The organism is Maribacter sp. MAR_2009_72, from assembly GCF_007827235.1.
GTDB classification, from domain to species: domain Bacteria; phylum Bacteroidota; class Bacteroidia; order Flavobacteriales; family Flavobacteriaceae; genus Maribacter; species Maribacter sedimenticola.
This window is the reverse complement of record NZ_VISB01000001.1, coordinates 2,941,246-3,056,588: the sequence shown is the minus strand read 5'-3', so window position 1 is coordinate 3,056,588 and position 115,343 is coordinate 2,941,246. Positions and strand designations below refer to the sequence as shown.

The 115,343-nt window shown below is 36.8% G+C and carries 107 protein-coding genes and 1 pseudogene (1 of these 108 running past the window's edge); 61 read left to right on the top strand and 47 right to left on the bottom strand.

Annotated elements, in window-relative coordinates; all coding sequences use genetic code 11:
* Positions 1–29: 29 nt before the first annotated feature.
* Positions 30–374, bottom strand: a complete 345-nt coding sequence (locus tag JM81_RS12910; RefSeq protein WP_144803997.1) for a toxin-antitoxin system YwqK family antitoxin — start codon at positions 372–374, stop codon at positions 30–32.
* 258 nt (positions 375–632) lie between these two features.
* Between JM81_RS12910 and aspS the strand changes: the two genes are divergently transcribed.
* From aspS to JM81_RS12890, 4 genes are all read left to right on the top strand, one after another.
* The gene (aspS, locus tag JM81_RS12905) at positions 633–2,387 is read left to right on the top strand and encodes an aspartate--tRNA ligase (protein ID WP_144803995.1); all 1,755 of its coding nucleotides are present in this window, start codon (positions 633–635) and stop codon (positions 2,385–2,387) included.
* Between the two features lie 192 nt (positions 2,388–2,579).
* Complete coding sequence (locus JM81_RS12900) at positions 2,580–4,364, top strand: chloride channel protein (protein ID WP_144803993.1); 1,785 nt, start codon at positions 2,580–2,582, stop codon at positions 4,362–4,364.
* 29 nt (positions 4,365–4,393) lie between these two features.
* Positions 4,394–4,663, top strand: a complete 270-nt coding sequence (locus JM81_RS12895) for a hypothetical protein (RefSeq protein ID WP_315897754.1) — start codon at positions 4,394–4,396, stop codon at positions 4,661–4,663.
* 70 nt (positions 4,664–4,733) lie between these two features.
* Positions 4,734–4,925: a cold-shock protein gene (locus JM81_RS12890; protein WP_089258693.1), complete on the top strand. Its 192-nt coding sequence runs from the start codon at positions 4,734–4,736 to the stop codon at positions 4,923–4,925.
* Between the two features lie 63 nt (positions 4,926–4,988).
* Here the strand turns inward: JM81_RS12890 and JM81_RS12885 are convergent, their stop codons facing one another.
* The gene (locus JM81_RS12885) at positions 4,989–5,432 is read right to left on the bottom strand and encodes a nucleoside deaminase (RefSeq protein ID WP_089258691.1); all 444 of its coding nucleotides are present in this window, start codon (positions 5,430–5,432) and stop codon (positions 4,989–4,991) included.
* 65 nt (positions 5,433–5,497) lie between these two features.
* Between JM81_RS12885 and JM81_RS12880 the strand changes: the two genes are divergently transcribed.
* Entirely contained in the window at positions 5,498–7,264 is a 1,767-nt protein-coding gene (locus tag JM81_RS12880; protein ID WP_144803991.1) for a 1-deoxy-D-xylulose-5-phosphate synthase, read from the top strand.
* Complete coding sequence (locus JM81_RS12875) at positions 7,261–8,388, top strand: DUF3078 domain-containing protein (protein ID WP_089258687.1); 1,128 nt, start codon at positions 7,261–7,263, stop codon at positions 8,386–8,388. Before JM81_RS12880 ends, JM81_RS12875 begins: the two co-directional genes overlap by 4 nt.
* On the opposite strand, the gene dgt is transcribed toward JM81_RS12875, so the two are convergent.
* On the bottom strand, positions 8,385–9,728 hold the full coding sequence (gene dgt, locus JM81_RS12870) for a dGTP triphosphohydrolase (protein ID WP_144803989.1): 1,344 nt from the start codon (positions 9,726–9,728) through the stop codon (positions 8,385–8,387). The two genes, JM81_RS12875 and dgt, sit on opposite strands and share 4 nt — an antisense overlap.
* 178 nt (positions 9,729–9,906) lie before the next feature.
* On the opposite strand from dgt, the gene JM81_RS12865 reads away from it, so the two are divergent.
* The 4 genes from JM81_RS12865 (at position 9,907) to JM81_RS12850 (ending at position 14,878) form a co-directional block, all read left to right on the top strand.
* A complete protein-coding gene (locus JM81_RS12865) occupies positions 9,907–10,263 on the top strand; it encodes a carboxypeptidase-like regulatory domain-containing protein (protein WP_144803987.1) in 357 nt (118 codons plus the stop codon).
* A gap of 269 nt (positions 10,264–10,532) precedes the next feature.
* Entirely contained in the window at positions 10,533–11,735 is a 1,203-nt protein-coding gene (locus JM81_RS12860; protein WP_144803984.1) for a porin, read from the top strand.
* 74 nt (positions 11,736–11,809) lie between these two features.
* Entirely contained in the window at positions 11,810–14,110 is a 2,301-nt protein-coding gene (locus JM81_RS12855) for an inorganic phosphate transporter (protein ID WP_144803982.1), read from the top strand.
* Between the two features lie 51 nt (positions 14,111–14,161).
* A complete protein-coding gene (locus JM81_RS12850; protein ID WP_315897753.1) occupies positions 14,162–14,878 on the top strand; it encodes a DUF6503 family protein in 717 nt (238 codons plus the stop codon).
* Positions 14,879–14,880: 2 nt separating this feature from the next.
* Here JM81_RS12850 and nadD read toward each other — a convergent pair whose 3' ends face one another.
* The 6 genes from nadD to JM81_RS12820 all read right to left on the bottom strand — a co-directional run bounded on the left by nadD (position 14,881) and on the right by JM81_RS12820 (position 19,682).
* The gene (gene nadD / locus JM81_RS12845; RefSeq protein WP_144803980.1) at positions 14,881–15,465 is read right to left on the bottom strand and encodes a nicotinate (nicotinamide) nucleotide adenylyltransferase; all 585 of its coding nucleotides are present in this window, start codon (positions 15,463–15,465) and stop codon (positions 14,881–14,883) included.
* Positions 15,466–15,475: 10 nt separating this feature from the next.
* Complete coding sequence (gmk, locus tag JM81_RS12840; RefSeq protein WP_089258673.1) at positions 15,476–16,051, bottom strand: guanylate kinase; 576 nt, start codon at positions 16,049–16,051, stop codon at positions 15,476–15,478.
* Positions 16,052–16,909 (bottom strand): YicC/YloC family endoribonuclease, encoded by an 858-nt coding sequence (locus JM81_RS12835; RefSeq protein ID WP_089258671.1) that lies wholly within the window; start codon positions 16,907–16,909, stop codon positions 16,052–16,054.
* A 127-nt stretch (positions 16,910–17,036) separates the two neighbouring features.
* Positions 17,037–17,864, bottom strand: coding sequence for a DUF1080 domain-containing protein (locus JM81_RS12830; protein WP_144803978.1), 828 nt, complete (start codon positions 17,862–17,864; stop codon positions 17,037–17,039).
* 15 nt (positions 17,865–17,879) lie between these two features.
* Positions 17,880–18,617, bottom strand: coding sequence for a DUF1080 domain-containing protein (locus tag JM81_RS12825; RefSeq protein ID WP_144803976.1), 738 nt, complete (start codon positions 18,615–18,617; stop codon positions 17,880–17,882).
* Between the two features lie 12 nt (positions 18,618–18,629).
* Positions 18,630–19,682 (bottom strand): sugar phosphate isomerase/epimerase family protein, encoded by a 1,053-nt coding sequence (locus JM81_RS12820; protein ID WP_144803974.1) that lies wholly within the window; start codon positions 19,680–19,682, stop codon positions 18,630–18,632.
* Positions 19,683–19,842: 160 nt separating this feature from the next.
* Between JM81_RS12820 and JM81_RS12815 the strand changes: the two genes are divergently transcribed.
* Both JM81_RS12815 and JM81_RS12810 read left to right on the top strand, forming a co-directional pair.
* Positions 19,843–21,549 carry a GMC oxidoreductase gene (locus JM81_RS12815; RefSeq protein ID WP_144803972.1) on the top strand — a complete coding sequence of 569 codons (1,707 nt, stop codon included), beginning with the start codon at positions 19,843–19,845 and terminating at the stop codon, positions 21,547–21,549.
* 60 nt (positions 21,550–21,609) lie between these two features.
* Positions 21,610–22,068 carry an ASCH domain-containing protein gene (locus tag JM81_RS12810; protein ID WP_089258661.1) on the top strand — a complete coding sequence of 153 codons (459 nt, stop codon included), beginning with the start codon at positions 21,610–21,612 and terminating at the stop codon, positions 22,066–22,068.
* Between the two features lie 48 nt (positions 22,069–22,116).
* On the opposite strand, the gene JM81_RS12805 is transcribed toward JM81_RS12810, so the two are convergent.
* From JM81_RS12805 to JM81_RS12790, 4 genes are all read right to left on the bottom strand, one after another.
* A complete protein-coding gene (locus JM81_RS12805; RefSeq protein WP_089258659.1) occupies positions 22,117–23,256 on the bottom strand; it encodes a Gfo/Idh/MocA family protein in 1,140 nt (379 codons plus the stop codon).
* A 134-nt stretch (positions 23,257–23,390) separates the two neighbouring features.
* On the bottom strand, positions 23,391–24,620 hold the full coding sequence (locus tag JM81_RS12800) for a nucleoside permease (RefSeq protein ID WP_144803970.1): 1,230 nt from the start codon (positions 24,618–24,620) through the stop codon (positions 23,391–23,393).
* Positions 24,621–25,064, bottom strand: a complete 444-nt coding sequence (locus JM81_RS12795) for a DinB family protein (protein ID WP_089258655.1) — start codon at positions 25,062–25,064, stop codon at positions 24,621–24,623.
* 17 nt (positions 25,065–25,081) lie between these two features.
* Positions 25,082–26,074 carry a sugar phosphate isomerase/epimerase family protein gene (locus tag JM81_RS12790; protein ID WP_144803968.1) on the bottom strand — a complete coding sequence of 331 codons (993 nt, stop codon included), beginning with the start codon at positions 26,072–26,074 and terminating at the stop codon, positions 25,082–25,084.
* Positions 26,075–26,247: 173 nt separating this feature from the next.
* Between JM81_RS12790 and JM81_RS12785 the strand changes: the two genes are divergently transcribed.
* The 3 genes from JM81_RS12785 (at position 26,248) to JM81_RS12775 (ending at position 29,606) form a co-directional block, all read left to right on the top strand.
* On the top strand, positions 26,248–27,960 hold the full coding sequence (locus JM81_RS12785) for a GMC oxidoreductase (RefSeq protein ID WP_144803966.1): 1,713 nt from the start codon (positions 26,248–26,250) through the stop codon (positions 27,958–27,960).
* A complete protein-coding gene (locus tag JM81_RS12780) occupies positions 27,960–28,607 on the top strand; it encodes a gluconate 2-dehydrogenase subunit 3 family protein (protein ID WP_144803964.1) in 648 nt (215 codons plus the stop codon). Before JM81_RS12785 ends, JM81_RS12780 begins: the two co-directional genes overlap by 1 nt.
* Positions 28,608–28,688: 81 nt before the next feature.
* Positions 28,689–29,606 (top strand): hydroxypyruvate isomerase family protein, encoded by a 918-nt coding sequence (locus JM81_RS12775; protein ID WP_144803962.1) that lies wholly within the window; start codon positions 28,689–28,691, stop codon positions 29,604–29,606.
* Between the two features lie 558 nt (positions 29,607–30,164).
* On the opposite strand, the gene JM81_RS12770 is transcribed toward JM81_RS12775, so the two are convergent.
* From JM81_RS12770 to JM81_RS12760, 3 genes are all read right to left on the bottom strand, one after another.
* Positions 30,165–32,633: a ribonucleoside-diphosphate reductase subunit alpha gene (locus JM81_RS12770; protein WP_144803960.1), complete on the bottom strand. Its 2,469-nt coding sequence runs from the start codon at positions 32,631–32,633 to the stop codon at positions 30,165–30,167.
* A gap of 119 nt (positions 32,634–32,752) precedes the next feature.
* Positions 32,753–33,739 (bottom strand): ribonucleotide-diphosphate reductase subunit beta, encoded by a 987-nt coding sequence (locus tag JM81_RS12765; RefSeq protein WP_089258645.1) that lies wholly within the window; start codon positions 33,737–33,739, stop codon positions 32,753–32,755.
* Between the two features lie 507 nt (positions 33,740–34,246).
* Positions 34,247–34,780, bottom strand: coding sequence for a hypothetical protein (locus tag JM81_RS12760; protein ID WP_144803958.1), 534 nt, complete (start codon positions 34,778–34,780; stop codon positions 34,247–34,249).
* 460 nt (positions 34,781–35,240) lie between these two features.
* On the opposite strand from JM81_RS12760, the gene JM81_RS12755 reads away from it, so the two are divergent.
* Positions 35,241–35,975 (top strand): LytR/AlgR family response regulator transcription factor, encoded by a 735-nt coding sequence (locus JM81_RS12755; protein ID WP_144803956.1) that lies wholly within the window; start codon positions 35,241–35,243, stop codon positions 35,973–35,975.
* Positions 35,976–35,983: 8 nt separating this feature from the next.
* Positions 35,984–37,948 (top strand): tetratricopeptide repeat protein, encoded by a 1,965-nt coding sequence (locus tag JM81_RS12750; RefSeq protein ID WP_144803954.1) that lies wholly within the window; start codon positions 35,984–35,986, stop codon positions 37,946–37,948.
* Here JM81_RS12750 and JM81_RS12745 read toward each other — a convergent pair.
* A complete protein-coding gene (locus tag JM81_RS12745; RefSeq protein ID WP_144803952.1) occupies positions 37,941–38,510 on the bottom strand; it encodes a DUF3109 family protein in 570 nt (189 codons plus the stop codon). The genes JM81_RS12750 and JM81_RS12745 overlap by 8 nt on opposite strands.
* A 113-nt stretch (positions 38,511–38,623) precedes the next feature.
* Here JM81_RS12745 and JM81_RS12740 point away from each other — a divergent pair, with 113 nt between their 5' ends.
* Positions 38,624–39,202, top strand: coding sequence for a MarC family protein (locus JM81_RS12740; RefSeq protein WP_089259728.1), 579 nt, complete (start codon positions 38,624–38,626; stop codon positions 39,200–39,202).
* A 36-nt stretch (positions 39,203–39,238) separates the two neighbouring features.
* Complete coding sequence (locus JM81_RS12735; protein WP_089258637.1) at positions 39,239–39,442, top strand: hypothetical protein; 204 nt, start codon at positions 39,239–39,241, stop codon at positions 39,440–39,442.
* Here the strand turns inward: JM81_RS12735 and JM81_RS12730 are convergent.
* The 4 genes from JM81_RS12730 to JM81_RS12715 all read right to left on the bottom strand — a co-directional run bounded on the left by JM81_RS12730 (position 39,439) and on the right by JM81_RS12715 (position 42,946).
* Positions 39,439–41,064, bottom strand: a complete 1,626-nt coding sequence (locus JM81_RS12730; RefSeq protein ID WP_089258635.1) for a S41 family peptidase — start codon at positions 41,062–41,064, stop codon at positions 39,439–39,441. The two genes, JM81_RS12735 and JM81_RS12730, sit on opposite strands and share 4 nt — an antisense overlap.
* 14 nt (positions 41,065–41,078) lie before the next feature.
* Positions 41,079–41,516, bottom strand: coding sequence for a deoxycytidylate deaminase (locus tag JM81_RS12725; RefSeq protein ID WP_144803950.1), 438 nt, complete (start codon positions 41,514–41,516; stop codon positions 41,079–41,081).
* A gap of 86 nt (positions 41,517–41,602) precedes the next feature.
* The gene (locus JM81_RS12720) at positions 41,603–42,187 is read right to left on the bottom strand and encodes a HupE/UreJ family protein (protein ID WP_144803948.1); all 585 of its coding nucleotides are present in this window, start codon (positions 42,185–42,187) and stop codon (positions 41,603–41,605) included.
* 18 nt (positions 42,188–42,205) lie between these two features.
* The gene (locus JM81_RS12715) at positions 42,206–42,946 is read right to left on the bottom strand and encodes a TerB family tellurite resistance protein (RefSeq protein WP_144803946.1); all 741 of its coding nucleotides are present in this window, start codon (positions 42,944–42,946) and stop codon (positions 42,206–42,208) included.
* A 130-nt stretch (positions 42,947–43,076) separates the two neighbouring features.
* On the opposite strand from JM81_RS12715, the gene JM81_RS12710 reads away from it, so the two are divergent.
* From JM81_RS12710 to JM81_RS12700, 3 genes are all read left to right on the top strand, one after another.
* Positions 43,077–43,487, top strand: coding sequence for a BrxA/BrxB family bacilliredoxin (locus JM81_RS12710; protein ID WP_144803944.1), 411 nt, complete (start codon positions 43,077–43,079; stop codon positions 43,485–43,487).
* A gap of 79 nt (positions 43,488–43,566) precedes the next feature.
* Entirely contained in the window at positions 43,567–44,304 is a 738-nt protein-coding gene (locus JM81_RS12705; protein ID WP_144803942.1) for a lysophospholipid acyltransferase family protein, read from the top strand.
* Complete coding sequence (locus tag JM81_RS12700) at positions 44,301–44,972, top strand: HD domain-containing protein (RefSeq protein WP_089258623.1); 672 nt, start codon at positions 44,301–44,303, stop codon at positions 44,970–44,972. Before JM81_RS12705 ends, JM81_RS12700 begins: the two co-directional genes overlap by 4 nt.
* Before the next feature lie 85 nt (positions 44,973–45,057).
* On the opposite strand, the gene JM81_RS12695 is transcribed toward JM81_RS12700, so the two are convergent.
* The 5 genes from JM81_RS12695 to JM81_RS12675 all read right to left on the bottom strand — a co-directional run bounded on the left by JM81_RS12695 (position 45,058) and on the right by JM81_RS12675 (position 51,843).
* Positions 45,058–46,494: a glycosyltransferase gene (locus tag JM81_RS12695; protein ID WP_144803941.1), complete on the bottom strand. Its 1,437-nt coding sequence runs from the start codon at positions 46,492–46,494 to the stop codon at positions 45,058–45,060.
* 444 nt (positions 46,495–46,938) lie between these two features.
* Positions 46,939–48,012, bottom strand: coding sequence for a PA0069 family radical SAM protein (locus JM81_RS12690; RefSeq protein WP_144803939.1), 1,074 nt, complete (start codon positions 48,010–48,012; stop codon positions 46,939–46,941).
* A gap of 46 nt (positions 48,013–48,058) precedes the next feature.
* Positions 48,059–49,612, bottom strand: a complete 1,554-nt coding sequence (locus JM81_RS12685; protein ID WP_144803937.1) for a hypothetical protein — start codon at positions 49,610–49,612, stop codon at positions 48,059–48,061.
* 17 nt (positions 49,613–49,629) lie between these two features.
* Positions 49,630–50,412 carry an enoyl-CoA hydratase/isomerase family protein gene (locus JM81_RS12680; RefSeq protein WP_089258613.1) on the bottom strand — a complete coding sequence of 261 codons (783 nt, stop codon included), beginning with the start codon at positions 50,410–50,412 and terminating at the stop codon, positions 49,630–49,632.
* A gap of 18 nt (positions 50,413–50,430) precedes the next feature.
* A complete protein-coding gene (locus JM81_RS12675) occupies positions 50,431–51,843 on the bottom strand; it encodes a sensor histidine kinase (protein WP_144805640.1) in 1,413 nt (470 codons plus the stop codon).
* 327 nt (positions 51,844–52,170) lie between these two features.
* Between JM81_RS12675 and JM81_RS12670 the strand changes: the two genes are divergently transcribed.
* Positions 52,171–55,422: a two-component regulator propeller domain-containing protein gene (locus JM81_RS12670; RefSeq protein WP_261375037.1), complete on the top strand. Its 3,252-nt coding sequence runs from the start codon at positions 52,171–52,173 to the stop codon at positions 55,420–55,422.
* A 39-nt stretch (positions 55,423–55,461) separates the two neighbouring features.
* Here the strand turns inward: JM81_RS12670 and JM81_RS12665 are convergent, their stop codons facing one another.
* The 3 genes from JM81_RS12665 to JM81_RS12655 all read right to left on the bottom strand — a co-directional run bounded on the left by JM81_RS12665 (position 55,462) and on the right by JM81_RS12655 (position 62,498).
* Entirely contained in the window at positions 55,462–56,013 is a 552-nt protein-coding gene (locus tag JM81_RS12665; protein WP_144803935.1) for a CopD family protein, read from the bottom strand.
* 122 nt (positions 56,014–56,135) lie between these two features.
* A complete protein-coding gene (locus JM81_RS12660) occupies positions 56,136–59,261 on the bottom strand; it encodes a VPS10 domain-containing protein (RefSeq protein ID WP_144803933.1) in 3,126 nt (1,041 codons plus the stop codon).
* A 72-nt stretch (positions 59,262–59,333) separates the two neighbouring features.
* Positions 59,334–62,498 (bottom strand): VPS10 domain-containing protein, encoded by a 3,165-nt coding sequence (locus tag JM81_RS12655; protein WP_144803931.1) that lies wholly within the window; start codon positions 62,496–62,498, stop codon positions 59,334–59,336.
* A gap of 305 nt (positions 62,499–62,803) precedes the next feature.
* On the opposite strand from JM81_RS12655, the gene JM81_RS12650 reads away from it, so the two are divergent.
* Positions 62,804–64,111: an alpha/beta hydrolase family protein gene (locus JM81_RS12650; RefSeq protein WP_144803929.1), complete on the top strand. Its 1,308-nt coding sequence runs from the start codon at positions 62,804–62,806 to the stop codon at positions 64,109–64,111.
* Positions 64,112–64,322: 211 nt separating this feature from the next.
* Here the strand turns inward: JM81_RS12650 and JM81_RS12645 are convergent, their stop codons facing one another.
* Genes JM81_RS12645 through hemH form a run of 3 tightly spaced genes read right to left on the bottom strand, consistent with a single transcriptional unit; the run spans position 64,323 to position 67,590 of the window.
* On the bottom strand, positions 64,323–65,699 hold the full coding sequence (locus tag JM81_RS12645; protein WP_144803927.1) for an MATE family efflux transporter: 1,377 nt from the start codon (positions 65,697–65,699) through the stop codon (positions 64,323–64,325).
* Between the two features lie 41 nt (positions 65,700–65,740).
* Entirely contained in the window at positions 65,741–66,514 is a 774-nt protein-coding gene (locus JM81_RS12640; protein ID WP_144803925.1) for a DUF3050 domain-containing protein, read from the bottom strand.
* Positions 66,515–66,546: 32 nt separating this feature from the next.
* Positions 66,547–67,590, bottom strand: a complete 1,044-nt coding sequence (gene hemH, locus JM81_RS12635) for a ferrochelatase (protein WP_144803924.1) — start codon at positions 67,588–67,590, stop codon at positions 66,547–66,549.
* A 169-nt stretch (positions 67,591–67,759) separates the two neighbouring features.
* Here hemH and JM81_RS12630 point away from each other — a divergent pair, with 169 nt between their 5' ends.
* Both JM81_RS12630 and JM81_RS12625 read left to right on the top strand, forming a co-directional pair.
* On the top strand, positions 67,760–68,830 hold the full coding sequence (locus JM81_RS12630; RefSeq protein WP_089258592.1) for a mechanosensitive ion channel family protein: 1,071 nt from the start codon (positions 67,760–67,762) through the stop codon (positions 68,828–68,830).
* A 9-nt stretch (positions 68,831–68,839) separates the two neighbouring features.
* Positions 68,840–69,682, top strand: a complete 843-nt coding sequence (locus JM81_RS12625) for an N-acetylmuramoyl-L-alanine amidase-like domain-containing protein (RefSeq protein WP_144803923.1) — start codon at positions 68,840–68,842, stop codon at positions 69,680–69,682.
* Positions 69,683–69,689: 7 nt separating this feature from the next.
* On the opposite strand, the gene JM81_RS12620 is transcribed toward JM81_RS12625, so the two are convergent.
* Positions 69,690–70,580, bottom strand: coding sequence for a helix-turn-helix domain-containing protein (locus JM81_RS12620; RefSeq protein ID WP_089258588.1), 891 nt, complete (start codon positions 70,578–70,580; stop codon positions 69,690–69,692).
* Between the two features lie 192 nt (positions 70,581–70,772).
* Here JM81_RS12620 and hemA point away from each other — a divergent pair, with 192 nt between their 5' ends.
* From hemA to JM81_RS12580, 8 genes are all read left to right on the top strand, one after another.
* Positions 70,773–72,029, top strand: a complete 1,257-nt coding sequence (gene hemA / locus JM81_RS12615) for a glutamyl-tRNA reductase (RefSeq protein ID WP_089258586.1) — start codon at positions 70,773–70,775, stop codon at positions 72,027–72,029.
* Positions 72,026–73,606 (top strand): hydroxymethylbilane synthase, encoded by a 1,581-nt coding sequence (gene hemC / locus JM81_RS12610; RefSeq protein WP_144803922.1) that lies wholly within the window; start codon positions 72,026–72,028, stop codon positions 73,604–73,606. Before hemA ends, hemC begins: the two co-directional genes overlap by 4 nt.
* A gap of 153 nt (positions 73,607–73,759) precedes the next feature.
* On the top strand, positions 73,760–74,791 hold the full coding sequence (gene hemE, locus JM81_RS12605; RefSeq protein WP_144803921.1) for a uroporphyrinogen decarboxylase: 1,032 nt from the start codon (positions 73,760–73,762) through the stop codon (positions 74,789–74,791).
* Between the two features lie 10 nt (positions 74,792–74,801).
* On the top strand, positions 74,802–76,154 hold the full coding sequence (locus JM81_RS12600) for a TrkH family potassium uptake protein (RefSeq protein ID WP_144803920.1): 1,353 nt from the start codon (positions 74,802–74,804) through the stop codon (positions 76,152–76,154).
* Between the two features lie 14 nt (positions 76,155–76,168).
* Positions 76,169–76,711, top strand: a complete 543-nt coding sequence (locus JM81_RS12595) for a GNAT family N-acetyltransferase (RefSeq protein WP_144803919.1) — start codon at positions 76,169–76,171, stop codon at positions 76,709–76,711.
* A complete protein-coding gene (hemF, locus tag JM81_RS12590; RefSeq protein WP_144803918.1) occupies positions 76,701–77,603 on the top strand; it encodes an oxygen-dependent coproporphyrinogen oxidase in 903 nt (300 codons plus the stop codon). The genes JM81_RS12595 and hemF overlap by 11 nt, the downstream gene beginning before the upstream one ends.
* Positions 77,594–78,538: a DUF4421 family protein gene (locus JM81_RS12585; RefSeq protein ID WP_144803917.1), complete on the top strand. Its 945-nt coding sequence runs from the start codon at positions 77,594–77,596 to the stop codon at positions 78,536–78,538. The genes hemF and JM81_RS12585 overlap by 10 nt, the downstream gene beginning before the upstream one ends.
* A gap of 11 nt (positions 78,539–78,549) precedes the next feature.
* The gene (locus tag JM81_RS12580) at positions 78,550–79,338 is read left to right on the top strand and encodes a PhzF family phenazine biosynthesis protein (protein ID WP_144803916.1); all 789 of its coding nucleotides are present in this window, start codon (positions 78,550–78,552) and stop codon (positions 79,336–79,338) included.
* Position 79,339: 1 nt separating this feature from the next.
* On the opposite strand, the gene JM81_RS12575 is transcribed toward JM81_RS12580, so the two are convergent.
* On the bottom strand, positions 79,340–81,982 hold the full coding sequence (locus tag JM81_RS12575; RefSeq protein ID WP_144803915.1) for a DEAD/DEAH box helicase family protein: 2,643 nt from the start codon (positions 81,980–81,982) through the stop codon (positions 79,340–79,342).
* Positions 81,983–82,142: 160 nt separating this feature from the next.
* Between JM81_RS12575 and JM81_RS18445 the strand changes: the two genes are divergently transcribed.
* From JM81_RS18445 to JM81_RS12505, 14 genes are all read left to right on the top strand, one after another.
* Complete coding sequence (locus JM81_RS18445) at positions 82,143–82,295, top strand: hypothetical protein (RefSeq protein WP_164674225.1); 153 nt, start codon at positions 82,143–82,145, stop codon at positions 82,293–82,295.
* A gap of 16 nt (positions 82,296–82,311) precedes the next feature.
* Positions 82,312–83,301: a porphobilinogen synthase gene (hemB, locus tag JM81_RS12570; protein WP_144803914.1), complete on the top strand. Its 990-nt coding sequence runs from the start codon at positions 82,312–82,314 to the stop codon at positions 83,299–83,301.
* Between the two features lies 1 nt (position 83,302).
* Positions 83,303–84,646 carry a serine hydrolase domain-containing protein gene (locus JM81_RS12565; protein ID WP_144803913.1) on the top strand — a complete coding sequence of 448 codons (1,344 nt, stop codon included), beginning with the start codon at positions 83,303–83,305 and terminating at the stop codon, positions 84,644–84,646.
* Positions 84,647–84,683: 37 nt separating this feature from the next.
* The gene (locus tag JM81_RS12560) at positions 84,684–85,817 is read left to right on the top strand and encodes a CNNM domain-containing protein (RefSeq protein ID WP_144803912.1); all 1,134 of its coding nucleotides are present in this window, start codon (positions 84,684–84,686) and stop codon (positions 85,815–85,817) included.
* A 6-nt stretch (positions 85,818–85,823) separates the two neighbouring features.
* Positions 85,824–86,300, top strand: coding sequence for a methylated-DNA--[protein]-cysteine S-methyltransferase (locus JM81_RS12555; protein ID WP_144803911.1), 477 nt, complete (start codon positions 85,824–85,826; stop codon positions 86,298–86,300).
* Positions 86,301–86,733: 433 nt separating this feature from the next.
* A complete protein-coding gene (locus JM81_RS12550) occupies positions 86,734–87,033 on the top strand; it encodes an HNH endonuclease (RefSeq protein WP_144803908.1) in 300 nt (99 codons plus the stop codon).
* 61 nt (positions 87,034–87,094) lie between these two features.
* Positions 87,095–87,667, top strand: coding sequence for a hypothetical protein (locus JM81_RS12545; protein WP_144803906.1), 573 nt, complete (start codon positions 87,095–87,097; stop codon positions 87,665–87,667).
* A 168-nt stretch (positions 87,668–87,835) separates the two neighbouring features.
* The gene (locus JM81_RS12540) at positions 87,836–88,030 is read left to right on the top strand and encodes a hypothetical protein (RefSeq protein ID WP_144803904.1); all 195 of its coding nucleotides are present in this window, start codon (positions 87,836–87,838) and stop codon (positions 88,028–88,030) included.
* A gap of 361 nt (positions 88,031–88,391) precedes the next feature.
* Positions 88,392–88,793, top strand: coding sequence for a hypothetical protein (locus tag JM81_RS12535; protein ID WP_144803902.1), 402 nt, complete (start codon positions 88,392–88,394; stop codon positions 88,791–88,793).
* A gap of 508 nt (positions 88,794–89,301) precedes the next feature.
* Positions 89,302–89,790, top strand: a complete 489-nt coding sequence (locus tag JM81_RS12530) for a hypothetical protein (protein WP_144803900.1) — start codon at positions 89,302–89,304, stop codon at positions 89,788–89,790.
* A gap of 4 nt (positions 89,791–89,794) precedes the next feature.
* Positions 89,795–90,148, top strand: a complete 354-nt coding sequence (locus JM81_RS12525) for a hypothetical protein (RefSeq protein ID WP_144803898.1) — start codon at positions 89,795–89,797, stop codon at positions 90,146–90,148.
* A 231-nt stretch (positions 90,149–90,379) separates the two neighbouring features.
* Positions 90,380–91,570 carry an ABC-three component system protein gene (locus JM81_RS12515; RefSeq protein ID WP_144803894.1) on the top strand — a complete coding sequence of 397 codons (1,191 nt, stop codon included), beginning with the start codon at positions 90,380–90,382 and terminating at the stop codon, positions 91,568–91,570.
* The gene (locus tag JM81_RS12510; RefSeq protein WP_144803892.1) at positions 91,567–92,061 is read left to right on the top strand and encodes a three component ABC system middle component; all 495 of its coding nucleotides are present in this window, start codon (positions 91,567–91,569) and stop codon (positions 92,059–92,061) included. The genes JM81_RS12515 and JM81_RS12510 overlap by 4 nt, the downstream gene beginning before the upstream one ends.
* Before the next feature lie 2 nt (positions 92,062–92,063).
* A complete protein-coding gene (locus tag JM81_RS12505) occupies positions 92,064–94,019 on the top strand; it encodes a DUF3732 domain-containing protein (RefSeq protein WP_144803890.1) in 1,956 nt (651 codons plus the stop codon).
* Between the two features lie 253 nt (positions 94,020–94,272).
* Here the strand turns inward: JM81_RS12505 and JM81_RS12500 are convergent, their stop codons facing one another.
* Together JM81_RS12500 and JM81_RS12495 are read right to left on the bottom strand one after the other, a co-directional pair.
* Positions 94,273–94,677, bottom strand: coding sequence for a hypothetical protein (locus tag JM81_RS12500; RefSeq protein ID WP_144803888.1), 405 nt, complete (start codon positions 94,675–94,677; stop codon positions 94,273–94,275).
* Positions 94,664–95,248, bottom strand: a complete 585-nt coding sequence (locus JM81_RS12495) for an RNA polymerase sigma factor (RefSeq protein ID WP_144803886.1) — start codon at positions 95,246–95,248, stop codon at positions 94,664–94,666. The genes JM81_RS12500 and JM81_RS12495 overlap by 14 nt, the downstream gene beginning before the upstream one ends.
* A gap of 142 nt (positions 95,249–95,390) precedes the next feature.
* Here JM81_RS12495 and JM81_RS12490 point away from each other — a divergent pair, with 142 nt between their 5' ends.
* From JM81_RS12490 to JM81_RS12435, 12 genes and pseudogenes are all read left to right on the top strand, one after another.
* The gene (locus tag JM81_RS12490; protein WP_144803884.1) at positions 95,391–95,726 is read left to right on the top strand and encodes a DUF6249 domain-containing protein; all 336 of its coding nucleotides are present in this window, start codon (positions 95,391–95,393) and stop codon (positions 95,724–95,726) included.
* 26 nt (positions 95,727–95,752) lie between these two features.
* Entirely contained in the window at positions 95,753–96,838 is a 1,086-nt protein-coding gene (locus JM81_RS12485) for a serine hydrolase domain-containing protein (RefSeq protein WP_144803882.1), read from the top strand.
* Positions 96,839–97,138: 300 nt separating this feature from the next.
* Positions 97,139–97,441 carry a hypothetical protein gene (locus JM81_RS12480; protein WP_144803880.1) on the top strand — a complete coding sequence of 101 codons (303 nt, stop codon included), beginning with the start codon at positions 97,139–97,141 and terminating at the stop codon, positions 97,439–97,441.
* 135 nt (positions 97,442–97,576) lie between these two features.
* On the top strand, positions 97,577–98,422 hold the full coding sequence (locus JM81_RS12475) for a DUF4886 domain-containing protein (RefSeq protein ID WP_144803879.1): 846 nt from the start codon (positions 97,577–97,579) through the stop codon (positions 98,420–98,422).
* Positions 98,423–98,550: 128 nt separating this feature from the next.
* A complete protein-coding gene (locus tag JM81_RS12470) occupies positions 98,551–98,946 on the top strand; it encodes a lipocalin family protein (RefSeq protein ID WP_144803877.1) in 396 nt (131 codons plus the stop codon).
* A 361-nt stretch (positions 98,947–99,307) separates the two neighbouring features.
* Positions 99,308–99,691: a hypothetical protein gene (locus tag JM81_RS12465; RefSeq protein ID WP_144803875.1), complete on the top strand. Its 384-nt coding sequence runs from the start codon at positions 99,308–99,310 to the stop codon at positions 99,689–99,691.
* A gap of 69 nt (positions 99,692–99,760) precedes the next feature.
* Complete coding sequence (locus tag JM81_RS12460; RefSeq protein WP_144803873.1) at positions 99,761–100,216, top strand: GNAT family N-acetyltransferase; 456 nt, start codon at positions 99,761–99,763, stop codon at positions 100,214–100,216.
* Positions 100,217–100,279: 63 nt separating this feature from the next.
* Complete coding sequence (locus JM81_RS18690) at positions 100,280–100,666, top strand: MBOAT family O-acyltransferase (protein ID WP_144805638.1); 387 nt, start codon at positions 100,280–100,282, stop codon at positions 100,664–100,666.
* A gap of 159 nt (positions 100,667–100,825) precedes the next feature.
* Positions 100,826–101,589: pseudogene (gene map, locus JM81_RS12450) on the top strand (type I methionyl aminopeptidase).
* 355 nt (positions 101,590–101,944) lie between these two features.
* On the top strand, positions 101,945–102,124 hold the full coding sequence (locus JM81_RS12445) for a tetratricopeptide repeat protein (RefSeq protein WP_144803871.1): 180 nt from the start codon (positions 101,945–101,947) through the stop codon (positions 102,122–102,124).
* Between the two features lie 258 nt (positions 102,125–102,382).
* Complete coding sequence (locus tag JM81_RS12440) at positions 102,383–103,105, top strand: 3'-5' exonuclease (RefSeq protein WP_144803869.1); 723 nt, start codon at positions 102,383–102,385, stop codon at positions 103,103–103,105.
* A 94-nt stretch (positions 103,106–103,199) separates the two neighbouring features.
* Complete coding sequence (locus tag JM81_RS12435; RefSeq protein ID WP_144803867.1) at positions 103,200–103,709, top strand: DUF3124 domain-containing protein; 510 nt, start codon at positions 103,200–103,202, stop codon at positions 103,707–103,709.
* Between the two features lies 1 nt (position 103,710).
* Here JM81_RS12435 and JM81_RS12430 read toward each other — a convergent pair whose 3' ends face one another.
* The gene (locus tag JM81_RS12430) at positions 103,711–105,843 is read right to left on the bottom strand and encodes a S8 family serine peptidase (RefSeq protein ID WP_186435572.1); all 2,133 of its coding nucleotides are present in this window, start codon (positions 105,841–105,843) and stop codon (positions 103,711–103,713) included.
* A gap of 228 nt (positions 105,844–106,071) precedes the next feature.
* The gene (locus JM81_RS12425) at positions 106,072–107,049 is read right to left on the bottom strand and encodes an endonuclease/exonuclease/phosphatase family protein (protein ID WP_144803862.1); all 978 of its coding nucleotides are present in this window, start codon (positions 107,047–107,049) and stop codon (positions 106,072–106,074) included.
* 73 nt (positions 107,050–107,122) lie between these two features.
* Between JM81_RS12425 and hflX the strand changes: the two genes are divergently transcribed.
* The gene (hflX, locus tag JM81_RS12420) at positions 107,123–108,334 is read left to right on the top strand and encodes a GTPase HflX (RefSeq protein WP_144803860.1); all 1,212 of its coding nucleotides are present in this window, start codon (positions 107,123–107,125) and stop codon (positions 108,332–108,334) included.
* 280 nt (positions 108,335–108,614) lie between these two features.
* Here hflX and JM81_RS12415 read toward each other — a convergent pair whose 3' ends face one another.
* From JM81_RS12415 to JM81_RS12375, 9 genes are all read right to left on the bottom strand, one after another.
* Positions 108,615–109,541 (bottom strand): DUF3078 domain-containing protein, encoded by a 927-nt coding sequence (locus JM81_RS12415; RefSeq protein WP_144803858.1) that lies wholly within the window; start codon positions 109,539–109,541, stop codon positions 108,615–108,617.
* A 71-nt stretch (positions 109,542–109,612) separates the two neighbouring features.
* Complete coding sequence (locus JM81_RS12410) at positions 109,613–110,119, bottom strand: DUF2480 family protein (protein ID WP_144803856.1); 507 nt, start codon at positions 110,117–110,119, stop codon at positions 109,613–109,615.
* A 42-nt stretch (positions 110,120–110,161) separates the two neighbouring features.
* Complete coding sequence (locus JM81_RS12405) at positions 110,162–110,494, bottom strand: SUF system Fe-S cluster assembly protein (RefSeq protein ID WP_089258548.1); 333 nt, start codon at positions 110,492–110,494, stop codon at positions 110,162–110,164.
* A gap of 5 nt (positions 110,495–110,499) precedes the next feature.
* Positions 110,500–110,925: a SufE family protein gene (locus JM81_RS12400; RefSeq protein ID WP_089258546.1), complete on the bottom strand. Its 426-nt coding sequence runs from the start codon at positions 110,923–110,925 to the stop codon at positions 110,500–110,502.
* 73 nt (positions 110,926–110,998) lie between these two features.
* Positions 110,999–112,213 carry an aminotransferase class V-fold PLP-dependent enzyme gene (locus tag JM81_RS12395; protein ID WP_144803854.1) on the bottom strand — a complete coding sequence of 405 codons (1,215 nt, stop codon included), beginning with the start codon at positions 112,211–112,213 and terminating at the stop codon, positions 110,999–111,001.
* Between the two features lie 91 nt (positions 112,214–112,304).
* Entirely contained in the window at positions 112,305–112,925 is a 621-nt protein-coding gene (locus tag JM81_RS12390) for an outer membrane beta-barrel protein (protein WP_144803852.1), read from the bottom strand.
* Positions 112,926–113,046: 121 nt separating this feature from the next.
* Positions 113,047–114,363 carry a Fe-S cluster assembly protein SufD gene (gene sufD / locus JM81_RS12385; RefSeq protein WP_089258540.1) on the bottom strand — a complete coding sequence of 439 codons (1,317 nt, stop codon included), beginning with the start codon at positions 114,361–114,363 and terminating at the stop codon, positions 113,047–113,049.
* A gap of 76 nt (positions 114,364–114,439) precedes the next feature.
* Entirely contained in the window at positions 114,440–115,192 is a 753-nt protein-coding gene (sufC, locus tag JM81_RS12380; RefSeq protein WP_144803850.1) for a Fe-S cluster assembly ATPase SufC, read from the bottom strand.
* Positions 115,193–115,198: 6 nt separating this feature from the next.
* A protein-coding gene (locus JM81_RS12375) for an N-acyl homoserine lactonase family protein (RefSeq protein WP_144803848.1) crosses the window boundary here: on the bottom strand, positions 115,199–115,343 show its end. Its footprint extends 728 nt past the window's final position; 145 of the gene's 873 nt are visible here — the last part of the coding sequence; the start codon falls outside the window, past its right edge; it ends in the stop codon at positions 115,199–115,201.

Below are 115,343 nucleotides of genomic sequence, written 5' to 3'. Positions count from 1 at the left end.
TACGGGCCTTTTTTTATCCTGAATTAAAATTAATTAATTACTACAGGAGATTTTGTTTTGGCATTGTTGACACTTGCAATTCTATTATTGTCAAAGTTTACTTCTTTTTGAACATCACCTTCCCAAAATAACCACTTTCCGGTCTTAATTCCATTTTCGTAATTGCCCATGGCAATTTTATCTCCATTTTCATTGAACATCTTCCACTCACCTTCTAACTTTTCATTCAAGAAATAACCTTGTTGTGCAATTTCTCCATTAGCATGAAAATAAGTTGCTTTTACTTTATCGCCTTCTTTCTCAAAAGTAGGATCAACTTGTGCGTATGTTCCAAACGACATTGCCATTACGGCTATAATCAACAATTTCTTCATAACAATTATATTTTTTGAATTGACTTTTATCTATACTTAACGATATAAAGATACAATTATTTTGCAATTTATCAATGTTTAGCTAACTATTACGTAACATTAAATTAACATTGAAAATATAACCCACTGTTTATCAATAGTTAATGTATTTTATTTTAACACATTGTCTGTGGCTTTCAATTATGAAAACCCGTTTGAAAATAATGATCTATAATGAAATAGACTTCTTAAATTTGCCCATTCATTAAAGCACATATTATGTATAGAAGCCATTCTTGCGGGGAGTTAAGAAATTCACACATTGGTACAACAGTTACCCTATCTGGTTGGGTTTCCAAAACAAGGGACAAAGGTTTTGTTGTATGGATAGATTTACGTGACCGTTACGGTATAACCCAACTTGTGCTCGATGAAGACCGTACCTCAAAAGAATTATTAGAGCAGGCAAGAAATTTAGGCAGAGAGTTTGTCATACAAATAAAGGGTGAGGTTATAGAAAGAGCTTCAAAAAACGCTAACATTCCAACAGGAGATATTGAAGTTTTGGTTTCTGAATTGACCATTTTAAACGAATCTAAGACTCCGCCGTTCACTATAGAAAACGAAACCGATGGTGGCGAAGACCTTCGTATGAAATACAGGTATTTGGATATCCGCAGAAATCCGGTGAAGAACAACCTTATTTTTAGAAGTAAGGTAACCATGGAAGTTCGTAAATTTTTATCTGGTGAAGGCTTTATAGAAGTGGAAACTCCGTATTTAATAAAATCTACCCCAGAAGGAGCAAGGGATTTTGTAGTACCTAGCCGTATGAACGAAGGTCAATTTTATGCCTTGCCACAATCGCCACAAACCTTTAAGCAATTATTGATGGTTGGTGGCATGGATAAATATTTTCAGATTGTAAAATGCTTTAGGGACGAGGACCTGCGTGCCGATAGACAGCCAGAATTTACACAGATAGATTGTGAAATGGCTTTTGTAGAACAGGAGGATATTCTTAATGTATTCGAGAATTTGACCAAATACCTTTTAAAAGAAGTGAATGGTGTTGAAATTGAGTCGTTCCCAAGAATGACCTATGATGAAGCCATGTCTAAATATGGTAATGATAAGCCAGATATTCGTTTTGGAATGGAGTTCGGCGAATTAAACGCTGTGGCACAACATAAAGAATTCGGCGTGTTCAATTCCGCTGAATTAGTTGTGGGTATTGCAGTACCAGGTGCAGCATCTTACACTAGAAAAGAATTAGATGCCTTGGTAAATTGGGTGAAACGCCCACAAGTTGGTGCCAATGGAATGGTGTACGTAAAATGTAACGAAGACGGCAGTTTTAAATCTACCGTTGATAAATTCTACGATCAGGACGATTTGGCAAAATGGGCAGAGTTAACCGGTGCTAAACCAGGTGACCTTATTTGCGTTCTTTCTGGTGACGCCAATAAAACAAGAACACAGTTAAGTGCCCTACGTATGGAAATGGCAACCAGATTAGGGTTGAGAAAGCCAAACGAGTTTGCGCCATTATGGGTAGTTGATTTTCCTTTATTGGAACTTGATGAGGAAACAGGTCACTACCACGCCATGCACCACCCGTTTACATCACCTAAACCAGGTCAATTAGAATTATTGGATACTGATCCAGGTGCTGTACGTGCCAACGCATATGATTTGGTATTGAACGGTAACGAAATAGGCGGCGGTTCTATTCGTATTCATGATAAAGAAACACAAGCAACCATGTTTAAGCACTTAGGTTTTACACCTGAAGAAGCAAAGGCACAGTTTGGGTTTTTAATGGATGCCTTCCAATATGGTGCCCCACCACATGGCGGATTGGCATTTGGTCTAGATAGACTTGTAGCTATTTTAGGCGGACAAGAGACCATACGTGATTTCATTGCTTTCCCTAAAAACAATAGCGGCAGGGATGTCATGATCGATGCGCCTGCAGCAATTGACAACGAACAACTGAAAGAATTGAATTTGAAGTTAGATATTCAAGAATAATCTATTTTCATTAACTATTTATGAAAAACCTGCCTCTGAGCAGGTTTTTTTGTTTTAGAAGCATATTATTTGATTCCAGAGGGTAAAGCAATACCTATACCTAACCTACCAATCAGATTTAGAAGAAATCAAAAACAAAATCATAGCAACTAATTAAATACCTTTGGAGACCATAATCGATTTGGTTTTAGAATGCCCATCCAAAAAAACAAACTTTTAAAACGTATATATAAATGGAGGTATAAACATATCTCACAGAAAACATTTATATATATACTAAGTGTTGTAGTTGGCCTGTTAGCAGGTTTAGCATCGGTTACCCTAAAAAACATCACCTATTTTATTGAAGCATCCCTTGAAAAAGGAATCATTTTTTCCAGTAACCAATTGTATTTCATTTTACCTATTATTGGACTCACATTGGTGTATCTATATGTTAAATATGTGCACAAGGAAAAATTGAATCACGCCGTATCCTCCATTCTTTTTTCTTTGTCCAAAAACAAAGGACTTATAGATGTAAAGCAGGTCTACACCCAACTTTTAATAGCTCCTCTAACCGTTGGTTTTGGTGGTTCGGTGGGTTTGTTGGGGCCAGCCGTGGCAACCGGTGCCGCTATAAGCTCCAACCTGGGAAGATTGTTCCATATCAATTCAAAGACAAGGTCCCTATTGATTGCTTGTGCATCTGCAGGAGCTATTTCGTCTATTTTTCAATCGCCCATTGCAGCCATCATCTTTGCTGTAGAAGTATTTAGTCTTGATCTTACCATGATATCCATGCTACCACTATTATTGGCATCAATAAGCGGTGTACTTACCTCCTATTTTTTTATGGGAAATGAGGTATTGTTCAATTTTACGATCACAGAACCTTTTGAAGTAAAGGATACCCTGTTCTATATTCTATTAGGAGTTGGTACTGCCGTAGCTTCGATCTACTTTACCAAAATGTACTTTGGAATCATTAATTTGTTTAAACCCTTAAAAAGTCCAAAATACCGGCTTTTGGTGGGTGGTCTAACCATTGGTGTAATGCTTTATATGATACCGCCATTGTATGGTGAAGGTTTTGTTTTTATAAACAACTTACTAATTGGTGATCATATACAGGCTTTGGGTAAAACGCCTTTTGACAATTATATAGATAATATTTGGGTCGTAATAGCTTTGCTTTTTGGCATTACCATTTTTAAAGCCGTAGCCATGACCACAACGTTGGCAGCAGGAGGTGCGGGTGGTATATTCATCCCCACTATGGTAATGGGTAGCGCACTGGGTAATGTTGTGGCAAAATTGATTAATAATTCCGGTTTGGGATTTACCGTTTCCGAAAGTAATTTTACCTTGATAGGTATGGCAGGATTAATTGCCGGGGTACAACATGCTCCACTGACCGCAATTTTCCTAATTGCCGAAATTACAGGTGGCTATGCCCTATTTGTGCCTTTAATGATTACTGCGGCCATCTCTTATATAATTACTAAAAACGCGGTAGATTATACAATATATACCAGGGAATTGGCAGAAAGCGGGGAATTGTTGACACATAATAAAGATCAGGCGGTCCTTACGCTAATGGATCTTGATACGGTAATAGAAACCAATTTTAAACATGTATATCCAGAAATGACCTTGGGCCAAATGTTGCACGATTCCGTTGCAAAATCTACAAGGAATATTTTTCCGGTTATAGATCCCAATCACAAATTCCTTGGTATTATTTTATTGGATGATATACGGGAGTTTATGTTTGATACTAAACTGTATACTACCATCAAGGTTGAAACATTTACTCATAAAGCTCCGGACCAAATAAATTATGGTAAGGATAGTATGCAAACGGTAATGCAGAAATTTCAGGATACCGGTGCATGGAACCTTCCTGTAGTCAATAACGGAATATATATGGGTTTTGTGTCCAAATCTAAATTATTGACCGCCTACAGAAGGGAACTTATTAAGTTTACCAAGTAAGAAATGATAAATAGAAAATTATACCATTAATGATGAAATATATTATAACCGCCGTTGTACTCCTATCCATAGGCCTTATAATTTATGGCTTTAACCTTGAGCCTGAACATGCAGATTTGGCGAACAAATATATTGGGTCCGGAACGTTAGGGCTTTTTTTGATTGCCATGCCCTTATTTTTAATTAAAGAAAGTAAAGGCAAAAAATTTAAGGATTATATGCTGACCGATGAAAATGTGCGTAAAATGCAAGGAAAAAAACCTAGAAACACTGATAATCAAGACTCTCCAAAAAAATAATTTTCTTAATTTTTGCTATTCAATTTAAAAAACACTTAAATTAGAGTGTAAATTTCAAAATTGCATTCGTATGACTGGTACTGTAAAATTTTATAATGTTTCTAAAGGATATGGCTTCATAACCAATGATGAAACCGGCAAAGATATTTTTGTTCATGCTACGGCATTGAACGGAACTGAACTTAAGGAAGGAGATAAAGTCAGTTATGAGGAAGAAGAAGGAAGAAAAGGTATTGTCGCAGGCCAAGTTCAAGTACAATAAACATATTCTTTTATACTTAAAATGAACAAACCATGTTTTACATGGTTTTTTTATGGTAAAATGTTACTTTCTTTTTCCGGCAAAGAACCGCTGTAATAACAACGCCGCCTCTTGTTCCATTATACCGCCCTCAATGCTCGTTTTAGGGTGCAGGGTCGTTCCCATGGCCCCACAACCTCGTTGAAGATCTTTGGCAGCATATACGATCCTTCCTATCTGGCTCCAATACAAGGCACCCGCGCACATCTGACAAGGTTCCAATGTAACGTACAATGTACAGTCCTTTAAATATTTGCCTCCTAGAAAATTTGCCGCAGAAGTAATTGCCTGCATTTCTGCATGTGCGGTTACATCGTTCAATTTTTCGGTAAGGTTATGGGATCTTGCAATGATTCTATCTTGTATAACTATGACGGCTCCTACGGGTATTTCTCCGGCATCAAAAGCATAAGTTGCCTCTTGCAACGCTTTTTTCATAAAATAACGATCATCGAACGGTAAAACCATACCAGCAAAAATACAACAGTTTCATTTTTATTAAAGTATTTTTGTAGGTTCATTAGGACCACAAAGTGAAAGCAATTCTAGAACATATAGACTCCCCTAAAGATCTCAGAACCTTAAATCCTGAAGAATTGACTCATTTGGCGTTTGAACTACGGCAATTCATTATAGATATAGTGTCTGCCAAAGAAGGACATTTAGGCGCTAGTCTTGGTGTTGTGGAACTTACCATTGCCTTGCATTACACATTTAATACCCCTACGGACAAATTAATTTGGGATGTGGGTCACCAGGCCTATGGCCATAAGATTCTCACGGGAAGAAAAGCTATTTTTGATACCAATAGACAATTTGGAGGCATTAGCGGATTTCCCAAAATGGAGGAAAGTGAATATGATGCTTTTGGTACGGGGCATAGCTCTACCTCAATTTCCGCACTTTTGGGTATGGCATTGGCTGCAAGGCTACAGGCCAATTTTACACGCCAGCATATTGCGGTAATCGGAGATGCATCCATTGCCAGCGGCATGGCCTTTGAAGGGTTGAACCATGCGGGGGTGACCAATGCAAATATTTTGGTGGTTTTAAACGATAATGCCATGGGTATAGACCCAAGTGTGGGAGCGTTAAAAAAATACCTTACGAATGTTAAGACCGGAACGGCAAAGGAAGAAAATATATTCGAATGCTTAAACTTTCATTATTCCGGTCCGGTAGACGGCCATAACCTACCCCTATTGATCAGCGAACTGGAGCGATTAAAAAAAATTGAAGGCCCCAAGTTATTGCATGTCATTACCATAAAAGGAAAAGGGCTAAAGAAGGCAGAAGAAAACCAGGTTGTTTACCACGCCCCGGGCAAATTTAACAAGCAGACCGGCGAACTTGAAAAAAGTAGCACGAACGCACAACCTCCTAAATTTCAGGATGTGTTTGGCAGGACTTTGGTAGAACTAGCACTTAAAAATGATAAAATAGTAGGATTAACACCTGCTATGCCCACAGGGAGTTCTATGAAATTTATGATGGATGCATTGCCTGAACGTGCATATGACGTTGGAATAGCCGAGCAACATGCAGTAACCATTGCGGCCGGTATGGCGGCAGATGGATTAATTCCGTTTTGTAATATATATTCCACATTTTTACAACGTGCCTATGATCAGGTTATCCATGATGTGGCGTTACAAAACCTTCCGGTTATTTTTTGCTTGGATCGGGCAGGTCTAGTAGGTGAGGATGGGCCTACCCATCATGGTGTATATGATATAGCCTATTTAAGGTGTATTCCTCATTTAATGGTATGTTCGCCCTTGAACGAAATTGAACTGCGCAATATCATGTACACGGCGCAACTTGGTTTACATGGACCTATTGCTATTAGATATCCTAGAGGAAGGGGCTCCATAGTAAATTGGCAGCAACCAATGAAAAAAGTGGCCTTAGGCAAGGGTCAACAATTAAGAAAAGGAAACCATATAGCCATTTTGAGCACCGGCCCAATAGGAAATAACGTTATTGAACTCCTAAACGAAATAGATTCCGGATCCAAGATTGCACATTATAATTTTCCATTTATTAAACCCTTGGACAAGGAGTTGCTAAAAGATATTTTTCAAAATTTTGATCATATCATTACATTGGAAGATGGAGCGGCCATTGGCGGTTTTGGCAGTGCGGTGCTAGATTTTGCAAATAATATTGAAATGAATAAAATTATTAAGATATTTGGTATCCCAGATGTCTTTATACCCCATGGGCCTACCCTAGAATTGTATAAAGAGGCAGGGATAGATAAGATGTCCGTAAAAAAATATGTACAACAGTTTCTATGAAAAGAATAATTTCAAGATTTCTTCAAAATTTATTCCCGTTGTTTTTTTTGGTTGCATTGGCAACCCAGGCCCAGGATACCATACCGGCACCAATTATTGTAGATAGTGTGTATTTAGATAGTACGGCGGTAGATACCATTGTTATACGCCGGACATTGGATAAGATCTATTCACCCAAGAAGGACGTTAACCTGCAAATACCAAACATAGATTTTAAGAAAACCAAGACCTTACAAAAAGGCTTTCAACGATTTAGGGTACCCTCTTTCTGGGAAACCGAAAATAGTTTTGGTATCAATATAAGTGAGGTTGCTTTTGTCAATTGGAACGCTGGTGGAGATAATGCCGTAAGTGGATTAGGGTTCTTAAAATTTGCAAGAAAGTACAAATTCAATAATTTTCAGTGGGAAAACAACCTAGAGCTTCGCTATGGATTAAATGCACAAGAAGGACGTAAACTAAGAAAGACCGAGGATGTAATACGGTTAAGTTCCAATTTAGGCTTTAAGAAGGATAATACCAGTAGATGGTTTTACTCGGTACAGCTCAATTTTAATACCCAGTTTTCCAACGGTTATAAATATCCCGATAGGGATACCCCAATTTCAAGGTTTATGGCACCAGGTTATCTACTATTTGGGGCGGGTACCTCTTTTATAACAAAAGACGAAAAGTTTAATCTTTATCTATCTCCACTAACCCAAAAATCTACTTTTGTTTTAGACCAGGATTTGGCGGACAATGGGTCGTTTGGTGTACAGGAAGCCGTTTTAGACGCAGATGGTAACGTAATAACTCCAGGTGAGAACCATTTGCTGGAAATTGGTATACTTATAACCAACAATTTCAATTATACCCTAGCAGATAACATTGAATTAAAAAGTAGGATAAACCTGTATACGGACTACATCAAAAGCTTTGGTAACATTGACGTAGATTGGGAGCTAAACCTACACATGAAGGTCAACAAATATATAAGCACAAGTCTGGGCACCCAATTAATCTATGATGACGATATTCTATTTGATGTGGTAAAAAACGACAATGGCACAATTGTAGACCCCGGCACTCCTAAAATACAGTTTAAACAAGTATTGGGGGTAGGTATACTTTATGGCTTTTAAAGCTGCTTTCCTTTGATCTTGGTATGAATATGTACGGCAGCACTATCGGAAAGACTTGCCACATAACTACAGGTGTTCAATAAAATTTCATAGATAGAGCCCTCAGTTTGCCTATATGGTCCAGGTAAGGTCCGTAAAATTAATTTATGGTAATTAGACACGTTCCGTTCTTTTTTACCGATTAACGCGGCAATATAAACATCAAGAATATCAGATATAATGGTATACCCCGCAATTTCCTTTTCTACCACTTCTTGAGCTTGGTAAATATTCTGTATGCTTAAATTGATGATATCTTCAATTTGGGCCTTATACTTACTTTTATCCATCAACGAACAGTCAAAAGTACCATTTAGAATACTGTCTTCGTTCGCTATAAAAATAGCAACCGCATCTTGGATCAAGGTATTAATGGCCAATGCACGCAAATAGCTTAACCTATCTTCCATAAATTCCAAAGAATTGTATTTTTTGGTATTAATGGTATCCTTAACAAGTTTTATTAAATATTCAAGTGCATAATCTTCTGAGATAAGTCCAAGGTTTATACCATCTTCAAAATCAATTATGGTATAACAGATATCATCTGCCGCTTCTACCAAGAATGTCAATGGATGCCTACCATAGGATATGGTATTAGTAGAACCCCTAAATGGTAATCCAAGGTCTTCCGCAACATCTTTAAAAATGAGTTTTTCACTTTGAAAAAATCCAAACTTTTTATCGCATATATGATCGGAAGGTTTTTTGGGAAGGGATTCCTTTGGATATTTCATAAACGCCCCAAGAGTAGCGTTACTAAGACGTAATCCACCGGTAACACCTGCCCTATTTTGGGTCAACAATCTAAATCCGTTTGCATTTCCTTCAAAATCAATAATATCTTGATATTCCACGTCAGATAACTGTTGTTTAAACCGAACACCATTACCTGTTTTAAAATATTCACCGATTGCTTTTTCCCCACTATGGCCAAAAGGAGGATTTCCAATATCGTGTGCCAGGGCCGCAGCTGCAACAATGCCGCCTATATCATTGAACTTATATCCGTGTACTTCCTGTAAATAAGGGTGTTTCTCTATTATCTTCTTCCCTGCAAGCCTTCCTAGACTACGACCAACTACAGATACCTCCAGGCTATGGGTAAGTCTTGTGTGCACAAAATCTGTTTTGGACAATGGTATTACTTGTGTTTTATCCTGTAAACTTCTAAAAGCCGAAGAAAATATTATCCTGTCATAATCCACGTCAAAACCCAAACGGGTCTCATCCTGCTCATTGCGCAAGCGTTTATTGTTATCTCCCTGTCTACGTAATGAAAGTAATTGCTCCCAGTTCATTTGGTTTTTGTTTGAAGGCTGCAAGATACATTTTTTGCTTTTTCATAAATGGACCAAGCTTCTTTAAAAATAGAAACCGGAACCAAAATCTTAACCATAAGAACATATATTCATAATTGTGACCTAACCTTAACTTAACCTTGCAGTCATTTCTTTGCAGAAGAAATTTAAAGTATACATGAAAAGATTAGTTCTTTTATTCGCAATGTTAATTGGTTCTTTAGTGTCCGCACAGGAGACAAGTGCTATTCAGGGTCAAATATTGGACGCTGAATTATTCAATGAGCCATTACTAATGGCTACGGTAACCATTAAGAATACTTCTATAAGCACCCACACTAATTTTAGGGGAAACTTTGAATTTGATAACCTTACACCCGGTTCATACCAACTTTTAGTTCAATTTTTAGGTTATGAACCAATAGAATTACCTGTAACCGTTGCATCTGGTGAAACCAAGAATATACAGGCAAGTTTAAAGGCCAAATCAATGAGCATGGCAGATTTATCAGCCCAAAAAACCTCATCCAGATAATATATTGATATTAGATACGTCTACTGTTCAGCATATAACGTACATATGATTTCTAGTACTACTAGTTTTTGTCGACTTGGTTTTTTGAAATCATAAAGCTACCTACCCGGTAGCTTTTTTTATGCGTCCTATGCAGAAGTCAATGATTGTTATTCAGTTAAAAATTCATTGTATAGCAGAAGAGAAGCATAAAAATACAGGTTATTTTTAATTAAATATGAACTTAACGTTCATTTCGGTAATTTGCAGTCGACAAAAACTAATAGTAAATGAAGTATAACCTTTTTTGGTTTAGCCTTTTTTTGCTGTACTTCAGTGCAATAAAAGGCCAGGAATCCAATGCTCCTACTTTTGGTAATGGATTGTTCAACCTGGTAGGAAAAGATAGTTCCTGGACAATGAAAGTTGGGGCACGTATGCAGATTCTGGCTACAAATACGTGGAACTCGGAGAATGGAGGCCTTACCGACCCGGAACAAAATTTTCTAGTAAGAAGGGCCAGGTTAAAATTTGATGGTTTTGCATATTCCCCCAAATTGGAATACAAAATAGAATTAGGACTTTCCAATCGTGATATTTCCGGTGCTTCCCAATTTACAGGTAATGCCCCACGCTATATTCTTGATGCGGTGGTAAAATGGAATTTTTACGAAAATTTTGTGCTTTGGTTTGGTCAAACAAAACTGCCCGGTAATATAGAGCGCGTAATTTCTTCCGGTAATTTATTGCAAGTAGACCGCTCATTATTGAACGGAAGGTTTACAATTGACAGGGATATGGGCTTCCAGTTAAGGCATAAAACCAATATAGGCCAAAAATTTTTGATTCGGGAGATTTTTGCACTATCGCAAGGAGAAGGAAGAAATATTACGACCGGGAATTTGGGCGGACTGCAATATACATCACGATTAGAATTGTTGCCATTTGGAGAATTTTTAGGAAGAGGGGATTATAAGGGAAGTGATCTAAATAGGGAAAAGACTCCAAAACTGATGATCGCAGCTACTTATGACAGTAATCAGAATGCCGTAAAGTCCAGAAGTAACCAAGGCTCCTATCTATTTAATGATGTAGGTTTTTTTGAGACCAATATCAATACCGTCTTTATAGATGCCATGTTTAAGTATAATGGTTTTTCGTTTATGGGTGAATATGCCAATAGAACGGCCAAAGACCCTATAGCTAAAAATTCTGATGGCTCTGCCACGGGGTCCGTAGTTGAAGTGGGTAGCGGCCTAAATTTGCAATCAGGTTATTTATTTGAAAATAACTGGGAAGTATCTGGCCGTTTTACAACTATTGGTTTAGATCAGGAAATAACAGGTCAAAATACTCAAAATCAATATACTTTAGGACTTTCAAAGTATATTGTGGGTCATAAACTTAAAGTGCAGAGCGATCTTAGCTATCTTTCACAAATAGCAAGCACGGATATTTTGACATATAGATTACAATTAGAAGTTCACTTCTAGTAAAATAATAACATTAACCTAACATTGCAGCCATTGGCGATAATGATATTTGCAAATTGATATCGAACGAAATTATGGATAATATATATTTTTTAATGCTTATTGCACTTGCCGTACTGGCCATAGCAGATCTTGTGGTAGGTGTTAGTAACGATGCGGTAAATTTTTTGAATTCCGCCATTGGTTCCAAAGCTATTTCCTTTAAGACTATAATGATTGTCGCCAGTTTTGGAATTGCTGCCGGCGCTTTGTTTTCAAGTGGTATGATGGAAGTGGCGAGAAAGGGAATTTTTAACCCTGGTGAATTCTATTTTGATGAGATCATGTTCATTTTTATGGCCGTGATGATAACGGATATTCTATTACTTGATTTCTTCAATACCTTGGGCATGCCAACTTCAACTACGGTATCCATAGTTTTTGAACTATTGGGTGCGGCCGTAGCCATGTCCTTGATCAAAATTGGTGCGGACAATGGTAGTTTTATAGATGTAATCAACTATATCAATAATGATAAGGCCATTCAGATTATATTTGGCATATTACTATCTGTAGTTGTCGCCTTTACCATAGGTGCAATGGTACAATGGGTATCAAGATTGCTCCTGTCCTATAATTTTGAAAAAAAACCTACATGGGTAGGCGCCCTTTTTGGAGGCTTTGCATTATCGTCCATGACCTACTTCATATTAATGAAGGGAATTGGAGGAACGGCTTTTGCCGGCGAATCTTACGACCTAATTGGGGGTATAACCATTAAAGAGTTTTTAGAAACCCAATTATTTGCTTTGGTAGGGGCAAACTTCTTGGTTTGGTCTACGTTTTCATTTATCTTAATGAAATTTGCCAATGTAAATATTTATAAATTGATTATTGGCGTTGGTACCTTTGCTTTGGCATTAGCTTTTGCCGGTAATGATCTCGTCAATTTTATAGGGGTTCCAATTGCCGCTTGGCAATCTTATGAGGCATGGTTAGCCTCTGGGGTAGAGGCATCGGAATTCAGTATGGGGATTTTGGCCAAAAAGGTCCCAACACCAACATTACTGTTATTTATAGCAGGTATGGTCATGGTCCTTACCTTGTGGTTTTCCAGTAAAGCCAAAAGTGTTGTGAAGACTTCCATAGACCTTTCCAGTCAAGAAGACACCAAAGAAAGGTTTCAGCCTAATTTCTTGTCTAGAGGGCTGGTACGTTTAGCCATTTCATTATCAACGGTCTTAACGAACGCAATTCCAAGTTCCCTTCAGGAAATGATAGATAAGCAGTTTAACAAACCTGTAATTGCCCTATCAAAAAAGAAGGTCCATGAACTTCCGGCATTTGATATGGTACGTGCTGCCGTAAACCTTATGGTAGCCGGCATATTAATCTCTATTGCTACATCTTACAAATTACCGTTATCTACAACCTACGTTACTTTTATGGTTGCAATGGGTACTTCACTTGCCGATAGAGCTTGGGGTGCTGAAAGTGCGGTATATAGGGTTGCCGGGGTGCTCAATGTAATAGGTGGATGGTTTGGAACCGCCATTATAGCATTTATAGCCTCTGGAATCATTTTAACCTTGATCAGTTTTGGAAAGGGTGCCGCGTTGGCAGTACTATTATTTGCCGCCATTTTATTATTGGCAAGAAATTATATTTCACATAACAAGAAAGCCAAGGAGTTAAAAGCGGAAGATTCACTTAACAGGGCAGAGAGCAGTTCTATACAAGGGGTAATATTTGAAAGCGCCATGAACATTTCCAATGTTCTTAAAAGAACCAATAAAATTTATACCAACACTATAAACGGTTTGGCCAAACAGGACGTAAACTTGCTTAAAAAGAACAAAAAGCAAGGCGAAAAACTCTCCAATGAAATTGATGACCTAAGAGACCATATTTTCTATTTTATCAAAAACTTAGATGAAAATAGCGTTGGGGCCAGTAATTTTTACATTAATACTTTGGGCTATTTAACAGATATTGCTCAATCTCTTGAATATATTGGAAAAGTTAGCCATAAGCATGTAAACAACAATCACAAAAAATTAAAGTATAACCAGATCAAGGAATTAAAGCAAATAGATTTAAAATTGGAGGAAATATTAAATCAGACCCAAGATGCTTTTTCAAATCAATCCTTTGAACAAATTGGGAATGTACTAAGTCAGAAACAGGAACTTTTTCAGATGGTATCCGAAAAGATACAGACACAAGTAGCAAGAACAAGGACGGAAGAATCCAGTCCAAAGAACACCACCCTTTATTTTTCACTCTTATTGGAAACTAAGGATTTAATGACATCCGTAATGAATTTGCTACAGCAATATCATAATGAGCACGATAGCTCCGTAGCTCCGGCTACGATAGAATCGCCTAAAAAATAATACCGCTGTAACACATTAAAATAATAAGTACCTTGTCCTCATAAATAGTATATGATGACAAGGTATTTTTATTTGGCTACACTACTACTCCTTTCTTTTTCCACTAAGGGCCAAGAACTAACAGGAGAACAATTACTTGAAAATGCCATTTCCTTTCATGATCCACAGGACAATTGGAACACATTTAAAGGCAAGTTGCTTATTGAAATGGAATCTCCCAAAGCCACTTTGCGCAGCACACTAATTGAACTGGACCTTCCCGCTACCTATTTTAAATCTACCGTAAAAAGGGATGATTACACCATAGAATCAGAACTACAAAAAGAGCATTGTGTTTTAAAATACAATGGCAAAACCTATATTGCCCAACAGGTTAGGGATAGTTTAAGAATTACCTGCGATCGCGCTAAACTAATGAAGGATTATTATACGTATTTATATGGCCTGCCAATGAAATTAAAAGATCCTGGTACCCTTATTGACCCCAAGGTGGTTAAACGCACATTTAAAGGAAAAGATTACTTAGTATTGAAGGTCAAGTATGAAAAGGAAGTGGGGCAAGATACTTGGTATTTTTATTTTGATCCAAACACCTATGCCATGGAAATCTATCAATTTTATCATGATGAAAGTAAGAACGATGGGGAATATATTCTTTTGACCGATTTATTAACGATAAATGATATAAAATTTCCAAAAACCAGGGCATGGTATTACAATAAGGACAATACCTATCTTGCCACAGATAAGTTACAAATACCACAATAGAATTAACGATAAAAATTCATTTCATCCATATATTTCCAGACTTCCGGTGGTAACAAGGGTCTTATATTCTTACTATTTTTATGTGCTTTTCTAATAAAGGTCGATGAAATTTCCATTATGGGCGCATTCACCCTATGGATTTTTTCATGTGTTTTAAACCGGTGTTCCACAACACCTTCTGATACTCTTGGGTAAACATAAATAGCATGGTTTTCCAAAATAGTTTCATAATTTTTCCATTTATGAAATCCTTTTAGATTGTCCTCACCCATAATTAACGAAAAAGTGTATTGGGCAGGATGTTTGTCCATTAAATGTGCAAGTGTATTTACGGTATAATTGGGTTGTGGTAAATCAAACTCAATTTTACTGGGCCTTAATTTTGGATAATCAACGGTAGCCTCATAAACCATTTCATACCGGTGATGGTTGTCCAATAGTGTTTTTTTAGTCTTAAACGGACTTTGTGGAGTTACCACGAACCAAACCTCATCCAAATCTGAAAACTCCGCCATATGGTTCGCAATGACCAAATGACCTATATGTATAGGGTTAAACGTTCCAAAGTATAAACCAATATTCTTCATTGAAACTATATTAATCCTCTCTTACGAAATCCGCCACAAGGTCAACGGCCTCTTTTAAGGCAACATCTAGATCATAATTCTTGATAATCTTATCAAATTGTGGAGCAGTTGCCAATTCTACGGATGCTTTTGCAATACGCATATTAATTTTATCCTCACTCTCTGTACTTCGTTTCTTAAGTCTGATCTTAAGTTCATCAACACTGGGAGGCTTCACGAACACGGCCAAGGTAATATCTGGAAATTTTTTCTTGATTCTTAGTCCGCCTACCACATCAATATCAAAAATAACGTTCTTACCCTCGGCCCATAGGCGCTCTACTTCACTCTTAAGTGTACCGTAAAAATTATCCCTGTATACTTCTTCCCACTCTAAAAAATCATCGTTTTTTATATGGTTCTTGAACTCGGATACGGACATGAAATAATAATGTTCCTTATTCTTTTCCTTTCCTCTTCTAGGTCTTGAGGTTGCAGAAACAGAAAAGGCCAAGTTCAATTCCGGTTGGGCCAATAGGTGACGTACAATGGTAGTTTTTCCACTTCCTGAGGGTGCAGAAAAAATAATTAATTTTCCCCCTTTCATCTATAATACATTTAACATTTGTTCCTTAATCTTTTCCAGCTCATCTTTCATTTGAACTACTAATTGTTGCATAGGTGCGTAATTGGCCTTAGAACCAATTGTATTGATCTCACGGCCGATCTCTTGAGAAATAAAGCCCAATTTTTTACCGTTACTATCACTTGAACGCAAGGTTTTTCCAAAATAATCAAGATGGTTGGCCAGTCTTACCTTTTCTTCGGTGATATCATATTTTTCCAAATAATAGATGAGTTCCTGTTCAAATCTGTTCTCGTCCAAATCGGTCTTTAGGTCTTGAACGGCTTTCTCCAATCTTTCTCTTATGGTTGCTTGACGTTCTGGATCAATGGCCACCACATCTTTCAACAATTGTTGTAAAATGGCAATACGGTCCAAAAAATCCTTTTCTAGCACACCGCCTTCTTCTGACCTAAAGTTATTGATTTCAACCAAAGCCCCTTCCAGTGCCTTTTTAATTGCTATATACTCTTCCTCGTCAATATCTTCCTTTGCGGTTTTCATGGCATCTGGGAATCTAAGCGCCATTTCCAATAATCTTAGGTCATCACCGGTTGCAATATTTTTTAACTGTCCCATATATTGTTTTACCGCGACCTCATTTACTTGAGAAGTAGTTTCATCACCGGTAAGTTCAACATATAGACTAAAATCTACCTTGCCGCGCACCAAGGAGTTGGCTATTATCTTTCTTAGCTCCAATTCCTTTTCCCTATAATTTGAGGGCATACGTGCATTTAAATCGATACTCTTACTATTGAGCGATTTAATTTCTACCGTAATTTTTTTATTGGGCAATTGTATTACATGCTTACCGAAACCGGTCATGGATTGGATCATATACGCATTTTAAATTTTAACAAAGGTAAGGTAAATGTAAAATTCAGGTTTTACAGTAACCTTGTAATAGAAAAAAGGAGCAAACAGCCTATGGGTCGTTTACTCCGTTAAAGCATTTTTTAATAGATTATAGTTCCCTAACCCATATATTCCTAAAGCTCACACGACTATCGTCCCCATGATCTTGCAACAATAAGGGGCCCTTGCCGTGAGGGGGATTTTTGGGCCAACCTATATAAGGAGTGGTACCTTTTAGCTCTACGTGATCTTGTACAAGAACTCCGTTATGAATAACGGTTATATCACCAGATTTTATCTTACCTCCTTCGTCGTTAAACTCAGGGGCATGATAGATAATATCATAAGTATTCCATTCACCAGTGGGTACAGAAGCCATGGCCAATGGCACATGTTGTTTGTAGATTGAAGCCACTTGGCCGTTTACATAGGTCGGGTTGTCGTTTTGGTCCAATATCTGAACTTCATAAATGCCATTAAGAAATACACCGCTATTTCCCCTGTTTTGACCTTTGCTTTGCACAGGCAAAGGAGATTTCCATTCAATATGCAATTGAACGTCACCAAAATTTTGCTTGGTCTGTATATTTCCCGTTTTATCATTAACGGTCATACTGCCATCATCATTTAAATGCCATTTTGCGGCAGTACTATCATTGGCACTGATCCAGTTTTCCAAACCTTTACCATTAAAGAGTACAATAGCATCACTTGGTGGTGCCCCATTTACACTTGGTTTTACCACAGGAACCTTTGGTTCATAAAATTCCGTTTCCTCTGGTGTGGTAGGTTCTTCACCCATATATTCCTCATGTACAATAACGTTGTCCCCCGCTTCGCTCTCTATGGCGTCTACCTGCTCTACCTGAACTTTTTCTTTACAGGATGTAACCCCTAACATCAGGGCGATTATACTAAATAAATAGAAATTTTTCATGAACGTATGCTTAGGTTATAGTTGTTTTATTTTGATGTTTCTAAAGGAAACAATATTACCATGATCCTGTAGACCGATTTTACCCGTTTTAAATGTTCCAAACCCATCCCAACCTGCAAATTTAGAATTGGCGACCATAGTATTCCATTCCTCATTCGCTATGGGGAAGGTCACCATTTCCGTACCGTTCAACATTACTTTTCCACGGTTATTCTTATGGTCTACGGTCAATTTCATGGTATTCCATTCCCCAACAGGTTTCGTAACATCTTTTGCCGGTGGCACCATATCATATAAAGCACCCGCCTGGTGGGTGGTACCAGCTTTGGCATCTGGGTGTTTGTCATTGTCCAAAATTTGTATTTCAGGTCCGGTTTGGTATCCGGTCTTAAATTTTTCATCTTCATTTACCCCCCAAAACACACCACTGTTTCCACCTTCGGATATTTTCCATTCCAAGGAGAGGACAAAATCGGTAAATTCCTCTTTGGTAACCAAATCGTGATTTACTCTTTTCTCTCCTTCACTAGGCGGCGTATACACCAAGGCATCGCCCTGTATGGTCCAAGCACCGCTTACGGAATCACTTTGAAATTCTTTCCATTTGTCCAAGGAAGAACCGTCAAACAAAATTTCCCAATCATTTTTAAGCATTTCCACTTCAGCCACATTTGCTTCTGTAGCCTCTTTTTTTTCCTGCTTACATGAAGCAATTAACAACAATACCGCAACACCTAATACTACTTTTTTCATTCTTGCTTTAATTTATAGTCCTAACATTTTTTTCAACATCTCCTTGTCAATTTCCGCGCCTGCAAAATCATCAAAGGTCTTCTCAGTAGCCTCAATAATGTGGTCAGAAATAAATTTGGCCCCTTCACGAGCACCTTGCTCAGGACTTTTAATACAACACTCCCATTCCATTACCGCCCAAACATCACAACCATATTGGGTCAACTTGGAGAATATGGTCTTAAAATCAATTTGTCCATCGCCCAAGGAACGATATCTGCCCGCTCTGTCTCCCCAATCATTATAACCACCAAACGCACCTTTTTTCCCTGTAGGATTAAATTCCGAGTCCTTTACGTGAAAGGATTTTATAAATTCATGATAGTGGTCTATATAGGCAATATAATCTAATTGTTGTAAGACAAAATGGCTTGGATCGTAAAGAATATTTACTCTTTTATGGTTACCCGTAGCTTCCAAAAAACGCTCAAAAGTATCTCCATCATGTAAATCTTCCCCTGGGTGAATTTCATAACAAACATCTACCCCTTCCTTATCAAAATGATTTAATATCGGCATCCATCTTTTTGCCAGTTCTTCAAAACCCATTTCTACGAGACCGGCAGGTCTTTGGGGCCAAGGGTGCATGGTATGCCACAATAATGATCCGGAAAACGTAGCATGTGCCTTTAACCCTAGCCTTCTACTTGCCGTGGCCGCTTTTTTTACGGTTTCAACGGCCCATGCCGTCCTTTCTTTAGGGTTGCCATGAACATTTTTTGGGGCAAAGGAATCGAACATTAAATCATATGCCGGGTGAACGGCAACTAATTGGCCCTGTAAGTGTGTAGAGAGTTCGGTAATCTCCAACCCGTACGAATTAACCTTCCCTTTCAACTCGTCACAATACGTTTGGCTTTCTGCTGCTTTATCCAAATCGATCAAAAAACTTTCCCAAGTGGGTATTTGTATTCCTTTATATCCCAAATCGGCCGCCCATTTACACATACCATCCAAGGTATTGAATGGAGCTTTACTATCTACGAATTGAGCCAAAAATACCGCTGGACCTTTAATTGTTTTCATAAAATTTTATACTATCGGTTATTTTAATTAGTTCGTTGTACCAATTCCTCAAATATGTCAATTTATCTTATATTTAAGAATTCTATAACACAATTCTGAACACCTTGAAGAATTGCTATAAATATAGGGATTACCAAAAGAAAAAGATAAAAATTAAGGCATGAATCAAGATGAAGTTTACGATGCAATTGTAGTTGGAACTGGAATAAGTGGTGGTTGGGCCGCAAAGGAATTAACAGAGAACGGTTTAAGAACATTGGTTCTTGAACGCGGTAGAATGGTAAAACATATAGAAGATTACCCCACCATGCATGATGACCCATGGGATTATCCTTTAAAAGGGGAACTATCCAAGGAAGAAAAGAAAAATTTTCCTGTACAATCTAGGGTAAACTGGGCGCCAAAACAGGATGTAAAGCATTTTTTTGTCAATGATCTTGACCACCCCTATGTAGAGACCAAACGTTTTGATTGGATCAGGGGCTATCAAGTTGGGGGCAGGTCCTTAACATGGGGGCGGCAGAGTTATCGTTGGAGCGATATAGATTTTGCGGCGAACAAAAAGGAAAATATTGGTGTTGATTGGCCCGTTAGATACAAGGATATTTCACCTTGGTATGATAAGGTTGAAGAATATATAGGAGTCAGTGGTGAAAATTTAGGCTTGGAGGTTTTGCCCGATGGTAAATTTCAGCCGGCCATGAAACTGAATTGTGTGGAAGAGGATTTTAAGAAACTGACTTCTGAAAAATTTGATGACGGACGGTTAATTACCATTGGCCGTACTGCGCACATCACCGACCCAAATGCCAATTTTGAAGGCAGGGGCACCTGTCAAAATAGGGACCGATGTTGGAGGGGCTGTCCTTTTGGAGGTTATTTTAGCAGTAATTCATCTACCCTACCGGCAGCGGAACGTACAGGTAATATGACCTTACGGCCAAACTCCATCGTCTACGAAATCATATATGACGATGCTACAAAAAAAGCTAACGACGTTAAGGTCATAGATGCGGAAACCAATGAACAATTGGTATTCAAGGCTAAAGTGATTTTTCTGTGCGCATCTGCCATGGCATCCGTAGGTATCTTATTACAATCTAAATCTGAACGTTTTCCCAACGGGCTTGGCAATGATTCTGATGCCTTGGGACGTGGTATCATGGACCATCATTATAAATTGGGCGCATCTGCCAAGGTTGACGGCTATTTAGATAAATATTACAAGGGTAGACAGCCTACCGGATTTTACATTCCACGTTTTGTCAATTTAAACGATAAGACCAAAAAGGACAATTATGTACGTGGGTTTGGTTATCAAGGAAGGGCAAGTAGGGGCGACTGGAGCGAAACCATAGCCGAAATGAGCTATGGCAAAGATTTAAAAGACCACATTCTTAAACCTGGCCATTGGACCATAGGAGTAACAGGATTTGGGGAATTTTTACCCTATGACGACAACCGTGTAACACTAAGCCCTACGGAAAAGGATAAATGGGGACTTCCACAATTAGCTTTTGATGTGGAGTTCAAGGAAAACGAATACAACATGCGGGAAGACATTAAAAAAGAAATTGTAAAAATGTTCAAAAGCGCCGGATTTAAGGATATAAGCGCCTATGACCAAGAAACCGGTCCTGGATTGGGCATTCATGAAATGGGTGGCGCACGTATGGGGCATTCTCCCAAAACCTCCATTGTCAATAAACACAACCAAGTGCATCTTGTTCCTAATGTATACGTCACAGATGGGGCGTTTATGTCTTCCTCAAGCTGTGTAAATCCTTCTTTAACCTATATGGCATTTACCGCTAGGGCGGCAAACCACGCAGCAGAACAATTAAAGTTGGGCAAATTCTCATCATAAGGTAATTTTGAACATCGCATTCATTTAATTAATATCAATTTAAAAAGATAATTTATAGCTATGGAAAATGCTTCGGCAAGAAATATGTGGGGAGATTATTTAGACTCCCATTTGGAACATGCTTTTAACGAAAGTCCAAAAACCCTTTATTTTGGGGATAATGAAAAAGACGCAGATGAATTGGCGGCATTGGCTAAAAATGGCAGCAAAAAAGCTACGTCCCATTCCTTGTTAGGTTTACAACATAGAAATGAGGCACTTCCTAAAATAGGTGAATTTATAGTCGTTACAAATTGGAAAGGCGAGGCACAATGTATTGTGCGTACAACGGCCGTAACCCTAAAACCCTATTTTAGTATAGATGCATCTTACGCTCAATTGGAAGGTGAAGGCGACAAGTCCTTGGATTACTGGAAAAAAGTACACTGGGACTATTATACAAGGGAATTAAGTGCCTTTGACAGGGAACCAAAGGAAAGTATGATTATTGTTTGTCAAGAATTTGAAAAAGTATTTTAAAACAAAGAGCCGCTAATAGCGGCTCTATTTAATTGTAGGTCTTTCCTATTAATCTTCTAAACTTACCCAAACATTTCCATTCTTATTGGAATCTACCGTCGCTTCAATAAAGTTCATTCCGCGCACGCCATCTGTCATAGTAGGGAATTCACCGTCATTATATGCTTGCCCCCTAATAGCTTTTGCGACTCCTTTATAAATATTGGCCATAGAATCAAATATTCCTTCTGGGTGGCCTGCCGGTAATTTAGTGCCGTCCAAAGACAATTCAGAGTTATAGGCATGCCCCGGTTTATAGACCTGGGTAGGTTCCGTATCACTTAATTTATATAAGAAGTTAGGTCGTTCCTGCTCCCATCTAAAAGCTCCTTTTTCTCCATAAATGGCTATGGCCAATCCGTTTTCTTCCCCAGTAGCTACTTGACTACCTCTAATAACCCCTTTTACATGGTCTCCCATACGGATCAGTACCGTTCCATCTACATCCATCTTATTGTCTTCATACAGGTAGTTAAAATCGCAAAGCAATTTATTGACTTTAAGTCCCGTAGTATATTCCACCATGTTAAAGGCATGTACGCCAATATCTGCCATACATGAACTAATACCAGCTTTAGTGGGGTCTAACCTCCAAACGGAAGATCTTTTCTCCTTATCATGGATTATGGTATTGATCCAACCTTGATAGTAGACCGCATCTACTTTATGAATTTTACCCAAAGCACCCGCTTTGATCATTTCACGCATTTGACGAACCATAGGATACCCTGTATATGTATGGGTCAATGCGAAGACCGTACCTGCTTTTTCATGTGACTTTTGCAAATCCTTTGCTTCTTCAAGAGAAGTGGTCATTGGTTTTTCGCAAATAACGTGAAATCCATTGTCCAATAATTTCTTGGCCATTGGATAGTGTAAGAAATTAGGGGTTAGAACTGAGCAGACCTGTATACGTTGATCCTCAGGTAATTTCAACTCCTCCTCAATTAGAGTATCAAAGTCCTTATAAATTCTATTCAAGGGAACATCGATTTCCTCGGCAAAGGCCTTGTTGGCCTCAAAATCAGGATTGAAAACTGCTCCCGTAATTTCATAATTATCATTGATTTGTGAGGCTACCCTATGTAGCACACCAATTAGGGAATCGCCTCCCCCTCCTAATATTCCTAATCGTATTTTCTTTGGCATTTTAGTTGTTGTTTAAATTGAAAAATTTATAAATAGTATCCTAACGGATGGTTTATCTTTTTTGGTTCTTGGTTTTTACTAGTATATCTAGTGGACAGAAATCAATTTTCAGGCGTTTAAATTAAAGAATTTATCTAAGACTGATAATCTATTTTCTCGGTTTTAAAGAAAATTGCGAACAATACAAATACAACAAAGGCAAATCCTGCGGGATACATCCAAATGGTCTTCCAAATATGTGTTCCGTCCTCTAGGAGATACCATGTAGAAATTTTTCCCGCTATCCAAAAACCTATCAGCATACCTATACCATAAGTTGCAAGGGTAATCAGCCCTTGTGCTGAACTTTTATATGCCTCCCCGGCCTTACTGTCCGTATAGATTTGGCCGCTCACAAAGAAAAAATCATAACATATACCATGCAAGGCAATGCCAATAATCAACATAAAACCAAGTTCGTTAACATCGCCATAAGCAAATAACATATAGCGCAATACCCATGCGCCCATGGCCACCAATATTGTTTTCTTAAAACCGAACTTTGTAAAAAAGTAAGGTAGAAGTAACATAAAGGCAATTTCAGAAATTTGGCCAATAGTCATTTTACCAGTTGCATTATCCATACCAATTTCAACAAGAAACGGGTTAGCATTTTGATAGTAAAATGCCAATGGAATACATATTAAAACCGATGACAAAAAGAACACCAAAAAATTTCTATCCTTAAATAAGCCTAAAGAATCCAACCCTAAAATTTCCTTGATCGTAACATTTTTGGAACGTATTACCTTGGGCGGTGTTTTGGGTAATGTAAAGCTGAACAACCCCAACAGTAATGAGGCTAATGCGGTCATTAAAAAAGTGTTTTTTAAAAAGCCCTGTTCTATGGATTCTCCCTTATCCCAATGAAATATAAAGCTAATGGAAAGTCCTGCAACAATCCAGCCCAAGGTTCCAAAAACCCTGACCAATGAAAATTCCTTTGCAGGATTTTTCATTTGATTAAAAGAAACGGAATTTACAAGGGCCAACGTAGGCATATAAACAATCATATATGCCAAGACCAAAATATAGAATCCTTCAAAAGCGGAACTTTCATACATTAAATACATGAGAACCGCCCCTAGTAGATGTAATACTCCCAAAATCCTTTCCGCATTAAAATAACGGTCTGCAATAATACCTATGACAAATGGTGCAATAATGGCTCCCCAAGATTGCGTTGAAAAGGCCAAGGCAATTTCCCCGTCCGTAGCTTGTAAATTACTTCCTAAAAAAGTTCCTAGGGTTACGAACCACGCCCCCCAAATAAAAAACTCCAGGAACATCATTGAGCAGAGTTGTGCCCTCACCGCATTTTTCATTTATCTTTTATAATGAATGTAATCCATGCCAATAGGATGTTCTCCTTGAACTCTAAAATCTACCGCTATTTGTCCACGATGGTTCGTAGAATGATTTATGATATGAAAAAGCATATCCTGTAAGGTATTGGTAAATAGCCTCCCTTCACTATTTTCATAGTCTATTCGCCTATCAAAATTATCGGCGTTGGAAATGATCTCAAATGAACTTCGTTGATTTTCATAGTGAATATCTGCCCAATCTTTTAGATCATGCTCTTGCCAAACTTGAAAATCACTGGGTTTTTGCAAAATTCTTGCATTCCAGATATGGTGTGCATTTAAAATGTGACAGAACAACCTACTAATATTTGGCGGAACGGTGTTCAAGGCCAGACATTTTTCTATCAGCTTTTTGTTACAGTGAAAATTGTAATCGAATAATTCATTGAAAAATGGTTCCATACACTAGTTCATGTAGATTATTCTATTTCGTTGGCGGCCTTCAGAAGCAAATCCCTTGTTGCAATTATTCCATCTTCCTCACTAATTTCCGACCCTTCATATTCCACGCCTATGTAACCGGTATATCCTGCATCTTTAACAATTTTCAACATTTTTACATAGTCTATCCCAGTGTCATAACCATCGGCATCAAAATTGTTGGATTTTGCACTCACCGCCTTCGCATAGGGCATTAACTCCTTTACACCCTTGTATTTATCGTACTCCTTAACACAATCCCAACTATTTGGCTTGCGCTCTATACAGAAATTACCAAAATCCGGTAAGCTTCCACAGTTGTCCATATTTACGGTTTCCATAACTTTAGCATGAAGTTCTCCGTTAGAGGATAGACCTCCATGATTCTCCACTAAAACATTAATATTCTTCGTTTTGGCATAAGTAGCCAATTTAGTAAGTCCGTCCACAGAATTTTTGATCCATTCCTCCGGTTCATTACTTCCATTTAAATTGACCCTAATTGCATGACAACCCATAGCAGCGGCAGCATCTACCCATTTTTTATGTTTTTCAACGGTCTCATTTCTTTCCGCTTCATCGGATACCGCTAAATTACCTTGGCCATCTATCATGATCAGCACATTGGTCATTCCATGCTTTTTGGCTTCCGCGTTGGACTTTGCAACAAAATTGGCCATGGCCTCTTCAGAATAATTTGCACTCTCCAACTCTGGGTTATATAATTGACTTACATATTCCAAACCGGTAAAGCCCCAGTTTTTAGCCTTTTCCGCAAAGGTATAAGGGTCTACGCCGTCTTCTCTAATCATTTTATGCATAGACCATTGGGCCAATGAAAGCTCAAAGAAAGGTTCAATAGTGCTGGCCGTGGAAGTTGTTTCTGAATTTTCTACATTTTCTTTTTTCGTTTCCTTACAAGCGTAAGTACCTAGTAACGAGATTCCAATACCTACTAAGGAGGCAATTTTTACAAATCTTTTTCTTTTCATTTTTGGTTGTTTGTTGTTGTTTGAAAATATAATTATTGCAATGAACGTTAAAATTCCCAGTAAGTTCATTAAACTGACTACATGCTAGTTTTAGCGAATTTCGCAATAAGAATGGACATTAAATGTATAGAATTAATTTTATATTTAATAAATTTAGAGGATAAACAACTTTTATGAGCAAATTTTATTACAATGAAGAGCAAGAGTCCTATGACGCTATAGTTGTAGGAACCGGAATTAGTGGTGGCTGGGCCGCTAAAGAGCTGTGTGAAGCAGGGTTAAAAACATTGGTATTGGAACGCGGTCGTATGGTAAAACATATAGATGATTATGTGACCGCAAATAAAGATCCATGGGATTTTCCAAATGCAGGGGCACCTACCAAAGAAATTTTAGAGCAGCAACCAAAACAGAACAGAACCGGCTATACTACCAATCAGGCCAGTAATATGTGGTTTGTAAATGACAAGCAACATCCATATAACGAAACTAAACGTTTTGATTGGATGAGAGGGTATCATCTAGGTGGGCGCTCCCTACAATGGGGCCGTCATAGTTACCGCTGGAGCGATATTGATTTTACCGCCAATAAAAATGAAAAAATAGCAGTGGATTGGCCCGTTCGTTATAAGGATATAGCACCTTGGTACGATAAGGTCGAAACATATATAGGAGTAAGTGGGGAAAATCTAGGACTGGAGCAATTGCCTGACGGTCAGTTTCTTCCTATGATGGACCTGAACTGTGTAGAACAGGAATTTAGGGAAAAGGTAGCGGAAAATTTTAACGGCCGTGTAGTAACTGCCGGTAGGGTAGCTCACCTAACAGGCACCAAACAGTTTGATGGCAGAAGTAAATGTCAATTTAGAAATAGATGTATTCGCGGATGTCCTTTTGGAGCGTACTTTAGTAGTTTATCATCTACCCTACCTGCTGCGGAAGCTACAGGTAACATGACGTTAAGACCAGACTCTATCGTTCATGAGGTAATGTACGACCCGGATACGAAGAGGGCAACCGGGGTAAAGGTCATTGACCGTGTTACCAAAGAAACCTATGAATTTAAGGCTAAGGTTATATTCCTTTGTGCATCTGCCATAGCATCCACGTCAATATTAATGCAATCTAAATCAGATACGTTCCCTAACGGCATGGGTAATGCATCCGATCAATTGGGACGTAACATTATGGACCATCATTTAGGCGTTGGTGCCCGTGGAAAATTTGATGGTTTTGAAGACAAATTTTACAAAGGAAGAAAACCGAACGGTATCTATATTCCGCGTTTTAGAAATTTAGGTGGAGATTCCAATAGATCGGACTATAAGCGTGGTTTTGGTTACCAAGGTGGTGCTTCTAGAGGAAATTGGGAGGACAGTGTTGCCGAATTGGCCTATGGTGCCGATTTAAAGGATGCTATATTGAAACCGGGCGGTTGGCAATTTGGCATGACCGGATTTGGTGAGGTTCTTCCCTACGAAGAAAATAGATTTACCCTTGACTATGATAAATTAGATGATTGGGGACTACCAACTGTAACCTTTGATGCAGAATTCAAGGAAAACGAATGGAAAATGCGAGAGGACATGAAACAGTCTGCCGTGGATATGTTGACCAAGGCAGGATTAAAGGATGTAACCCCGTATGACAATCCAGGTGCATTAGGATTAGGTATCCATGAAATGGGCACCGCACGTATGGGACGGGATAGAAAAACCTCTGTACTGAACGGAAACAATCAATTGCATGACGTGCCTAATGTATATGTAACTGACGGTTCATTTATGACCTCGGCCAGTTGTGTAAACCCATCATTGACCTATATGGCATTTTCAGCAAGAGCGGCAAACCATGCTGCACAAGAACTTAAAAAAGGAAATATATAATGGATAGAAGACGCGTATTAAAAAATATGGGGCTGTCACTTGGATATATGGTGGCCACTCCAACCTTAATAGGTCTTGTACAAAGTTGTAAGAGTGAACCAGCAATAACCTGGACGCCAGAATTCCTATCACAGGACCAAGGTGCCATACTTACCAAATTGGTAGACCTTATTTTACCAAAAACGGATACACCGGCCGCTTCTGAAGTACAGGTAGATGTTTTCATAGATAAATTTGCCAATGAAGTAATGGAAAAAGAGCAACAAGAGCTCTTTACGATGTCCATGAACAAATTTGTGGAAAAGGCGTTGGCGGATTCAGGTAAAGAAAATATAGCGGATTTGACATCGGACGACTTGGAGCCTGTTTTAGCGAGTTCATTGAAGTATTCCAAAGAGGACCAGACAAAAATGCAAGATGCCATTACCAGTTATTCTGAAGCCTTGGCAGAAGGTAAAACTTCTACGTTAGATGATGAAACTACAAGATTTGCTTTTGCGAACAATCTTCGTGGTCTTACTATTTGGGGCTATAAAGCCTCTGAATATGTTGGCGAAGAAGTATTAGCCTATTTGCCCGTACCAGGTGAGTATATTGCCTGTGGTGATGCCCAGGAGCTCACTGGGGGCAAAGATTGGTCGCTATAAATAACATTGATCAACCATTAACAAGAGCCAAGAGATAGATACTTCTACCACTTGGCTTTTTTAGTTTAACACCTTTTTGAAATGAAGCGAAGAAATTTTATGCAAAAAACGGCACTGGGTACTAGTGCTTTTACAATAATGAGTCCTTTGGCGTTTGCAAATTCCAACAAAGAAACCATGCCTAGGTATAACTTTAATTTAAAATATGCCCCTCATCTTGGTATGTTCAACAATCATGCTGGAGACGATCCCATAGATCAAATACAATTTATGGCCGATCAAGGTTTTACAGCTTTTGAGGATAACAATATGATGAAGAGAGATGTGGCCATGCAAGAAAAAATAGGTGCTGCCTTGGCAAAGAGAGGTATGACTATGGGCGTCTTTGTAATAGACAAGGGCGGTAACATGGCAAACTCGCTCGCCGCTGGTAAAGAGGATTTTATCAATATTTTTTTAGACGGATGCCGAAAGGCCGTTGAAACGGCCAAACGGGTCAATGCAAAATGGATGACCGTAGTTCCCGGCGGCTATGAAAGATCGTTACCTATTGGAATACAAAATGCAAATGTAATAGAAGCATTACGCCGTGGAGCAGAAATATTGGAACCGCATGGCCTTACAATGGTCCTTGAACCCCTTTCTGATTCACCGGATCTTTATTTACAAACTTCAGAACAAACATATCTTATCTGCAAAGGGGTCAATAGTCCATCCTGTAAAATTCTTTATGATATCTACCACATGCAAAAAAATGAAGGGAACTTAATTCATCATATGGATTTGACATGGGAAGAAATAGCATATATCCAAATAGGTGATAATCCTGGTAGAAAAGAGCCCACCACTGGGGAAATCAATTACAAAAATGTATTTAAATGGATTCACCAAAAAGGATTTAAAGGAGTATTGGGAATGGAGCATGGCAATTCTATTTCAGGAAAAGAAGGAGAGACTGCGTTAATTAATGCATATAAAGAGGTAGATAATTTTATTTGAATTTTTCGGTATTAAAATAGTAACAACCCGACTTTGAAAAAAGTCGGGTTGCATTTCAACGAAAAATAATCAACTATTCGTTGAAATACACAATCTAAATGTAAGAAATAACTTACTTTTTCGTTATTTTGTATATGTCCCAATACCTACATACCCTCGCAATATACGTCATACTACTAATGGCGTCTAAAGTATCTTATATCGTATATAAAAAGATACGATCAAAAGAATTTGCAACCCAGCGTTTGCTTCTTGTACAACATTGGAAAAATTTTACGTCTATACTAAAGTTGTTAATTAACAGTTTATTTAACGATTTAATCAAGTTTCCATAATCCAAACTTACGTTTTTACCGTATATAATTTAATACTAAAAACTTAGGCTATGGACCCTTACATCACCATTTTGATCATTTATGTAGTGGCGTTGTTCTTTACAACGGCGATCAAACCCTATATAAAGAACGATAATTAAAATTCCCTTACTTAACCTAGGCTTTAGCCGCTATTAAAAAAGACCCCTGATAAGGGGTCTTTTTTATTGATTAAATGTTTGTTTTAGGACCCGCACATTAGGCAATCATCATCTGCTTGTCCTTCTTTAGCTTTAGCAATCATTTCTTTCATTTCTTGTGGCGTTAGTGGTTGAATGTCAATTTCTGCCTGTGGCGACACCATCTTAACTGCATTATCTGTCACTACTGGCTCATTGACCACGGAAGTAACCACTTCTGCTTCAACCGGGCTTTCTTTTTTCTTAGAATTGTCCAACGTAAATTTTATGGCATCTACAGCAGCTTTAGTACGCAAATAGTACATCCCAGTTTTAAGTCCGCTCTTCCAAGCATAAAAATGCATAGATGTCAATTTAGAATAATTGGCATTTTCCATAAAAAGGTTCAAGGACTGGCTTTGATCAATAAAGTATCCTCTTTGTCTGGACATATCTATTATATCCTTCATACTTAGTTCCCATACAGTTTTATAGAGATCTCTAATATCTTGTGGAATAGTCTCTATATGTTGTATTGACCCATTGGCACGCATTAATTCCTGCTTCATGTTCTCGTTCCACATTCCCAATTCAACAAGGTCTTCCAATAAATGTTTATTGACCACTATAAATTCCCCAGACAGTACACGTCTGGTATAAATATTGGATGTATAAGGCTCAAAGCACTCATTGTTACCTAATATTTGTGACGTTGATGCCGTGGGCATTGGCGCCACTAGCAAGGAATTACGAACGCCATGTTGCAGCACCTCTTTTCGTAATTTTTCCCAATCCCATCTACCGGACAATTCCTCGTCTTTTATGCCCCATAAATTATATTGAAATTTTCCTTGGGAGATCGGTGAGCCTTCATAGCTGGAATAAGGACCCTCTTCCTTGGACATTTCCATTGAAGCGGTTACAGCGGCAAAATATAACGTTTCAAATATTTCCTCATTTAGTTTTTTGGCATCATCACTGGTAAATGGCATACGAAGTTTAATAAACACATCGGCTAGGCCCTGTACTCCCAAACCAACAGGTCTGTGACGCATATTTGAATTTTCCGCTTCTTTTACTGGGTAATAATTACGGTCTATTACCTTGTTCAAATTCTTGGTAACACGTTTTGTTACCTTAAAGAGCTCTTTATGATCAAAGGCTCCGTTCTTAATGAACATGGGCAAAGCTATGGAAGCTAAATTACAAACCGCTACCTCATCTGGCGAGGTATATTCCATAATTTCAGTACATAGATTCGAGGAACGGATCGTTCCCAAATTTTTCTGGTTGCTTTTACGGTTTGCGGCATCCTTATAAAGCATATATGGCGTGCCGGTCTCTATTTGGGATTCCAATATTTTCTCCCAAAGCTCCCTAGCCTTTACCGTTTTACGACCTTTGCCCTCTGCCTCATATTGCGTGTATAATCTTTCAAACTCCTCACTGTGTTTATTATACAGATCAGGGCACTCATTAGGACACATTAAGGTCCAATCTTCATTAGCCTCTACCCTTTTCATGAACAGGTCAGAAATCCACATAGCATAGAATAAGTCCCTTGCTCTCATTTCTTCCTTTCCATGGTTCTTCTTTAAATCTAAAAAGTCAAAAATATCGGCATGCCAAGGTTCCAAATAAATTGCAAAACTACCTTTGCGCTTTCCTCCACCCTGGTCTACGTAACGGGCTGTATCATTAAACACTTGTAACATGGGTACAATACCGTTAGATGTACCGTTAGTACCAGCTATATAGGAACCCGTTGCCCTAATATTATGAATGGATAAGCCTATACCCCCGGCAGATTGGGAAATTTTAGCCGTTTGTTTCAAGGTGTCATATATACCCTCTATACTATCATCTTTCACAGCCAATAGAAAACAAGAAGACATTTGAGGTTTTGGCGTACCGGAATTGAACAATGTTGGCGTAGCATGGGTAAAATACTTTTTGGACATCAACTCATAGGTTTCTATGGCAGCATCCAAATCATTTAAATGAATTCCTACAGATACACGCATAAGCATGTGCTGGGGACGTTCCGCTATTTTACCGTTTAATTTCAACAAATAAGACCGTTCCAATGTTTTAAAACCAAAATAATCGTAGCCAAAATCTCGGTTGTAAATTATAGTAGAGTCCAAATGTTCCGCATTATCGGCTATTACTTTGTATACTTCATCAGATAACAAAGGGGCCTTTTTTCCTGTTCTGGGATTTACATAAACATATAGATCCTTCATGGTTTCGGAAAAGGATTTTTTTGTGTTTTTATGTAAATTGGATACAGATATTCTTGCTGCCAATTTAGCGTAATCCGGATGCGTAGTGGTCATAGTTGCTGCAATTTCCGCGGCCAGGTTGTCCAGCTCTGAAGTTGTTACACCATCATACAGTCCCTCAATGACCCGCATAGCTACTTTTAAAGGATCTACCAGTCCGCTAAGACCATAACAGAGTTTTCGTACTCTTGCGGTAATCTTATCAAACATTACCACTTCTTTTCTTCCATCTCTTTTAATTACAAACATTGGCTACAAATATTTTAGGTTACTATTACTCTATTTAATATGTTAATAATTTTAACATTTAAAGATTAGGGCATAAAAACCTCTTTACCGCTAAGCAAAGAGGTTGTAAATATTATATATTAAAAATCAGCGTCGAAACTAATTTTTTGCGAATCTTCATCTTTGTCCTTGTTCAGAACACCGGCTTTTTGATATTCAGAAACTCGTTTTTCAAAGAAATTGGTTTTACCCTGCAACGAAATCATGTCCATAAAGTCAAACGGATTGGTTGCATTATACACTTTATCACATTCCAATTCTACCAGTAGGCGATCGGTAACAAATTCTAAATACTGGGTCATTAATTTAGAATTCATGCCTATTAAGCTAACGGGCAATGATTCTGTAATGAATTCACGCTCAATATTAAGTGCATTGGTAAGAATTTCGGTAATCCGTTCTTTGGGCACTTTGTTCATTAAGTGTTTGTTGTGTAAATGAACAGCATAATCACAATGCATACCTTCATCCCTTGAGATTAATTCGTTAGAAAAGGTAAGTCCAGGCATTAGACCCCTTTTCTTTAACCAAAATATGGAACAAAACGCACCGGAAAAGAATATCCCCTCTACCGCGGCAAAAGCGATCAAGCGCTCGGCAAAACTAGGAGACTCAATCCAATTTAAGGCCCAATCCGCTTTTTTCTTAATTGCCGGAAAATTCTCAATGGCCTTGAAAAGAATGTTTTTTTCCTTTTCGTCCTTTACATAGGTATCTATTAAAAGGGAATAGGTTTCTGAGTGGATGTTTTCCATCATAATTTGAAAACCATAAAAGAATTTAGCTTCTGCATACTGCACTTCGCTCACAAAGTTTTCTGCTAAATTTTCATTTACAATACCGTCAGAAGCGGCAAAGAAAGCCAAGATGTGTTTTATGAAAAAACGCTCATCTTCGTTTAACTTATTGTTCCAGTCATTTAAATCCTCATGAAGATCAATTTCCTCTGCGGTCCAAAAACAAGCCTCACATTTTTTATACCATTCCCACAGGTCATTGTGTTTTATAGGAAAAATAACAAAGCGGTCATCATTTGCTTCCAAAATAGGCTCAAAGGCTGTGGACATATCATTTATGGTTTAAAAGTTAGTAGTAAAGAAGTTGAAAAATACCTTCTTATTGGGAGTATCAAAGATTCAAAAATGCTTTGAATTTTTAAAGTCCGTTTAGCCATTTAAAGGACAAAGTTTTTAACACAAAATGTTGAAATCTAGGCTCGCAAGTGATGTTTATTGCATTTAGGCCAAAAAGAAATTGCGGGTAACTTTTAAGCAAATTGAACAAATATTTTATAAACCAAAAAGTATATAAAATCATACTAAATGGTTTAAATAATGTATTTGATTTAAAAAGGAATTTTAAGATAGGTAATACCAAATTGTACGGTCCCTCCAATGCTCATATTATGAAAAATGCCCACCAAATCTAATCAAGGTAGTTCCCCCGAAACCTTTTCTTAGATTGTAATTCTACGTACAGAACACGTAAACCTCACATATTTTGGCGCTCAAAACATTAGATATAAAATAACATACACTATTTTATTAAGAACCGTACTTTCCTTGGTATTAAAATTAATTTGCATTAAAAAAACCTTTGATGGTCAAAGGTTCTCTTTCCGCATTTTCATAAGTAACTTCTATATTTCCAAAAACCGTTTTTTTGCGGTTGGTATGTATTGCTATTGTACCGTCCTTTGCAAAAAAAGGCAGTTCACTTAATTCATTGATATCGGCAAAACCATAAACCCCAGAAAATTGACGTATTAATCTATCAAGATTTTTTATTTCATACGTACCGTTAATTCTATTGAGATTGTCATTAGAGGCTATGATAAACGAAATCAAATCGGCCTTGCAACCATTGGCCGGAACAAATCTTAATTCAATGTTCTTCGTTACTCTGCCAAATTCATCTACATCGTTCTTTAATTGAAACGATGCTTTGCCTACCATTGATTCATCTTTGATGCCGGAAAATTGAAAATGAAACGCACCCTGTTCAACACTTGAATTGTTCACTGGATTTTCAGAACCTCCCGCTATCAGTAGCAATGGAGTTATTCCAAATACGAACATTTTTAAAGATTTAATGACTACTTGAATCATTTGGAGGATTTTGCTATTTGTTAGGGCCGCTTTATTGGCGTTTCTACCGCCACGGTTAAATTTTCATTGAATTTTTCTTCTGATTGTTTAATCTTAGACGCAATTATCAAAACGATAATAAACAACCCAAACATTAAACCACATTTTCTCATTGTTCAATAAAATTTAAAACATTACATCTTAGTCGCTAAGGTAGATGAACATAAAAGGTCTTTTCTTGGTATTGTATAACCTGTTACTTTTTTTGTGTATTTGGATTTAAACAATTTCAACAACCAAAAAGGTGTTTATTATTTGTAATATTTTTCTCTCAAATTAACTGATTTGTATACGTAATAGATAATGAAAAGCATTCTAATACCGATTACACTAAAATTGCATCCATTGACACAAAATTTTAATTTAGAACGATTGAAGCCCCTAATTTTTCCTAACTTTCTAATTTCATAGCCATACTAATATGTTACAAGCCGTCATAGTCGATGATGAAATAAAGGCTCTACAAAGCTTAACCTGGGAACTCACAAACTTTAGTGATGAGATAAAGGTGGTGGCCTCTTTTACCAATCCTCATGATGCCCTTATCTATCTTGAAAAACATACACCAGACTGTCTTTTTTTAGATATTGAAATGCCCACTATGGATGGTTTTCAATTCATTAAAAAACTTACCAATAAAAATTTTCCGGTCGTGATTACCACGGCCTATAACCAATATGCCCTAAAGGCGATAAAAAGCGAAGCACTGGATTATCTATTAAAACCAATAGATACGGATGACCTTGAAGAAACAATTACCAAAATTAAAAAGTTTAACAACAAAAATTTTTCAATGGAAAAATTAGAGATGGCTTTGTTAAATTTTAATTCCAAAGCCACTCATAATAGGATTACCTTAAATACGGATGGAAAATTATTGTTTCTAGAAAGCGACGAAATACTTTATGCAGAATCTGATGGAAACTATAGTACCATATTCTTAAGTGACGGTCAAAAAATAGTGCTTACTAAAAAACTAAAGGAGGTCAATGAAATCTTACCGGATGATTCCTTTTTTAGAATTCACAATTCTTACATTGTGAACCTAAATAAAATAAAGGAATTTTTGAAGACCGATGGTTATGTTGTTTTAAAATCGAATCATAAAATACCGGTATCAAGGCAGAAAAAATCCGATTTTTTAGACATGCTATAACTATGTTCATGGCCCCCTCAAAAAGTACCTTTTCCCTTAAAAGTTTTAAGTGCACCTTTATTTTAGGTATTCTTGCATCTCTTATTTTTCCATTTTTACTATCTGCACAGAACATCCCAACCGCGTTCAAAAAAGACGTTGATAGTTTAATTGCGGCATCCCCCAAAACCTACAGGGAAATAGACAATGTATTGCGGCAGTACAGAAAGGACAGTGTTTTATTACATTATGTCAACAATATTTCAAAATCAAATAATTATTTGTACGGCCAGGCCTATGCCTACAATCAATTGGGTAGAATTTACAGGGATATATCTCTTTACCCTAAAGCACTGGAATATTTTCAGGAAGCGTTGAAAATCTCTATTGAGGCTGAAAGTATAGAATTTAGGGTATATAGTCTTAATATGATCAGTGTAGTCCACAGGAGAACAGATGCCGTTAAATCTGCCTTGGATTATAGCCAAGAAGCATTGGAACTCGCCGAAACCGTAGCGGAACCCAGTATTGGGTTAAAACGTAGTATAAATGTATCACTGAACAGTATAGGGAATATTTATCAAATGCTGGAACAATATGAACTGGCCATTGAGAAATTTGAACGTTCCATGATATTGGAGCAGGAGTTGGACAATAAACTGGGCCTGGCGATCAATCATCAAAATCTTGGTGAATGTTATGAAGCCCAAGCTAAACTAGAACCTGCACTACAACATTTTAGAAAATCTTTGGTCTACAATGAAATCATTGATTCTGAAAAAGGCAAGGTAATATGTAATTACAGTATTGCACATGTGTATGTTCATCTAAACAGAATAAGAGAAGCCATTGACCTTTTGGAAAAAAACCTACAAAGGGCCATTAGGTTGGGGGACAAACAGATCGTTGCCACAATTTATATTAACCTTGGTTGGGCCTTTATTCGAAAGGGCGACTATGATGCCGCACAGGTAAATTTAGAGAAAGGGCTGGACCTGGGAAAAGACTATAATCTAGATTCTGAAATTGCGGAAGCAAACAAATTTCTTTCCGAGCTGTGGATAAAACGCGATGATTATGAAAAGGGGATGGAATATTTTAAGGAATTCAAGAATTATGAAGACCGTATAGCAAATTCCCTAAATCTTAGATATGTAAACGATATGATTTTGCGGTATGAATCGCAAATACGTGAGAACCAATACGAACGCCTTGCCGCAGAAAACGAAAATGTTCGACTAAAATTGAGGAAGAACAGAACCATGCTTATCATTATTGGTATCTTTTTAATTTTACTCATAGGTATTTTATATATCCTTTACAGACAAAGTCAGTTAAATGCTGAAAAAAAACTGCTGACCTTGGAACAAAGTATGTTGAGAAGCCAAATGAACCCCCATTTTCTGTTCAACTCCTTAAATTCCATCAAATTATATATTATCAATAATGAAAAAAAGAATGCGGTTCATTACCTGAACAAATTCTCCAAATTGGTAAGAAAAATACTTGAAGCATCTTCACAGCGGGAAATAACTTTGGCAGAAGAATTGGAAACCGTGGAGCTTTATATGAATATAGAGAATATACGCTTTTCCAATGAAATCAACTTTAAGGTACATGTTAAGGATGATATAGATACCCATAACATTAAAATTCCCTCTTTGATCTTACAGCCTTTCTTGGAAAATGCACTTTGGCACGGACTCTCTTCTAAAGATGGTGCCAAAAACATTGATTTGGAAATTAAAAAAGGTAAAAACGGATTTATTGAGATTATCATTTCAGATAACGGTGTTGGTAGGGATGCCGCTGAAAAAATAAAAAACAGTAAAGTGTTAAAAAGAAAATCCGTAGGTATAGATATTACCAAAGAGCGGTTGGCCAATTTTTCTCGAGATTATGAAAATTATTTTCATGTTGAGATTATAGATAAATACAATGAGGACAACATACCTACCGGAACTCAAATAATTATCTACATACCAACTATTTAAGATGGTCGGCGGCCACTTCCTCCAGTTCACTGTACCAAGCTTCTCCAAACTTACGGATCAGGGCCTCTTTTACAAACTTATATATGGGCACTTTAAGTTCTTCCCCAAGGGCACATGCAGGGTCACAGATATGCCATTTATGATAATTGACCGCGGTAAGTTCCGTATACTCTTTTACCCTTATAGGATAAAGGTGGCAGGAAACAGGTTTTTTCCATTTGATCTTGCCTTGGTTATACGCTTCTTCAATACCGCATTTTGCAATTTTATGTTGATCAAATATCACATATGCACATTCACTGCCATTGACCAACGGGGTTTCCCATTCGCCATCCTCTCCTTTTACAAAAGCACCTTGTTCTTCTATTACCTTTATACCTTCTGGCCGTAGAAACGGTTTAACTTTAGCAAAGATATCCACCATGATTTCCGTTTCGCTATCCTCTACGGGAGCACCTGCCTCACCATCAACACAACACCCCCCTTTGCAAGCATTAAGATTACATACAAAATCATTTTCTATAATTTCCTCGGATACTATGGTCTTTCCTAATTGAAACATGGTCTAATTTAAAGGCCGCAAGATACATTATTTGAAAAGTATTGCCTTTACATTATTTTATGAATAAACATCTAAATGGCTTTTATAAACGTAAATTTGCAAAAATTTTCATTATGGAATTTCATTTTAACTTTAGGGAAATCATTACAGCCAGTATGGTTTTGTTTGCCGTTATCGATATTTTAGGAAGTATTCCTATCATAATTGGCCTAAGAAAAAAGGTTGGCCATATCCAATCTGAAAAAGCTTCTATAGTTGCGGCAATCATCATGGTAGCCTTTCTTTTTTTAGGAGAGGAAATCTTGAACCTAATAGGTATTGATGTAAATTCCTTTGCGGTTGCCGGTTCCTTCATCATTTTTTTCCTTGCCATTGAAATGATTTTGGGGATAACGTTATATAGGGATGATGAGCCGGAAAGTGCTTCTATAGTTCCCATTGCGTTTCCTTTAATTGCCGGTGCAGGTACATTGACTTCATTATTGTCCCTAAGGGCAGAATACTATGTGGAAAACATTATTGTAGCCATTGTGGTCAACATTATTTTTGTGTTTGTGGTACTAAAATCTTCCGTAAAAATTGAAAAAATGTTGGGGTCTGGTGGTGTCAATGTTATTAGAAAGGTATTTGGTGTAATTTTGATGGCCATTGCCGTAAAATTATTTGCGGCCAATATCAATGAACTTTTCTAGCCGAATATTAGGTCGTATTTTTATAAAAAATTAATTATGAGCAAGACATTATCCATAATCTTCATTGTTGTGGCGGTAGGTTTAATAGCCTACAATGTAACCTTGGTAAATTTTGCCGATCCCTTTGAGAAAAATAGTACCATAGCATTAATTGGTATTATGGCCTCATTGTGTGCCATTGTATTGCTATTGGTCTTTGTTACCAGTAAAAAAATACAGGATAAAATTAACAAGGATTAATTACTTGCTTTAATCTGTGCGGTTTTATTCTGCCATTTTCTAGCATTGTCCAATTCTAAAACTTTTTGCAACATTGCATCTTCGTCTGCCTTAATTTTGGCATGAATGTTCGTATTGAACAATTGCTCTGCAATACTGGCCTTTAAAAAACGCTTTATACTGGATTCATAATCGTAAAAATTCATCCGTAGATTTCTGTCTATGGAATATTCTACGAATCTTTCAAAAAGAATATCATCCACATTAAAATCGTTTACAAAGGATTCTTGGTTGTATTGGGCGTATCTGTCCCGATCCTCCTCTAGGTGTTCAAATACAAAAAAAGATAAAAATCCTAGGCTATCCATACTCTCAACCGCTTCTTCCTCATTACTCCCAATAGGCACAAATACATCTGGTATAATTCCACCACCGCCGTATACGACCTTTCCTTTGGGGGTAACGAACTTTAACGAATCCGCTACTTTTATACTGTCTACGGATATCATTTCACCACTATGGTAACGGTCCGTAAATTTTTGGTAATAATCCTTAGTGCCGTTGGCATATGTTTTTTGAATGCTACGGCCTGTTGGGGTATAATACCTTGAAACGGTCAATCTTACCGCAGAACCGTCTCCTAAAGCCATTTCTCGCTGTACAAGACCTTTTCCAAAAGATCTTCTTCCTACTATGGTACCTATATCATTATCCTGCAGGGCGCCCGCTACAATTTCACTAGCAGAAGCAGATCGCTCATTAATCAGGACATATACGGGCTTGTCCTCAAAAGAACCATCATCCGTAGCAAAACTTTTATTGATTTTACCTTTTTTATTTTTTGTAAACAATATTAATTTACCGTCTTCCAAAAATTCATCGGCCATTTCTTCTGCCATACCAAGATAACCCCCAGGATTGTCCCTTAAGTCCAAAACTAATTGTTCCGCACCTCGGTCCTGCAATTCCATTAAAGCGGTCTTAAACTCCTTATAAGTAGATTCTGCAAATCTATTGACCTTTATATATCCTATATCGTTGGTAAGCATATAGAAAGACTCCACACTTTTTAATGGAACCACTCCTCTTTTTACCTTAACATTAAAAATTTTGTCTTCCGCTTTTCTATAAATGGTAAGATTGACCATGGTCCCTTCTTGACCCTTTAATTTATCCACTATAATTTCACTTGGATATTCTTTGCCGAACAAGGTATCATTATCTGCCATTAAGATACGATCGCCAGGTAAAATTCCTTTTTTATAGCTTGGCCCGTCCTTTACGGTCTTTATAACCGTAATTGTATCATGGTACGCATAAAAATTTACGCCAATACCAACAAAATCGCCCTTCATGTTTTCCGCGACACGGTCCATTTCCTTTTCAGAAATATAAACGGAGTGCGGGTCTAATTTCTCTAGAATACTATTAACGGTAACATCTACGATACTATCTGTATTGACATCATCAACGTATTCGTAGTCTATATAATCTATTAATCTGTTAAGCTTGTCTTTTTTGGAGTTGGTAGAAAAAAGGCGTTCCGGTGAATCGTTGAAATTTAATTTTCCACCCAAAAATACCCCCAAGGCTACAGCTGCGGAAATAATTAATGGTAGTAGAAAATTAAATTTTTTATTCATCTTTAACTTAAACGTTATATAGTAACATTTATTTCTGGCATATGTTCAACTTCTACTTTGGCCTTTTCTAAAAATCGTATTCCGGAATCATCTTTATAACCAATTTGATAGACAACACGTTTTATACCGGCTTGATGTATAAGTTTACTGCACTCCCTGCAAGGAGATAAGGTAATATACAACGTAGCGCCTTGACATGATTGAGTAGAACTGGCTACTTTAAGAATTGCATTGGCCTCGGCATGTAGAACATACCACTTAGTGTATCCATCCTCATCCTCACAATAATTTTCAAAACCTGTTGGCGTACCGTTATACCCATCGGATATAATCATTCTATCCTTTACAATGATAGCACCCACCTGTTTTCTCTTACATGAGGACAATTTACCCCATTCCTTGGCCATTCTTAAATAGGCCCTATCATACTTTAACTGTTTTTCTTTATTCATCTTGATCAAGCTTTAAAAAAGCTGAATACACTAAGGTACCTGCTTTATTTGGCAAGAACCACGTCATAAGGTCAAATTTAACAATCTTAAAAGGGAAAAGTTGCATAAAGCAACGGCAGAGTAATAAAAATTATAAGCATACTACCAACAGCAATGAACAAACGTTGCTTTACGTTGAGTATGGACTGTAAAACAAATGCCAATACCAATACCATCATGACTATTAGCACTTGTGATAATTCTATACCTCCTGCAAAACCCAACAATGGCATCAATTTTTCATCTTCTCCCATAACCATCATTTTAAAATAATTTGAAAATCCAAAACCATGAATCAACCCAAATATACCGGTAGAAAGCAAGTGAAACCATATGGTTTTCCCATCATTATCGTCCTTAAGAATGAATAGGTTATAGAGGGCCGTTGCCAATATGGTTACCGGAATTAAAAATTCTATATATCCTGCATTGACCACAATTAGCTCAAACACGGAAAGCACTAAGGCCAAACAGTGGGTTATGGTAAAAACGGTTGCCAGTAATAGAACTTTTTTCCAACTTTTAAACGTAAATGGTAGCGCCAGGGCGGATAAGAACAGAATATGATCATATGCATTGATATCCAATACATGTTGTAAACCTAATTGTATATAAAACCAAAAATCTTGCATAGCATCTGTCTTAGTTAATTAATTTATGCCTCGTTCTTTTTGAATGGTTTCGTAAGCCTCTTGTACCTGTTTAAATTTCTCTTCCGCTCCTTTTTTAATGGCTTCATCTTGGGTGTTTACCCGATCGGGATGATATTTTTTGGCCATGGTCCTATATGCCTTTTTAATTTCTGAATCTGTAGCGGTTTTTGGCACATCCAATATTTTATAGGCATTATTGGCAGATTTTACGAACATCGCCTTTATGCTATCAAATTCATTAATGGAAACCCTAAGGTAACCCGCTATTTCCCTAATTTTTTGTATTTCCGGATTACTAATACTACCATCTGCCTGTGCAATACCAAATAAGAAATGAAGAAGTTGCAAACGCACTTCATAACGCGTGCGTTGTGCTAAAAACGCACCTATCCTTTGTGCTGAGATTTGCCCTTTCTTATTGATATCATTAAATGTCCTAAAAATGGCATTGGCCTTTTCTTTACCATAAGTACTTACAAAATATTGTCTAACATAATCCATTTCAGATTGGCTCACTTGTCCATCTGCCTTAATAACGATAGAACACAGGGAAAGTAAGTTAAGTTCAAAATCTGCAGGGGTCACATTTGGCCTGGTATAATCTTGGAATACACTTTTGGCACTGCCGGTACTTGGCCCAAAAAAATTATCTATAATGCTACCTGCAAAAAAACCTAGTATTGCCCCAGATAACCCTCTCAAAAAAAAGCCGACTATGGCTCCCAACCATTTGATCATTTCGTAATATGAATTTTGCCAAAGATAAAATATTACCAATAGAAAGTTGGGCCAATGAAAAGTTAAGGTCTTCTCCTCCTGTACGACTAATTGGTTATCTTTGTATTAGTTTAATTTAAACAATAAGAATATGTACCCTGCGGAATTAGTAAAACCAATGAGAGATGATCTGGCTTCTGCCGGATTTGAAGAATTATATACTGCGGAAGCAGTGACAAATGCCATCAATAAAGAAGGAACAACTTTAGTGGTTGTAAATTCTGTATGTGGTTGTGCGGCCGCCAATGCAAGACCTGCAGCCAAAATGAGTTTGCAGAACGATAAAAAACCGGACCATGCAGTTACGGTATTTGCCGGTGTGGATAAGGAAGCGGTAGATGCGGCCAGAAATTTAATGGTCCCTTTCCCCCCATCTTCGCCATCTATGGCATTGTTCAAAAATGGTGAGTTGGTTCATATGATCGAGCGCCATCATATTGAAGGTAGACCTGCGGAAATGATCGCACAAAATCTTGTACAAGCTTATAACGAGTTTTGTTAAGGTTTGCAAGAATCGTATTTACCCTAAAATAATAAGTTTAAAAAACCGCTCTAATTGAGCGGTTTTTTATTTTTGTAGCATGCAAAAAATGCTCTCCTATATTGTTACCCCCTTCTTTTTTGTGGCATTTGGCCTATGCCTGCTTGTTTTTCATCCAATGCAATGGATCGCTTTTAAACTGTTTGGGTATAACGGATTAAAGCCAGTAGTAAGCAAATTGAACTTTTTCTTGATGCGCAGTACCAATATACTGGGCACAACATATCGATACACCAACACCTATGACCTGCCTACAGATAGGCCCTTGATCATTGTCACCAATCATCAAAGCATGTATGACATACCCCCATTGATTTGGTATCTAAGAAAGCACCATCCAAAATTTGTGAGCAAAAAAGAATTAGGGAAAGGCATTCCCAGTGTTTCGTTCAATCTTGTACATGGAGGTTCCGTACTTATTGATAGAAATGATGGCAAATCCGCCCTCATGGAAATAGGAAAATTAGGAACCTATATAGAACAGTACAATAGAAGTGCGGTAATTTTTCCGGAAGGCACTCGAAGTAGGGATGGGCATCCAAAACCTTTTAAGCCTATGGGGCTAAAAATGTTATTAAAAAAAGCACCCTCTGCATTGGTCGTACCAATTAGTATCAACAATTCATGGAAATTGGTGCGCTATGGTCAATTTCCTATGGGATTAGGCGCAAAGGTCCGCATAGATGTTCAAAAACCACTGGAGAACAATGGTAACCTAGATGACCTAATCCGTAAAATTGAAGCATCCGTAGTTAGCGGAATAAACTCCTTTAAATGACCGACACAGAAATAGTAGAAGAGACCATCACTTTTGTGAAAGAAACATTACAAAATGCTGAAGGAGGCCATGATTGGTTTCATATACAACGCGTTTTTAAAAATACCATGCTCATTGCCAAGGACGAAAACGTTAATATTTTGGTCGTTAGCTTGGGGGCTCTTTTACATGATATTGCCGATGCAAAGTTCAATAATGGGGACGAGAGCTTAGGCCCTAAAATGGCGGAAAATTTTCTACTTAGCCTAAAAGTTCCAAAAAGGACGATAAATCACGTTATAAAAATTATAAAATACAGCTCTTTTAAAGCCGGTATTGTTGATGGAAAATTGAAGAAAAAACTGTTTACATCCAAAGAGCTACAGGTTGTACAAGATGCCGATCGTCTAGATGCCATAGGCGCAATAGGAATTGCCCGAGCATTTAATTATGGAGGGTTTAAAAATAGGGCAATGTACGATCCTGAAATTTCCCCTAATTTAGGAATGACCAAGGAAGAATATAAAAAATCTACCGCACCTACCATTAATCATTTCTACGAAAAATTATTGTTGCTCAAGGATAAAATGAATACGGACACCGGTAAGCGATTAGCGGAAGAACGACACCAATATATGATTGATTTCCTAGAGCAATTTTATAGGGAATGGAATCCATTAAAAATCTAAATACAAACCCCAAATCATTACTTTTTTGAAATGTAAAAAGGGCTTCAACTATTGAAGCCCTTTTATATTATTTAAAATTTTACCCTTATTTCTGTGGTAATTCCCTAGTCAACCAACCTCTTCTACTTGCCGTAGCTATTGCATAAGGTGTAATCCAGAATAGACCAAATGTATATAGCACGCTATATGAGTATGCCCAAAATGATTCTATTAACGTATAACGCTTTGCATAAAATATTACAGGGAAAGTAGATAATACCAATATACTTAAGAACGTAGAGCTTAAAAATAACAGTGGGTGTGTAAATACGAATACCAACATGAACAATACAAAAGGATAGCAAAGTACAATTCTTGAAAACTGGCTGAAAAACAACAACCTTGTACCTGCCTTAGGTCCTTTTCTGAAATTTGTAAAGACGTATTTGGACATTTGTATATTTTCACGGACATTACTTCTACCCCATCTAATGAACATCTTATACAACCCTTTATATTTTTCAGGAACATTGGTATAAGCAAACGCGTTCCTTTGGAACAATACATGATAACCTTGCTTCAAAATCATATTTGTCATGGCCCTATCTTCCCCAATATCGGAAGGTTGCCCCATAAACGTTTGATTGATCCACTCCTCCAAACAACCAAAAACTGCTGTTGCCCTGTATGCTGCCAATGCACCTGGGGTACATAGTACAGAATTCAATGTACTTTCAGAAGACCGTACAAATTCAAAACTAAGCGCAAAACTTACATCTAGCATCTTAGGTAAAATTTCTTTCTTATTGTTAAGCACACGAATATTACCTGCTACTGCACCACAATTCTCATCAACGATAAACGGACTTACCAAATTTCTCAAGGTATCCTTATCCACAATGGAATCACTATCTACGGTAACAAAAATTTCACCTGTACCTTCCTTAAAACCTCTGTAAAGTGCATGACGTTTACCCATGTTCTTGGGTTGCTGACAAATAGATACCCTGTCTCCCAACTCTTTTTTGGCCTCTAGCATCCAATTCCATGTATCATCCTTACTACCGTCATCAATTGCCAATAATTGAACTTTATGTGCTGGGAAATCACTTTCCGCTAAACTTTTTAATGTGGCCCATACCTGCTTGCCTTCATTATAGGCTGGTACAATTACGGTAACAGATGGCAATTCCTCATCTGAAACCGATGGGATAGCCTTATATTTTAAAAACCTAATAAAGGTATAGATAAAGAAACTTAATTTAAAAACGAAAAAAGCAACTGCAACGACCATAAAAATAAGTCCGATCAACGTGCTTCTTCTTTCAAGATGCAATTGTGTAAAATCATTCTGTAGGATATATGCTAAATATGCACTCCCAAACATTAAAACAAATGTACTTCCCATTACAAAAACACCCCATGCATTGGCATTTTCAATGATATGTTTTAATCTGGAAAAAATAGATTTTTTTGTATTTGCCGACTTATTTTGTGGGCTCTGGATATTTAAATCTTTCTTGGTAGTATTCTTGGCTTTCATAAATGGCTCTAGTATTTATTACATTCCCCCTATCTACGCTTATATATGTCTTTTGGATGTTATTTTAACAAAAGTTTTTAAAGAATTTTTTTTAGGTGTAAAACCGCATATTATTTACGTAGCATATACTGTTGTAAAAACATATTTTTTTAATTCATTTAAATTAATTCTTTCATTTTCATGGATTTATCTCTCAAATTATACAATTCAACTTTTTAAAAAAATTCATATAAACTATAATTATTATACCGTGTAATAAATGTTATTTAGAGTTGTTTAAACCAACTATGATAGCTGTTCCAATTAACCAAAAATTAATTATTCCTGACTTAATACATGTTTGCCTCTTATTGAATAAAATATTAGCTGCAAATGGTAGGTAATCACTTATAATTTTTTAAAATATACCCCCTTTGAAAAAGTTTCCTTCTTATTGATTATTAATTAAAATAGTTTTAACTGACCATCTCTATAAGTCTCATACAAACCGGTATTTAATGTTGGAAATTTTTTATCCTTGAAATACATACGTTTGGCCAGATCAAACATATCATGAATTTGAGAAGCTATTTTGCCCTGACCTTTTTTTCGTATTCCAAACCTACTATCGTTTAGCGATCCCCCGTGGCATTCACTTATTTGATGTAACACTTTGTCCGCCTTCTCTGGCAAGGCTTTCCTAATCCAATCTGTAAAAATTTCTCCTATAGCTCCGTTTAATCGTACCAACGTAAATGCCATAGAAACCGCTCCTTGATCAGATACCGCTTTTGCCAATTTTAAAATTTCATGACTATTTATTCCAGGAATTATGGGGGCCAACATGGCATTTACGGGAATACCTGCTGCAGATAATACCCCAATTGCTTCCAATCTTTTTTTAATAGTGGTAGTCCTAGGTTCCACCATACGTCTAGTTTCTTCAGATAGAGAGGTGACGGAAATATTAACACCAATTAAACCATGCGCACTTAATTCTTTCAGAATATCCAAATCTCGCAATATCAATGCATTTTTGGTGATGATACCCACTGGATGCCTATATTTTAAAAAGATTTCCAAACATTTCCTGGTGAGTTCAAATTTACGTTCAGCGGGTTGATAACAATCCGTATTACCAGACATGACAATGGTCTCGGCTTTCCAACTTTTGCTTTTTAATTTAGCCTCTAACAATACGGGGGCATCTTGCTTTACCAGAATTTTTCGTTCAAAATCCAAACCTGCACTGTAACCCCAAAATTCATGAGCATTTCTAGCATAACAATAAATACAGCCGTGTTCACAGCCTTGATACATGTTCATGCTATAGTTCATGCCCACATCTGGACTCGTGACCTTATTTACAATAGTTTTAGGGAATATGGGTATATATTGTGTCTTATTGTCGTCCGCTATTTCACCTTCTAGGTGACAGAATTCCAAAAAATCGTCCCGAAATTCATTACTATAAGCCGAGAATTTATTGTTTGTATTCCGCTGCGCACCCCTACCCTTGAGATAAGAATCATCATTCATTAATTGGATTTATTCCAAAAATATGGAAAATATCCTAATAATGATTTTATTTAACAGCGACTTGTACCAATTGTTTTTTAGTACCACGCTTAGCATAAAATTTCAAGGCATCGTTTTGCCTATCAATAAAAGGTACGGAAACCATTAAAGGCAAGCGCGCCTCCGTATCATCAATGACCTTGTTGTATTTCATATGTCCGTCTTCATTCAATAGGATTAAAAAGACGTTTCTATTCCTGCTAAAACCTTGTTTGAACATGATGCGGTCATCACTTAACTGTTGTGGATTTTCTGCAGATGTACTAATAAAAAAATAGGTGTCGTCATCTTTGGTATATGCACTATAGGAAGCGTATGCACCATCACCCTGGGTAACTTCTGTCTTATTGATGTTCCTAGCCCATATTAAATCCCCTTGGTCGCTTAATTTCGCACTGATGATATCATTGTGGTGGTAGCGTGTAATTTTGACCCTGCCACCACTAGAATTGGATTGTACACTGTTACTCGTAAAATATTCCTCTGCATTAAATAATATATTACCCTCTTTGGTGATATCCATTCCTTTAAAGACCAAATTTTTAACGGCCTTATCTTCTTCCCTTCCAAACTTATCTATCATGAACTGCTCCGAAAACGGATTGAACTTACTTTTTTCCAACTCCAATGAAAGCGGATTCAATTTAAAAAACGATATTCCGTTATAACGATTGTCCTTTCTATCCGCATAAAAACCTATACAAAGCAGGTCGCTACCTTTGAATATGGGTTTTAAGGCTTCTGGAAATTTACCTGGGGTATAAAAAGATTGCACACTACGCCCGGTCTTTGAAATACGTACCATTTCATATTGAAACTTACGCTCTGTAGCATTAAACCTTTTTTTCTTAAAATAAGCTTTTCCTACTAAATATACATTTTGCAAATCTTTGGAAAACACTAAATTTTCAAAAGCATAGTTCTTTTCCTCTACCTCATCAGAAAAATCATGCTCCATTATTTTGCTCAAATTGGCATTGAACACGTGAATAAAATGCTGATCTACTTTTCTTTTCTTGTAATGCGTTGTAATAGCAAATGCAGATTTGTCATCATTGAACAGAACAGAGGTCGTAAAACCAGAAGTAAAATTTCTATTATAGTAATTACGGTCCAACGGCTGTACTACTGGTTCTGAAGCTATGGATAGAATAGTTTCTTTTGTAAACTGAAATTGGGTAAACGGACTACGATGCACTTCATAAACATAACTGCTGCTTTTAAAGCTATACTCAAGAAACAATAGGTAAACCTGGCCGTTTCGCACATAGGCATCAATAAAATTAGCGTCCTTCAGCTTATAATTGAACTCCGAAATCAATTCCAGATCTTTATTATAATGTTCAATAAAATAGCCCTTTGGTTTTAGGATAATGCCCGTATAATATGCTCTAACGACAACCGTACCCCCGTTACCATCATCTGCAATGGCCAACATATTTGAATACCTGTACTTATCATTGAACTTTTCTCCAATGGTATAGGTTACCAACTCTTCTTGGGCAAGAGCCGTAAAAACATTGATATATAGAAAAAATAAGAAAATGCTACGTTTTAACATAACCCCTTTGGTTTATGTCATGAACCTGGAAATTCCGCTTTTCTTTTTTCCAAAAATGCTGATGTACCTTCGGTAAAATCATCTGTTCCAAAGCAAGCGCCAAAAGCTTCAATTTCCTGCTCATAACCATTTACAGTATTCTTAAAACCAGCATTTACCGCTTTTATTGCATAAGCAATGGCTACAGGCGAGTTATTGGTAATCTTTCCTATAATTTTATGGCAGAGGGGCAATAATTCTTCTGGTGAAGTTACATGGTTGACCAGACCATAAGCCAATGCTTGGTCTGCCGTAATCATACCTGCAGTCATAATCATTTCCATTGCGCGGCCCTTACCTACCAGTTGTGGTAGACGTTGGGTGCCGCCGTAACCTGGTATAACCCCTAATGAAACTTCTGGCAGACCCATTTTGGCATTGTTACTTGCAACCCTAAAATGGCACGCCATGGCCAATTCCAGTCCGCCGCCCAATGCAAAACCATTGATTGCGGCTATAACCGGGGTAGAACTATTTTCTATAAAATTGAACAGTTGCTTTTGTCCTTTGGCAGCCAGTTTCTTGCCTTCTTTCTCACTGAAATCCGAAAATTCAGAAATATCGGCACCTGCTACAAAGGCTTTTTCTCCACTACCCGTTAGTACAATGGCTTTTACATCCTTGTCTTTCTGCAAGTCCTTAAATGCATTGTGCAGTTCACCAATAGTGTCCTTGTTCAAGGCATTTAATTTATTGGGCCGATTGATGGTTACTATAGCTGTTGGTAATTGTTTTTGGACTAAAATATTATTGTATGACATGATTTAAGTATTGTCTGATTAAACGTTTTCTTTTGGGAATTTTACGCAAAATACGGTACCCTTACCGGGTTGGGAAGTAAAATTAATAGTTCCCTTATAAGTTTCCACAATATTTTTGACCATTCCCAGGCCAAGTCCCATTCCACTTGTTTTGGTGGTAAACTTTGGTTCAAAAATTTTCTCCTCATGGTCTTTTTCAATTCCGTGGCCATTATCCGCAACGGATATTTTCACCATGTTCTCTTCAGAAGCAACACTTACCAATACCCTTGGGGATTTTACATCAGGAACGGCCTGTATGGCATTCTTTACCAAATTTGTGACCACACGTATTAATTGTGTCCGGTCTAACTTGGCGATTATTTCTTCCTCATCTGCAATGAAATGGATATAATCCTCATTAAAGATGTCCAAAGCTAGTTTTACGATTTTGACCACATTTAAGGTTTCATTCTGCTGTGCCGGCATTTCCGCAAAATTTGAAAATGCAGAGGCAATACTGCTCATGGTATCTATCTGTTGAATAAGTGTATTGGAATATTCCTTTACTTTTTCGTGAATGTTGGGGTCATTGGGGTCAAATTTACGTTCAAAACTTTGTACGCTTAAGCGCATGGGCGTCAAGGGATTTTTAATTTCATGCGCTACTTGCTTGGCCATCTCGCGCCATGCTTGTTCACGCTCACTTTTTGCCAATTTAACCGCACTATGCCCCAATTCGTCTATCATGCCATTGTATGCGCCAATTAATTTTTCAATTTCCTCTCCGGGATTTTCAATAAATATCTTTTTGTTCTGCTTGCTAAGGTCCGTCCGTTCCATCATATCGGAAATGGTCTCCAACGACCTAGTAATATATTTTGAAATGAAAAAGGCGAATAAAATAGCCATAAGAAGCATGAGCAAGTACACCCCTGACAAGCGCATTAAGAATTCCTTTAACTCATAATCGTTAAATGAGTTGTCCTCAAAATAGGGAAGATTTAGAATACCAATGGGTTTAAACTTTTGGTCTGCGATATAGGTGAACGATGCTTTATATTTATCCCCTGCCAAAGCATTTTCACGTACATAACGCTTGTTAGGACTAATTTCCAATTGATTTAGAACCTCGGCATCCAGACACATGGAGATAGAATCATTTGCAAACTTTGGACGTGAACTTTTTATAAGCTCCCCATCTAGGCTATAGATATTGAAGTTCATGTTCTGCACAACGGCAATCTCATAAATTTCATTTTTAAATATGAGGCCCAGGTTTTCTGTAGTAACGGGATAGGTAGTTTTCTGAATGGCTAGATCAATACTCTGCCTAATCTGTTCTTCCTTACGTTCCATTCTGTTTTCATGGTAATCCTTGGATTGCTCCCGGTATTGGTATACCGTTACACCAGCAATCAAAACCGATGCAATGAGCACCAAAAATATCATGGATAAGAAAATACGCGACCGTAAAGATACCTTCGTTAACAAGATTCTGCTATTTCGTCTAAAGTTAGCAAATATCGCACCAAAACATATTAAATATAAAGTTCAAGCAAAAAATCTAAACCTTAGGTTATTAACATGTGACTACCAAGCAGACTATAATCGGTATTAATAAATCGCACATTATAATGAGGACAATTTCAGCATAAAAGGATATAAAGCATTTATTATCAAACTCATGTTAAAATTATTTTAATCAAAAAAACTATTTTGAAAGTAATTTCTCACATCTATTTGCGTTAATATAAAGTACATTTTTAAAATTGTGGTATGCCATTAAAATTTGGATCTAAGTTTATCACCCTTTTTATAGTCATTCTTATTTTTTACAACGCTCATTCTCAGCACACAGAGCCTCTTACCTTTCAACATATACAAGAAGGAATGTCGCAAAGTAGCGCTACTGTTCTAATGGAAGATAGTTTTGGTTTCATCTGGATCGGTACCCGTAATGGTCTTAACCGTTATGATGGAAAAGATTTTGAAATATATAATAAAAGTACAGATGGAAAAACAGGGCTTAATCATGAATATATTGTGGCTTTATATGAAGATGGTCAAAATATTATCATAGGCACCAATGAAGGTCTTAATGTATATAATCGTGATTTAAATATAATAACGCCCTACCCATTCAAGAACGAAGGTGAAACAATTAAAAATATAGTTTTTGAAACTATAGTTAAAAAAGATAATATACTTTGGTTAGGCGCTGAATCTGAGGGTCTTTATAAATACGAAATAGAAACAGGAAAAATAAAATACTTTCCACCCCCTAATAATCATTTAAAACTTGATAACCATAGAACAAATAAAGTTATACAAATAGAACTATTAGGCCCAGATCTAATACTTGCTGTTTTTACATATGATACGCTAATATTAAATTCTGAACTTGAAATAATTAGTACAACACCACAGAAAGATGAAATTATTTCTAGTATAAAGCTACCGGAAAATACTTTTCTAATGGGTTCTAGTAGCGGTTCATTATTTAAGTTAAAAGTACAAGATACATCACTTATTATTTCCAAGGAAAAAGAGGTAAGTCCAGGTTTTGCTATTCTCTCTTTAGAAAAAAATTTAGTTGGTGATCTCTGGATAGGTACAGAAAATAATGGTTTATACATTTATTCAAGCAATCTAGATTTCGTAAGACATATTCAATACAGTGTCACAAGACCTAATTCTCTTTCTGGTAATTCTATTTGGTCGTTGCTATGTACACGAGACGGTACTATGTGGATAGCCCCTTATAAAAGCGGACTTAGTTTTTATGATAAAGATTTCTTTAAATTTCAGCATGTAAAACCTGACCCGTTCAACCCTAAGTCTTTAAGTCACAAATTGGTCAACTGCTTTGTAGAGGACAAAAAAGGCAATTTATGGATTGGTACTGATGGCGGCGGTTTAGATTACTGGGACAGATCCTTGGATACTTTTGACAACTATTCTTTAAAGAACAAAACTTTTAACAGCAATGTTGTACTTTCAATTATAGAGACAGATGAAAATGAACTCTGGGCAGGAACATGGACTCATGGAATAGCAGTTTTTAATACAGACACCAAAAAATACAGCGCATTAACCGCGGAAAATTCGTTTTTAAATTCAAATATAATATTTGACCTGTTAAAAGATAAAAAGGGGCGTATTTGGATTTTAAATTATTTTGCAGGAGTACAAATATATAATCCTACTACCAATACCCATCAGAATATACCTTTAAAATCGGATATAGATGGTTCAGACGTTAATGCATTATATAAGATATTTGAAGATCAACAAAGCAATATCTGGATTGGAACATTAAACTCTGGTCTATTTAAATTGACCGAAAAGGATAACTCATGGTCAAGTACTCATTATCACACACAAAAAACCTTAAGTAATAGATTTGTTAATTCAATCATTCAAGATACCGAGAATACCATTTGGGTAGGCACACAAGGGGGACTTAACAAATATATTCCTGAAACCGATTCTTTTCAATCTATCACAACATTAAACGGCCTTAAAAATGATGCAATAAAAGGTATCATAGATGATAAGAATAACCACTTATGGTTAAGTACTGAAGATGGTATCATTAGATATAATACCAAGACAGAAGAAACAATTAATTATGATGTAGGTGATGGCCTCCAATCTAATGAATTTATAGCAAGTTCATCAATATCTACCAGTAAAGGAGAGTATATTTTTGGAGGCATTAACGGATATAACGTATTTACCGCCGACGAAGTTGAAAAAAGAAAAGACGCGCTTACATTATTTATTTCAGGACTTAAGATTTTTAATAAACCTGTATTACCTAACGATGATTTTGGTGTTTTAAAAAAGGATATTTCTCTAGTGGATTCATTGACCTTTAACTACGACCAATCTGTAATTAATTTTGATTTTAAAGCGCTTACTTTTAGGCATCCAGAAAATGTAAACTACGCTTTTTACCTAGAGGGTTTTGAAAAAGACTGGAATTATGTAGGCAATAAACCTACTGCTACCTACACAAACTTAAACCCTGGAAATTATACTTTAAAAATTAAATCTACCAATTCTGACGGAGTCTGGATTGATAATGAAAAAAAATTATTTATAGCCATTACACCTCCGTATTGGCAAACATGGTGGTTTATAACGTTACTTATTGCTTTCGTAATTCTTCTAATCTACCTGGCATATCACCGTAAACTAAGGTCAATTAAAAAATATCAAAGAAAATTAGAATTAAATGTAGCACAACGAACAAAAGAACTACAGCATCAAAAAAACAAACTCATTGTAGCTGCAAATGAATTAGAATCAAAAAATGAAGAAATACAGCGATTTGCATTTGCGGTTTCCCACGATTTAAAAAGTCCCTTAGGCAATATTAAAGGTCTAGCCAGCCTTATCCCCACAGAAATGGCCATAGAAGATCATCCGGGAGTATTGGAGTATTTGAACCTTATAGATGTTTCTTGTACTAATATGAACGAATTAATTTCTGATATTACGGAAATTGCCAGGCTAGGAAAAATCGAGAATAAAAATGAGTTATTGAAAACCAATGAAATACTGAATGTATCAAGTAACCTTATTAAAAGTAAATTGAATACACAGAATATTGACCTTACCATATCCGAAAACTTACCAGATATATTTGGCGACCGTAACAGGATAATTCAAGTTTTTAGTAACTTTTTAGATAATGCCATCAAGTATATGGGAGACCAACCAAATCCTAAAATACGTGTAGAATTTGAAAATAATGGTGACACCAATAGCTTTTTAGTGCATGATAACGGCTCAGGCATGAATGAGCATGCGCTAGAAAAACTTTTTACACCTTTTGAACGTTTTCATAATAATGTAAAGGGAACAGGGTTAGGCCTTTACATGGTAAAAAAAATAGCCACGTCACATGGAGGAACCATCACTGCTGCATCTGAAGGTGAAGGAAAAGGAAGCACATTTAAATTAACTTTACCCATAGCTAAAATTGCTGCACAGGAGGCCAAGACGTCAATGATATTTTAAGATAAAAGCAAATAAACCAGTATTTAATTTTTGGTCATATTAAGCTTCAGGATTCTTGTTTCTAATTTGCTTGTAAAGCTTAATCCCCAGCATTAACAACACACCCAACACAATAATTCCTATAACTCCAAAAATCCAATTGAAGGAATGCTTAAGAATGACCAAGAAAACAATGGCAAAGAGTATTAAAGTTGCCCCTTCGTTCCATATTCTCATGTAGTTAGATGTATATCTAATATCATCTTTCTGAAACCTTTTAAAAGTTTGATGATTCTTTAAATGGTACAAAATCAATAATAGCACAAAACCAAGTTTTACATGCATCCAAGGTTGTGTTAGCCAGCCTGGATAAATCACTAATAGCCACACCGCAAAAAAAGTGGCCAATATAGCTGACGGCCAAGTAATGATATACCACAAGCGTTTGGTCATCAACTTCAATTGTTTTGATAGAATTTCCTTATCAGGAGAAGGTTTTAAATTGGCCTCAATATGATAAATGAACAACCTAGGTATATAAAAAAGCCCTGCAAACCATGTGATCACAAAGATGAGATGCAAGGACTTTATATAATTGTAATATTCTGACATAGGATTATAAAAACAAACTCAAGTTCTAAAAACAAGTTCAAGAGCAAAAAACAAGCTCAAGCTCAATTCTCATTTCTTATTATAATGAAGTTCAAAGTTAGCAAAAGCGGATAGAACTTATTTTATAATCTTATTGCTCCAATTCCTGCTTCCCACAGGGTTTTATTATAAGCAGGTATTGCTGTATTCTTTAATTGAGTTCCCCTAGCTTTTAGACCTTTCCATTGCGCGTCTAATTCAGTCTTTCTGTCTATACTAGACTTATTCAATCTTGGGATACTGCTATTGGTCTGGTTGATCATGAACAGGTATTCAGCAGTAAATTTATTAGGAAAGTTCTCCACATCATCATAAGCTTGGGATTTACGTTGCACCATTTCAGCATCCCAGGCCTTCATATCGGCCAGCAATTTTTCACCGACAGATTTCACCGTTGGATCCGTTACTTTCTTTAAAATCGCTGTCAACTCTTTTTGAGCTGCATATAATTGATTGACCATATTGTGCATTACGGTCAATTCTGCTTCGGCAGCGGTCATAAATACATCGAACTCTTCGTACTGTCCAGGTTTTGTTTCATAGGTAGGCAATTCTTTTATAATACCCGTAGTAGTCACTTTTTGATCATCAACCTTTAACGTAAAAGTGTAGTTACCAGGAGAAACTTTATGACCCGTAAAACCAGCTTCAATATAGACATCTGGTATTCCTGGCATAATAGGATGTTTCATATCCCAAACAAAACGGTTTAAACCTTCATTTTTACTTAAAACCGGTGCCGGCGGAGCACCACCACCATTATGAGGCTTGTAAGAAGGATCTTTCTCAGAACTAATGGTTCTGATTACTTTTCCTTTAGCATCTGTAATTTCTAATGTTATAGCTGTACTATCTTTTAATTTTGGAAGTTCATAATACAATACCACACCATTTGCAGGGTTGACACCTTCAAAAGGATCACTGCCCGTAAATTTTGAAGAATCACCATTTAAAGGACTGCCCCAAGAACCGTTATAGGCTTCTTTTGGATTCAGCATCTGAAGTCCTTTTTTAGAAGGCTGATATTGACCTAAGGCAACGACATCATCCAAAATCCAAAACGAGCGTCCAGAAGTAGCCACTACTAAGTCACCTTTATGAACTTTTAAATCGGTAATAGGGGTTTTTGGCAAATTTAATTGAAAAGGCTCCCAAGATTTACCTCCGTTCCATGATGCATACATTCCTTTTTCGGTACCTGCATATAACAGGTCTTTCTTAAATTCATCTTCACGAACTACGCGGGTAAATGCGCCGTACGGAATCCCGGAGTTTATTGCCGTCCATGTTTTGCCATAATCGGTTGTTTTATAGAAACCAGGCGTGTAGTCATTAAACTTATACCTTGTGGTAGCAATATAAGCCGTAGCAGGATCATGCGGAGAAACTTCAATGGCATTGATCAAACATTCCTTTAACCCTTTAGGGGTAACGTTCTCCCAAGTTTCGCCACCGTTTTTTGTCAAATGCACCAATCCGTCATCACTTCCGGTCCAGATATATCCTTTTTCGTGTGGAGATTCCAAGATATATGCCAACGTACCGTAATTTTCCGCACCAACAGCTTCATTGGTGTACGGACCACCACCGTTTCCTTGTTTTGCATCGATATCACGTGTAAGGTCTGGCGAAATAATATCCCACGTTTTACCCATATCCCTAGTTTTAAAAACATATTGGGCACCATGGTAAAAAGTTCCGGGTTCATGTACCGAAGCTATAATTGGAGCATTCCAATTGAACAAGTATTTCATATCCCTAGCCTCGCGACCTAAATACTGAATAGGCGCTTGCATAATTTGGGTAGCCGATTTTGACACCATATCCATTACCTCAACAGTACCTAAATATTGACCGCCCATAACATACCTTGGGTTATCTGGGTCAAATGCCAAAAAGGCACTTTCACCACCGGCAGAATCGGTCCAATCCCTTGTTGTAATACTACCGCTACCTGTAGATAAACTTGCAATTTTTACAGAGGTATTATCCTGTTGACCACCATAAATATTATATGGAAATAGATTGTCTACACTAATTCTATAAAACTGTGCTGTTGGCATATTGTTCTGTGTAGACCACGTTTTAGCATAATCAAAGGAAACAGATGCGCCACCGTCATCTGCCAAGATCATATTTTTAGAGTTGTTTGGGTTGATCCACAAATCGTGTGTATCGCCATGTGCAACATCTAGATCCTCCCAGGTTTTACCACCATCTTCTGACCGTAAAGCAGGAGCACTCAACACATAAACGGTATCTTCATCATTAGGGTCCACAAATACCTCTATGTAATACCATGCACGCTGCACCAAACGATTATCGCCACTGACCATACTCCAAGATTCCCCGGCATCATTTGAAACGAAAAGTCCACCTTTATCCGCATTGGAATCACTTTCAATCAATGCATATACCTTATCGGAATTAGACGGACTAACGGCAATAGCCATTTTCCCTTTTTCCTCAGGTAGTCCTTTATGTATTTTTTGCCATGTTTCACCTGCATCGGTAGATTTATAAAGTCCGCTACCGGGTCCGCCACTCACCACCATATTGGGCATACGTTGATGTTCCCACATGGCAGCGTACATAATTTCTGGATAATTGGCATCCATAGACAGTTCAGAGGCACCGGTTAAGTTGTTTACGAACAACGTATTTTTCCACGTTTTGCCTCCATCTGTAGATTTATAAATACCACGCTCCGCATTGCCTTCAAAAAGAGCTCCTTGGGCGGCAACATAAACAATATCTGGATTTGTAGGATGAATAATAATTCGCGAAATATGCTGGGTTTTTTCAAGTCCCATTTTCTTCCATGTTTTTCCGGCATCCGTAGATTTAAATACACCGTCTCCGTAAGAGGTCATTACACCACGTGGCGCATGTTCACCCATACCAACATACACAATGTTAGGGTTAGATGCCGATACCGAAACAGCACCAACGGAACCCATTTCAAAATATCCATCAGAAATATTTTCCCACCGTTGCCCTGCAGATTCGGTTTTCCAAACTCCGCCACCTGTCGTACCCATATAGTACGTCATGGGGTCACCAATAACGCCCGTAGCGGTTACCGATCGCCCACCCCTGAACGGACCAATATTTCTAAATTTTAAAGGTTCAAAATAATCATTGGCAGTTTGTGCAAAAGTTATGGTGGTTGCCAGTACCGTTACAAAGTAGAGTAATTGTTTTTTCATGTGTGGCTGTTAGGTTTTATCTGAAAAGTAAAAACCTCCCTAAAAAATAGAGAGGTTTATGTTGATGGATTTTTACTTTCCGTCTTCAATAAACAAATAGTTCAAATTCAATTCATTAAACTCTTTGTTAAATTCTTTGAGTTCTGATGATATTACCTCGTTAAAAATCTGAATCTCTTTATTAATTTTGGCTGTCAGTTCATTCTTTACGGCGATGTCTTGTTCTGTGGGCGGGAAATCATCTATTGAGACCAAACTGTTTAAATGACCTAATTTGTTAGTGAGCTTGATAGGGAAGTTTAAGGGATCTTGTCTACTTCTATTTTTGGTCTGATACAGCGCCTTCTCTACTTCACCGAGCTTTTCTTTCATCACTTTTGCCCTTTCAATCAAATCCTTGGTTCTGGCGTCATCTTTATACTGCTCCGTAAATGAATTCAGTTGTTTGGTGACATCTCTAATCTTCTTTATAGATTGATGCGCATTTTCAATGGTAGTATTGATATCGGTAATAAAATCGTATTGTTGCTGCATTTCTGCTACAGAACTTTCTGCTCTTGGGTCTGGCAAAATGGTAAACGTTTCACTGGTATTAGTCCCGTTCACATTCAAGTGTACTTTGTAATCTCCAGGTACCGCTTTGGCACCGTCAAAACTAGCCCACCAGAAAATCATTCCTTCGAGTTTCGTAGCTCCTTTACCGCGCGTATCCCAAACAAAAGTGTTACCGCCTTTCTTAACTTCAAGTTTTTTCGCTTCGACTCCGCTCAGCGACCCATCTTTCTTCAAATGATTTTTATATAACGCCAAGGTATCACCTGCCATACTGGTATAGGTCAACTGAACCGTATCCTTTTCTGAATAATCCTTAAGTAAAAAATAGGTAATCACACCGTTCTCTAAATTTTGTCCCGATGTTTTGGAAGGCTTTTTAGAAGCCCTACCCTTGGTACGGTAAGAATCCTTTGGTTTGAACAAAATGGTACTCGCACTCTTCTTAGATTCATCTAACTGATGTAAAACGGTAAGATCATCAATAATCCATAGACTTCTACCTTGTGTAGCCACTATTAGATTATCATCTTTAATTGTTAAATCCGTTATTGGAACAATTGGCAAATTCATTTGAAAAGAAGACCAACTAGCCCCGTCGTTGAATGAAATATACATACCGGTTTCTGTACCCGCATATAACAAACCTTTCTTTTTTGGGTCTTCACGAACAACTCTGGTAAAGTGTTCAGTAGGTATACCGTTTGTTATTTTCGTCCATGTCTTACCATAATCCGTTGTTTTATAGAGGTAAGGTTGAAAATCGCCCAGCTTATATCTCGTAGCCGCAACATAGCACGTACCCTCATCAAAATTAGAAGGCTCAATACTATTGATCATATTCCATTCTGGCATATTCGGCGGAGTAACATTTTCCCAAGTAGCACCGGCATCTTTAGAAACATGTATTAACCCATCATCACTACCTACCCAAAGTAGACCTTCTTTCAACGGACTCTCATTGACTGCAAAAATGGTACAGTAATATTCCACACTGGTATTATCCTGTGTTATAGGGCCGCCACTAGAACCTAGTTTTGTAGGGTCGTTTCTTGTTAGATCACCGCTTAAAACCTGCCAGCTTTGACCTTCATTTTCCGTTACATGTACGTAATTAGAAAAGGTATATAATTTCTTAGGATTATGTCTACTGAACATAATTGGAAAATTCCATTGAAAACGGTATTTCATTGCTTCGGCTCCGGCTCCCATGGGATTGTCCGGCCACACATTGATACCCCTTACCGTTCCGGTTTTATGATTGATCCGTGTTAAAAACCCGTCATAACTTCCGCCGTATACAATATCATTGTTAAGTGGATCTACAGCAATATGTGCCGATTCTCCCCCTGCCGTTTCTTCCCAATTGCCCTCATCAATTGCACCACCATCACTTCTATGATCAATGCGCAATGTAGAGTTATCCTGTTGTGCCACATATATTCTATAAGGAAAAGAATTATCCGTAGTTACCCTATAAAATTGAGCTGTAGGCTGGTTGTAATACGTACTCCATGTTTCGCCACCATCATAGGAAATTTGTGCACCACCATCATCACCAATAATCATACGTTGGGCGTTTTCAGGAGAAATCCACAAATCATGATGGTCGCCATGTGGGGCGTTAAATGTTTTAAATGACTTGCCCCCATCACTGGACTTATGGTAGTTTACGTTCAGCACATAAACCACATCTTCATCTTGAGTATCGGCATACACTCGAGTGTAATACCATGCCCGTTGTCTTAACTTTCTTTCCGAATTGACCATTGACCACGTTTTACCGCCATTATCAGAACGATATAAGCCCCCTTTTTCCTTATTTTCTACAATTGCCCAGACCTTTTCAGAATTTTTAGGAGAGACGGCTACTCCTATAATACCTAAAGTATCGGTAGGAAAACCATCATTCTTGGAAATCTCTGTCCAAGTCTCACCACTATCCATACTTTTCCAAAGTGCAGACCCATCACCACCACTAATTAAACTGTAAGGTGTACGTTGTGCGTGCCAGGTTGAGGCATACAATATTCTAGGGTTGTTAGGATCAAAAGTCAAATCTACTGCACCGGCCTGTTCGTTTACAAAAAGTACCTGCTTCCAATTTTTTCCACCATCGGTACTTTTATATATACCACGGTCTTTTGTTGGTTTATAGATATCACCAAGCACAGCAGCATAAACTGTATTATAATCTGTAGGGTGCACGCGAAGACGAGGTACGTGCCTGCTTTTTTCCAATCCGGCGGTAGCCCATGTTTTACCACCATCCTCGGTTTTCCAAACTCCATAACCAGAAGATACATTTCCTCTTAAGGTTTTTTCACCCCCGCCAACATAAATGACATTAGGGTCGCTTTTTGCAACTTCTACGGCGCCAATGCTTCCACCAAAATATCCATCTGAAATATTCTCCCAGGTACGGCCACCATCCAATGTTTTCCATACACCACCTCCCGTAGAGCCAAAGTAAAATAAATTAGGTTTACCAGGCACACCGGTAACCGCAGCGGAACGACCTCCACGAAAAGGTCCGATCAATCTATAATCCAAACTAGAATATAATTCTTCTGGATAGGTGGGTAAGGTACTTTGCGATTTGTTTCTTCTTTGAGATAGAACAGATAACGGTAATAATAAACATGCCAACATGAGTATGCCAGCATTGGTCAGGTGCTTTTTCATTTTAATAGTTTGAAGTTAGTCTCACCTAAAATTAAACAAATTGTATCGCAAATGTTTGTTTTAAGATTTTATTAGCATCATATTTTAAGAAATTTTACCAGATCATGAAATTGCATAGCGCTACCCTATTAAATTTTCAATACTAATATGACTATCTGTTTAAGGATTAAACATCACAAAACGCCCTTATACCCCATAAATAAGAAATTACAGATTCATAGTTGAAGATAATGGTTGAACATTATTCAAAAACAATATCTAAAATTTAAAGTATTCCTATATTTAGACAAACAAACTAACGAAATATGAAATATAAAGTACTTTTAACATCAATTGCATTATTGATTTTGTTCTTCAACGGAGTACAGTTACCAGTGGCAAATGCACAAACAACTGAATTTCTATATGGAGACCCGTTACCCGATGCACCAGAACTTAGTGCAAGGGGAAAATATAAAGTAGGTGTACAGACCATAAATCTTGTAAACAAAGGCCAAGTAGATATTTTAAATACCAAGGAAGGCAAAGACCCCTTATATGATCGGCCAATTACTATAGAGGTTTGGTATCCTGCCAATGTAAATCCACAAGAAAAAACCGTGGTATATAATGAAGTAATGGGGACTGCCAATGATAGCCTTAGACCTTTGACACCATTTACTTTCAAAGGTAGGGCGTATAGGGATGCCAAACCATTGACAGACCAAGGCAATTATCCACTTATTGTTGTTTCCCATGGATATGTTGGCTCACGATATCTCATGACGTACCTGACCGAAAATTTAGCTTCCAAAGGATATATTGTTGCGGCAATTGACCATACGGATTCTACTTTTAAAGATGCAAACGCATTTCAAAGTACGCTATTGAACAGACCAAAGGATATACGTTTTGTTATTGATCAAATGGTAGAATTGGGTTCCAAAGGTTCAAAAAGTAAGTTGCAAAATTTAGTAGATGCCAATAACATAGGAATTATTGGGTATTCTATGGGAGGTTACGGCGTTTTAAATGTAGGAGGTGCAGGATATAGCGATGCACTGGCTGGTTTCTTTACAGGGATGACCGGTGGCAGTACCGCCATTGCGGTCAACACTGCAAAAAACGAGGAATATAAAAAGTTAACGGATGAAAGAATAAAAGCTGTAGTGGCATTTGCACCCTGGGGCATGGAAAGGGGCGTTTGGGATGCGGAAGGATTAACGGGACTAAAAAAACCAACCTTTTTTATTGCCGGCAGCCAAGACGATATCTCAGGTTATGAAAATGGTATAAAGGCAATATATGAGGGTGCAGTGAATACCGACCGCTACCTATTGACATACCAGAATGCAAGACATAATGTAGCCCCTAACCCACCACCAGCGGAAGCATTGGCACCAGGTCTGCACATAGATGAGTATTACAGGTATGCAGAACCATCATGGGACCAACGAAAATTAAACAATGTCAACCAACATTTTGTGACCGCTTTTCTGGGACAACATCTTAAAAACGAGGATAATTCCAAATATTTAGAGCTACAGGAAAATTCTAACGAAAAGGATTGGACTGGTTTTAAGCCAAGGTCGTCTACAGGAATGGAGTTACTTCATGCGCGGCCCGCTAACTAATCTAATTTCTGAATTTAGCTGCTAAAGGAACTTCTTCCTTTAGCAGCTTTATATATGTATTTTGATTGGAAATTAATTCCTTCAGTTTCCATACCAATAAAAATATAGCAACCGCAATAAATTGTGATAAAATAAAAACCATATTTGCAATCATTAGTGTTTTTGACGCTTCATACGAAAGATGTTTTTAAAGGTTTGATTAACCATTGAATTATACCAAATTCTTTTCAATTTCTTTTTTTAAGAAATAACCTGTTACGATCGTAGCAAGCACATCTGCAATTGGAAAGGAAATCCAAACACCCAATTCCCCTAAATAATTAGGCAATATGAGAATAAGGGGAATAAAGAAAAATCCCTGTCTACATAAGGTAAGCAATAATGCCGGAACGGCTTTACCAATGGCCTGAAAATAAGCTGCCCCGATCAGTTGTAGAGCTATTATAGGAGTCGCAGCAAAAACCCAACGCATAGCGGACGGTGTGTTCTCAAGTACAAAGGCGTTGGTAGCAAGTTCAACATCGCTCATATTGGGCCTGTGACTAAGAAAGAGACCTGCAATTTCTTCAGGAAAAATCATTAGACCCGTAAAGACCACTGTAGCCAGTATGGCTGCATACTTGATAGCCGTATAAATGGATTCTTTGACCCTGCCATATTTAGCGGCACCATAATTATAGCCGGCAATGGGTAAAAATCCTTGGGTAACACCAAAAACAGGAAATAAAGCAAACATGAGCATACGACCTATGATCGCATACACTGCCACCATTGCCTCCCCGCCCAAATCAAAAAGAATATTGTTCATTAAAAGATAAATGACACTGACCACTGCCTGTCTTGAAAGCGTTACAAAACCCAAGGAACTTATTTCCCTTAGAACTGCAATATTAAAACCTAAATGCCTTATCGATAATTTAAGCTCAGAATGTCCGGAAAGAAAAAAATATAAAATATAACTAAAGCATAAAAAATAACTTATGGTTGTTGCCCAAGCAGCACCTTGCATACCATAATCCAATACATTGATAAATATAAAATCCATCAATAAATTACCAATTGATGGTATTATCATGGCAATCATGGCAAATTTTGGTTTACCCTCTGCCCTAATTACGGCATTACCCATCATGTTCAATGCCAATAAAGGCACTCCATACAATACAATGACATAATAGATTTTTGCCATTTCAAAAATAGAGCCCTTACCGCCAAAAGCAGGTATAAGTTCATCTACATAGGCAAGGCCAACCGTAACCATGATCACGGTTACCATAAGCGTAAAGCAAATTTGATTTCCAAATGTTCTTAACGCCTTTTCCCTGTTATTGGCCCCTAGTGCCCTAGATATCATACTGGCACCGCCAATACCAATGGCCATACCTAATGCACCTATAAAAAATGAAACGGGCAAAACAACGTTTATGGCCGCAATTGCTATGGAACCGATCCAGTTTCCAACAAAGATTGAATCAACCAAAACATTTAGTGACATGACCAAAATACCAATACTGGCAGGTACGGCCTGTTTGACCAGCAATTTTGAAATAGCATCCGATCCCAATTGATCTGAAGATACGTTTGCCATAGTGCAATTCTAGTTTGGTTTTGTGCTAATTATTGCGATGGTTATACGGTGGCCAAAGACTGCTCCTTGATTTTAGAAGCAATAAAATCCCATAAATTTATTCGCTGTTGTAAGGCCTTTTGTGAATATTGCAATACATCCTTGAATTTTTTCCCATCATCTCCACAAAGTTCCTGAATCATTTTTAATGATAATGGTCCATGATCATCACCATCCAATTCAATATGTCTTTTCAGGTAATAACCCAACTTAGGATAAGCTTCTTCTCCCGCGCGATCTATAATTTTTAAAAACATATCCGGTATCAATTCTTCTCTACCAAAAGTAAATGCAGCCGCAATTTTGTGCGATTCATTGGTTTTCAAGACATGGAATGTAAATTGCAAAAAGTCTTTGACGGCATGGGATTCTTGCAATGCATCTATTGTTTCCTCAATGCGTTCCATACCTGATACCTGTTCCAAAAACTCACGAATAGGTAAGGTATTGGCACCTACCTCCTCCATGGCATCGGTATACATTTCAAAGTGACTTTTATATTGTCCCTTTTCATTTTGATCACTTTCTTCTTCGGCAACTATTTCATTGATGAACCTTGCTGTATTGGTGTTTTCTACCGGTTTCCAAGGTATGGTGGTACATGTCAATTGATTTTGAAGTCCCTTTAATAAAGACATAAAGTCCCAAACGGCATATACATGGTTCTCCATAAAAATACGGACATCGGCTATGGATGTTAATTGTGTATATAGCTCGTGTTGCCTTAATTGTTCTTTTAACGGTACTAATGCAGATTCTATTTCTTCGATTTTCATAGCAGTGATATTCTAAGAATTAAATTTTATGTTTATGTACTTGGTGTAACGGCCAAAAGACCGGTACGCTCCCACTCGTTCACCCATTTTGCCATAACCTGTACCCAAGCATCATTATCGTTCATACAGGGTATATGCTTATAATTTTCCCCTCCGGCTTCAAGAAACTGCTCCTTGCCTTCCATGGCAATTTCCTCCAAAGTCTCTAAACAATCGCTCACAAATGCAGGTGTTATAACCGCCAAGCGTTTTTTACCTTCCTTTGCCAATCGTTCAAATTCATAATCGGTATAAGGTTTTAGCCAAGGGTCGCCCGCCAATCTGGATTGGAACGAAGAACTCACCTGCTCTTCGGGCAATCCTAAATAAGCTTTGACCATCTCGGTAGTATCATAGACCTGATGTCTATAACAGGTATTGTGCGCTACGGAATTGATTTTACAGCAACTACCATCTATCTTGCAATGGTAACTTGTTGGATCGCTCTTACGAATATGGCGCTCTGGTATACCATGATAGGAAAATAATATATGGTCATAATCAAAATCCTGCAACCCTTCTTTGATACTTTCCGATAGCGCTTGGATATAATCGGGATTTTTATAAAATGCCGGTAACGTGGTCACGGACATTTGTGGAAAAAACTTTTGTTGATCCTCCAACACCTTTACCACGACCGTTTCAAAACTTGACATGGCATAGTGGGGATATAACGGTACCAAAAGCACATCGTCCACGCCTTTATCCTTCAGCTCTTGCAGCGCACTTTTTATGGTCATTGTTCCATATCGCATTCCCAAAGCAACGGGCATTTGTGTATGTTGTTTTAATTTATTGGTAAATCGTTCTGAGAGCACTATTAAAGGAGACCCTTCTTCCCACCATATTTTGGCATAGGCCTCTGCAGATTTTTTTGGTCTGGTCTGTAAAATTATACCTCTAACCAAAATAGTACGCAGCCATTTAGGGGCATCTATGACGCGCTCATCCATTAAAAATTCATCTAAATATGGCTTAACATCTTTTGGGGTAGGACTATCCGGTGAACCTAAATTGACCAATAAAACTCCTTTCATAGCTTACGTTTTATATTTGAATGCAAAAATAACACTTGATGATCGATGATATTTTAATTTTAGGCAATAGTTTTTCTATACCCATATAAAGCCTGCCAATATCTCCTTAAATAATTTTTAGTGCTATTAAAAATTAGTATGTTACCTACAGAAAAGAGACACGATTGATATGAATACGATATTTGATACAATTCCTAAAAATGATTTCTATCTGTTCCTTGCATCGCTCATTGCTATATTGGTGGCCTATTGGCTAATCTCACATTTCTTGCGAAAATTTGGCAAGGACCCTAAATACCTGTTACCTGAAGGGACCTTTAGAAAAATTAGCTGGCCTATATTTTTTACCTTCATTTCCATTCTAATACGGTCAGAATCATTGCGTACCTTATTACAACTTGAGGAACATGGGTATTGGTTTAAAAAAGCCAGTACGGTCCTGTTCATTTTTTCTATTACATGGCTCATGCTCAACTTATTGAAAATGGTCAAAAAAGTCATCATCAGTAATTATGATGTACGGGCAGAAAATAACCTCAAGGCACGCAAGATCTATACACAATTTAATATTCTTGAACGTATTTTTATTTTTACAATAATCATTTTGGCCATTGGTGCCGTGCTCATGAGTTTTGAGAGTATACGTGAGCTGGGGGTCAGTATTTTTGCCTCTGCAGGGGTTGCGGGTATTATAATAGGTTTTTCTGCCCAAAAAATGATCGGTACCGTTTTGGCCGGTATTCAAATAGCTATTGCACAACCCATAAAAATGGATGATGTGGTAATTGTTGAAGGTGAATGGGGCCGTATAGAGGAAATTACCCTGACCTATGTAGTTGTAAAGATTTGGGACAAAAGAAGGCTGATCGTACCTACCCCATATTTTATAGAGAAGCCATTTCAAAACTGGACCAAAACCTCATCTGATATTTTAGGAACGGTCTTTTTATATACGGACTACAAGGTGCCTTTTGATGAACTTAGGAAAGAGTTGACAAAAATTCTTGAGAGCACACCCTTATGGGACAAGGAAGTCAACGTACTGCAAGTTACGGATAGCAAGCAAAGCTGTGTGGAAATAAGAGCCCTAATGAGTGCCAAGGATTCATCTACGGCGTGGGATTTAAGGGTGCTTGTACGTGAAAAGCTCATTACCTTTTTACAGGAAAATTATCCTGAGAGTATTGTACGTACAAGAATTCAAATGGAGCAAGGTGATACAAAAGACAATAATGCATAAGTTTACTGCATGAAAAAGTTACTATCCATCCTATTTATATTTACCATAATTCCTAGTGGAATATGCCAACAAATCACCTGCTCTCCAGAAGACAGAGCAGCCGTTGAGAATAAACTAGTTGAAATAGACGAATTGTTGCAAGGTGATTTTGGCGCAACCATGGTTAGCGTTGGCATAACATTTATGAAAACACCGTATGTAGCCAAAACATTGGAAATTGGTGATACGGAAACCTTAGTCGTAAACCTACAAGGTCTGGATTGTACCACCTTTGTAGAAAATGTATTGGCTTTCTCCATGTTGCTTAAGCAACAAGAGAATTCTTTTGAGGCGTATTTAAAAAATCTGGAAACCATCCGTTATAAAAATGGGGCTTTAGACGGGTATGCATCACGCCTACATTATTTTTCTGAATGGATTGCCAACAATGCTGAAAAAGGACTGATTAAAGATATTACCGGTGAAATTGGCGGTGAAGAAATTACCAAAAACATCAACTTTATGAGTACCCACAGAGATCTATATCCGTTTTTGGCAGATGACACTAATTTTTCAAAAATTAAGGACTCGGAAAATTTTTTAAACAATCAGGCTATTTGTGTGTTAGCACAAGATAAAATAGCTGAGAACGAACATTTGATACAATCTGGTGATATCATTGCTTTTGCTACTTCAATTAATGGTCTGGATGTCACCCATACCGGAATTGCCACAAGGGAAACAGATGGTAGAATTCACCTATTACATGCTTCTACGGGGACCATGCAGGTCGAAATTTCCAAAAAACCGCTTTCAGACTATGTAAAAGGGATTAAAAATAATACCGGAATTATGGTCGCTAGGCCTAATTAACATCTGTTTAATTACCTACTAAAGCCTTTAAATACTTTTTTGGGGTAGTATTGTATTTCTTTTTAAAAGCGGCTATAAAATGACTAGCCGTACTATAGCCCACTTTTAAGCCTATTTCGTTTACATTATATTGACCCGTTTCCAATAATCGTTTGGCATACTCCATTTTATGGTCAAATAAAAAGCTATAAACAGAATCCCCGTAAATTTGTTTGAACCCTTCTTTTAATCGTTTTAGGCTCAATCCTATTTCACTGGCAAGTTCCGCCAATGTGGGTGGTTCTGCCATATTCGCCAATATAATTTCCTTGGCCTTTTTAATCTTCTTTACATTTTCCTCATCCGCAAGATACGGGCACTGCTCAATATCCGCATTTGGGCTTTTATTAAAATATAGTGCGATCAATTCATAAATTTTACCCTTTACGTACAAGGCTTTTATAGATGGATGCAGGTTGTAATTGATAATTTGACTAAGAATTACGGCTATTGAAGGTGAAAAAGGTTCCTGTGCATAATATTTTTTCTCTTTGTTGTCCGTACTTAAAAAAGGAATATAATCTGCCTCTGCCGTAAAGAGCGAATGAAATTTCCGTAGTGTCATTACCACAGATACCATGGCGGATTTTGGATCCAATCGTAAATCTAGCGGAAGATCTAATTGCGTATTGTATAGCAGCAAGGAATTTTCCTCGGTAACACTTAAACTGTAACTGCCCTGGTTAAATGAAAAGGTACCACATCCTCTTAGACAAAAATGAAATTGTATGAACCGTTTACTTATTTCCCTTGAATAGGCTACACTTACATCCTCTTCATTCTGAAATTTAAGAACATACAAACCATCTTCTATCAATACTTCATCATATGACCTTTGAGCGTTATTTTTTTCTTTCATCGTACTAAAAAAATATATTATCTATTTAGAAAGCATCTAAATAAAAAATTATGATTAAGGCTTCAACAGTATAAAATTATAGCTATTTAACTGATAAATATCATTTTTTGACCAAAAATTCTGCATCCGTTACTAATTGTACCGCTAGCGTTATTTTTATCCGATTGATGACTATACTTTTGTATCCGCTTTATGAAGGACTATCATATTTCTAAACATAACTCCTTTTATACCATTGGTCTTAACTATAAAAAGGCCGATGCCGAAGCCCGTGGTAAATTTAGCCTAGATGAAGTAGCTGTAAAAAAATTACTCATTGAAGCTAAAAAACAGGGCATAGATGGCTTATTGGCCACATCTACCTGCAATAGAACGGAACTGCACGGTTTTGCCCAACACCCCTTTCAACTTATCAAATTACTTTGCGACCATTCCAATGGTACGGTAGAGGCTTTTCAAGAAGTTGCATATGTATATAAGAACAAGGATGCCATTAATCATTTGTTTAGAGTGGGCACAGGGTTGGACAGCCAAATTCTTGGTGACTTTGAAATAATAAGTCAGCTAAAGCAAAGTTTTAAGCGTTCCAAGGAGCTGGGCATTGCCAATCCGTTCATAGAACGGTTGTGCAACAACATCATACAGGCCAGCAAGCGTATAAAGAATGAAACGGAAATTTCTTCTGGGGCAACCTCGGTCGCTTTCGCCTCTGTTCAGTATATACTTAAGAACGTAAAGCATGTTTCGGAAAAGAACATCTTACTCTTTGGAACAGGTAAAATTGGACGCAATACGTGTGAAAATTTAATAAAGCACACAAAAAATCCGCACATCACCTTGATCAATAGAACCAAAGGCAAAGCTGAGAAAATTGCCGGTAAGTTTAACCTTATGGTCAAGGATTATGGGGATCTACAATCAGAAATTAGAAAATCGGATATTCTGGTCGTAGCCACAGGGGCACAAAAACCTACGATTACCAAAGAACTGATATATACCAAAAAACCATTATTGATTTTAGATTTATCCGTTCCAAAAAATGTGGACGATGCCATCTCCTCCATGGATAATGTCACTGTTATTCATTTAGATCATTTGTCTCAAATGACAGATGAAACCTTGGAACGTAGAAAGCAGTTCATTCCAGAAGCAGAAGCGATCAATGAAGAAGTAATGCACGATTTCAACCAATGGTTGGAAACCAGAAAATTTGCTCCGGTCATTAAAGCGTTAAAGAAGAAGCTGAAGACCATGAAAGATGAGGAACTTGACTATCAATCTAAAAAAACGGTCAATTTTAATGCAGATCAGGCAGATGTCGTAACCAATAGAATCATTCAAAAAATAACCAAACAATTTGCAAATCATCTTAAAGATGACTCGGTAGATTCCAATTCAAGTTTAGAATTTATCCAAAAAGTTTTTCAATTAGAATTGGACGAGAAATGAGTAAAGTAATACGATTAGGCACACGAGATAGCGAGTTAGCGCTATGGCAGGCAAATACCGTAAAAGACCAACTACAAGCATTAGGACATACCGTAAAATTAGTTCCTGTAAAATCTACGGGAGATTTAATTTTGGATAAGCCCTTGTACGAATTAGGAATTACGGGGGTGTTCACCAAAACATTGGATATTGCCATGATCAATGGCGATATTGATATTGCCGTACACTCCATGAAAGATGTACCCACTGCCCTACCGCAAGGTATCGTAAAGGCCGCAGTTTTAAAACGTGGCAATTACATGGATATCATGGCATTTAAGGACAATGAAGAGTTTTTGGGCGCACGTGATGCCGTTATCGCTACCGGTAGTTTACGTAGACAGGCACAATGGCTTAACAGATACCCTACACACACCGTTGTAGATTTAAGGGGCAATGTAAACAGCCGTTTAGAAAAGTTGTACAACAATGAATGGAACGGTGCCATTTTTGCCGCTGCAGGCTTGGAGCGTATTGGTTTGGAGCCAGAGAATACCATAGGACTAACTTGGATGTTGCCCGCACCTGCCCAAGGAGCAATTATGGTGGTGGCCATGGAGGAGGATGATGAAGTTCGTGAAGCATGTGCACAACTGAACCATGAGGAAACCGATATCTGTGTCACCCTGGAAAGGGAATTTCTTAGGGAATTGGAAGGGGGTTGTAGCGCACCGATCGGCGCGTTATCCTATATCAACAAAGAAAATATTGTAACGCTAAAAGGCGTATTGTTAAATGTTGATGGAAGTAAAAAGTTAGAGGCGGAATTGACCGCTCCTCTAGGAAAGCATCAAAATCTGGGAATTGATTGCGCAAAAAGTATATTGGCAAGAGGCGGGAAAAGACTAATGACCCAATTAGCCAATGCAGGCAACCCTATCAATGTTTTTTCTACTAAAAAATTGACCAATGAACAGCAGCTACGTCTTAATATAGCAGCAAATGCAGATTCAGACGATTTTATAAAAATAAGTCCCAACCGTATTTCTCCCATCGTTTTAAAAAAAGCGCACAAAAACGTAGTATTTACCAGCAAAAATGCAGTAGAGGCTGTTTTAACCAGCAGTAGTGTTGATGAGCTAAAATTTGAAAATATGTATTGCGTGGGAAGAAAAACACGCCGACTAATTAAAAAGAAATTTGGCATTAATGCACATTTTGAAAACAACGCTACCGATTTGGCCAACTATTTAGTCGAATATTTAAACGGTACCGAGGTCACCTATTTTCATGGAAATTTAAGTTTGGAAGATTTACCTAGAATCTTGGAAGAAAATAACATTACGGTACATGCAGTAGAAGCATATAGAACCAAATTGTCCGGTAAAAAAATTCCGAAAGAGGTTAAGGGTATTATGTTTTTTAGTCCGTCTAACGTTGAAAGTTATCTTCAAGAAAATTCGGCAGATAAAATTGCATATTGTATAGGGGAAACCACTGCAAAAGCGGCCAGGGAACATTTCAAAGAAGTAAAAGTAGCCAAAATACCAACGGTAGAAAGTGTTATAGATTTGGTAAATGCGGATTATGAAGATTAGCCATTGGCTGTTAACATAGTTGCAATAGAATAAGAGACTTGTGGTCAATTTTTGAATTGATTTCAATAGAATCTAAAATGACCCATGATCTAATTAGTAAAATAAAAAATAGTTAAAAGCCAAAGGCTAGCAGCTAAAAGCTATTAAAAGAATATGAGCTTAAAAAACGACCTATTTCTAAAAGCATTAAAAGGTGAGACTGTAGAAAGACCACCAGTGTGGATGATGCGCCAAGCGGGTAGATATTTACCTGAGTTTATGGCAATCAAGGAAAAATATGATTTCTTCACAAGATGTCAGACTCCTGAATTGGCATCTGAAATTACGGTACAACCTATTCGCAGATATGGCATGGATGCCGCTATTCTTTTTAGTGACATTTTGGTAATACCACAGGCCATGAACATTCATGTGGAGATGAAACCGAATTTTGGTCCGTATTTACCGAATCCTATTCGTAACCAGAAAGATCTGGATAGCGTTATCGTACCAGATGTTCATGAAACCTTAGGGTATGTGATGGAAGCTATAAAAGCTACCAAGGAGAAACTGAACAATGAAGTTCCCTTGATCGGTTTTGCAGGTTCTCCTTGGACTATTTTATGTTATTGCGTACAAGGTCAAGGCAGTAAAACGTTCGATAAGGCTAAAGAATTGTGTTTTACACAGCCCGTTGTTGCACATGAATTGCTTCAAAAAATTACCGATACCACCATTGCCTATTTAAAGGCTAAAGTAGCTGCTGGTGTTAATGCAGTACAGGTATTTGATTCTTGGGGAGGCATGTTATCACCAACGGATTATCAAGAATTTTCTTGGCAGTACATTCAGCAGATTATAGATGCTTTAAAAGACGAGGCTCCGGTCATTGTTTTTGGTAAGGGTTGTTGGTTCGCTTTGGGCGATATGGCAAAATCAGGTGCATCCGCATTGGGTGTGGACTGGACCTGCTCGGCAAGAAATGCACGTTATTTAAGTGGTGGCAAAATTACCCTTCAAGGAAATTTTGATCCTGCCCGATTGCTTTCTCCACCGGCAGAAATCAAGAAAATGGTTCATCAAATGATCAACGAATTTGGTAAGGACAGCTATGTAGTTAATTTAGGGCACGGTATTTTACCCAATGTTCCAGTAGAAAACGCAAAAGCCTTCATTGACGCCGTAAAAGAATATAAAGTAGGCTAATACGTACCGTATGGGGTATTTCAAAAATATTGGAAAAACCTACAAGAAATTTAAATTAGGCTTAACACCACAACAAACTTTGTTTTATGGGTTCTTTACCTATATTACTTTTGGGTTTATATTACTGTGCATACCCCTTTTACAAAAAACACCGATTAGTTGGGTAGATAATCTGTTTACGGCAGCTTCTGCCGTTTCAACCACAGGATTGCTTACTGTACCCTTAACCGAATCATATACTTTTTTAGGGCAGTTGGTCATAATGGTTTTATTCCAGTTGGGAGGTATTGGCTACTTGACATTTACCACCTTTGTAATATTGTCAACCACTAGAAAAATGACGCATTGGCATCAAAAAATTCTAAAGACAGAATTTACATTGCCCAATACTTTACATATAAGGGATTTCATAAAATCTGTCGCAATTTTTACAATGGTCATGGAAACTATTGGAGCAATACTGTATTTTGTTGCCTTTAAAGGTGCAGGGTTAAGTTTTTGGAATGCAGTATGGTCATCAATTTTTCACAGTATCAGTGCTTTTTGCACTGCTGGTTTTAGTCTAGACCCTAATGGTTTTACCTCATATCTTGACAACGGACTTATTAATTTCACAACCAGTATGCTTGCCATTTGTGGTTCTATGGGATTCATTGTTGTTACCGACATCTTTTTATGGATAAAAAATAAATCGCACCAATTGAGCTTTACCACCAAAATTATCTTCTATGGTTTCATAATTTTATTGGCAATGGGAACGGTACTCCTGTATTTTACAGAGCCTTCGCTCTCCAATATAAATGAAAATGAACGTTTAATGGCATCATTCTTCCAAGCAATGAGTGCTATGACCACAGTAGGATTTAACACGGTAGATATTGGGCTATTTTCTCAAGCCATACTCATGGTTACAATTTTCTTAATGTATGTTGGTGCATCTCCTTCCGGTACTGCTGGTGGAATCAAGATTACCACATTGACCGCCGTTCTAGCAATAATGAAAAGTGGTTTGCAAGGCAAAAAAACCGTTACTTTTATGCAAAGGAAAATTCCTGGTGAACGCTTACAGATTGCCATATCCACTTTCATTTTTTATACACTTCTATTGGTATTAGGTACATTGCTGGTATGCTATACCAACAATTTTAAATTTGAGAATATTCTTTTTGAGGTAGCTTCTGCATTGGGTACCGTAGGTCTAAGTACAGGGATTACAGGGGACTTGGACAATTTTGGTAAAATTATCCTATCTATATTAATGTTTATAGGACGCTTAGGAGTTTTGACTTTTGGATTAGCACTATGGTATAAAAAAAGTAAGAACAAATACAATGTTGTATCCGAAGAGGATTTGGCAATATAACCTTTAAATAAAGCATGGGTAACTTTACATTTCCTTTTTTCGAAATTAACCCTATATCGGAGCGAGACGGGTGGCGATTATGCGATTTTTGCTGTGCAAACGAAAATCACTTAAGCAGATTTTTCCCTAGTACACTTGCGTCAAATTTAAATCCAACCTTATCCAAGCTCTTTGTTGAAAAGAAAGTCAACGAGTTTATTAAACACGAGGAATATCTATTCACCTTAAAAGAGCCTCAAAACAGAAAAATAATCGGGCTGGTGTATGTAAAAGCTATTGATCTTGCTAAAAATGAAGCAGAATTAGCCTATTGCATAGATTATACCCAAACCAATAAAGGGTATACCAGTACTGCCGTGAAAACCATTTCTAAATGGGCGCTACAATTACCGAATATACATACACTACGGATTATTGCACACAAAACGAATATCGGCAGCATTAGGGTCGCAGAAAAATGTGGCTATCTTTGGAAAGAAACCTTAAAAAAATTCTTTACCCCACCTAACGAAAAACCGTTAGCTATGGAACTTTACGTTTTAGATCATGAAAGATAAATTTTACGCATACATACAACAACTTCAAGATACGATAACCACTAAATTAGAAGAGGTAGACGGTAAAGCTACTTTTCAAGAAGATATCTGGAAACGCCCGGAAGGTGGTGGCGGTAGAACCCGTGTTATAGAAAATGGAGCAGTGTTTGAAAAAGGAGGCGTAAATATTTCTGGCGTTCATGGGGAATTGCCCGATAGCATGAAAGCATATTTTGAAGTGAAGGAAGGTAATTTCTTTGCATGTGGATTAAGCTTGGTCTTGCACCCAAAAAATCCTATGGTGCCTACCGTTCATGCCAATTGGCGCTATTTTGAATTGTATGATGAGCAAGGTGAAATTGTAGATCAATGGTTTGGTGGTGGTCAGGATTTGACTCCGTATTACCTATTTGATGAAGATGCCGTTCATTTTCACCAAGTGTGTAAAACAGCATGCGACAAACATCAGCCCACATTTTATGATACCTATAAAAAAAGATGCGATGAGTATTTTTGGAATACGCATAGAAATGAGGCACGTGGACTAGGCGGTTTATTTTTTGACTATTGCAAAGCCACTCCTGAGATGAACATGCAACAGTGGTATGACTTTGTTACGGAAGTTGGCAACAGTTTCCTATCATGTTATGTACCAATCGTTATAAAACGAAAAGACCTTGCCTACACTAAGGAACAAAGAGATTGGCAAGAAATTAGACGCGGTAGATATGTTGAATTTAATCTAGTACATGATAAGGGTACGTTATTCGGACTAAGAACCAATGGGCGTATAGAAAGCATCTTAATGAGCTTGCCACCACATGTGCAATGGCGTTATGATCACCAACCTGAAGAAGGCAGTGAAGAAGAGCGATTATTGAATATTTTAAAAGCACCAAAAGAATGGGTATAAGAGTACTGCTTATTTTGGGTATGTTCTGCTCAATTAACCTTTGTACTGCTCAAAATTCACAATATAAAGAAGACTTTCCGGACAAAATTACGTTGAGACTGGCACTACAGACCACCTCAAATAATTTTACGCTTAGAGACAAGATTACACGAAATAAAACAGAGTTCATACCCAACGATAAAAGTTACCTAGGACTATCTATTCTATTTCGGTTCTTAGAGGTTGATTTAGGCTATGCACCCAATTTCTTGTCCGAAAACAAGGACAATGGCGATTCTAAATTAATTACGTTCAATGTTAGAACGTTTTTTGGTCAATTCATGCAGACCATAGATTATTACAAGCAGAAAGGATTCTTTGTTCGTACCCAGGACTTTACTTTGCCCGTGGACGACTTGAAAACCTTAAAAATAGGCGGCAGCTCCAGTTACATCTTTAATCCTGATTTTTCGTTTCGCGCTATAGGGTTTCAAAATGAATGGCAGACCCAAAGCGTGGGCAGTTTTATACCCAGCATTTCCTATTACTACACCAAGTTTAAATTAGAAGATCCGCTAATAGAAAACCAACTGGAAAAATCGTTTAAGGTGGCTGTAGGTCCTGGTTACTATTACAATTGGGTTTTTGACGAGAACTACTTACTTTCTGCAGGCGCTACCGGAGGTTTAGGATTTAATTATTCTAGTACCGACGGAGACACCTCATTTAACGGATTGGCACAACTTGTATTTAGAATGACCGGTGGCTATAACTCCGAATCATTTTTTGGAGGTGTAAATATGAACACCCAATTACTGACCCACACTTCCGATGAAAATTTTATTTTAGACGATTCCATCAGTTTTTTGGAGTTTTATGTGGGATACCGATTTGACGCTTCTAAAAAATGGATCGCCAAAGCAGATGAGATAAGTCGTAAATTAGGGATTGAATAAATCTTAATACCATGAAGCAAAAAATATATCAGATTGATGCCTTTACCAAAGAATTATTTGGTGGTAACCCAGCTGCCGTTTGTATTCTAAAGGAATGGTTATCAAACGACCTCATGCAAAAAATAGCCGCAGAAAATAATTTGGCAGAAACCGCCTTTGCCGTACAGAAAGATGACCATTATGAACTGCGTTGGTTTACACCAGAAATTGAAGTAGACCTTTGTGGTCATGCTACATTGGCAACAGCCTTTGTCCTTTACAATTACTACGGTTTCAAAGAAAATACCCTAAAGTTTATTTCGCCTAGAAGTGGTGAGCTCATTGTTGAAAAGAATGAACAGGGAACATTGACCATGGACTTCCCAACAGATGAACTTAAACAAGTATCTGAACAGAATAACATCACAGAAGCTATCGGTAAAAAGCCTTTAGAGACCTATAAAGGAAAAACAGATTATATGTTGGTGTATGAAACGCAAACAGAAATTGAGGCTATGACTCCTAATTTTCATTTGTTAAATGAATTGGATTGTAGGGGAGTAATCATCACATCTAAAGGAAACGAGGTAGATTTTGTATCACGCTTTTTTGCACCACAATGCGGCATTCCAGAAGACCCTGTTACAGGTTCGGCACATACTACATTAACTCCGTATTGGTCAAAAAAATTGAATAAAAAATCCCTATCGGCAAAACAATTATCCGAAAGGGGCGGTGATATACAATGTGAGTATCTTGGTGATCGGGTAAAGATTTCAGGAAATGCCGTTTGTTATTTGATAGGGGAAATCAACATCTAAACTATTTCCAGGTAATGGACTTTTTTGCCACTTCTTCAAATTGATATTTAAGATGCGAAAATCTGGCTTTTAAAAGCTCTTTACGCCCCTCAAGGGTTCTTGTGAACTTTATTTTTGACCGATCCACATAAGAATTCCAATATTTTTGAAAGACTAAGGCTTCCTTTTTGTTTTTTCCTATATCCATTGGTACAACATAATAGCTTCTAATTTTTAGTTTACGCTTCAACCAATTACTATTGACCAATAGATATCTAGGATTATCAATTGGTGCAATGATTTCCTCTAAAAGCGATACAAATACATTACTATCATGCTGGCTGGCATTTTTTAAATAAATGGAAAAAGCTCCTTTTATATGTTGTTCAGCATGTATTATGGCATTTTTTGACTCGAAATATGTTGTTTTATCATCTAACAAATAGGCCAACAAAGCCTTGCCAATTTTCTTTGTTTTCTTGTATTGATTGCCGAACAAAAAGTATAGTTTCAGCGCTTTAAATGTTTTTGGACCAAAACCAAGAATTAGGGCGGCACAAAATAAATAGATCACCTGTATAAGCCCTTTGCCTATTACGGCGCCCATATTTTTAATTAAAAATTCAGGGACAAATATAGAAACACCTAAGACGACCTCTAGCATGACATACTTCCCGGCATTTAAGGCATGTAATTTCTTTATTTTTGCAAAAGGTTGATCGCTAGCTGAAGGTATTTTCAGTTCTCTCACCAAAACATTTCCTTTTTCAATCGCTTGATGCCATCTACTTTTAAATTCAGATTTTTGCTGTGCCTGTTCAAGCATATCTGCGTTAATCCCTTCTAAATTGGTAGTTTCTGACCATTCTAAAGGCAATACCAATCGGTCTATTCCATTGGAAATATAGATTTCATCACGTAGAGAGACACCCGTAAAAGCTTCAAAACGTTGCTGCAGTTTTTCCATGTCCTTACCACCATCGGTGGCCGTTGGATCTAAACAGGCCAAGTGCCAAATAGTTCCGGTTTTATCAGGATTGTTGGCATCTACCCGAATAGCACGCCCTCGCATTTGATTGGAAGAAACAAAAGAACCTACATAAGAAGCCAAGATCAAGGTGTTTATACAAGGAGCATCCCACCCTTCACCAAGAAATGCCTTGGTTCCGATCAGGGTTTTTATCACTCCGTCTTCAAACAATTGTGTAATAGATTCCGCTATCTTGTTCTTACGTGCTTCGGGCACTTGAATAAATAGGTATCCTACAGACCCCTCAACAGGATGTACTTGTAATTTTTCAATAGTCAGAAGTTGTTTTAAATTGGGTAATGCATTTTCATGCACTATGACCATTGAACCGGTCAACACACCTAACTTTTCATCACCGGTCTGTTTGGCCAAAATGTATTTGAAAATGGGAACCACCCCAAGCTTGTTTAATGCTTTAGTATCACTTTCTTCAAAATCTAAAAACTCCTTTCGGATAAAATCCGTCAAAATTACCGTTCTCCCGGCATCACCAAGATTCGCATCCGTGCTTTTTACGATTTGGTAAATACTCTCCAGTTTGCTAGGGCTATTTGACAGATTTCGGTACAAGACCTCATCACCCACGAAATTGACCCGCTTATTCTCTAGTACTCCTATTCGCTTTAGTTCCTTTTCCAAAGGCATTAAAATTTCCTCAAAGGCCTTAAAAGTTTCGCGTTGATCCACCAACAGATTTTGCAACAATGCCTCACTCCATTCATACGTAAAACTAGGGAAGCTTACGTCATTAGTAGAAAAGCCAAGTATCTTTAAGTTCTGTTCATTTACCGCATAACCACAAGCATGCAGGTAAATAATAATTGAAGAGAAAAATCTAGGGTGTTGATAAATATAATCCAACGATTCTTTAGGGTTCACATAGAAATCTTGCGTAATCAACTTTTCTTGCAACCCCTTATTTGCAATAAGATTATTGGTGAAATTTAAGATCTGCTCCCTGTAGTTAACGATATACTTGATCTGGGCTTCTTCTGGTTTTGAGAAGTAGACAAAATCTTGATGCGGACAAAGATCTCCATTCTTTATAAGATCAGGCACGGCAATTTCATCATCTATAGGTCCGCATAAACTAAAATAACGGTTGATTTCAGTAGTAGAACTGTCGTATGGTGGTGTAGCGGTCAAGGAAACAACCGTTAACCCTTCAATTTCCTTAAGATGATACAGGCAATGCCACCATTCATTTTTAAGGTGATGCGCCTCATCTAAAACCAAGGTCTGTATACCATGAGATTTTATAAATTCCACCAACATTTCTTTCCCATTATTATCAAAAGATTTCGTTAGCGCATAAAGCGACTGATAGGTGGAAAAAGTAATGAAATCAGGTTGTTTAATATCAAGGGATGAAAACTTGAAATCCTGCTTTGCCGTAAAAAACTCCAATAACCTGGATCGCCATTGATTGCGTATGGTCAATGTTGGCGCCAACACCAAGGTGGGCTTACCTATACGGGTCAAAATTTCTAAGCCCAATATGGTTTTACCAGACCCAGGCGGTGCTATTACGTGTAAGTGCTCATCTTTAATATGCTCTTGAAAACCATCTAAAAATTGTTGTTGATAGGTTCTCCAGGTATATTTGAACTTTAAGAGGTCACGTATTTTCTGCATCCAAAGTCATTTAGCGACTAAGCCTATAAAAATAAGTAATTACGGCTGTAGCTATTCTTCAAATTCCCCTATTTTTGTAAAACTTCAAGAGATGTACGTTGTATTGCATACCCACTAAGAGATTAGGGGCAATAAAGCGTTTGAACATAAATATTCAGGTATGGCAAAAAAGGGCAAGGCTAAAAATACGTTGAACAAAGCAAAGCATGCCAAACTAATGGATAGAAAGAAGAACAAATTGAAAAAAGAGGCTGCCCTTAGAAAAGAACGGCTTAAAAGCATTATCAAAAAAAGTCAGGAATCCAAGAACTAGAAATAAATATAGAATTATGTATCCACATATACGCCCAAGAAGATTAAGAAGCTCAGAAGCTGTACGCAGTTTGGTAAGGGAAACCATAATAGCACCAAGCGATTTTTTAGTACCCTTATTTGTAGTAGAAGGTAAGGGAATCAAGGAAGAAATACCCTCTATGCCCAACTACTACCGTCTTAGTTTGGACAATTTGACCAAGGAGGTAAAAGAACTTTGGAACATGGGCTTGCATTCGGTGCTTCTTTTTGTGAAGGTGCCAGATAATTTAAAGGACAACAAGGGTTCTGAAGCCTTGAATGAAAACGGATTAATGCAATTGGCCATAAAAACAGTAAAAAACGCGTGTCCGGATATGTTGGTGATGACCGATGTTGCCCTTGACCCCTATTCTTCTTATGGTCATGACGGAATTGTTGCTGACGGAGAAATCTTGAACGACGAAAGTGTAGAGGTATTAACCGAAATGAGCGTATCTCACGCCAAGGCAGGAGCCGATTTTGTGGCACCTAGTGATATGATGGACGGTCGTATTATCAGTATTCGTGAGGCTTTGGAAGATGAGGGCTATTTAAACACCGGTATTATGGCCTACAGCGCAAAATATGCCAGTGCTTTTTACGGTCCGTTTAGAGATGCTTTGGATTCTGCTCCCGTAGACATCAAAAATGTGCCTAAGGATAAAAAGAGCTACCAAATGGATTATGCGAACCGATTTGAAGCCATTCGGGAAACCCAAATGGATATCGATGAAGGTGCGGATATCGTCATGGTAAAACCAGGATTGTGTTATTTGGATATTGTACGTGAAATAAAAAATGAAGTGGACGTTCCGGTTGCCGTGTATCAGGTTTCCGGTGAATATGCCATGGTCAAGGCCGCAGCTGAAAAAGGGTGGCTAGATCATGATGCCGTAATGATGGAACAACTGACCGCAATTAAAAGAGCAGGTGCGAATATTATGGCCAGTTACTTTGCCAAAGATGCCGTAAAACTCTTAGGGTAATATGCGCAACTATTTGTTTATACTTTTCGGTTTATTTTGTTTGATTGCGGTTGCCCAGAAGGGCGAAGAAAAACATTTGTTGCTTCCGGTAGGTTCTAGTTTACAAAAAGCTTCCTTGGCGACCTATGAATTGGATTCTATCGCTATTTACAGCAAAACAGACAGTATTATAACAAATGGTATAAAAAAAGAGGCCTTTCCGGGCGCTCAGATTTTGGTTGCTAAAGAAGGAAACATCATTTTTCATAACGCCTACGGATTCCATACCTACGATAGCATTCAACCTGTCGCCTTAGATGATGTATATGATTTGGCATCGGTCACCAAAATCTTGGGTCCCCTACCTGCCATCATGAAATTAGTGGAAGAAGGCAAGTTGAATTTGGATGTCCCTTTTAGCACCTATTGGAAACCCTGGAAAAGAAAGAAAGACAAAGCAACTATTACGCTTCGCGAAATTTTAGCGCATCAAGCAGGACTAGAACCTTACATTGTTTTCTTGAGCAAAACCTTAAAAAATAACGGTCGGTTTAAAAAAAGGTTCATCCGTAGGACTCCTAATAAACGATTTAGCAACAAAGCTTTTGACGGGATCTATGTCAAAAACAGGTTCCATAGAAAAATGTACCGCATGATTAATCGCTCGGACGTTTCTAGCGAAAAAAAATACAAATACTCCGGGTTGTCCTTCCTCATTTTTCCGGAGTTGATTACGCAATTAACAGGCACGCCCTATGCCGAGTATATGCAGGAGAATTTTTATAAACCACTTGGTATGAAAACCTTCGGTTTTCTCCCAAGTACCAAAAATTTCAGCAATAACATTGTTCCTACGGAGTTAGACACTATCTATAGACATACCTTGACCCAAGGCTGGGTACATGATGAAAATGCATCGTTATTAGGTGGCATTTCCGGTAATGCCGGCTTATTCGGTACCGCGCAAGATTTGGCGATTATCATGCAAATGTATGTACAGGGCGGACTTTTCAATGGTAAACGATATCTACAGGAGAATACCGTAAAAGAATTTACACGGGTTCAATATCCAGAAAATGATAATAGAAGAGGCTTGGGTTTTGACAAACCTTATTTGGACAATGATCAGTTTACCTTGGCCAATGCCTACCCGGCACCCCAGGTAAGTGCATCTAGTTTTGGTCATAGTGGCTTTACCGGCACCTTTGTTTGGGCAGATCCAGAACATCAATTGGTGTATATCTTTCTATCCAACAGGGTATATCCCACCCGTGAAAATCGCAATATTTACGACCTAAACATAAGACCTGCCATTCAACAAGTATTTTATAAGGCATTTGATAACGTTTTACAGCACACACCTTAGTATATTTATTGATATATTAGAGGTTTAAAACAACCGTATGGGACTATTAATTTTCTACGCATTAATTTCAATTTTCTTTTCCTTTCTATGTTCAATATTAGAAGCGGTATTACTGAGCATAACGCCCACGTTTATTAACGTTAAGCTTAAGGAAGGTAAAAGCTATGCCAAAACCTTGGAAGAGCTAAAGAAGGATGTTGACCAGCCTTTGATCGCCATACTTACCATTAACACCATTGCACATACGGTAGGTGCCATTTTGGTGGGGGTACAGGCAAAAGCAGCCTATGCGGAAATATACGGCAACCAAAGCAGGTCTCTTTTTGGTATGGAATTTACAGAAGACCTTATGGTAGGGATCGTATCTACCATAATGACCATCTTAATTTTAGTGGCATCGGAAATTATCCCGAAGACCATAGGGGCCACCTATTGGAAACAATTGGCTAATTTTTCTGCCAAGACCTTGAAAATTATGGTCGTAGGCCTACAATATACCGGTCTGTTATGGCTGTTACGCCTATTTACCAAAATGGTGGGTGGCGGCAAACACCACGGCAGCGTTTTAAGTCGAGAAGACTTTCATGCCATGACAGATATGGCCCATAAGGAGGGTGTATTTGAAAAATCGGAATCTACGATTATTAAAAATTTACTCCGTTTTGAGGATATTCATGTAAAGGATATCATGACCCCTAGGGCGGTAATGAAAATAGCATCCGAAGAGAAGACCATTGCAGATTTTTTCAAGGACAACCAGAAACTACGGTTTTCCCGAATTCCGGTCTTTACGGATAAAATGGATAATATTACCGGTTTTGTCCTCAAGGATAACATTTTGGAGGAAATGATCAACCAGAATGGCGATATTCCGCTAAAGGAAATAAAACGTGAGATTCTGGTGACCCGTAGAAGCACTCCCATCCCTACGTTGTTCGAAACCCTGATTGAAAAACGCGAGGCTATTGCCCTGGTCGTAGATGAATATGGATCGGTCAGCGGACTAGTAACCATGGAAGACCTAATTGAGACCTTGTTAGGACTGGAAATTATGGATGAGAGCGATAATATAGCCGATTTACAGGCATTGGCCCGTAAGAATTGGGAAGTACGCGCTAAGGAATCCGGAGTGATAGAAAAACCGGCAGAGCCCAGTCCCGATAAAGAATAACAACCCATGGAGGATACCGCATTCATAAAGACTCCGCTAGGTATTGCCAAAATAGTTGGTGATGCCGATGGAATATCCTCTATTGTCATCTTAAATACCGAAGAACCCCTTACCGATATTATCCCAGAATCATTGGAGGATGCCGTATACCAGCTCAACGAATATTTTGAAGGTAGCCGCACGGAGTTTTCCTTAAAACTGAATCCGCAAGGCACGGAATTTCAGAAAAAAGTGTGGGCTACCCTAGAAACTATACCCTATGGGAGAACCCTATCTTACCTGCAGCTCTCCAAACAGTTGGGCGATGCCAAGGCCATACGGGCGGTAGGTTCGGCCAATGGTAGAAATCCGTTATGGATCGTGGTGCCCTGCCATAGGGTCATAGGTAGTGATGGCGCCCTTACGGGATATGCCGGCGGTCTACACAGAAAAAAATGGCTTTTGGAGCATGAAAGTCCGCACAAACAACAAAGTTTGTTTTAAAACCCCTTTTGTTTACCTGCTTAAAAACAGACCGCTTGGTCGGTTAACGACCCTAGATCATCTCTAAATGAAGGAATTCATGCATTAGGTCGATATTCCAGTAACGCCTATCCTATCATTTCACATGGTCTATTTACATTTTTCAACACAAAACCGACTAGTTAGTTGGTTCGTGATTTTTAAGACCACTTTCCTAACTTTTCCTTAGGAACCTGTTATTTAGGAGCCGATTATAGATTTCTGTAATGGAAAATACGCAAATAATTGTAGGTTTATTCTTGAATAGGATACTAGTGATTAGAAAAATAAAATATTACACATATTCATCGCTATTAGGGTATATGTGTAAAAGTGCACGTATATGCTTGTTGGCTTTAATACTGGAGGACATTATAAAAAAGCCAATTTTCCGTTCGAAAAAAATAACTTTTGAATGAGTTCTGAAATTTTATTATTAATAATTCTTGGAATTGGTGGTTGGCTATTTAAGCAATGGAGATTTGACATCAAAAGAAAACGTCGTCGAGATTATTATAGAAACGTTTATTTAAAATCAGACGATTGGAAAAGAAAAAGATATATAGTTCTCAAAAGAGATAATTGGAAATGTGTTTATTGTGGAAAACGAGCGACACAAGTTCACCATAAAAGATATGCAAAAAAGAATATCGGAAAGGAACCAATAAAATGGTTAGTTTCTATTTGTAAGCCTTGTCACGATAAAAAGCACTAAAATTAAAAGATAGCGGAATTGGAACTGAAAAAGCCAACACCGTTATAAAACACTTAAAAAATTGAAACGATTACTATATTTAATATCACTAATTGTAATTTCCTGCTCGAGCACATCTAAATTGCCAAGACCTGAAATACAATCTGAAATTCCAGCCTCCAAATTGAATTCAAATGGAATTGCCGCCATTAATTCAACTTATAAAAAATCATATTTTAGGCTCTTACCTTACTTGTTTTTTAATGAAAGTGGCACTTTTAATGAAATCCAAGGCGATTTTTATAATGTGAAATTCAATGTTAATTCTAATTTAAATATAATGCCAGGATTCTGGCAAGATTACGGTACTTACCATAATTCTTTAATAGTTCTAATAGCCATGAGTGGGTCATCAACGTTACCAATAAAAGATATACCTATTTCTGTTGAATCAAGTAAACATGGAGTTTTTGAAAAGAAGAAATTGATAGGAAATAGTCATATTAATAAATCACAACAACGAGTTCTATTTGTAAAAAAACTTGAATTGGAAAATCGATTTGATGTTTTGAATAAAATTAATGATGACGTAATAACTGTCAATATTGGCGGACAGATTTATACATTCTTAAACCCTGAATTTACACTGGATTAAAACGTTTTACAACAATCCCTAAAAATAATGCGGACTTTAAGGCAAGATCACAAGGTCTGTATATACCTGCCTCGCGGGCAGGCAGGCGGAAACCAAAAGCTTCCTTGCCTCCGCACTACGCTTGGCCGGTACGCTGAAAGCAAAACAGAATGAAAAAAATGATGATTTATGCCGGTAACAGATAAGATGAAAGACCTGGTTAAGCAAAGCACAAAATCAAATTTATCTGTAGAAAAAGGGGAAGTTGGACTAAGTGATTACAAAGATTCGGTAACTAAAGATAAGAATCTCTATGAGCAAGAATATCAACTGAATTGGTTAGAAATTGAAAATGAGCCGGCAGATGACACGGTGTATAAGTAATAGCGGCTTACATCTCAAAATAAAAGTAAAAACACACAACAAACACCATTGCAATTCAGGACATCATTTAATTGAAAAATTACTACTGCTAACAAAGTATATTAAAATAGCGCAATTTGTAGTTAACACCACGGTTTGGGCATTTTTTGAAAGTTGCCAAATTTTAAATTTGGCTATATTTATAAAGAAAGATTTATTTGTACAAGGTAGTTCAGGTTATGTAATATGGGAAAAGGAAGTAAGACTTGTAAAAACGGACCAATATGGTTTCCTAAAAAGTGAATGGGTCTTTCAATAAATCAAAAGGCAGATGCCCAATTACCTTCATATTCCAATAAAAAAAATTTAAAAAAGTGTTCTAATGATAAAAAAAGTTTTTTCGCTAATAGTAGCATTATTAGTGCTAAATGGATGTAGCAATAATAGTGATGATATAATGGAAGAAGATACACTTGAAAGTGTACAAATTGAAATATTATTTTTTGAATTCATTCCTGACACAGGAAATAATTCTCAAAGATTACATTATGAGATAAATTTCATAAACCCAAACGATAAATCAATAAAAGGATATCATACTATAACTACAAATGCTGATGGACTTGTTACTTCCCAGATTTCCTCTAACCTTTCGCCTTGTTATGAAATTAGTCCAAATTCAGCATGTACTCTAAGTTTTGACCAGGAAGAATCATATGATACAGGTCTTGCTACTGTAAATTCAATTGAATTAATTTCAGTAGAATACGATATTGAAAAATAGTAAAATAGGAAACAAACTATAACAATGGTAACCGTTTACAAGCCATTGATTAGAAATAAATACGACCGATATAAGCCTCTTCAAGGGGCTTTTTTTATAGCCTGTTAGTAGTTGACCGTCAATATTCGCCAGTGCGAATGCGATGTATGTATCTCCCACAGTCCCATGAACTGGGTCAAGGTTCCCAAAAAGGGCGCTACCGTGCTCTGCCGCTTACCCTGCATACAACACGCCTGTGGGCACTCCACTCTAGTGATGTTACCAAAATATTCCGCCAGAACAGACTAAGTACCTAGTTTGCTAATTTTAAAACCACTTTTTTAACTTTTCCTATGAAACCTGTTAAATGTGAGACGATTATAGATTTCCGTAATTGAAAATACGCAAATATTTGTAGGTTTATTCTTGACCAGGATATCAGAGGATAGAAATTAAGCTATTATCTATATTCCTTAATATTAGAGTATATGTGTAATAGTGCACATATACGATTGTTAGCTGCAAGCAAATGGAAGATTCAAAGACAACCAAAATATTAGAAGAGATTCGAGACCTTCTTCAGAAAAATGAAGCAAGAGTTTCTACTGATGAATTGACTTCTGAATCGGAACAATTAATAAAGAAAGCGGAAAAAGAAGGAGATGAAGCTGCAACAAAAATTCAATCGAGTTTTGACCGCATACACGACAAGCTGTTTAGTGTAAATAGTATTTTAATTGCTGCTTTTGTCGGTTTTGGTAAGTTCCCATCTGAAAACCCAATTTTCAATATTTGGATAGCTCTTTTACCTCTTCTGAATATTTTCTACCTGATATTTCTCGAACAAAGACAGATGGAAGTTTACAGACATGCATCTCAACGTATGAATTGGAACCTCTCGACAGATGTAGAGAAGTATGGTAAGATGATTAACAAACAAAACCTAAGGTCTTTACTTGCAATTTTGACGACTTTAGGATTGTCAATATACTTAGCAGTAAAAATCATCATCTACTAACAAAATGGGAATTCTGAGTAAAATATTCAAAAGCAATAGACCTGATAATCTTTCAAAAGTTGACTATTGGAAAAAGTGGGAGTTCTTTGAATTACTTGAAGATTTGCATGCAGCAGAAAAAATACTAGCTGAATATAAAGGCGGATACTCAGGAGAGTTTTTGTCCGCTGAAGAATTTCATGAAGCTCTTATAGAAGCTATTGATGATATTGAATTTGGCAACCAGACGGACTTATCACGTTTCTGGTTATGGTTTGCTCCAACTTGCGCTTGGGATGATTTTGTTGGAGAAGAAGGAATTGAATTAGGAAATAGAATTTTTGAACGAGTAGACAAATGGAAAAAAGCCAGCAGCTAACACGGTATATAGCAAATAGGGCGTTCATTGGTTACGAAAGTTCACTGCTATTTACCAATACCGACAAATCGTTGATTTGGCTTTTAAGAATGAACAAATTAAAAACAAAATACAACGTTTTGGCTCAGTGCAAACTTGAAAGTTTATTGCTTTCTACTGCCCTACTTGCCATATACTAAACGTTGTACACAATGCACAGAAAACTCAGGTAACTGAACAAAATTTAAATTTATGACATCAACATTTACTGACTTTTCTGCGAAAGAACCATCACTAGGCTACTTTTATCAAATCAAATATGCTTTATTAATTTTATTAACACACTCGAAGGAACTTGATAATCCAAAAGTTAGAATTGAAAACTTGGATGATATTGAAATTGAGGATATTAATACTTTACAGCTCTTACAAACTAAATTACATATTAAGAATAAAGCAAATCTTACAGATGCAAGCGTAGATTTTTGGAAAACTATTCGAATATGGTCTGAGTACATAAATAATGGAACGATAGATTTGGACTCAACAATTTTCAATCTAATAACAACAGAAGAGATTCCAGAAACAAGTGTACTTCATAAGTTCAAAAAAAACATAACTTTAGATAGTGAGGTTTTAGAAGTTATTAGTGCTCTAGATAAAATAGCAATTGAGTCCACAAATAAAACTAATGAAAAGGCTTACTTGGCTTATCAAAACCTATCCATAGAAAATAAAAAAAATCTAATTAAGCGTATTCGTATTTTAGATAATTCAATTGGCATTACTGAAATTAATGATAAAATCAAAAAGGAGTTGATTTTTTCTACTTATCCAAATACTATAGATGCATTTCTTGAAATTTTAGAAGGTTGGTGGTTTAGGAAATCCATTGATAATTTGACTTTAAATATTGATTCTATTAGTTCAAGTGAATTACAACTTAAAATAGCAAATATTAGTGATTCTTTTCAAGCAGACAACCTACCTAATCACTTTCCTGTTCAGTTAGAAATAACTGATGAAGACGTAGAAAATTTGAAAGAAAGAAACTTTTTAAAACAACTAGAATTAATTAAAATAAAATCTAATTCAAAAATATTAAAACTCGCAATAAGTGATTTTAGAAGAGCATTCGAACAACGCTCAAAATGGTTACGACTTCATCTATTAAATCCAGACGAAGAAGAAGAATATGATTTAAAATTACACGATTATTGGAAAAACATATTTGACATTATGAGTGACGAAGCAGAAGATAAATCCTTAGATGAACTAACAGATTTAGGAAAAGGTTTCTATTTGGAACAGTTTGCGAAAACTTGTCCTCAAATTAAAATAAGAGAAAAATTTAATCAAGATTATTTAACTAGAGGAAGTTACCAAATACTTGCTGACTCTAAAAAAATAGGTTGGCATCCAAACTTTAAAGACGAAATATGAACATAAGTTGGACAGAGAGAAACACTATAGTTGCAAATCTATTTAATCCTGCTTTTTGTGGAGAAATAATTAGGGTTTGTGCTAAAGAATATAATAAACATACGAACACAAAATTTCCTTATGCATATGCGTTCATAATTTTGCCAATAGTTTTACACAAAGCAACTAGAGAACGTATGCCAAGGTCAGTCAGAACATATTTCTTTGTTTGGGTTGAGAAAAATGATGATTTATTTTTTGATTTTTCAAAACGCACAAAAAGTATGGTCAAATATACCAAAGAAGCTTTGTCTTTTCTTTTAGCTCATAACAAAATAGAGTTCAATGATAATGCTGAAATCGTTGCAAGTGATGAAAGAGTTAAAAAAATAAATAAAGAAGATTATCAAGAATATAATGAAATATTAAAAAAAGCAGAGATGCTTGGAAAGTGGCTATCTTCAACTAGTGATGTTAAGTCAATTTATTCATTTTTAAGAATCACGCCGTAAATATGCAAATACAGAAAATTATACTATATAGTCTTAGTGGAGAAAAACGAGTTTTACCGTTCGAAATTGGTAAAGTCAACATAATAACGGGAGAATCGAAATCGGGAAAATCTGCATTGATTGAAATAATCAATTATTGTTTAGCTTCAAGCGGTTGCGATATCCCAGAAGGAATAATACGTGATACTGTTTCATATTTTAGTATTCTAGTAAAATTTAAAGATTCAGAGACTGCTTTTATTGCACGTGAAAACCCTAACGTAAAGGGTGTTCAAGCATCCACAACAGTTTGTTTAATTAGGAATTTAGGGGATAACTTACCTGAATTAGATGAGTTAAACTCTAATTTAAACATTGACTCTCTAAAAGAGTTTTTGACTCGAAAAATTGGTGTTTCGGAAAATGTTCACGTTCCTGATTCATTAACTAGAGAACCGTTAAAGGCTAATTTCAAACATTCACGTTTTTATTGTTACCAACCTCAATATTTGGTAGCTGACCCATATCAATTATTTTACAATCAGAATAAAGAATTTGTTCCCCAATCTATAAAAGATACTCTTCCTTATTTTTTAGGAGCAGTAAATGAAAATTCTCTAGCTATAGAAAGCGAAATAACACAACTTAAAAAACTATTAAATAGGTTATTAAGAGAAAAACGAGAGTCAGAGAAAATAAAATCGGAAGGAATTAGTCAAGCCTTTTCTCTTATTGATGAAGCAAAGGAAATTGGCATATTAGAAAAATCAGTCAACCCACAGAACCAAAAGGATGCTTATTCATTTTTAGAATATGTGTCAAAGTGGGAATATCAACCATTGGAGGTTAAAGCGGAAAACTCAGCACTAAAAGAACTAATTGACAAAAGAAGTGAGTTAAAAACTGAATTAAGTAAAATATCAGACAATAAAAAGGCAGCGACAGACTATCTAAAAAACTCATTTGGTTACTCATCAGAAGCAAAACAACAGGAAGTACGACTAGAATCAATTAATCTATATAACGATTCTAATCAGGATAAATCATTATGTCCATTGTGCGAAAATGATTTGACCAATCCAATACCTTCAATAGATAACATAAATAAGTCCTTAGCAAATATTAGAGAAGACCTAAAGTTTACCAAAGCTGAAAGCCCTAGGATACAATCTTATATTGACTCTGTAGAAACGCAATATCATTCATTAGAAACTGATTTGAAAAGGGTTGAAAAGAGTATTTCGGCACTCTATGTCCAAAATGAAAAGGCGAGAACCGTAAGAGACCTAAATTTACGAAGAGGAAAGATAATTGGTCGCGTCAGTTTATTTTTAGAAAGTGTTGTTGTCGAACAAGAAACTGAAAGTATTGATTCTAAAATTGAAAATTTAAAAACTAGAATTACTAACCTCGAAAAAGAAGTTGATAGCGATAACGAAAAAGAAATGTTATTGTCAATATTAAATAAAATCAATCTTCAAATGAGTAAATGGGTAGAAGGTTTAGATGTTGAATATGAGGATAATCCAATCAGGTTTGATATCAATCGGTTAACTATGTTTATTGATTCTGAAACTAAGCCAATTGCTTTGCCACAAATTGGTAGTGGTGCTAATTGGGTTGCATATCATTTGCTTATTGTATTTGCACTTCATAAACATTTCATTCAAAACGACAGACCTGTTCCAAATTTTATAATTATTGACCAACCAACCCAAGTTTATTATCCACCAGAAAAGAGTGATAATGTCGTTGAAGTAAGTGCAGATGAGATAGCAGTAAATAAGATGTTTGATTTTATGTTTAATGTGGTAGAATCATTGACACCAAATTTACAAGTCATAATTACAGACCACGCTTATCTTAACAATGACAGATTTAGAAATTCGGTTACTGAAATTTGGAGAGATGGATTGAAATTAATTCCGAACGATTGGCTACCAAAGGAAGGAACAAGCACTGTGTACAACAATGTATAAAAATAATAGCGGTTTAATCGCCAAAACGAAAGTAAGTAAATATAAAAAAGGTCTGTGTTTAACTAAAAAGTAAGTGCGTGAAAATCCGCTACTATTCTTATACTAGACCGATGATGTTGCATTCTCCTACGTCGACCCTATGTGCTACATCTCGTTTTTCCAACGCTACTACTCGCCCACTGCTTTCGCAGATGTCGTACATAGCGCTGTGTTACCATTCATTACTTAAAAACTAAAAAATTCATTTTCTAAATTAGAACATTTTCTTATTATCAAAGTATTTTTTTAAGAATGTGATTTGAACTAAAAACATTAAAATTGCTGCGAATATTATATAAGTTGTCTCTTTTGAAACACTTAAAAATGAAATTGATAACTTACTATAAGCCTTGGTGAAATTTAAATGATTAGCCCAACTATCTGTTGATGCTTCACCATTAATAAAAGCGTACATAAACAAGAGAATAACACTTACAAAAATGATAAAGAAAACCGATTTAGGAATCAATGGTTTGTACAAATAAGCTTCATTAGTTTTAGTTTTAAAAACTTTAGACATTACATTTGCTGTAAAATCAAAAGAAGGGGATTCCACTGGAGAATCTTTCATCATCTTATCTACTAATTTTTCTAAAAGTTTATCGTTATTTTCTTTCATAAGATGCAAGTATTTCGGGTTCTAATTGCCTTTTTAAGATTGAAGCCAGTTTTTTTCGGCTTCTAAATAGTTTTATTTTAACATTATTAGCACTACAATCCAAAATCTTAGCAATTTCTTCTGTAGACTGGTCATCAAAATAATATAAGGTTAATAAAAATGCTTCTTTACTGGGTAAAAGAAACAAGCACTCTTGTATTTTTTGATTTCTTTCTTTCTCATCAATATTGTTTAGAACATCTTCCATTACATGTACTTGATGCTTATTAAAATCTTCTATATAAATAGTTGAGTTTATTTCTTTACATTTTTTTAATTTATCCAAACAGGTATTATAAGTTATCTTATAAATCCAAGTTGAAAATTTAGCGTCTCCTTTAAACTTATGCAATGAACGATAAATTTTTACAAAAGTATCTTGTGAAGCCTCTTCTGCTTCTTCTTTACTTTTTAATATTTTATAGGATAGTGTAAAGACTAAGTCCTTGTATTGATTTACCAACACAGAAAATTCATTTGTATTTCCTTCTAATATTAGATTAATATGATGTTGGTCGTTTATAAAACCCATATAACTGATAAGACGACAATAAACCGCAAATGGTTACATATTACTGTTAAAAAAAATTATTAATAATGTGTAACCAAAATGAAACTATAGCCGTCATAGCTAATGAACGCCTTAATTATTAATCAATTTAAATATAAAAATTATGGACATTAGTATTTTAATTCCAATAAGTTTGTTTTTAGCAATTTTCGGTATCGTTTACCTTTATTTATCTACTAGAAACAAAGAACGTCTAGCGCTTATTGAAAAAGGAGCAGACGCAAGTATTTTTGGCAAGAACAGTAATTCTTTTCAGAAAATAATTCTTTTAAATCTAGCACTTTTGTTAATGGGGATTGGCATTGGCGTTTTTATTGCACTGCTGTTATCTATTTACACAACATTTGATAAAGGTGCCATTTATCCTGCAATGATATTTTTAATGGCAGGTGTATCATTATTTGTAGGTTATAAAATGACCGAAAATCTAGATAAATAATTAAGCAATCAATCAAGAACTATAAAATGAAAGGTATACATTATAAATTAACCCATCTGTATGTAACTTTTTTTATCATTTTTAGCAATTTGGCATATCCAGTTGCTGCACAAGATCTTGAATCTAAAATAGACAGTTTACTTCTACATGTATTCAATGATAAAAATGGACCAGGTGGTGAATTTTTAGTTGCAAAAGGAGGAAAACCTATTTATCAAAAATCACTAGGAAAAGCCAATCTAGAACTAGATATCAATTTAACTTCTGAAAATGTATTTCAAATTGGCTCCATGACAAAACAATTTACGGCTATTTCAATTCTAATATTAGAAGAAAAAGGCAAATTAAATGTGAATGACCCAGTTTCTAAATACGTTTCAGATTATCCTATGGGGAGCAAAATCACCTTGCATCATTTATTAACACATACTTCTGGAATTAAGAGTTTTACAAAAATGAAATCTCTTTGGGATATTGCAAAAAAAGAAATGACACCAAAAATGATGGTTGATTTTTTTAAAAATGAACCTGTAGAATTTTTACCCGGCGAAAAGTTTGCCTACAATAATTCGGGATATGTGCTTTTGGGATATATAATAGAAATTGTTTCCGGAGAAAGCTATGAAGATTTTATCCAAAAAAATATTTTTGATATAGCTGGCATGACTACATCTTATTATAGTAGTGATAGAAAAATTATACCCAAAAGAGCTTATGGTTATCATAAGAAAAAAAATGGATATGTAAATAAAACTCAAATAAGTTATAGTATTCCGTTTTCTTCCGGCTCAATAATGTCAACAGTAAATGATATGTTGAAATGGCAAAATGCATTAAACAAAAATCTTTTGATAAATTCAAAAACATCAGAAAAAGCGTTCACCAAATACAAATTAAATAATGACGAAGAATTCAATTATGGTTATGGTTGGCATTTAAAAGAAATGCATAACAACCAAACAAGACAACATGGAGGAAGTATTTTTGGTTATAAATCAATGGGAGTTTATATTCCAAGTAAGGATATTTATGTTATTGGTTTAAGTAATTGTGATTGCAATTCACCAACCCAAGTAATTAAAGATATTGCATTGTTAACTTTAAAGAATTAAAAAAGTGATTGATTTAAAAAAACACCTAGGCTAATGCAATTTTCTTTGTCTGGTTGAAAGAACGAAATAGCTAAATGGAAAAATTAAAATCTTACATTGACTTCTAACTAAATTGAAATTTGACAAACTAATCTAAGCTAGAAAAAAACGAAGTGGTTAATAACGTGTATAAACAATTGCTTGGTTCTGATATACTTGGAAATTTCCTTCAGAATTTTCAATGGCTCGTAAATGTTTTCTAAATTAGTTACTTAACCACGCCAATATTCATATACAAAACCATTAACGGCATTTAGAAATATGAAAATTTCTGCACATAGAATTCCAGAAAATCATGAATATGTTGCTTTACCTCCAGGATTTTGGTGGAATGAATATTCTGATTTTTGCCCTGACATTTATTACCATTCCATAATAGGTAAATGGAGTGATGTTAGAGAGAAATATTACGATCGAGGAAAACATGACAAAATTTATGAAGAAAACATCTTTGACAATTTAGAAGAAGCTGAAAAAGCTGGAATTGAAATGCAACATAATTATTGGAAAAAATTAGATGTTCAATACCCACATCGTGCACCTCATGGTCATGGAGATTATTAAACAGTAAAAAGCCTTATTGATGAAATTAGAGAATTGAAAAAAAGCAGCGAATAAAGTATAAAATAGCAAGTCAGCCTATTCGGCTGTTTTGAGCTCATATGTTTACTTTACCAGCAATCTATATTACCCTCATTCATGAAAAACCTCCTACTGTTTTTAATCCTACTAAGCGCACTTAGCTGTACATCCAAGCAAAAAGATTCGGCAGAAGCAATACACGTATTATTCATTGGCAACAGCTTAACCTATTTCCATGATATGCCACAGACCGTGCAAAAAATGCTGAATGAAACCAACCCCAATATTAAAATTGAGCAAAGCACGTTTCCCGGGCTCCCATTACGTAGCCATTTAACTGACATCATTACAGCAAGAACGGAAAACGGCATTAGCACACGAAAAAAAGAGGAAGGCGAGAAAACAGCAACGGAATTGAAGATTGCGGAGAAAAAATGGGATATCGTTATTTTACAAACAGGCACCGTAAGTGTTTTAATCCCGGAAAACAGGGAATTTAGAACCAACAAGGCCATTTCCGAGATTAAAAAGTTAGTTTCCAATCCTAATTGCAAGTTTATACTTTTCAACACGTGGCCTTCTAAAAATGAATATCCGGAACAATACTGCTATGCATCCCGCTCAATTGACCCATCCATAGAAAAAGAAAAATGCTGTTCCCCCGTTCTTGAGAGTTTGGAGCACGAGATTACGGAAATCAACAAAGCGTATGATTGGCTTGCCAAAGAAAACGACCTCATAAAATCTAACCACAGTAGCAAAGTATTTAAAGTTAGGACCTCCTTTCCTGAAATTGAACTTTATGAGGATGACATCCACCCAAATACCAATGGTGCATTTTTAAACGCCTGTATATTTTACCAAATGCTGACAGATAAAAAAGCATCGGATGTGGTGTACAATGGAGATATCGATTCAAAAACAGCAAAATTATTGAAAGAAATTGCGGATGAAATCCCCTAGTAACATCGCACAAAAATAATAGGGTTTAATTTAAAAGGCCGCATAAGACCTTTCAAAAATTTTTGTAACTTACTGTTAAACAGCGCCAAATGTATGAAAATACGTTTTGGACCTAAATAGCAATAATTATGAAAACTACCGCTAGATACATAATGGGCTTGTTTTTGATAACCGTACTTTTTTCGTGTAAAAGCAACAAAGTGGCGCTGGAGCATTTAGAAGGGTCTTGGTTATTATCCGATGAACATAACGAGCAACTATTGGAATATAGAAGAATTGAAAATGCAAATATGGACTATGGATCCATCTTGACCATATCAAATGACAGTACCATAACCGATTCTTATGTTCTAAAATGTCTTAACGGTAAAAATATGTCAAAGTTTTACTCGCAAGGAACATGGAAAATCAATGAAAAATCCATGCAGCTTTCAAGTACGGTACCCATTGATCTACAAGGCCAAAATTTTAAAATTGTCGCACTAGATACCGATAAGTTTATTTTGAGCAAAATTAAAAATTGAACATAGCCTTTACCGATCAAACGTATAATCCGATTGCTGCACTCTCTCCTGCTAATAGGTCAATAAAAATTAAACCAATAGGTTTTTAACCCTGCAATTTTTATAACACTACGGAATCATAACCTTGCTTTGAGCAGTTATTTACATGGATTATCAACTATTCAATTCATAAAAAACTCGCCTTCTTTTATTCAGGACTACTCCATTTTATTTTGTTTGATTACATTGCTGGGAATATATGTGTTTACGAACTAATTACCGTGCCTATCTAAAATTGACGTTTATATGCGCCAGCTTTATTTTAAACTATGGTAAATAACTTATTTTATAGTAACAGCTTGTACAATACTAACCATATCCAATGAAAAAGATTATCATCTTGTTTTTTATAATTATAAGCTGTAATCATAAAGATAAGCGTGATTATGAGGATTATAATGATGAAGACTTCCTTCCTGTACAAGGTATAGTTACAAAAGTTTACAAAAAAAGTGCTATAAATAACTTCATAAAAAAAGATATTCATTTTATCTATAATTTGGAAAAAGAAAATCCTTCAAAAGGATATGAAATATATTCTCCTTACATACTCAAGGAAGGTGAACCAGTTGTTATTTTAGTACATAAAGACAATGATAGTATAAGCTTTTTTGGTAGCAGAGGAATTATCCAAGAAAAGATTTTATTAGCGTATTTAAAAAAATGTGACTTGGACAAAGGAATTTATTATGGTGTAGATTATTAAAAGACCTGTTCTTATATCGGTCATCAATCAAGGTCGTTCTAATGAACTCCGGAAGCACAAACTAGAAAAATGATAAACAAAATTGATACTATAGAGAAAGAAGAATATAAAAGTTTAGTTGAACTTTGGGAAGCTTCAGTTAGGGCAACACACCACTTTTTAAAAGAAGAAGATATTGAATACTTTAAACCATTAATTTTAAATACGTATTTAGATGCTGTTGAATTAAGGGGTATACGTAATGATGATGAAAAAATAGTTGGCTTTCTTGGAGTAGCAGACCAAAATTTAGAAATGTTATTTATTCACCCTGAATATAGAGGTAAAAAAATAGGAAAAACATTATTAGCATATGCTATTGACCACTTAGAGGTAACTAAAGTTGATGTAAATGAACAGAATGAACAAGCTGTAGGGTTTTATAAACATTGTGGGTTTAAAACTATAAATCGTTCAGCATTGGATTCTTCTGGCAAACCATACCCAACATTACATATGGCATTGAGTAGAAGTTCTAACAGCTAATATCCTTTAAATTTTAATAGTTTGAATTTATCCGATTATGTAAAAAGAAGAAATGGGGTGCCAATGGGTAACAGCCATTCGCTTCGTAATATGTTGAGCAGGTCTCTGGGAGCGGGTAAGTTCTCGGTATTTTGGCACTACTGGAATCCAATCTGGGGGTATTATCTGGGGCTATATATATTTAAACCGCTTAAACTCATATTGCCTAAATCATTATCGCTTATACTCACTTTTGTTGTCTGCGGATTCCTCCATGACCTAGCGATCATACTATTAAACTGGGAGTTTGTTCTTCTATTTACCCCATGGTTTTTATTTATGGGGCTTAGTGTGGTGCTGAGTGACTATGCAAAAATTGATTACTCAAAATTTCCTTGGATAATAAGAGCTGGTATAAACATTGCCATTATTATGGGATGCTTATTTCTAGCGTATCAGGTACGCATCTAAAATAAAAAAAGGGTTTCAATTGCATCCATCCATGTAACAAAATGTCAAAAATGCATTGCTTGCGAATTTCTTTAACAAATATCCTACGCAAAAAGTTATCTTTATGTTTAAAGAATTCAAATCATTATAAATTCGCTTTTAGTAAATTAAAAGAACAAGATGTCCATATCAAAAGAATCTGAATTAATTGGAATGAAGAAAATTAGTGAAGTCGTAGGTACTACACTAAAATTAATGAGAACGTATGCTAAAGTTGGCATGTCTACAAAAGAATTGGACGATTATGGCGGTAACATCTTAAAACGCTATGGAGCAAGGTCCGCACCGTATGAAACCTATAATTCCCCGGCTATACCTGCATAAGTGTTAACGAAGAAGTTGCCCACGGAGTTCCTTCTGAAAATAAAATACTTCAGGAAGGTGACTTGGTAAATATAGATGTATCGGCAGAGTTGAACGGGTTTTGGTCAGACAATGGCGGTTCCTTTGTTCTTGGAAAAGACATTCATAACCATCAGCCACTTGTAGATGCTTCTAAGGACATTCTAAAAAAAGCCATTACGAACATTAAAGGAGGGGTTAAAATAGCGGACATTGGACAAATTATAGAAACGGAAGCAAGAAAATCTGGATTTAAGGTCATTAAAAACCTAGCTGGCCACGGTGTGGGCAGAAGTTTGCATGAAGAACCGGACAACATTTTAAATTACAGGGTCAGGACAAATCGTGAAAGATTTAAGAAAAACACCACAGTTGCCATAGAGACGTTCATTTCAACAAAATCTACCATAGCAGTAGAATTAAATGATGGGTGGACATTGGTTGGTAACAAAGGCGGGTATGTAACCCAACATGAACAAACCATTTTAATTACGGATAAAGACCCCGTGATATTGACCAAATCCAATGCCATTTGGAATTAGAAAAGAAAATTTCCCAACCAAAACATAGAGATCACCAATGAGTTCTAAAACACCTAAGGTTAGACAGATCAATTATATCGCAATAATTCCGCATTTACTAATTATGGCGGGTATGGTCTGGTTATAGTATCAGATTTATCCTGAAAATGCATTTCTTATTGGTGCAATAACCTATATATTAACCTCATTCATCTTAAGAAACCTAATTTCTAAAGACCATAGAAATGGCATAAAAAACAATAATTCAGAAAATTACAAAGAAGCCATTTCCGACTTTGAGAAAAGTTACACGTTCTTTAGCAAACATGAATGGGTTGACAAGTATAGAATTGTAACATTGTTGAGTTCCTCTAAAATGTCCTATAGAGAAATGGCCTTGGCCAATATTGGATATTGCTATTCTCAAATTGGTGACGGAAAAAAAGCCAAGGAATACTATGAGCGAACTTTAAAGGAATTCCCCGGTAGTGGTCTGGCAAAATCGGCACTTAACATGATGAATTCAGTTGAACAAACACCTTCTACCAAAAACTAAGCAAATAACCCTTATACCCTATCGTTACTATAGCTAATGCTATACACTTTTAATGGATACCCGTTCCGTTTTTTACATTAAAGCCATGTTTCTCAGAATCTGGTAAGCATTTATGAGTTATCTATTGAAAATCATTCCATGATGGGTTATACGGGCTTAGGCAGATGGGCCATTGAAGCTAAAATACATACGCATACGTTGAGTAGTAAATAATTTGAAATTACCATAATTATCTACTTATTAGTATCTTAACCATCTATGCCAGACAAAATACATCTTGAAAATATCTTGTTTTTAGATATTGAGACCGTACCGGAAAAGCGTTCGTTTGATCAATTGGATGAAACTACCCAAGAACTTTGGGCGCATAAGACCCAATACCAAAGAAAAGACGAAATAACGGCAGAAGAATTTTATGAGCGTGCCGGTATTTGGGCAGAGTTTGGTAAGATTATTTGTATATCCGTAGGCTATATGACTTTTCAAGGCGATGCTAGAAATTTTAGGGTTACCACGTTTCATGGAGAGGAAATAAAACTTTTGCAAGATTTCAAAAATCTATTGGATGAACATTTTAATCATAGCAAGCATATACTCTGTGCGCACAACGGTAAGGAATTTGATTTTCCCTACATTGCCCGTAGAATGATCATAAACGGCATATCCTTACCACACAAGCTAGACCTCTTCGGTAAAAAGCCATGGGAAGTCCCCCATATAGACACCATGGAGCTATGGAAATTTGGAGATTACAAGCATTATACCTCCTTAAAATTAATGGCGCATATTCTAGGTATACCCTCCCCAAAAGAAGATATTGATGGCAGCATGGTAAGGAACGTTTATTATGAGGAAAACAATCTTAAAAGGATAATAAAGTATTGTGAGTTGGATGTGGTGACCACTGCCCAAGTATATCTGCGACTTAGAAATCAGGAAGTACTACAAAGTGATGAAATAAAGAAAGTAGGTAACCCTTAGGGTTTCAATTAAAAAATAGCACCGAACGATATAAAAACTGGACGAATAATGTAATTTTGTTGGGGTCACCCTTGGTTTTAAAAGTGTCTTATTTATGAAAAAATACATGGTAGTATTCGCAGTAATTGCATTGGTTGCAAGCTGTATGCAAGAAAAGGAAATAAGCTCTATAAATCCTGAAAATTGGTCTAAGAGAGAGATTACGGTGCCCACAAAGGATTCTTTGGTGCACGGTAAATCCTATTTATCTATCTACTCGCAAATTTATAGCAGTAGCGAGCATAAAACCCATAACCTAACCGCTATGGTCAGTCTAAGGAATACCAGTGAAAAGGATACCATTTACTTATTGAAAGGGGCCTATTTTGATACCCATGGCGCCGCATTAAGAAGTTATTTTAAACACCCTATTTATTTGGCCCCATTGGAAACCACTGAAATTATAATTGATGAAATGGATGTTGAAGGAGGTACGGGATCCAATTTTATTTTTGAATGGAAAACACCTGTAGGGTGCCCAGAACCGTTATTTGAAGGAGTTATGAATTCTACCGTAGGCCAACAGGGACTTTCCTTTACCACACAAAGCAGACGTATTCAATAATTTAATATTTGTAGAATTTAGTGCTTTTTATAAATCCATAATCTTGAACTTGAAGTACATATAGACCAGGTGGTAGGTCAGAAACATCTATTCTAGAATTGGTTACCTTATCCATTTTTAACGCTACCCCATTTGTACTCACGATCCTATACATGGTAGTATCTGTAGTGTTTACGTTTAATTGAATTTCATCAAATGCTGGATTTGGAAACACCGTAAAAGCAACCTCTGATGCAGCATTCAATGTATTGAAGCTTTCCAATACGGTTTCTTCACCACTAAAGGTAAATGTTACGGCATACCCGTATTCAGAAGCTACATTTTGTGAACAAAACGATCTAACTCTCAAGGTATAGGTCTGTTCCTTTATTAATCCGTTCCAAGAAAAGGAGTTTTCACTAACATATTCGGTAGTCCACTCGTTTTCACCTTCTTGCTTGTATTGCACTTCATAAAGGGCATCGGTATTCTGTTCCCAAGAAAAGTTTAATTGGGCATCGTCTACCGTTTCTATTTCAATTTTCTCAGGAGCTTCTACCGTACACGCATTCATTTTTGCACCGCTAAGAATTAAGGAAAATTCCTGAAGGTTATTTTGTAGCTTTCCTTTATGGGTAACGGTAATGGTATAATCTCCTTTGGCATTGGGTATATCAATACGTTCAAAAGGGTCTACCTCATTATCTCCATTACTTGCAGCATTACTGGCTTTAGCGGGATCAAGTTTCCATGGTAAAAATGTTTTCCCGTCTTGGGTAATCCTTATATCCAAATCATTGACAAGGGCCTTGGTAGTATTGTTCAGCTCGCCTTTATTGACAAAAGTGCAGGCAACGTCCGTCCAAGAAATAGAGACACTAAGGGTCTGGCCTTCATCTGCACGAACTTCCATAGAAAATGTGGTATCTTGTTCTAAAGTTTCTTCGGCTATATAGCTAGAAAAATCCTTGTTAAATAACAGCTCTGCCGCTTGTTTGCTATTCATTACGCCCCATCCCATTTTATAATCAGGCCCAGGCGCATCTACATCATCTGCCGTATGGAGTGCCAAGCCTTTTAAGGTTGCCGCACGCATATAACTACCATATAGCTCTTCATGATACTGTTGTAAAAGTAGCAATGACCCGGTTACACCAGGCGTTGCCATAGACGTACCGGAAGAAATATTATAACTAGTGGAACTATATGAATCCGTTGATAAAATAGAAGAACCGTTACCCGCTAGATCTGGCTTAATTCTACCATCATCCACAGGACCAAAACTACTATACGCCGAAACTGTGGCTTTTTTTAGATTACCATGTTTATCTATTTCAGAATTTGCACCGGCTACGGTAATACCATTTTTAGCCAATGTAAAACCTAACAGGACATCATAACCATCTTTGGTCTTACCAAATAAAGGTAACGCATTGTCGTTGCTCTTTTGCGCGTTTCCGGCTGCGGAAACCATTAAATAATATGGTGCGTTATACATGATCTTGTCCCAATCCTGAGCCACTTTGGTATAGGCGCCAAAATACCAATCCGGTACCCTATCTGCCATTATTCCGTAAGAATGATTGGAGAGTAGCATACCATTGGCAGCAGCCTCCGCAACCTCTATTTTATCCCTGCTCCAATCATGACTAACTACCTTTGCCTTGTTGGCCACCCCTTTAGCTTCCCTTTTAAGACCTGTTGATATTATACTACCGGTTACAAGGGTAGCATGCCTATCTACCTCAGCACCTTCATCACCAATTTGCATTCTTGTGGTATATTCCACGTGGTTCTCCAAAGCAACGCCAGAATCCCAGACACCTACTTCCAAATTTTCACCATCAAGATTTAATCCTAAAAGACCATTGGTATTTAAAGTAGTGGCCCTAGAAACCAATCCTGCTTCATCTGCATAAGTTTCATAATATAAGGGAGTGCCGTCATCACCTATTTCCTGTAGTGAAACCTTTTTACCATTTTCCAAGGTTTCATTTAACTTCCAATTATTTTGTGCTGCCAATTTTTTTATTCGTAATGTTTTGGCATCATATTCCAATTGTAAATTTGTTTTGAAATTATCTAGGGTAGAAATGTTCGTATTGCCGGTAATCTTTAAACGTTGATCAATAGTCTGACCAATTACTACATGCATACCCCACAATAGTGCACAACATACAAGGAGTATGTTAGAACTGCGGTACGTTTTTATACGGATATTCATAGGTTGGTAAATATGTAAGATTTGGACTACAAATATATAATCCTTTTACTACCACCTATGAATGGTAGAATTTATTCGATGAAATACCGTTACATATAGACTAAACTGTTGTGAAACCTCAATTTTCTGTGGTGTAAGTATTTTCTTTCAAAACATACTTTACGAGTTGTAGCTGAACATAGCGTACACCGGGAAATGGTCACTATATCCACCCATATATTTATGCGCCACAAAAGTCCTATACGGAGTACCCTTATATTTTCCTTTTTTCTCCATTAAGGATTTATGCTTAAAGATGGCTGCTTCATCAAAACTATGCGTCCCTTTTTCAAAATTAAAGAAGGAGCTGGACACCAATATCTGATCAAAGAGATTCCATTTCATATTATAGACAGAAGTGCCTTGGCTACCGGGAATATGTAGTCTTTCCATAGGGTTAAAGAGTTCACCCTTATTTTTGAGTAGTTGCATACTTTCTGAGGAAGGATCATCATTGAAATCGCCCATAACCATGATATTAGGGTCTTGTTCCGTTTGTTTAATAACATCTATTCGCTGAATGATTTCCTCTGCAGCAGCAACCCTCTTATAGGCTGTAGCAACGTCCCCTTCTCGTCTAGAAGGCCAATGATTAATGAACATATGAATCAGTTCCTTATTAAATTCCCCTTTCACATACAGAATATCCCTTGTAGTATCTCTAATTCCGCCCGCATTATCTACCATTAAGGCAAGTGGTTCTGCATGGATTACCTTAAAGAATTTTTTCCGGTACATTAATGCCGTATCAATACCGCGTTCATCGGGTGAATCAAAATGTACAAAGCCATATCCTAAACCCTCTAATGGCTCGGTTTCCAAAAGGTCCTTGAGCACTTGATTGTTTTCGGCTTCGGCCAAACCTAGAATAGCGGGTGGGTAAGGGAAACCGTCCGCTCCAATTTGTACCATGGTCTTTGCCAATTTCTTTAATTTACGTTGATACCGCTCCATGGTCCATTTCTTGATTCCGGTAGGGGTATAATCACTATCTAATATCTTGGAATTACGCCGTGGATCAAATAGATTTTCTACATTGTAGAATGCCACGGTATATTGTTGCTTTTTAGGCTTTTTCTTAAAAAAAGGAATGCGCATGTAACTTTTATTGGATCAATAAAAATACGAAATGGCTTATAGCTAAATGCTTAATTTTGCACTTTACATTATTATGATAGAAAAGAAGATAACAAATTATGAAAAAGCGGTTCTTATTGGGATCATCAATAAAGAACAAAATGAGGAAAAGGTAAAGGAGTATCTAGATGAACTGGAGTTTCTTACCTATACCGCCGGAGGTGAAGTTTATAAGCGTTTTACACAACGTATGGATATTCCCAATCCAAAAACCTTGATCGGCACCGGTAAAATGGAGGAAATAGAAAAATATGTAGAAGCACATGAAATAGGCTCTGTTATTTTTGATGATGAACTGACACCGGCGCAACAACGAAACATTGAAAAACAATTACGTTGTAAAATTATTGACCGTACCAGTTTGATCTTGGACATTTTTGCACAAAGGGCCCAGACCAGTTATGCACGCACACAAGTAGAATTGGCCCAATACGAATACCTCTTGCCTAGACTTACCGGACTATGGACCCACCTTGAGCGTCAAAAAGGGGGTATTGGTATGCGTGGACCCGGTGAAACGGAAATTGAAACGGATAGACGTATTGTTAGGGACCGTATTACACTACTGAAAAAGAAACTGACCAAAATTGACCGCCAAATGGAGACCCAACGGGGCAACCGTGGCGCCTTGGTAAGGGTGGCATTGGTAGGATATACCAATGTAGGTAAATCTACCCTCATGAACGTAATCAGTAAGAGTGATGTTTTTGCGGAAAATAAGTTGTTCGCTACCTTAGATACCACCGTAAGAAAAGTGGTTATAGGTAATTTGCCCTTTCTTTTAAGTGATACGGTAGGATTTATTAGAAAACTGCCCACACAATTGGTAGAGAGCTTTAAAAGCACCTTGGACGAAGTTAGGGAAGCCGATTTGCTATTACATGTGGTGGATATTTCTCACCCACAATTTGAGGAACATATAGAATCCGTGAACAAAATTCTTTCTGAAATTAAAAGCTCGGAAAAGAAGACCATTATGGTATTCAATAAAATCGATCAGTATGAACATGAAACCATAGACGAGGATGATCTTATTACGGAACGCACTGGAAAACATTTTAGCATTGCTGATTGGAAAAATACCTGGATGGAAAAGGTTGGAGACCGTGCCCTATTCATTTCTGCCCTAAATAAAGAGAATTTAGATGAATTTAGAAAGAGGGTCTATAATGAAGTAAGGGATATTCATGTAACCCGTTTTCCATATAACAACTTTTTATATCCTGAGCATTTAGATCAGTATTAATTACCAATTATAATTAAAAAAGTGTAGTTCATCGATGAAACAAAACCATTGATAAATTTCACCACAAATTAAAGTTGGTTCACAACATAAATTATCGACAACTAAAGTATTGGTCTAATTTTACCTTGTGTTTAAGTATAAGTGTTGACCCCAAATCGATATTTAACTTATTTAGAACTAAAAGTAAAATCCCAAATTTTACGATAATTACTTAACCGAAAAAAGCCCTCTTTAAAAGAGGGCTTTTTTTTTAAATACATTTGTTATTTATCCTAAATGCTTAGAAGGCATAGTTAAGACCAACTAAGAAGTACGTTTGCAATTTGTTATCTACATCATCAAAAGAAGTAGCCGTTGCAGGTGTTTGGTTCAATGCAAAATTTAACGCTTCCTGCTTGTTGTCACGCAAACCAAATTCAAAACCTAAACCAATACCGTTCCATAACGTATACCCAAATGAGTTGATCCACGTTAAATTAGAAAGATCTCCACTCTTATAGCTTTGAAACATAGAAAGGTTAGATTTAAAATTAACCGCTCCTATTTTCTTTGTATAATCGGCAACGATTTTGGCACCTAAAGAAGACTCAAAAACCGCATCGTTATCACTGAATACAAAGTTGTAGTTCAATGGGTGGATAACAACTACTAGGTCAGCAATAGGAGTCCATGTAGCACCAACACCTAAATCCAAGTATCCAGGATCATTAAAATTGTTCAAAATGGTAGTTCTGTACTCCCCTAAACCTGAAATGGCGAATTTCTCGCTTAATTTCCTTCCATAAAGCGATGTAATGTTGAATACATCTGTACCTTGCTTAAAGCTATCGTCATCGGTTGGATCGTTCTTATCGTCAAACTTTACCCAGCCCAAGTTAATGTTTCCAGAATTCCTCCAAAAGAATTTTTCTTCGGTCAAATTCGCAAATGCGTTCATGGTTACTCCAATATTACCTGAAGACAAGTCTGGAGTGCCTTGGCCATACCAGTTATTAAAGCTGCTGATGTTGGCACCGATAGTTCCGAAAGCACCTTTTTTCCATCCTGGTAATTTATCTATTTGCCCTTGTAAGGCATCCACTCTGCCTTGAATTGCCGCTATAGAATCTTTCTTTGGTCCTATTTGCGCCTTAAGTTCCTCTTCGGTCTGTGAAAAACCAATACTTGCCACCAAAGCACAAGCTAGAGTTAAAACAATCTTCTTCATGATATTAATGTTTATAGTTTATAGTGGCGCAAAGGTAAGTATTGTAAACAAAATCTCTAAATAGGATTTTGTTATTTTCTTTTGTATAAGGGCACGGCAGAACATGCTTCGCCATACATGACCGATTTTGCTACCGGCTGTAGTTTGGCGGCAAGAATTATATATGCATTAGGTGGTACAGCTCTTTTGGTACAGCCCTTAATGATTACCGATTTATCCTGAAACTCCGTATAATCTATGGTATCAAGAATAGATTGATATAACAGTGTCTCCAAATCTACCAGGCTACCTTGAACAATTTTTTTAGCAAACGGACTTAAATTCATGGACAATAGCAGATATGCCCAGCCAGGAACTATAGCGTCTGTAGAACAGTGCATAGCCACATAAGCATTGTGGTATTGGGACCAATCATGCTGTGCTACATGTGCCCTAAACTCCTTTTCCTTTAGAATAAAACCTTCATATAGCCAATCTTTGATATCCAGTAGCATTCTATTGCCAACCGGATAATAATCCTCTAAATTAAAGGTAATGAGTTTGCTCTGCGCTACTCTGTTCACAATTTCCTCTTGCATACCCCGCTTGTTTTAAACTTTAATCCTTACCGCCTGTTAGAGTTAAAGCAAGCCTAATTCCAACTTGGCTTCTTCACTCATTAAATCCTGTGTCCAAGGTGGATCAAAAGTTATTTCTACCTCGGCGTCCTTAATGGCATCCAATGATTTTACTTTTTCCTCTACTTCTGCAGGCAAGGATTCCGCTACGGGACAATTGGGCGAAGTCAAGGTCATCAAAATCTTAACCTCGTTGTCCTCATTGACCAAAACATCATAAATTAAACCTAATTCATAAATGTCCACAGGAATTTCCGGATCATAAATAGTCTTTAAAATCCTTACTATTTTTTCACCTAATTCCGCACTACCCTCCGCTATATTTTCTTCACTCATAATTTCTATTCTTCAATTTGTGTTTGATATGCCACTGCATATAATTTTAACTGCTTGATCATACTTACCAAGCCGTTGGCCCTAGTGGGAGACAAATGTTCCTTTAAACCAATTTCATCTATGAACTGGGTATCTGCATCTAAAATATCCTGCGGCTTTTGATTGCTGAAGGCCCTGATCAAGATAGCTATGATACCTTTTGTAATAATAGCATCGCTATCTGCAGTAAAAACCAACTTATTGCCCTCTAGCTCTGCATGCACCCATACCTTGCTCTGGCACCCTTTAATGATATTATCCTCGGTTTTGTACTCCTCTTTGATCAATGGAAGGGATTTACCCAATTCTATCATATACTCATAGCGCTGCATCCAATCATCGAACATGGAAAATTCATCGATAATTTCTTCTTGTATCTCTTTAATGTCCATTGCTTAATTTTCTACAAAAATACGATAACAAATGATGAGTTTCAACAGTTATGACACTCTATAAGTTATTGTTCTACAACAACATGCTTTTAGCCTTTAACACCCCTGCAACCAGTACATCAACTTCTTCTCTAGTATTATAAAAGGCAAAGCTTGCACGAACCGTTCCCGGTATTTTATAAAAATCCATTATTGGCTGTGCACAATGGTGACCTGTACGCACCGCAATACCCAGTTTATCTAAAATACTTCCCATATCATAAGGGTGAATATGTTCTATATTGAATGATATTACAGAAGTTTTGTCCTTAGCCGTACCGTATATTTTTAGTCCGTCTATCTTTTCTAATTCTTGCGTAGCATATTCCAAAAGCTCATGCTCATATTTTGCGATTTCATCAAAGCCTATAGCATTCATGTAATCTAATGCCGCACCAAAAGCTATACCACCACATATATTAGGCGTACCTGCTTCAAACTTATGGGGTAAATCCGCATAAGTAGTTTTTTCAAAAGTGACTTCTGCAATCATTTCACCACCGCCTTGGTATGGGGGTAATTTATTTAACCATTCTTCCTTGCCATATAACATGCCAACCCCTGTTGGTCCACAGATCTTATGAGCGGAACACGTGTAAAAATCGACATTTAAGGCTTGTACATCCGACACTAAATGAGGTGTGGCCTGCGCACCATCTATCAATACCGCAGCACCAACACTATGGGCCCTATCTATAATTTCCTTAATAGGATTAATAGTTCCCAAGGCATTAGAAATATGGTTACAGAAAACCAGTTTAGTTTTATCTGAAAGTAATTCGTTATAAACATCCATTCGCAATTCCCCTTCTTGGTTCATTGGAATGACTTTTAAAATGGCTCCGGTACGTTCAGATAACATCTGCCATGGAACAATATTGGAATGGTGCTCCATTGCGGATACCAATATCTCATCCCCTTTTTTTATCAAAGACGAAAATCCATTTGCCACAAGGTTAATACTATGCGTTGTACCTGAAGTAAATATGATTTCATATGACTTGGCCGCATTAAAATGTTTTTGAATCTTTAATCTTGCCTGCTCATATTTATCGGTAGCCTCTTGTGAGAGCGTATGCACCCCACGATGTATATTTGCATTGTAGTTTTGATAATAATCTACAATGGTGTCTATAACCTGTTGCGGGGTTTGCGATGTAGCGGCATTATCCAAATAGACCAACGGTTTGCCATTTACCTCACGCTTAAGAATTGGGAAATCTTCCCTTATTTTTTTAATATCTAACATAGCCAATCTTCTTATATACAAAGATACCCGATAATGAAAACATATCGGGTATTGTACCGCTCCTTTTGTCTTAAAGTCTCACTATTTCATTTTAAAATCGGAATCCTAAACCAGCTTTTAACAAACCTATTTTTTCTTTGAAATCATAAGAATACGTTTGATCGTTCCTAGTTTCCTCCCCTTTCTTATGTACATTCAGATAATCATATTGCACTTGTATAAAAAAGCGACTGGAAAGGTCATAGGAAATCCCCAAATTTAAATTTAAACCCCCATTCGTATTTGAATAGTCCACCTCTACATTACCCCCGTCATTATAATAATAATCGTCTACCGCAACCGCATATCCCAGAGCTATTTGAGGTTTTAGTCTTGCCAATCCTGGAATAGCCAATTCCGCAAATAGTTTTGGCTGAACCAATATTTGCTTTGCTTCGTAATTAAATTTTCGATTCTCAAATCCTGGACCACCGTAAATAAAATTATCTTCGTTCCTTAACAAAGCAGTATTTAAGCCAGCTCCTAATTGAACAGCTCCTAAATCCATAAACCGGTATTTTATTCCCAGATCAATTATACCGTTTAATTCGACGTCTCCATCATTTTTAGAAACATTGGCGGGGTAATTAGCTTCTACACTCCATTTCTTGTTTTGCGCACTAACGCAATACGTAAACATTACCAAAAAAATTGCGAGTAAAGATTTTTCCATATCAAGTTGGATTTAAATTGATACGACCAAACTAATCTAAAAAATATGTAGGAAAACACAACGGTTCGTTAAGAATGACCTAACGAACCGTTAATATTATTGAATAAAATAATGAATATCTCTACAAATCGAACCCAAGGTTCACCCCTAGCTTCTTCGCTATCAATTTATTTATTCTAGTCTTTAACTCAGGAATACGAACAGAAGTAAGAACGTTATTAGCAAAAGCATACATTAACAATGCACGTGCTTCTTTTTGTGGAATACCTCTTGACTGCAGGTAAAACAATGCATCTTCATCTAACTGTCCTATAGTACACCCATGGGAACATTTTACATCATCAGCGAAAATCTCCAATTGTGGCTTTGTATTGATACTGGCCTTATCACTAATTAAAATATTATTGTTTTGCTGAAAAGCATTGGTTTTTTGGGCAATTTTATCCACAATAATCTTACCATTGAATACTCCGGTTGAACTATCTCCGTAAATACCTTTATAATCTTGGTGACTCTCACAATTAGGCTCAATATGGTGCACTAAGGTATGATGGTCTACATGTTGTTTTTCACCCAAGATGGTAATTCCCTTCATGGTAGAGTCTATATACTCACCATTTTGAAAAAAGTTAAGGTTGTTACGTGTCATTTTTCCACCAAAGGAAAATGTATGAACCTTTACGACGCTCTTATCCTTTTGATCAATATAAGTGTTATCTATCAACGATGCATTGGCAGCATCATTCTGTATCTTATAAAAATCTATAATAGCGTTCTTATCCGCATATATTTCCGTTACCGCATTGGTAAGGATGTCGTTGGAGGTCAAACTCTGGTGCCGTTCTATAATTTGAACCTCGGCATTTTCTTCAACCACCACCAAATTTCTAGGTTGTAACATTAAAGAAGCCTCGTTACCCGTTGAGAAATGTAAAATCTCAATAGGTTTTTTCGGCATTTTGTTCTTTGGAATGTATATATAGGCACCCTCACGGCTAAATGCCGTGTTCAAGGAGGTCAAAGATTCGTCCTTAGAGGCTATTTTATTGAAATAAACATCAATAACGGGCTTATACATTGGCTTTGTCAACGCGGAACTCATTAAACAGATGTCTACTCCATCATGTGTAGTTTCAGAAAGGTAAGAACTATAAATACCGTCAACGAATACAATTTTATAAGAATCTATCTCATGTAGAAAATAACGCTTAACGTCCTTATACTCTATAGTATTTTCCTGTTTTGGAAAAATACTGAAATCTATTTTCTGTATACTGTTCAACGATGTATACTTCCAAGCCTCTTCCTTTTTTGAAGGAAATCCTTTTTCCTCAAAATTCTTTATGGCGGCCATACGAACCTCATGTACCGGATGCTCCACGTCCACATTGTTCTCAAACGCCATAAAAGAAGAAATCAATTTATCTTTTAAATCCATATATCTTTAGTATTAAGTCCTTAGTACAAAGTAATAAGGACTCTATACTAAGTACTTTGTACTTAGTACTAATTTTTTAAACCGCTGTTTCTTGCTTTAACCAGTCGTACCCTTTTTCTTCAAGCTCCAAGGCCAATTCCTTACCGCCTGATTTAACAATTTTACCGTTGTGCAAAACATGTACAAAATCTGGAACAATATATTCCAACAGACGTTGGTAGTGCGTAATTAGAATAACCGCATTATCCTTACTCTTTAATTTATTCACCCCGTTGGAAACGATACGCAATGCATCGATATCAAGACCGGAATCCGTTTCATCCAAAATAGCCACTTTAGGTTCTAGCATGGCCATTTGAAAAATTTCATTTCTTTTTTTCTCACCGCCAGAAAAACCTTCATTTAAACTACGCGATAAGAATTTACGGTCTATTTCCAATAATTCTGATTTTTCCCTGATCAACTTCAACATTTCCTTTGCAGGCATATCTTCAAGACCTCTTGCCTTACGGGATTCGTTAATGGCCGTTTTCATGAAATTGGTTACGGATACTCCAGGAATTTCTACCGGATATTGAAAAGAAAGAAAAACACCTTTATGGGCTCTTTCTTCTGGTGACACGTCTTCCAAGTCCTCTCCGCTTAATTCTATGGTGCCTTCCGTTACCTCAAACTCCTCTTTACCCGCAATTACGGATGCCAAGGTACTTTTACCTGAGCCATTAGGACCCATAATAGCATGTACCTCACCCGCCTTAACTTCCAAGTTTATTCCTTTTAGTATTTCCTTATCCTCCACACTAGCGTGTAAGTTTGTAATTTTCAACATAATATGTTACTTTAAATATTCTGGTGCCTTAGGCATTTTATTAAAATCTTCTTTTGAATGTTGCATGTATACTTTGGCATTGTTCTCCTTTGCCAAAGCTTCAAAACTGGACATGCTGTTTAATGTTTCTTCAACATCATAATTAAAAATA

Bases quoted from the DNA above. Each gene is read 5' to 3' on its own strand.
- JM81_RS12910 (WP_144803997.1), bottom strand. From the start codon at position 374: ATGAAGAAATTGTTGATTATAGCCGTAATGGCAATGTCGTTTGGAACA.
- aspS (WP_144803995.1), top strand. From the start codon at position 633: ATGTATAGAAGCCATTCTTGCGGGGAGTTAAGAAATTCACACATTGGT.
- JM81_RS12900 (WP_144803993.1), top strand. From the start codon at position 2,580: ATGCCCATCCAAAAAAACAAACTTTTAAAACGTATATATAAATGGAGG.
- JM81_RS12895 (WP_315897754.1), top strand. From the start codon at position 4,394: ATGATGAAATATATTATAACCGCCGTTGTACTCCTATCCATAGGCCTT.
- JM81_RS12890 (WP_089258693.1), top strand. From the start codon at position 4,734: ATGACTGGTACTGTAAAATTTTATAATGTTTCTAAAGGATATGGCTTC.
- JM81_RS12885 (WP_089258691.1), bottom strand. From the start codon at position 5,432: ATGGTTTTACCGTTCGATGATCGTTATTTTATGAAAAAAGCGTTGCAA.
- JM81_RS12875 (WP_089258687.1), top strand. From the start codon at position 7,261: ATGAAAAGAATAATTTCAAGATTTCTTCAAAATTTATTCCCGTTGTTT.
- dgt (WP_144803989.1), bottom strand. From the start codon at position 9,728: ATGAACTGGGAGCAATTACTTTCATTACGTAGACAGGGAGATAACAAT.
- JM81_RS12865 (WP_144803987.1), top strand. From the start codon at position 9,907: ATGAAAAGATTAGTTCTTTTATTCGCAATGTTAATTGGTTCTTTAGTG.
- JM81_RS12860 (WP_144803984.1), top strand. From the start codon at position 10,533: ATGAAGTATAACCTTTTTTGGTTTAGCCTTTTTTTGCTGTACTTCAGT.
- JM81_RS12855 (WP_144803982.1), top strand. From the start codon at position 11,810: ATGGATAATATATATTTTTTAATGCTTATTGCACTTGCCGTACTGGCC.
- JM81_RS12850 (WP_315897753.1), top strand. From the start codon at position 14,162: ATGATGACAAGGTATTTTTATTTGGCTACACTACTACTCCTTTCTTTT.
- nadD (WP_144803980.1), bottom strand. From the start codon at position 15,465: ATGAAGAATATTGGTTTATACTTTGGAACGTTTAACCCTATACATATA.
- gmk (WP_089258673.1), bottom strand. From the start codon at position 16,051: ATGAAAGGGGGAAAATTAATTATTTTTTCTGCACCCTCAGGAAGTGGA.
- JM81_RS12835 (WP_089258671.1), bottom strand. From the start codon at position 16,909: ATGATCCAATCCATGACCGGTTTCGGTAAGCATGTAATACAATTGCCC.
- JM81_RS12830 (WP_144803978.1), bottom strand. From the start codon at position 17,864: ATGAAAAATTTCTATTTATTTAGTATAATCGCCCTGATGTTAGGGGTT.
- JM81_RS12825 (WP_144803976.1), bottom strand. From the start codon at position 18,617: ATGAAAAAAGTAGTATTAGGTGTTGCGGTATTGTTGTTAATTGCTTCA.
- JM81_RS12820 (WP_144803974.1), bottom strand. From the start codon at position 19,682: ATGAAAACAATTAAAGGTCCAGCGGTATTTTTGGCTCAATTCGTAGAT.
- JM81_RS12815 (WP_144803972.1), top strand. From the start codon at position 19,843: ATGAATCAAGATGAAGTTTACGATGCAATTGTAGTTGGAACTGGAATA.
- JM81_RS12810 (WP_089258661.1), top strand. From the start codon at position 21,610: ATGGAAAATGCTTCGGCAAGAAATATGTGGGGAGATTATTTAGACTCC.
- JM81_RS12805 (WP_089258659.1), bottom strand. From the start codon at position 23,256: ATGCCAAAGAAAATACGATTAGGAATATTAGGAGGGGGAGGCGATTCC.
- JM81_RS12800 (WP_144803970.1), bottom strand. From the start codon at position 24,620: ATGAAAAATGCGGTGAGGGCACAACTCTGCTCAATGATGTTCCTGGAG.
- JM81_RS12795 (WP_089258655.1), bottom strand. From the start codon at position 25,064: ATGGAACCATTTTTCAATGAATTATTCGATTACAATTTTCACTGTAAC.
- JM81_RS12790 (WP_144803968.1), bottom strand. From the start codon at position 26,074: ATGAAAAGAAAAAGATTTGTAAAAATTGCCTCCTTAGTAGGTATTGGA.
- JM81_RS12785 (WP_144803966.1), top strand. From the start codon at position 26,248: ATGAGCAAATTTTATTACAATGAAGAGCAAGAGTCCTATGACGCTATA.
- JM81_RS12780 (WP_144803964.1), top strand. From the start codon at position 27,960: ATGGATAGAAGACGCGTATTAAAAAATATGGGGCTGTCACTTGGATAT.
- JM81_RS12775 (WP_144803962.1), top strand. From the start codon at position 28,689: ATGAAGCGAAGAAATTTTATGCAAAAAACGGCACTGGGTACTAGTGCT.
- JM81_RS12770 (WP_144803960.1), bottom strand. From the start codon at position 32,633: ATGTTTGTAATTAAAAGAGATGGAAGAAAAGAAGTGGTAATGTTTGAT.
- JM81_RS12765 (WP_089258645.1), bottom strand. From the start codon at position 33,739: ATGTCCACAGCCTTTGAGCCTATTTTGGAAGCAAATGATGACCGCTTT.
- JM81_RS12760 (WP_144803958.1), bottom strand. From the start codon at position 34,780: ATGATTCAAGTAGTCATTAAATCTTTAAAAATGTTCGTATTTGGAATA.
- JM81_RS12755 (WP_144803956.1), top strand. From the start codon at position 35,241: ATGTTACAAGCCGTCATAGTCGATGATGAAATAAAGGCTCTACAAAGC.
- JM81_RS12750 (WP_144803954.1), top strand. From the start codon at position 35,984: ATGGCCCCCTCAAAAAGTACCTTTTCCCTTAAAAGTTTTAAGTGCACC.
- JM81_RS12745 (WP_144803952.1), bottom strand. From the start codon at position 38,510: ATGTTTCAATTAGGAAAGACCATAGTATCCGAGGAAATTATAGAAAAT.
- JM81_RS12740 (WP_089259728.1), top strand. From the start codon at position 38,624: ATGGAATTTCATTTTAACTTTAGGGAAATCATTACAGCCAGTATGGTT.
- JM81_RS12735 (WP_089258637.1), top strand. From the start codon at position 39,239: ATGAGCAAGACATTATCCATAATCTTCATTGTTGTGGCGGTAGGTTTA.
- JM81_RS12730 (WP_089258635.1), bottom strand. From the start codon at position 41,064: ATGAATAAAAAATTTAATTTTCTACTACCATTAATTATTTCCGCAGCT.
- JM81_RS12725 (WP_144803950.1), bottom strand. From the start codon at position 41,516: ATGAATAAAGAAAAACAGTTAAAGTATGATAGGGCCTATTTAAGAATG.
- JM81_RS12720 (WP_144803948.1), bottom strand. From the start codon at position 42,187: ATGCAAGATTTTTGGTTTTATATACAATTAGGTTTACAACATGTATTG.
- JM81_RS12715 (WP_144803946.1), bottom strand. From the start codon at position 42,946: ATGATCAAATGGTTGGGAGCCATAGTCGGCTTTTTTTTGAGAGGGTTA.
- JM81_RS12710 (WP_144803944.1), top strand. From the start codon at position 43,077: ATGTACCCTGCGGAATTAGTAAAACCAATGAGAGATGATCTGGCTTCT.
- JM81_RS12705 (WP_144803942.1), top strand. From the start codon at position 43,567: ATGCAAAAAATGCTCTCCTATATTGTTACCCCCTTCTTTTTTGTGGCA.
- JM81_RS12700 (WP_089258623.1), top strand. From the start codon at position 44,301: ATGACCGACACAGAAATAGTAGAAGAGACCATCACTTTTGTGAAAGAA.
- JM81_RS12695 (WP_144803941.1), bottom strand. From the start codon at position 46,494: ATGAAAGCCAAGAATACTACCAAGAAAGATTTAAATATCCAGAGCCCA.
- JM81_RS12690 (WP_144803939.1), bottom strand. From the start codon at position 48,012: ATGAATGATGATTCTTATCTCAAGGGTAGGGGTGCGCAGCGGAATACA.
- JM81_RS12685 (WP_144803937.1), bottom strand. From the start codon at position 49,612: ATGTTAAAACGTAGCATTTTCTTATTTTTTCTATATATCAATGTTTTT.
- JM81_RS12680 (WP_089258613.1), bottom strand. From the start codon at position 50,412: ATGTCATACAATAATATTTTAGTCCAAAAACAATTACCAACAGCTATA.
- JM81_RS12675 (WP_144805640.1), bottom strand. From the start codon at position 51,843: ATGATATTTTTGGTGCTCATTGCATCGGTTTTGATTGCTGGTGTAACG.
- JM81_RS12670 (WP_261375037.1), top strand. From the start codon at position 52,171: ATGCCATTAAAATTTGGATCTAAGTTTATCACCCTTTTTATAGTCATT.
- JM81_RS12665 (WP_144803935.1), bottom strand. From the start codon at position 56,013: ATGTCAGAATATTACAATTATATAAAGTCCTTGCATCTCATCTTTGTG.
- JM81_RS12660 (WP_144803933.1), bottom strand. From the start codon at position 59,261: ATGAAAAAACAATTACTCTACTTTGTAACGGTACTGGCAACCACCATA.
- JM81_RS12655 (WP_144803931.1), bottom strand. From the start codon at position 62,498: ATGAAAAAGCACCTGACCAATGCTGGCATACTCATGTTGGCATGTTTA.
- JM81_RS12650 (WP_144803929.1), top strand. From the start codon at position 62,804: ATGAAATATAAAGTACTTTTAACATCAATTGCATTATTGATTTTGTTC.
- JM81_RS12645 (WP_144803927.1), bottom strand. From the start codon at position 65,699: ATGGCAAACGTATCTTCAGATCAATTGGGATCGGATGCTATTTCAAAA.
- JM81_RS12640 (WP_144803925.1), bottom strand. From the start codon at position 66,514: ATGAAAATCGAAGAAATAGAATCTGCATTAGTACCGTTAAAAGAACAA.
- hemH (WP_144803924.1), bottom strand. From the start codon at position 67,590: ATGAAAGGAGTTTTATTGGTCAATTTAGGTTCACCGGATAGTCCTACC.
- JM81_RS12630 (WP_089258592.1), top strand. From the start codon at position 67,760: ATGAATACGATATTTGATACAATTCCTAAAAATGATTTCTATCTGTTC.
- JM81_RS12625 (WP_144803923.1), top strand. From the start codon at position 68,840: ATGAAAAAGTTACTATCCATCCTATTTATATTTACCATAATTCCTAGT.
- JM81_RS12620 (WP_089258588.1), bottom strand. From the start codon at position 70,580: ATGAAAGAAAAAAATAACGCTCAAAGGTCATATGATGAAGTATTGATA.
- hemA (WP_089258586.1), top strand. From the start codon at position 70,773: ATGAAGGACTATCATATTTCTAAACATAACTCCTTTTATACCATTGGT.
- hemC (WP_144803922.1), top strand. From the start codon at position 72,026: ATGAGTAAAGTAATACGATTAGGCACACGAGATAGCGAGTTAGCGCTA.
- hemE (WP_144803921.1), top strand. From the start codon at position 73,760: ATGAGCTTAAAAAACGACCTATTTCTAAAAGCATTAAAAGGTGAGACT.
- JM81_RS12600 (WP_144803920.1), top strand. From the start codon at position 74,802: ATGGGGTATTTCAAAAATATTGGAAAAACCTACAAGAAATTTAAATTA.
- JM81_RS12595 (WP_144803919.1), top strand. From the start codon at position 76,169: ATGGGTAACTTTACATTTCCTTTTTTCGAAATTAACCCTATATCGGAG.
- hemF (WP_144803918.1), top strand. From the start codon at position 76,701: ATGAAAGATAAATTTTACGCATACATACAACAACTTCAAGATACGATA.
- JM81_RS12585 (WP_144803917.1), top strand. From the start codon at position 77,594: ATGGGTATAAGAGTACTGCTTATTTTGGGTATGTTCTGCTCAATTAAC.
- JM81_RS12580 (WP_144803916.1), top strand. From the start codon at position 78,550: ATGAAGCAAAAAATATATCAGATTGATGCCTTTACCAAAGAATTATTT.
- JM81_RS12575 (WP_144803915.1), bottom strand. From the start codon at position 81,982: ATGCAGAAAATACGTGACCTCTTAAAGTTCAAATATACCTGGAGAACC.
- JM81_RS18445 (WP_164674225.1), top strand. From the start codon at position 82,143: ATGGCAAAAAAGGGCAAGGCTAAAAATACGTTGAACAAAGCAAAGCAT.
- hemB (WP_144803914.1), top strand. From the start codon at position 82,312: ATGTATCCACATATACGCCCAAGAAGATTAAGAAGCTCAGAAGCTGTA.
- JM81_RS12565 (WP_144803913.1), top strand. From the start codon at position 83,303: ATGCGCAACTATTTGTTTATACTTTTCGGTTTATTTTGTTTGATTGCG.
- JM81_RS12560 (WP_144803912.1), top strand. From the start codon at position 84,684: ATGGGACTATTAATTTTCTACGCATTAATTTCAATTTTCTTTTCCTTT.
- JM81_RS12555 (WP_144803911.1), top strand. From the start codon at position 85,824: ATGGAGGATACCGCATTCATAAAGACTCCGCTAGGTATTGCCAAAATA.
- JM81_RS12550 (WP_144803908.1), top strand. From the start codon at position 86,734: ATGAGTTCTGAAATTTTATTATTAATAATTCTTGGAATTGGTGGTTGG.
- JM81_RS12540 (WP_144803904.1), top strand. From the start codon at position 87,836: ATGCCGGTAACAGATAAGATGAAAGACCTGGTTAAGCAAAGCACAAAA.
- JM81_RS12535 (WP_144803902.1), top strand. From the start codon at position 88,392: ATGATAAAAAAAGTTTTTTCGCTAATAGTAGCATTATTAGTGCTAAAT.
- JM81_RS12530 (WP_144803900.1), top strand. From the start codon at position 89,302: ATGGAAGATTCAAAGACAACCAAAATATTAGAAGAGATTCGAGACCTT.
- JM81_RS12525 (WP_144803898.1), top strand. From the start codon at position 89,795: ATGGGAATTCTGAGTAAAATATTCAAAAGCAATAGACCTGATAATCTT.
- JM81_RS12515 (WP_144803894.1), top strand. From the start codon at position 90,380: ATGACATCAACATTTACTGACTTTTCTGCGAAAGAACCATCACTAGGC.
- JM81_RS12510 (WP_144803892.1), top strand. From the start codon at position 91,567: ATGAACATAAGTTGGACAGAGAGAAACACTATAGTTGCAAATCTATTT.
- JM81_RS12505 (WP_144803890.1), top strand. From the start codon at position 92,064: ATGCAAATACAGAAAATTATACTATATAGTCTTAGTGGAGAAAAACGA.
- JM81_RS12500 (WP_144803888.1), bottom strand. From the start codon at position 94,677: ATGAAAGAAAATAACGATAAACTTTTAGAAAAATTAGTAGATAAGATG.
- JM81_RS12495 (WP_144803886.1), bottom strand. From the start codon at position 95,248: ATGGGTTTTATAAACGACCAACATCATATTAATCTAATATTAGAAGGA.
- JM81_RS12490 (WP_144803884.1), top strand. From the start codon at position 95,391: ATGGACATTAGTATTTTAATTCCAATAAGTTTGTTTTTAGCAATTTTC.
- JM81_RS12485 (WP_144803882.1), top strand. From the start codon at position 95,753: ATGAAAGGTATACATTATAAATTAACCCATCTGTATGTAACTTTTTTT.
- JM81_RS12480 (WP_144803880.1), top strand. From the start codon at position 97,139: ATGAAAATTTCTGCACATAGAATTCCAGAAAATCATGAATATGTTGCT.
- JM81_RS12475 (WP_144803879.1), top strand. From the start codon at position 97,577: ATGAAAAACCTCCTACTGTTTTTAATCCTACTAAGCGCACTTAGCTGT.
- JM81_RS12470 (WP_144803877.1), top strand. From the start codon at position 98,551: ATGAAAACTACCGCTAGATACATAATGGGCTTGTTTTTGATAACCGTA.
- JM81_RS12465 (WP_144803875.1), top strand. From the start codon at position 99,308: ATGAAAAAGATTATCATCTTGTTTTTTATAATTATAAGCTGTAATCAT.
- JM81_RS12460 (WP_144803873.1), top strand. From the start codon at position 99,761: ATGATAAACAAAATTGATACTATAGAGAAAGAAGAATATAAAAGTTTA.
- JM81_RS18690 (WP_144805638.1), top strand. From the start codon at position 100,280: ATGGGTAACAGCCATTCGCTTCGTAATATGTTGAGCAGGTCTCTGGGA.
- JM81_RS12445 (WP_144803871.1), top strand. From the start codon at position 101,945: ATGTCCTATAGAGAAATGGCCTTGGCCAATATTGGATATTGCTATTCT.
- JM81_RS12440 (WP_144803869.1), top strand. From the start codon at position 102,383: ATGCCAGACAAAATACATCTTGAAAATATCTTGTTTTTAGATATTGAG.
- JM81_RS12435 (WP_144803867.1), top strand. From the start codon at position 103,200: ATGAAAAAATACATGGTAGTATTCGCAGTAATTGCATTGGTTGCAAGC.
- JM81_RS12430 (WP_186435572.1), bottom strand. From the start codon at position 105,843: ATGCATGTAGTAATTGGTCAGACTATTGATCAACGTTTAAAGATTACC.
- JM81_RS12425 (WP_144803862.1), bottom strand. From the start codon at position 107,049: ATGCGCATTCCTTTTTTTAAGAAAAAGCCTAAAAAGCAACAATATACC.
- hflX (WP_144803860.1), top strand. From the start codon at position 107,123: ATGATAGAAAAGAAGATAACAAATTATGAAAAAGCGGTTCTTATTGGG.
- JM81_RS12415 (WP_144803858.1), bottom strand. From the start codon at position 109,541: ATGAAGAAGATTGTTTTAACTCTAGCTTGTGCTTTGGTGGCAAGTATT.
- JM81_RS12410 (WP_144803856.1), bottom strand. From the start codon at position 110,119: ATGCAAGAGGAAATTGTGAACAGAGTAGCGCAGAGCAAACTCATTACC.
- JM81_RS12405 (WP_089258548.1), bottom strand. From the start codon at position 110,494: ATGAGTGAAGAAAATATAGCGGAGGGTAGTGCGGAATTAGGTGAAAAA.
- JM81_RS12400 (WP_089258546.1), bottom strand. From the start codon at position 110,925: ATGGACATTAAAGAGATACAAGAAGAAATTATCGATGAATTTTCCATG.
- JM81_RS12395 (WP_144803854.1), bottom strand. From the start codon at position 112,213: ATGTTAGATATTAAAAAAATAAGGGAAGATTTCCCAATTCTTAAGCGT.
- JM81_RS12390 (WP_144803852.1), bottom strand. From the start codon at position 112,925: ATGGAAAAATCTTTACTCGCAATTTTTTTGGTAATGTTTACGTATTGC.
- sufD (WP_089258540.1), bottom strand. From the start codon at position 114,363: ATGGATTTAAAAGATAAATTGATTTCTTCTTTTATGGCGTTTGAGAAC.
- sufC (WP_144803850.1), bottom strand. From the start codon at position 115,192: ATGTTGAAAATTACAAACTTACACGCTAGTGTGGAGGATAAGGAAATA.